The organism is Pedobacter gandavensis (assembly GCF_014172405.1).
In the GTDB taxonomy this organism is placed as follows: Bacteria; Bacteroidota; Bacteroidia; order Sphingobacteriales; family Sphingobacteriaceae; genus Pedobacter; species Pedobacter gandavensis.
This window is the reverse complement of record NZ_WNXC01000002.1, coordinates 1-115,343: the sequence shown is the minus strand read 5'-3', so window position 1 is coordinate 115,343 and position 115,343 is coordinate 1. Positions and strand designations below refer to the sequence as shown.

The 115,343-nt window shown below is 40.7% G+C and carries 74 protein-coding genes (1 of these 74 running past the window's edge); 48 read left to right on the top strand and 26 right to left on the bottom strand.

The features are described from left to right. Positions 1-330: the 3' end of an MBG domain-containing protein gene (locus GM920_RS08320; RefSeq protein ID WP_182955657.1), read on the top strand. The gene continues 3,879 nt to the left of window position 1, outside the view; 330 of the gene's 4,209 nt are visible here — the last part of the coding sequence; the start codon falls outside the window, past its left edge; it ends in the stop codon at positions 328-330. 70 nt (positions 331-400) lie between these two features. Next, positions 401-1,282, top strand: a complete 882-nt coding sequence (locus tag GM920_RS08315) for a PorP/SprF family type IX secretion system membrane protein (RefSeq protein WP_182955654.1) — start codon at positions 401-403, stop codon at positions 1,280-1,282. A 61-nt stretch (positions 1,283-1,343) separates the two neighbouring features. Here GM920_RS08315 and GM920_RS08310 read toward each other — a convergent pair whose 3' ends face one another. Further along, positions 1,344-2,003: a carbonic anhydrase family protein gene (locus GM920_RS08310; RefSeq protein ID WP_235964485.1), complete on the bottom strand. Its 660-nt coding sequence runs from the start codon at positions 2,001-2,003 to the stop codon at positions 1,344-1,346. A 268-nt stretch (positions 2,004-2,271) separates the two neighbouring features. Next, positions 2,272-6,147 carry a TIM-barrel domain-containing protein gene (locus tag GM920_RS08305; RefSeq protein WP_182955649.1) on the bottom strand — a complete coding sequence of 1,292 codons (3,876 nt, stop codon included), beginning with the start codon at positions 6,145-6,147 and terminating at the stop codon, positions 2,272-2,274. Positions 6,148-6,355: 208 nt separating this feature from the next. Between GM920_RS08305 and GM920_RS24025 the strand changes: the two genes are divergently transcribed. Next, entirely contained in the window at positions 6,356-6,667 is a 312-nt protein-coding gene (locus GM920_RS24025) for a CBU_0592 family membrane protein (protein WP_449581072.1), read from the top strand. On the opposite strand, the gene GM920_RS08300 is transcribed toward GM920_RS24025, so the two are convergent. Continuing rightward, complete coding sequence (locus GM920_RS08300) at positions 6,664-7,266, bottom strand: TetR family transcriptional regulator (RefSeq protein ID WP_182955647.1); 603 nt, start codon at positions 7,264-7,266, stop codon at positions 6,664-6,666. The two genes, GM920_RS24025 and GM920_RS08300, sit on opposite strands and share 4 nt — an antisense overlap. Positions 7,267-7,571: 305 nt before the next feature. Between GM920_RS08300 and GM920_RS08295 the strand changes: the two genes are divergently transcribed. From GM920_RS08295 to GM920_RS08285, 3 genes are all read left to right on the top strand, one after another. Then, complete coding sequence (locus tag GM920_RS08295) at positions 7,572-10,775, top strand: SusC/RagA family TonB-linked outer membrane protein (RefSeq protein WP_182955644.1); 3,204 nt, start codon at positions 7,572-7,574, stop codon at positions 10,773-10,775. A 29-nt stretch (positions 10,776-10,804) separates the two neighbouring features. After that, complete coding sequence (locus GM920_RS08290) at positions 10,805-12,595, top strand: RagB/SusD family nutrient uptake outer membrane protein (RefSeq protein WP_182955642.1); 1,791 nt, start codon at positions 10,805-10,807, stop codon at positions 12,593-12,595. A gap of 79 nt (positions 12,596-12,674) precedes the next feature. Then, on the top strand, positions 12,675-13,598 hold the full coding sequence (locus tag GM920_RS08285) for a metallophosphoesterase family protein (protein WP_182955640.1): 924 nt from the start codon (positions 12,675-12,677) through the stop codon (positions 13,596-13,598). A gap of 114 nt (positions 13,599-13,712) precedes the next feature. On the opposite strand, the gene GM920_RS08280 is transcribed toward GM920_RS08285, so the two are convergent. After that, positions 13,713-16,172 carry a YfhO family protein gene (locus GM920_RS08280; protein ID WP_182955638.1) on the bottom strand — a complete coding sequence of 820 codons (2,460 nt, stop codon included), beginning with the start codon at positions 16,170-16,172 and terminating at the stop codon, positions 13,713-13,715. A 199-nt stretch (positions 16,173-16,371) separates the two neighbouring features. On the opposite strand from GM920_RS08280, the gene GM920_RS08275 reads away from it, so the two are divergent. Together GM920_RS08275 and GM920_RS08270 are read left to right on the top strand one after the other, a co-directional pair. Then, a complete protein-coding gene (locus GM920_RS08275) occupies positions 16,372-18,726 on the top strand; it encodes an outer membrane beta-barrel protein (protein ID WP_182955636.1) in 2,355 nt (784 codons plus the stop codon). Between the two features lie 113 nt (positions 18,727-18,839). Further along, on the top strand, positions 18,840-19,712 hold the full coding sequence (locus tag GM920_RS08270; RefSeq protein ID WP_182955634.1) for a pirin family protein: 873 nt from the start codon (positions 18,840-18,842) through the stop codon (positions 19,710-19,712). Positions 19,713-19,745: 33 nt separating this feature from the next. On the opposite strand, the gene GM920_RS08265 is transcribed toward GM920_RS08270, so the two are convergent. Further along, the gene (locus GM920_RS08265; protein WP_182955633.1) at positions 19,746-20,474 is read right to left on the bottom strand and encodes a DUF92 domain-containing protein; all 729 of its coding nucleotides are present in this window, start codon (positions 20,472-20,474) and stop codon (positions 19,746-19,748) included. Between the two features lie 8 nt (positions 20,475-20,482). After that, entirely contained in the window at positions 20,483-21,364 is an 882-nt protein-coding gene (locus GM920_RS08260) for a helix-turn-helix domain-containing protein (protein ID WP_235964484.1), read from the bottom strand. A 177-nt stretch (positions 21,365-21,541) separates the two neighbouring features. Between GM920_RS08260 and hxlB the strand changes: the two genes are divergently transcribed. Then, the gene (gene hxlB, locus GM920_RS08255; RefSeq protein ID WP_182955631.1) at positions 21,542-22,132 is read left to right on the top strand and encodes a 6-phospho-3-hexuloisomerase; all 591 of its coding nucleotides are present in this window, start codon (positions 21,542-21,544) and stop codon (positions 22,130-22,132) included. 34 nt (positions 22,133-22,166) lie between these two features. Further along, on the top strand, positions 22,167-22,799 hold the full coding sequence (gene hxlA, locus GM920_RS08250) for a 3-hexulose-6-phosphate synthase (RefSeq protein ID WP_182955629.1): 633 nt from the start codon (positions 22,167-22,169) through the stop codon (positions 22,797-22,799). A gap of 114 nt (positions 22,800-22,913) precedes the next feature. On the opposite strand, the gene GM920_RS08245 is transcribed toward hxlA, so the two are convergent. From GM920_RS08245 to GM920_RS08225, 5 genes are all read right to left on the bottom strand, one after another. Further along, on the bottom strand, positions 22,914-24,260 hold the full coding sequence (locus GM920_RS08245) for an anaerobic C4-dicarboxylate transporter family protein (protein ID WP_182955626.1): 1,347 nt from the start codon (positions 24,258-24,260) through the stop codon (positions 22,914-22,916). Continuing rightward, complete coding sequence (aspA, locus tag GM920_RS08240; RefSeq protein WP_182955623.1) at positions 24,257-25,666, bottom strand: aspartate ammonia-lyase; 1,410 nt, start codon at positions 25,664-25,666, stop codon at positions 24,257-24,259. Before aspA ends, GM920_RS08245 begins: the two co-directional genes overlap by 4 nt. A gap of 76 nt (positions 25,667-25,742) precedes the next feature. Further along, entirely contained in the window at positions 25,743-26,789 is a 1,047-nt protein-coding gene (locus tag GM920_RS08235) for a type II asparaginase (RefSeq protein ID WP_182955621.1), read from the bottom strand. A gap of 56 nt (positions 26,790-26,845) precedes the next feature. Next, a complete protein-coding gene (locus GM920_RS08230) occupies positions 26,846-28,102 on the bottom strand; it encodes a hypothetical protein (RefSeq protein WP_182955618.1) in 1,257 nt (418 codons plus the stop codon). A 479-nt stretch (positions 28,103-28,581) separates the two neighbouring features. Further along, entirely contained in the window at positions 28,582-29,415 is an 834-nt protein-coding gene (locus GM920_RS08225; RefSeq protein ID WP_182955616.1) for a DUF6266 family protein, read from the bottom strand. A 373-nt stretch (positions 29,416-29,788) separates the two neighbouring features. Between GM920_RS08225 and GM920_RS08220 the strand changes: the two genes are divergently transcribed. Continuing rightward, complete coding sequence (locus tag GM920_RS08220) at positions 29,789-30,553, top strand: methyltransferase domain-containing protein (RefSeq protein WP_182955613.1); 765 nt, start codon at positions 29,789-29,791, stop codon at positions 30,551-30,553. A 1-nt stretch (position 30,554) separates the two neighbouring features. Here GM920_RS08220 and GM920_RS08215 read toward each other — a convergent pair whose 3' ends face one another. Further along, positions 30,555-30,845 carry a putative quinol monooxygenase gene (locus GM920_RS08215; RefSeq protein WP_182955610.1) on the bottom strand — a complete coding sequence of 97 codons (291 nt, stop codon included), beginning with the start codon at positions 30,843-30,845 and terminating at the stop codon, positions 30,555-30,557. A 248-nt stretch (positions 30,846-31,093) separates the two neighbouring features. On the opposite strand from GM920_RS08215, the gene GM920_RS08210 reads away from it, so the two are divergent. Both GM920_RS08210 and GM920_RS08205 read left to right on the top strand, forming a co-directional pair. Beyond that, positions 31,094-33,373: a glycosyl hydrolase family 95 catalytic domain-containing protein gene (locus GM920_RS08210; protein WP_182955607.1), complete on the top strand. Its 2,280-nt coding sequence runs from the start codon at positions 31,094-31,096 to the stop codon at positions 33,371-33,373. Positions 33,374-33,590: 217 nt separating this feature from the next. Continuing rightward, on the top strand, positions 33,591-34,847 hold the full coding sequence (locus GM920_RS08205) for a hypothetical protein (protein WP_182955605.1): 1,257 nt from the start codon (positions 33,591-33,593) through the stop codon (positions 34,845-34,847). Between the two features lie 26 nt (positions 34,848-34,873). On the opposite strand, the gene GM920_RS08200 is transcribed toward GM920_RS08205, so the two are convergent. From GM920_RS08200 to GM920_RS08190, 3 genes are read right to left on the bottom strand one after another with little or no spacing between them, the layout of a single operon-like run. Then, complete coding sequence (locus GM920_RS08200) at positions 34,874-35,758, bottom strand: Rpn family recombination-promoting nuclease/putative transposase (protein WP_182955603.1); 885 nt, start codon at positions 35,756-35,758, stop codon at positions 34,874-34,876. A 40-nt stretch (positions 35,759-35,798) separates the two neighbouring features. Beyond that, positions 35,799-36,707 carry an Rpn family recombination-promoting nuclease/putative transposase gene (locus tag GM920_RS08195; RefSeq protein WP_182955600.1) on the bottom strand — a complete coding sequence of 303 codons (909 nt, stop codon included), beginning with the start codon at positions 36,705-36,707 and terminating at the stop codon, positions 35,799-35,801. A 40-nt stretch (positions 36,708-36,747) separates the two neighbouring features. Continuing rightward, positions 36,748-37,644, bottom strand: coding sequence for an Rpn family recombination-promoting nuclease/putative transposase (locus tag GM920_RS08190; RefSeq protein WP_182955598.1), 897 nt, complete (start codon positions 37,642-37,644; stop codon positions 36,748-36,750). Positions 37,645-37,919: 275 nt separating this feature from the next. On the opposite strand from GM920_RS08190, the gene GM920_RS08185 reads away from it, so the two are divergent. From GM920_RS08185 to GM920_RS08075, 23 genes are all read left to right on the top strand, one after another. Then, positions 37,920-40,379, top strand: coding sequence for a glycosyl hydrolase family 95 catalytic domain-containing protein (locus tag GM920_RS08185; RefSeq protein WP_182955596.1), 2,460 nt, complete (start codon positions 37,920-37,922; stop codon positions 40,377-40,379). A 137-nt stretch (positions 40,380-40,516) separates the two neighbouring features. Beyond that, on the top strand, positions 40,517-41,950 hold the full coding sequence (locus GM920_RS08180) for a Gfo/Idh/MocA family protein (protein WP_182955593.1): 1,434 nt from the start codon (positions 40,517-40,519) through the stop codon (positions 41,948-41,950). 89 nt (positions 41,951-42,039) lie between these two features. Beyond that, entirely contained in the window at positions 42,040-43,656 is a 1,617-nt protein-coding gene (locus GM920_RS08175) for a histidine kinase (RefSeq protein ID WP_182955590.1), read from the top strand. Between the two features lie 127 nt (positions 43,657-43,783). Next, positions 43,784-46,414 (top strand): zinc-dependent metalloprotease, encoded by a 2,631-nt coding sequence (locus GM920_RS08170; RefSeq protein ID WP_182955587.1) that lies wholly within the window; start codon positions 43,784-43,786, stop codon positions 46,412-46,414. Between the two features lie 39 nt (positions 46,415-46,453). Further along, positions 46,454-49,795, top strand: coding sequence for a SusC/RagA family TonB-linked outer membrane protein (locus tag GM920_RS08165; RefSeq protein ID WP_182955584.1), 3,342 nt, complete (start codon positions 46,454-46,456; stop codon positions 49,793-49,795). Positions 49,796-49,806: 11 nt separating this feature from the next. After that, entirely contained in the window at positions 49,807-51,138 is a 1,332-nt protein-coding gene (locus tag GM920_RS08160) for a RagB/SusD family nutrient uptake outer membrane protein (RefSeq protein WP_182955581.1), read from the top strand. 91 nt (positions 51,139-51,229) lie between these two features. Continuing rightward, positions 51,230-51,991 carry a LytR/AlgR family response regulator transcription factor gene (locus GM920_RS08155; protein WP_235964483.1) on the top strand — a complete coding sequence of 254 codons (762 nt, stop codon included), beginning with the start codon at positions 51,230-51,232 and terminating at the stop codon, positions 51,989-51,991. A 104-nt stretch (positions 51,992-52,095) separates the two neighbouring features. Continuing rightward, positions 52,096-56,169, top strand: a complete 4,074-nt coding sequence (locus GM920_RS08150) for a hybrid sensor histidine kinase/response regulator (protein WP_182955579.1) — start codon at positions 52,096-52,098, stop codon at positions 56,167-56,169. A 218-nt stretch (positions 56,170-56,387) separates the two neighbouring features. Next, positions 56,388-57,269, top strand: coding sequence for an AraC family transcriptional regulator (locus GM920_RS08145; RefSeq protein ID WP_182955576.1), 882 nt, complete (start codon positions 56,388-56,390; stop codon positions 57,267-57,269). Between the two features lie 238 nt (positions 57,270-57,507). Then, the gene (locus tag GM920_RS08140) at positions 57,508-60,696 is read left to right on the top strand and encodes a SusC/RagA family TonB-linked outer membrane protein (RefSeq protein WP_182955574.1); all 3,189 of its coding nucleotides are present in this window, start codon (positions 57,508-57,510) and stop codon (positions 60,694-60,696) included. A gap of 11 nt (positions 60,697-60,707) precedes the next feature. Continuing rightward, positions 60,708-62,264: a RagB/SusD family nutrient uptake outer membrane protein gene (locus tag GM920_RS08135; protein ID WP_182955572.1), complete on the top strand. Its 1,557-nt coding sequence runs from the start codon at positions 60,708-60,710 to the stop codon at positions 62,262-62,264. 46 nt (positions 62,265-62,310) lie between these two features. Continuing rightward, on the top strand, positions 62,311-63,153 hold the full coding sequence (locus GM920_RS08130) for a hypothetical protein (RefSeq protein WP_182955569.1): 843 nt from the start codon (positions 62,311-62,313) through the stop codon (positions 63,151-63,153). 150 nt (positions 63,154-63,303) lie between these two features. Then, entirely contained in the window at positions 63,304-65,748 is a 2,445-nt protein-coding gene (locus tag GM920_RS08125) for a glycoside hydrolase family 2 protein (RefSeq protein ID WP_182956621.1), read from the top strand. Between the two features lie 3 nt (positions 65,749-65,751). Continuing rightward, positions 65,752-68,340, top strand: a complete 2,589-nt coding sequence (locus GM920_RS08120; RefSeq protein ID WP_182955567.1) for a glycoside hydrolase family 95 protein — start codon at positions 65,752-65,754, stop codon at positions 68,338-68,340. 12 nt (positions 68,341-68,352) lie between these two features. Further along, positions 68,353-70,506, top strand: a complete 2,154-nt coding sequence (locus tag GM920_RS08115; protein WP_182955565.1) for a glycoside hydrolase family 31 protein — start codon at positions 68,353-68,355, stop codon at positions 70,504-70,506. Next, positions 70,503-71,726, top strand: coding sequence for an alginate lyase family protein (locus GM920_RS08110; protein ID WP_182955562.1), 1,224 nt, complete (start codon positions 70,503-70,505; stop codon positions 71,724-71,726). The genes GM920_RS08115 and GM920_RS08110 overlap by 4 nt, the downstream gene beginning before the upstream one ends. 90 nt (positions 71,727-71,816) lie before the next feature. Further along, positions 71,817-73,691, top strand: a complete 1,875-nt coding sequence (locus GM920_RS08105) for an alpha-L-fucosidase (RefSeq protein ID WP_182955560.1) — start codon at positions 71,817-71,819, stop codon at positions 73,689-73,691. 104 nt (positions 73,692-73,795) lie between these two features. Then, positions 73,796-74,980, top strand: coding sequence for a glycoside hydrolase family 88 protein (locus tag GM920_RS08100; RefSeq protein ID WP_182955557.1), 1,185 nt, complete (start codon positions 73,796-73,798; stop codon positions 74,978-74,980). A gap of 89 nt (positions 74,981-75,069) precedes the next feature. Beyond that, complete coding sequence (locus tag GM920_RS08095) at positions 75,070-75,858, top strand: heparin lyase I family protein (RefSeq protein ID WP_235964482.1); 789 nt, start codon at positions 75,070-75,072, stop codon at positions 75,856-75,858. A gap of 138 nt (positions 75,859-75,996) precedes the next feature. Beyond that, a complete protein-coding gene (locus tag GM920_RS08090) occupies positions 75,997-77,436 on the top strand; it encodes an alpha-L-fucosidase (RefSeq protein ID WP_182955554.1) in 1,440 nt (479 codons plus the stop codon). Positions 77,437-77,440: 4 nt separating this feature from the next. Next, positions 77,441-78,760, top strand: coding sequence for a polysaccharide lyase 6 family protein (locus GM920_RS08085; RefSeq protein ID WP_182955551.1), 1,320 nt, complete (start codon positions 77,441-77,443; stop codon positions 78,758-78,760). An 83-nt stretch (positions 78,761-78,843) separates the two neighbouring features. Then, positions 78,844-80,379, top strand: a complete 1,536-nt coding sequence (locus tag GM920_RS08080; protein WP_182955549.1) for a DUF4955 domain-containing protein — start codon at positions 78,844-78,846, stop codon at positions 80,377-80,379. Between the two features lie 12 nt (positions 80,380-80,391). Further along, positions 80,392-81,816 (top strand): GDSL-type esterase/lipase family protein, encoded by a 1,425-nt coding sequence (locus GM920_RS08075; RefSeq protein WP_182955546.1) that lies wholly within the window; start codon positions 80,392-80,394, stop codon positions 81,814-81,816. 33 nt (positions 81,817-81,849) lie between these two features. Here GM920_RS08075 and GM920_RS08070 read toward each other — a convergent pair whose 3' ends face one another. The 9 genes from GM920_RS08070 to GM920_RS08030 all read right to left on the bottom strand — a co-directional run bounded on the left by GM920_RS08070 (position 81,850) and on the right by GM920_RS08030 (position 95,146). Beyond that, positions 81,850-83,436 carry a hypothetical protein gene (locus GM920_RS08070; protein WP_182955543.1) on the bottom strand — a complete coding sequence of 529 codons (1,587 nt, stop codon included), beginning with the start codon at positions 83,434-83,436 and terminating at the stop codon, positions 81,850-81,852. Positions 83,437-83,553: 117 nt separating this feature from the next. Continuing rightward, on the bottom strand, positions 83,554-85,599 hold the full coding sequence (locus GM920_RS08065) for a heavy metal translocating P-type ATPase (protein ID WP_182955541.1): 2,046 nt from the start codon (positions 85,597-85,599) through the stop codon (positions 83,554-83,556). Between the two features lie 69 nt (positions 85,600-85,668). Further along, complete coding sequence (locus tag GM920_RS08060) at positions 85,669-86,088, bottom strand: Fur family transcriptional regulator (RefSeq protein WP_182955538.1); 420 nt, start codon at positions 86,086-86,088, stop codon at positions 85,669-85,671. Between the two features lie 75 nt (positions 86,089-86,163). Further along, positions 86,164-87,447: an efflux RND transporter periplasmic adaptor subunit gene (locus GM920_RS08055; RefSeq protein ID WP_182955535.1), complete on the bottom strand. Its 1,284-nt coding sequence runs from the start codon at positions 87,445-87,447 to the stop codon at positions 86,164-86,166. A gap of 4 nt (positions 87,448-87,451) precedes the next feature. Continuing rightward, entirely contained in the window at positions 87,452-91,837 is a 4,386-nt protein-coding gene (locus GM920_RS08050) for a CusA/CzcA family heavy metal efflux RND transporter (RefSeq protein ID WP_182955533.1), read from the bottom strand. A gap of 113 nt (positions 91,838-91,950) precedes the next feature. Then, positions 91,951-92,271, bottom strand: coding sequence for a DUF6660 family protein (locus GM920_RS08045; RefSeq protein WP_317171517.1), 321 nt, complete (start codon positions 92,269-92,271; stop codon positions 91,951-91,953). A gap of 72 nt (positions 92,272-92,343) precedes the next feature. Next, a complete protein-coding gene (locus GM920_RS08040) occupies positions 92,344-93,912 on the bottom strand; it encodes a SulP family inorganic anion transporter (protein ID WP_182955528.1) in 1,569 nt (522 codons plus the stop codon). Between the two features lie 28 nt (positions 93,913-93,940). Next, entirely contained in the window at positions 93,941-94,228 is a 288-nt protein-coding gene (locus tag GM920_RS08035) for a chaperone modulator CbpM (RefSeq protein WP_182955525.1), read from the bottom strand. 12 nt (positions 94,229-94,240) lie between these two features. Beyond that, entirely contained in the window at positions 94,241-95,146 is a 906-nt protein-coding gene (locus GM920_RS08030; RefSeq protein ID WP_182955523.1) for a DnaJ C-terminal domain-containing protein, read from the bottom strand. A gap of 281 nt (positions 95,147-95,427) precedes the next feature. Here GM920_RS08030 and GM920_RS08025 point away from each other — a divergent pair, with 281 nt between their 5' ends. The 7 genes from GM920_RS08025 to dinB all read left to right on the top strand — a co-directional run bounded on the left by GM920_RS08025 (position 95,428) and on the right by dinB (position 105,602). Continuing rightward, entirely contained in the window at positions 95,428-96,699 is a 1,272-nt protein-coding gene (locus GM920_RS08025; RefSeq protein WP_182955521.1) for a Gfo/Idh/MocA family oxidoreductase, read from the top strand. A gap of 39 nt (positions 96,700-96,738) precedes the next feature. Then, positions 96,739-100,164, top strand: coding sequence for a family 16 glycoside hydrolase (locus GM920_RS08020; RefSeq protein WP_182955519.1), 3,426 nt, complete (start codon positions 96,739-96,741; stop codon positions 100,162-100,164). A 39-nt stretch (positions 100,165-100,203) separates the two neighbouring features. Beyond that, the gene (locus GM920_RS08015) at positions 100,204-101,661 is read left to right on the top strand and encodes a Gfo/Idh/MocA family protein (RefSeq protein WP_182955517.1); all 1,458 of its coding nucleotides are present in this window, start codon (positions 100,204-100,206) and stop codon (positions 101,659-101,661) included. 10 nt (positions 101,662-101,671) lie between these two features. Beyond that, positions 101,672-102,745, top strand: a complete 1,074-nt coding sequence (locus GM920_RS08010) for a Gfo/Idh/MocA family protein (RefSeq protein ID WP_182955515.1) — start codon at positions 101,672-101,674, stop codon at positions 102,743-102,745. A gap of 397 nt (positions 102,746-103,142) precedes the next feature. Beyond that, a complete protein-coding gene (locus GM920_RS08005) occupies positions 103,143-104,006 on the top strand; it encodes a sigma-70 family RNA polymerase sigma factor (RefSeq protein WP_182955513.1) in 864 nt (287 codons plus the stop codon). Positions 104,007-104,230: 224 nt separating this feature from the next. Beyond that, complete coding sequence (locus tag GM920_RS08000; protein WP_062547595.1) at positions 104,231-104,407, top strand: hypothetical protein; 177 nt, start codon at positions 104,231-104,233, stop codon at positions 104,405-104,407. A gap of 97 nt (positions 104,408-104,504) precedes the next feature. Next, the gene (gene dinB / locus GM920_RS07995; RefSeq protein ID WP_182955512.1) at positions 104,505-105,602 is read left to right on the top strand and encodes a DNA polymerase IV; all 1,098 of its coding nucleotides are present in this window, start codon (positions 104,505-104,507) and stop codon (positions 105,600-105,602) included. Between the two features lie 74 nt (positions 105,603-105,676). Here dinB and GM920_RS07990 read toward each other — a convergent pair whose 3' ends face one another. Together GM920_RS07990 and GM920_RS07985 are read right to left on the bottom strand one after the other, a co-directional pair. Further along, on the bottom strand, positions 105,677-109,648 hold the full coding sequence (locus GM920_RS07990; RefSeq protein ID WP_182955510.1) for a Pls/PosA family non-ribosomal peptide synthetase: 3,972 nt from the start codon (positions 109,646-109,648) through the stop codon (positions 105,677-105,679). Between the two features lie 118 nt (positions 109,649-109,766). After that, the gene (locus GM920_RS07985; protein WP_182955508.1) at positions 109,767-111,266 is read right to left on the bottom strand and encodes an acyl-CoA dehydrogenase; all 1,500 of its coding nucleotides are present in this window, start codon (positions 111,264-111,266) and stop codon (positions 109,767-109,769) included. Positions 111,267-111,674: 408 nt separating this feature from the next. On the opposite strand from GM920_RS07985, the gene GM920_RS07980 reads away from it, so the two are divergent. From GM920_RS07980 to GM920_RS07960, 5 genes are all read left to right on the top strand, one after another. After that, complete coding sequence (locus GM920_RS07980) at positions 111,675-112,898, top strand: erythromycin esterase family protein (RefSeq protein WP_182955505.1); 1,224 nt, start codon at positions 111,675-111,677, stop codon at positions 112,896-112,898. A gap of 38 nt (positions 112,899-112,936) precedes the next feature. Next, the gene (locus tag GM920_RS07975; protein ID WP_182955502.1) at positions 112,937-113,539 is read left to right on the top strand and encodes a GNAT family N-acetyltransferase; all 603 of its coding nucleotides are present in this window, start codon (positions 112,937-112,939) and stop codon (positions 113,537-113,539) included. A gap of 114 nt (positions 113,540-113,653) precedes the next feature. Beyond that, complete coding sequence (locus tag GM920_RS07970; protein WP_182955499.1) at positions 113,654-113,959, top strand: hypothetical protein; 306 nt, start codon at positions 113,654-113,656, stop codon at positions 113,957-113,959. A gap of 144 nt (positions 113,960-114,103) precedes the next feature. Then, complete coding sequence (locus GM920_RS07965; protein WP_182955496.1) at positions 114,104-114,292, top strand: hypothetical protein; 189 nt, start codon at positions 114,104-114,106, stop codon at positions 114,290-114,292. 3 nt (positions 114,293-114,295) lie between these two features. Next, a complete protein-coding gene (locus GM920_RS07960) occupies positions 114,296-115,006 on the top strand; it encodes an SPFH domain-containing protein (protein ID WP_182955494.1) in 711 nt (236 codons plus the stop codon). The last annotated feature ends 337 nt before the right edge of the window (positions 115,007-115,343 follow it).

The following is a 115,343-nucleotide window of genomic DNA, read 5'->3' as shown; positions in this document are numbered from 1 at the left end:
AATGCCAGCGGATGTGTACAAACACAAACTTTTACATTGGTTGTGAAGGAAGACTTTGAAATTGTTAAAGCGACCAATATCATGACTCCTAACGGAGATGGTGTAAATGATAAATGGGTGATTGACAACATTGAATTCTATCCAAATAATGAGGTTAAAATCTTTGACCGCTCAGGTCGTATGGTGTACAGCAAAAAAGGATATGATAATACCTGGGAAGGGACACTTAATGGCACTCCACTCGCCGAAGGTACTTATTACTATGTGATCGACTTTGGTAAAGTAACACCGGCAAAAAAGGGTTTTATAACCATTGTTAGTACTAATTAAACATAAATCTTAATCTGCGGGTTCCAAAAAAACAATTGGTCCCGCAGATTAGAAAAATCAAAATCATAAAATGAGATATAAAGCAATATTAATATGTGCATTTGTGGCAATGGGCAGTTCTGTAAAAGCACAGCTAAACCCGCTATCTGCACAATATTTTACCAATCAATACTTAATTAACCCGGCCTTTGCCGGTGCCGATCAAGGTCTAAAAATAAATGGTGCATACCGTAAACTATGGAGCAATGTTCCCGGTTCTCCTTTAACTCAAAATCTAACAGCAGATTACGGATTCAGCAAAGTCGGAATCGGACTAACTGTGAATAATGAAAGTGCTGGCTTACAAAAGCAGACTCGTGTGGTAGGGAGTTACGCTTATCACCTGCAGCTGAATGATAACAATCATCAATTGCACTTCGGCGTGTCAATGGGAATCATGAGTCAACGACTGGAGAATTCGGATCTCTATGGAAATCCAAATGATCCTGGTGTTGGACAATATAATGATCGTAAGAATTACCTGGATGGAGATTTCGGGATCGCCTATACCTCTGATAAACTGAATATACAGGCCGCAATTCCTAATTTGAAAAGCGTTCTGAAAAAGGATGTGATCAAGCTGGCAGATGTGGCTACGTTTTATTCAGCACTGAGCTATAAACTCAATATCAGCGAAGGTATGGAAGGTGTCGATCTGGAACCTAAAGTGGTTTATCGCGGAGTTAAAGGTTTTGATAATATCTGGGATGCCGGTGCACAAATGAGCATTGCCAACAAGCAAGTGTTTTTACTGGCCATGTACCACAGTACGGAAAATGCGACTTTCGGACTAGGAATGGACTATAAGAAGAAATATCTGATCAGCGGAACTTATACCACGCAAACCTCAGCTCTAAGCAGTTATACGAATGGTAGTTTTGAACTAAATTTAAGGTTGAATTTAGGCAAGTAGTCAGGTTTAAATGAATACCATGCAATGCCCTCCGGATTTAATTTTAGGGGGCATTTGCTATTTATAGAAATTCTACTTTGCCAGTTTCCATGTTATAAACAGCTCCAACGATTTTGATCTCAGCTTTAGTCTCCATCTCTTTTAAAATAGGACTCTTTACTCTAATATCCTGAATACTCAGTTTTATGTTTTCAAGGCAGATGTGATGAACGTATGCCATGTTTTTGGTGGTTTTTTCGCCTTCAAATGGGCTGTTGGTAGCCAATGCGCGTCGAATTTTTGCGAGTAAACCGGTAATATTACCCAGTTTTACATTGTCAATCGCTGATTTTATTGCGCCACAATGTTCATGGCCCAAAACAACAATCACCTTTGAGCCTGAAACCTTACAGGCGTATTCCAAACTTCCTAAAATATCTTCATTTACAATATTCCCTGCTACTCTGGCTACAAAGAGATCTCCAATTCCCCGATGGAACACATCTTCCACTGGTACACGAGAATCCAGACAGGATAGAATAACGGCTTTAGGGTATTGTCCCAGCGCTGCTTCACGAACTCTAACGGTATTATTTCGAATGGTTAAGGCGTCAGAAACGAACTCTTCATTGCCTTTTTTTAGAATGGATAGGACAGAATCCGGAGTTAATGCAGCCTGCTGTTCAGCGGTTAAAACCTTTTCAGAAAGTACATCAGTCTTTTCAATTTCAATTTTTTCCATGTCATTTGGTGTTTTAGTTTTGTTTTGACATGAAACTAAAACATTCATCCCCAGGAGGAGAGCGGCCATCATTAGTTTTGAAATGCTCATTATGTTATGAAATTAGATTTCTTTTATAAGGTCATTTTAGGGCTTGATCTGATTTTTGGATATATTAAGTTAGTGATTTTTTCAATCAGATTTCTGGAAAATAAAATATAAAAAAGCCCCCCGGCTTAGCGCATGATTAAACGCGCAGAACCGGGGGGCATTAATTATGGTTAAATGATTAAAAAGTAACGCTATTCAGGTTTTTGTCAACCAATACGCCATCAATGGCTTTAAGGTCAAACTTAACTTTACGTTTCGCTTTTAATTTAATGATGAACAGTTCCGAACTGCCTGTTAAAACTTCTTTATCGCCTAAATTGATAAAAGTAGGGTATAAAGCTTTCTTTCCGTTCGTATGTAACCTGTCATAAGTCATGTTCTCCATGTGCTTCGTATTTTCAGCTTGTATGCTTACAAACTCAAAATCAGCAGCATCGTATGGTAAGGCAAAGCTCAAGGCATTTACAGATTTAAGGTTAGTACCTTTCACTTTAACCTCGATGATCTCATCTTTGTTATAGCTCTGTTTTGCAGTGCTGATGCTTAGTTTACCAGCTACTTTTTCCGCTTTCGCATCAGTTTTCACACCACCATCAATTCGCGTAGCCACTAATGAAATGTCATAAGCGTCAATCAAACCGTTTTTGTTGATGTCACCATTGCTGATGTAACCTTCGAAATCACCATCACCTTGTCTTAAACCAGTATAGTTCATATACGAAGTCAAGTCATTTCTGTCAATCAGACGGTCATTATTGATGTCTCCAGGTAGGTAACTTTCTGTTCCAGGAACTTTAAATACGTACAATTCTCTACCAGAACCAAAACCACCAACACCTTCAGTAACGGCCATTTTGATGAAACGTGCAGTTGGGTGTTTAGGGAAGTTAAATACTTTTACTTCATCTGTATTTGCCCAAGTAAATGGACCTACCGGAGTCCAGTCTTTATTGTTATTGCTATAGAATACCTCACCTTTTAAGATGATACCGTTTCCTCTTCCTGAACGTGGAAGGTAATGGAATTTATCCAATTGGTTGACGGTTTTCAGATCCATGACAATCTCGAATGGTAATGCATTTACACCCCATTTGGTATGCCAGGTATTGCTTTCATCAAAATCGAATAATTGCCCGATTTCTGAGTCTTCCTGATCCAATGCAGTGGATTGAGCAGTGATGCCCTGAATCGCAAATTCTAATGGATTAGACTTCGTTGTTGCTTTAATCTCAGTCCAGGCCGATTGCCCGTCTTTATTTACCGCACGTAGTTTAAATGAATATGGTGTTTCAGCAGTTAAACCATCAAATAACAAGGCTGTGTCTTTGATTGTAGTATAATGCATGTCGTTGAAATCTATTTCGTAGAAATCTGCATGCTCCACTTTCGACCAACTTGGTTTTAAGGTATAGGCTTCTTTGTTTTTATCTGTAACCACAGCGTTAACCGGAGCCGTTAGCGCCCCTGATGTGATGCGTAAGTGATCTGCAGGTGCATATTTGAAGCCCTCAATTGTTGCCACAACCGGGTTTAGGGTAATGTCAGTCGCACTTACTTTGATCAGTAACTGTGGATTTTTTACCATCGCTACTTTCTCAAATTCAGTTCCTTTAGTCGCAAATTTATTTAAATTCGGAGCAGCATCGTAGAAATATACATTCTCTTTAGTTAAGAAGTCATTCATCGAATTTACTTCCGATAATTTGATTTTATCCTTACCTATTTTCAGCGATACCTTCTTAGGTTTTTCGGTTACATTGATTCTAAGTTCTGTCGCTTTTGTTTTTACAAAACCATCGAAATCACCCGTTGAAGGGTGAATGGTCACAATTGCGCGGTTCTTTTTATCTACTTCCGACTCGATTAAGCTGGAAGTACCTTTACCTAGTTTGTATTGTTCTGTAGTACCATCATCATCATACTCCGTAAATGCGCTTTTTCCTGAAGGATAAATCTCATAAATACGAACTCCTTTGTTGATTTCTGTTACATTGTTATTTGGATTGGTTACCGGAATAATTGCCCCATTTTTAACGAATACCGGTAATTTCCAGATTGGCGCGTCAAAACTGTTCAGGATGCTATTTCCAGCGTATTTTTCTCCAGAGAAATAGTCAATCCAGCTGCCCTCAGGAAGGTAGATGCCATTACGAATGTCATTGCCTTTTTCGTCAGATTTAGTCGCCTGATAAATTGGAGCTACTAAGAAATTCGGACCGTATAAAAACTGATATTGAGTTGCTTTACCTTGAGTATAGGCATTTGGATACTCCAGGAACATCGCTCTGATCATTGGTAAACCTGTTACCGCTTCTCTGGCAATGCTGTAAGTATAAGGCATTAACTCCGATTTTAATTTCAGGTAGTTACGGTTGATCGAAGTAGCCGGCTCACCTAATGCATGTGGATACTTTTCATTTGATCCCCATCCATCCATGTTCAATTGCATCGGTGTAAAGGTTTTCCATTGGAAGTCCCTAACATTTACCGCCATGTTTTTACCACCAAAAATACCATCTACATCAGAAGTAATGTTTGGTTGTCCTGATAAACCAGAACCTAAATAAGTAGGGATATGGAAACGAATGTATTCCCAAACACCACCGGTTTGATCACCAGACCAGATTCCAGCATAACGTTGCGTACCAGCCCAACCATCTAAAGAGATGATGAATGGACGCGCATCATTGCCATATTTAGTCATGATTTGAGCGACATCAGCAACTCCGTTAAGTCCGAACGAATATCCGGCACCAACCCAGGCCACATCAGTTTTCAATACACGAACACCAGCATCTTTGACTTCTTTCAAGATGTCACGTTGCAATAACGCAGAAACTTCTGGTTTTGGGTGTAGGTCAGATTGTGTCCATAATCCGATTTCAACACCGTTCTTACGTGCGTAATCACCTAAGCTTTTTAAGTTTTGAATGTTGCCATCTAAAGTTTCCGTCTGTCCATATCCAGCACCATAACCATCATTTGGAAGTAACCAGCCAAATGGCATATCGTTCTTTTTATAGCGATCAATAACGGCACGTGCAGAAAACTGATAGTTATTTTTCTCTCCGTTTAAGGATTCTTTGATCCCACCATTGTCTTTCTGGCTTTCTTTATAGTGTTTGCCATCTTCGAATAGCATTCCTTTTCCACTTTCATCAACTTTCCAGAAATCGCGGTTATAAGCATTTAAGTGCCCTTGGTAAAAACCGAACTTCGGTAATAATACCGGATTCCCTGTCAGTTGATAAAAATCTTTCAAAAGAGGAACAGCACCTTGGTCAGCCATTAGGAAAACATCCAGGTAGTCTGTGTCATGGGATAATTTTACGGTGCCTTTTTCTTTAGCTCCGAAATCATACTTACCCTTTTTGAAGGTATGCCATAACAAGCCATATCCATTAGAAGACCAGTAATAAGGTGTAGGGGAGGCTACTCCGCCGTCCGTCCAGCTGTTCTGGTTTTCAATTGCGATCGCTTTTCCTTTATGGGAGAAACGTCCGTTTTGAACACCACCACCATAGAAATATTCTTTTGGCGTTTCTTTAAAGGTCATTACTACCTGGTTTTTTTCAAAACGAACAGGTGCCGCTTCTTCAAGAACTACAGCATTAGTAGCCAGGTTAATGATCTTTAACAGGGTTGTGTTTTTATCAATTTGAACCGAAATTTTATCAGTAGCAATCGTAATCAGGTTGTTTTCGTCCGTCAGATTTAATTTTGCAACTGGTCTTCTTGGGTTTTCAACCAGAATTTTGGCTTCTGGTTTAGCTTCCGGATCTCTCATCACTCCACCAGTATTGTCCTGGAAAAGTCTGAAGATCTGATCACCATAGAAGTCTAAAGTCAATCGCTGATTGTCAGAAAACAAGACTTCGATCACAGTCGGACTAACCTTCCGGGCACTGATGATTTTATGTTCTTGTTGAATAACCTGTTGAAAGGTAGTTGGTTTAATTACTGCCCCGGCATTTAATTGGGAAATCAGTAAGGGGAATGCTAAGGCGAGCAAAGCGGTGTTTTGAGGTTTAGAACTCCAAAATATTTTTTTCATAATTGTGTGTTAAATCTCCTCGGATAGCTGAAATCGACAAGAATCCTATGGATTCCTGCAAGGTCATTCTGAAAGCTTTCGTTGAAGCCGCCAATATAGAAATTATCTAGTAGTTTTTGCTTTTGCAGAATTGTATTATTTTCATAAATAAATTAGGAATTTGGCAACCTATTGAATTTCTGTCTGTAAGTTTTTTAGGTATTGTGCAATGATTCTAAAAAACCACTATTTTGCTGGCAAAAAAATAAAGGGGATTATGTTTCAAATTGTAATAACAGAGATCGGATGGATTGGAGTTGTTTTATGTACTCTTGGCTATCTGTTGTTAAATTTAAGATTGCTAACAGCCGAATCATTAAATTTTCAGGCACTAAATATAATTGGGGGATTATGTTTAGTCATATCAGCGCTACACAATAGTGATATGCCAAATGCTGTAGCGAACTCGCTTTGGGTACTCATCGGATTTTATGCCGTAGGACGTCATTTAAAGATCAATAAAGTCAGGGAAAAGAATTAAGGCGTCCATTCCCCACCTAAAATATAGTAAGCTTTACTTTTATAGTAATCCAGTCTTTCTGCGTACGCCTTTTTGTCGTTTTCCAAAGACAGGTAAAAATAGGCGCCATCCACCAATACAAAGATTAAATCAGCAGCGGTTTTAGCATCTGAAACCTGGATGAACTGTTTTTTATAACATTGCTCGATCATGGTTGCCAAGGCATGGCGAAGTGAATCTAGAATGGTCTTGTATTTTGCCTTGATTTTTTTCTCCCGAAATGCCAAAGCATAAAAGGTGTAAAATAATCCATCATCAAAAAGTAAGTTCCACTTCTTGGAAAAAAGCATCTCAATGGTTTTGTGTAAATCCGCAAGGGTAACCCCTTCCTTGTTTTTAATGGTATAAATCAATAGATACCGATCAAGAATATAATCAATCAGTGCATAGGTGAGGTCCTCTTTTGTCTTAAAATAATGAATAATAAGGCTCGGGTTAATATCCATCACCTTAGCTATTTTCGCGATAGAAGTATTTTCATAGCCTTCTTTTTTAGCAACCTTATAAAAAATCTTTATTATTTCTAATTGTCTGGTCTCTTTGAGACTTTTTCTACCCATGTGAAATTTTTGATTGCTCCAAATTACTAAAAAGTAAAAGAGTTCGCTAATTATTTTTTTTAAATTGAATGTACGTTCAATTAATTTATTTGTAACTTCCTGTTAATATTGCAACTAGATCTTTGCTGCGCAGCAAACAATATTAGAAACCAAACCAATTTACCAAACAAACCAAATTAGAAAACCACATGATCAAGTATCTAAGCTATGTATGAACAATCATACAAGTAGGAGGCCCAACTAACCTTCAGATTGACCATTTTAAAACCAGAGAAAAACCACAAACATTAAACTTTATTGTAATTATGAAAAGAAATCTACTGCTGATTTGCCTCCTGCTTTTTGGGGCAAACGGTTTCGCTCAGAACATCACTGTAAAAGGTGAAGTAACTGATGCCGAAACCAAGGGGCCTATCCCCTCAGTTAACGTAAGTGTTAAAGGAACGAGTAATCGAATTGGAACTAACGGAAACGGTATTTATACGTTAACGAATGTAGATCCCAAAGCGATTCTCGTTTTTTCTTATATCGGATATAAAACAGAAGAAAGAGCGCTGAATGGCAAAACTCAGCTAAATGTAGCCTTGACTTCGGATTTTGGCAACCTGGATGAAGTGGTTGTAGTAGGCTTTGGCTCCAAAAAGAAAATCAATATCGCAGGTGCAATCGATCAGATTTCAGGCAAAGAGTTGGAATCCAGACCGGTTGCAAATGTGATGCAAGGCTTGCAGGGATTGAGCCCCGGCTTGAGTATTTCCTATGCTGGCGGTGCACCAGGTTCTGTTCCCAAAATCAATATTCGAGGCTTTACCTCAGTAAATGGCGGCTCCCCATTGGTCGTAATTGATGGAATCCCTGCCACCAGTAACGACGATATGCTCAGGTTAAATCCCTCGGATATTTCCTCCTTTACCGTACTACGTGATGCCGCCTCTTCTGCCATTTATGGTGCTCGGGCTGCTTTTGGTGTGATTCTAATCACAACCAAACAAGGAGAAGCTGGGAAGCAAGTCATTACTTACAATACCTTCACTTCCTGGGGCAAACCAACAGTATTGGTTACGCCGGTGACCGACCCCTATATCTATTCCAGGGTGTTAGAAACATCTACTGATAATACGCCATGGGATTATGTAAACTTCTCCGATGAGTATTATAAATGGGCAAAAGAAAGGTCAGATAATCCATCACTTCCAGATACGCGTTTAGATCCTGCAGATAAAGCCAAATGGGCTTATATGGGTAGCAATGACTGGTATAATTATTTCTTTAACAAGTCAACAGTATCTCAAAGTCATGCGGTTTCCCTGTCTGGAGGTGCAAACATCAATAATAAACCATTAACCTATTACTTGTCTGCGGATTATGCCAAAGATAATGGTTTGAACAAGCTGGCTCCAGATTATTGGAGTAGGTATGGATTACGTTCAAGAGTAGGTTTTTCTCCTTTAAGCTGGCTGAAATTGGACAATAACCTCAATATTTATCAAACAAAACGTGAGCAGCCTTTTACTGATATTAGAGATCTTTATTATTTAAAACCAACAGATGTAGCTAAAAATCCAGATGGTACCTGGGCAAATACAGGTGCAGGAAGGTTGGCTGCCCAACTGGTAGATGGTGGGGGAAACAATGAAAATATGTTTGGTTTTCAGAACGTGACCTCTGCAGTAGCTACCTTTTTAAATGGTGATCTGCAAGTAAATGGAGATGCCTCTTTTAAAAGAGAACTTTGGAGATACCACAAAGATTCCAAGAAGTTTAAAATAGGATATGGTCCTGGCGACATTAGAGAAGAGGGGGGTAACGGATATGTAAGTGAAAGTAATAACTATCTCGCAAATACAGCATTCAATCTCTATACCACCTATAAGAAAACAATTGGAGATCATGCTTTCAGTGCAATGGTTGGCTATAATTCGGAAACGTATGATTATTCAACGGTAGATGCTGAGCGTGATATGCTGATTTCTTCTTCACTCCCTTATTTGGGCTTAACCACTGGAGTGGCTAAAATTGGTGCAAATTATAAAGCTTATGCCACCAATAGTGTGTTCAGTAGGGTAAATTATACTTATAAGGACCGCTATATTTTGGAAGGAACCGGACGTTATGATGGTTCATCCAGGTTCCCAATTGCCAGTAGATGGGGCTTTTTCCCTTCCGCTTCCCTGGCTTGGATTGCCAGCTCAGAGGAGTTTATGAAGCCATTGTCACCCGTATTGTCCACGCTTAAGCTCCGTACTACTTATGGTAACCTCGGCAATCAGAACGTAGAAAACTTCGATTATATTCAAACCTTGCCAACGGAACTTTCTAAATATCTGATCGATGGCTCGCTGCGCCCTGTGATTAAAGAAGCTCCGAAATTGTATATCGACCCAAATACTTATACCTGGGAGCGTGTATCTACCCTGAATCTTGGAACAGATATCGGCTTAATGAATGATAAATTCCTGGTAACTTTCGATTATTATATTCGTGATACGAAGGGGATGTTGGTCAAAGGTCAGGAGTTGCCAGGCGTATTGGGAACGAGTGCTCCAAAACAAAATGTGGCAGACTTAAGAACGAAAGGCTGGGAATTATCGCTGACTTATCGTGATCGATTCGACGTCGCCTCGAAGTCATTTAACTTGAGTACTAAAGTGTTTCTTTCCGATTCCCGTTCGAAAATCACCAAATTCACCAATGATCAAAATTTGTTCACCGACTATCGTGTAGGACAGACGATTGGTGAGATCTGGGGATTAGAGAGTGATGGTTTCTTTAAAGATAAAGCAGAGATTGCAGCCCTCGATCAAAAGAGTATTGTTCCATGGGGAGCACTGGAAGTGGTACCTGGATGGCCAAAATATAAAGACCAGAATGGAGATCATAAGATTGAAAAAGGCTTGAGTTCTAATGACCCGAAAGATCTTAAAGTCATTGGAAATACAACCGATCGTTATAGTGTTGGTGCCAACATCAATATGGATTGGAATGGTTTCGATGTTTCTATTTTCATGCAAGGGGTGTTAAAAAGAGATTTCTATCCACATCATTATTTGTTCTGGGGTCCTTATCAGCAGCCTTATGCGAACGTATATCCATGGAACCTGGACTTCTACAGAGGTGTCGCAGATTCTCCTGAGCAAAGAGCGAAACACTCTGCTGCTTACATTGCTGCAGGTCTCGCAGATGCCAATACAGATTCTCAATATCCGGTTATGCAAGCCTGGTTGGCTGATGCCAATGCAGGTGGTGGTTTAGATATCCCACAAACGAAATATTTGTTAAATGGGGCTTATCTGAGGATAAAGAATGTAACGCTGGGTTATACCTTGCCTAAAACATTAACCAAACGTTACGGGATCAACCGACTGCGGGTATACGTATCCGGTGAAAATATGTACGAGTTCTCGGCCATTAAGAAATTCATCGATCCTGAGTCTATCAACCAAAGTACAAGTGCCTGGGCATATCCTTTCCAAAGAAGGTATGCGATTGGCTTAAATCTGGATTTTTAACCACGTTTTAATCATCATTTGAAATCATCATGAAGAAGAATATATATATCTTGTTTGCCCTGCTGACTATTGGATTGGGCGCCTGTAAAAAGGGAGAGCTGGATCGTTTTCCACAGAACGCTATTTCTCCAAACCTTTTCTTTAATACCGAAGAAGACCTTGCGCTTTATGTAAACGGCTTGTTGTCTATGCCAGATAGGGGTACTTATTTAAACGATCAAAGTAGTGATAATGTGTCCACTACTGCCGCAGTAGAAGTGAAAAATATCATGAGAGGTAATGCCAGTGCTCAGAATATCACCTCCGGATGGGATTGGTCGAGGCTCCGTAATATTAATTATTTTCTGGAAAATTATAATAAAGCGAAAGTGACTGATGAGGTCAAAAGACACTATGCAGGCTTAGCAAGGTATTACAGAGCTAGTTTTTACCTGAATATGGTGAAGCGATTTTCTGATGTGCCCTGGTATTCAGGAACACTGAATCCGGGAGACACAGACCTGACTAAAGGACGTGATCCCCGCACATTGGTGATGGACAGTGTTATGGCAGATTTGGATTTTGCCTATAAAAACGTGAAGGAAAAGGTACCTGCAGGAACCCCTGGGAAATGGGCAACAGCAGTATTTTACGGAAGAGCAGCACTGTATGAAGGTACTTATCGCAAATATCATAATGAATTAAATTTAGCTGCTTCAGCCAATCAGTTTCTAGAAACTGCAGCAAAAGTGTCCGGAGAAATCATGGCTTCAGGTAAGTTTTCTATTTACAATACCGGAAAATCTGAAAGTGATTATGCAGCGTTATTTGCCAGTCAGGATTTATCACAGAACCCGGAAGTAATGTTGATTAATGTTTTTGATCAGGTCAAGAACTGGGGCCAAAACGTGAACTCTGTCGTATTTGGGGAATATGAACAAGCGCCGGCAAAGGATTTGATTCAAACTTACCTGATGAAAGATGGCAGTCGGTATACTGCGATTCCAAATTATGAGCAGTTTGGTTTTGTAAAAGAATTCGAAAATCGTGATCCCCGTTTGTCGCAAACAATGGCTTATCCGGGATGGATTCGTGTTCCAGACAGCAAGCCCTATGTGCAACGGTTAAATAAGAACTTTACTGGTTATCATCAGTTAAAAGGTTATGTAAATAGTACCGATAATAATACCATAGGTAGTGTCGATTTTCCGGTATACCGCTACGCGGAAGTCCTGTTGACCAATGCGGAAGCTTTAGCCGAACTTGGTAGATTAAGTCAGTCGGATTTGGATGTTACAGTAAATCTGCTTAGAAAAAGAGCTGGTTTACCAAATTTAAACCTTGCACAAGCAAATGGAAACCCAGATCCTCAGTTGCTGCAACAGTTTGATAATGTCATGTCAAATCAAGGTGTGATCTTCGAAATTAGAAGAGAACGTCGGGTAGAGTTTGCTTTTGAGAACTTTAGATTCGATGATCTGATGAGGTGGAAAGCAGGAAAACTCCTGACCAAAAGTCCTGAGGGTATCTATTTCGCAGGATTAGGGAAGTATGACCTGACCGGTGATGGTGTGGAAGATATTATATTAATCGATGGATCGCAGACGATTCCAGATGAAGCACATAAGGAGAAAAATTCGTTGGGGATTACCCTGGTTTACTACCTGACCGGAACGGTCGGTTCGGAAGCAACCGTGTTTCTGAAAAATGGGAGTAATGGTGGGAATATCCTCACAGAAGCATTTACACGTAAATTCGAAGAACCGAAGTATTATTATCGCCCGATTCCACAACAGCAAATTCTGTTAAATAAGAACCTAAAACAAATATTCGGCTGGTAATGAGTGGTATTTCAATGGTGATCATGATTGCCTTGGAATGACCATAAAATCCAATGAACTATAAATGAAACCATAACCAATGACACAACTAAAAAGAAGATCACTATTAAAAGTTGCTGGATTAGCGCTGGGAGCAGTAGCAGCAGGGGCGCTACCTGCTCTGGCTTCAAATTCCGAAAAACAAGGACCAAAGGGTAAAAAACTGGCACTTTCTGTAGCACACATTACCGATGTGCACATCAGAGAGGGTGACAATGCGCCCACAAGATTTAAGCAATGCTTAAACCAGATCATCACTAAACATAAGCCAGATTTTTTCCTGAATGGTGGCGATTCAATTAATGATGCCTCTTATGATAATGTAAAATATGAACAAGTGATCCAGCAATGGGAAATTTGGGACGATTGTATGAAGTCCATGGCTAATTATGAACTGCACAGTTGCATCGGAAATCATGATCCTTGGTGGAAAGCACCTTCTAAAGATCATGAGATGTACGGAAAAAATTATGTGGTAAAACGACTTAAAATTCCGAATAGATATTATTCATTTACCAAGAAGAACTGGCATTTTATTATTTTGGATGGAAATAATAAGGATATTTCCCTGGATCCAGAACAATATGAATGGTTGGAAAAGGATTTGGAGAAATTACCTGCAGGTACGCCGACTTTGTTAATGTCGCACTATCCGATTCTGGGAACCACACAAGTTCTCGTTGGTGGTGGTCATTCAGATTGTAAGAAGTTAAAAGATCTGTTCTATAAACACCGTGATAAAGTGAAGGTTTGTTTAAGTGGCCACAATCACTTGTCAGATCATACGAGTTACAATGGAGTATTGTATTGCTGCAATGGGGCAATGAGTGGTTTCTGGTGGGGTAAAGGGGATGCTGAGTCCGCTGGACCAGGCTATTATTTGGAAACGCCTCCAGGTTATGCGATGTTGAAGTTGTATGAAGACGGAACAGTGGAAAATGATTATTATCCGCATAGTTTTTAATTGGTCATTCGGGATGAGCTGTAAAACTTTTCCCTGACCTACAAAGGCCTTTAAATCCCAGGATTTAAAGGCCTTTGTTATACCTGTCACGTCCTGACGTGACAACCAATTTATTTAAGCTGATTTCCATTCTTTATAACCCAAATAGCCCGCGAGCAATAAGCCAATAATCAGTGTAATGGAAGCAATAAGAGAAATAATCTCCCCAGTATAATAAGATGCAGGATGAAACACAAATTCAATCTGGTGATTTCCCGCCGGAATATGAGCTGCCCTTAACAAGTAATTCGCGCGGAAATAAGGCTGCTCAACCTGATCGATGAACATTTTCCAGCCCTTATTGTAATAGATTTCTGAAAATACAGCAATATTGGATTGTGGCGCATTACTTTGGTAAACCATGCGATCAGGAAAATAACTAGTCAGTTTAATTGTTCCGGAAGGTTGAGCAATAGCAGTTTGTTGTTCTTTAACCAGCGGTTTATATTGCTGGTCGATCACTACTGTTTCTTTAGGTTTAAATGTACCAATTGCCGCCATTTCCTGATCTGCATTAGTCACATATTGGACTTTATTGACAAACCAGGCATGACCACATACATCCGGATTCAACTGAGCAATCAATTTTGGTGATTCGGGATCAGTAGTGATCAGGTACTTTGTATTCATCATCCCCAGTATATCCAGGTTGATGGTTTTCTTGAAATGCGTTTCTATAACCTCATCAAATCGTTTCAAACGAACCGCCGAATATCCACCAATTGACTTATGGAAATAGGGAGTAGTAGCATCATTCATGATGCTTTGTGTCAAATCAATCACTTTAAAATTGGGATCTTTGTCCTGATCAATAAACCGATCTACTTCCCGGAATTGTGGCTTTTCAGTATCCTGCTTCGCCATAAAGGTATCCTTGTTTAAATATCGTTTATCGACGCCCCACATGTCAATTAGTATGAGGAATAGAAAGGCTAAGGAAAGGATGTTGAAATTCAACTTGTCTTTCAGGAATGCCCAGATACCAGCAAAAGCAATAAGGATAAATAAACAAGATCTCATTGCATCCGACTGTGCTGCCGCTTTTCTATCCGCAATCACCGCATTTCCAATGGCAGTTCCGGTAGCCTTATCTATTTTTAGTGCCTCCGTAAATTGTGTAACAACCGCTTCATGGTCGCTGCTTTTAAAGGAAAGAAATAGTGTGGGAATGATGGCAATGGCCAAAGAAAAGCCAAAAGTGATGTAGAAAGCAAGTTTTACCTGCTTAAAAAGCTCGGCCTTATTCCGGTTCAGAAACAATTCATTTACCGCCAGCACAGCCAATATCGGGAAGCATAAGCCTGCAACGGCAAGGATCGATTCTACTGCTCTGAACTTGTTGTAAAATGGGGCATAGTAAAAGAATATATCGGAAACCAATGGCATGTTCTTTCCAAAAGAGAGCAACATGGTTAAGATCACTACAGACAATAACCACCATTTAATGCGGTTCTTGACAATGAATAAACCCAATACAAATAGAAAGCAGATCACGGCACCAAAATAAAAGGAACCTTCTGTAAAAGGTTTTTCACCCCAGTAAAATGGCATGAGCGACTTTGAAAGGTAATCCGCCTGACTTTCATCTGCGCCAATTTCCGTCAGTGCCTTTACCGCATTGGTATGTGTCACAGCATTCCCTCTGGAACTGCCACCAAAAGCATTTGGGATCAGGAAGGTGATACATTCTTCTACGCCCTGGCTCCATTGATATGCATATTCCCTGGACAATCCAGTGCTGGTTTTTGCTACGTTTTGTGTGAGGTTGGCATGCCCCCTAATGGTTTCAGCGCTATACTCATAAGTGCTCCATAAAGAAGAAGTATTCACCGCTATCGCTAGAAGACCTGCTAAAAATGCAAATCCTGCCGCCTTGAAAAAATCCTTGGTCTGCTTAGATTTTACCGCATGATAAGCTTCTATGCCCACCAAAATCAAGATGGCTAAGAAGAGGTAATAGGTCATCTGGATGTGATTAGCCCTGATTTCTAAGGCCAAAAATAAGGCTGTTATTGCCGCACCATAGATGTATTTGCCCCTGAAAACCAGCAAGATTCCGGCAATAACCGGGGCGAAAAATGAAATCGCAGCAACCTGATTGGCATGGCCAGCACCGAATAATATGATGTTATAAGAAGAAAAAGTAAAAGCAATAGCACCTGTTGCAGAAAGCCAGGGGTTTAGTTTTAAAACGCAAAATAGAAAATAACTGCCTAGGAGCAACACAAGCACTGTTCCTACCGGTTGCGGAAAAGAATAATTGATGGCTTTAACCAACCAGGTGGTGATGTTATTGGGGTAAGGGGCCCAAATTTGAAAAGTAGGCATTCCACCATGGATTTGATTTGTCCACAAAATCGTTTCCCCTTTTTCTCGGTAATGATTGATCTCCGTGGTCGTAGATTGTGCCCTGGTTACATCATTTTGTCCAAGCGTCTTTCCAAAGAATACAGGGTTAAAATATAAAAAGGTAATCCCAAAGAAAAGTACAATGACCATCAAATGTTGGCCATTTCGCTTAAACCAGTTATTCATAGCTGTTAAATTTTCTCTAAATATAGAAAAACTAGGGGATTGGCAAATGACCAACGCTGGCTCAAAAAAATAGTTGTATAACTAATTGCAAGTCGTAGCTTCGGGGATGGACGAATTAACGCATCTCCTGATGCTGGCCTTTGGAGGCCATCTTCTGTTTCTGAAAAAAATTAAAAGGTTTAGTGCTATAGGCCTTTTTTTGTTTACGACACAATTTTTACTGGCAAATAATTCCTTCGCACAATATAAAATACAAGGGATATTAGCTCCAGAAACTGAAGCACCAATATCGGTGACCCTTAAAAATTCGGCCGGTTTTTTGGTGCTAACGAAAACAGATAGCCAGGGGAAATTCAGCTTTACGAACGTTAGTAAAGGGAATTATATGCTGGTGTTTTCAGCGGTTAATTTTAAAACCATGCAGTCTGTACTGGCGCTGAAATCCGATACTACGATCAGCCTCAGTCTAACAAAAACATCGATTGATTTACAAGATGTCAACATCAATTATAAAAAGGGGGTAATAGAGAGAAAGATCGATCGGACGGTTTTTAATGTAGACCGAAGTATTGCCGCAATAGGTACGGATGCACTCGAATTAATGGCGAAAATTCCAGGAGTTCGTGTGGTCAACGATAGGGTGTCTTTAATAGGGAAAGCTGGGGTAAACATCATGATCAATGATAAACTGACACCTTTGACGGAAGATGATTTAGCCAATTATTTAAGATCAATTCCGGCAGATCAGATTTCGAAAATTGAGCTGATCAGCAATCCTGCGGCTAAATATGATGCGCAGGGGAACAACGGACTCATCAATATTGTATTGAAAAAGAATGTTGCCGAAGGTTTTAAAGGTGCTGCAAATCTTGGCCTGACTCAAGCTATCTATCCCACGGGATCGGCTGCTGGTAACCTCAGTTTCAAAAAAGATAAAATCACTTTATTTACGAATTTCAATTTCCGAAAAGGCTCGTCAGTTCCTTTGGAACAGAGCAATGTGTATTACCCAAATCAAACCTGGAATGTGGTCAATAAGGATCGAAATTTTCGGGTCATGCCGAGCGGCCAAATAGGAATGGATTATCAACCTGCTAAAAATACCTTAATAGGCCTTTCTTATAACTCAGGACAAACGAACTTCCATTCTGAAGAACACATCAAGACGACAGTATTTAATAAAATACCAGGCATAGATTCTGTTTTAAATTCTGAAGCCAATGCCAAGATGAAATCGAATTATCATGCCGCAAATCTTTACCTGAAACAATCCATCGATTCCTTAGGAAAACAGCTGACGATTAACGCGGATTGGTTTAAATATACAGACGATAAACAGCGCTTTTTTGACAATACAAGCTATGAAGGAACAGGACAGATGATCCCGAATTCTTTCGCCCAATATTTATCCTCCAGTCTGCAGCATATTGATCTTTACACTTTGAAGGCTGATTTAGAACTCCCTTATAAGACTTTTAACCTTTCCATGGGAACTAAAGTCAGTTTTGTGAAAAATGAAAGTGAAGTCTCTTTCTTTAAAAAAGCCAATGGCATTTATGAAGTCGATGCGAGTCAGAGCAACCAATTCAATTATTCAGAAAATACCCAGGCCTTGTATCTCAATCTAAATAAAACCATCAGGAAATGGGATTTTCAGGCTGGACTAAGGGCAGAATACACGCAAACCGCAGGAGTTTCTCTGGATGCGACCACCAGTACCGATTATTTAAGGTGGTTTCCTACCTTGTTTATGGTGTATCATTGGAGGGAAAAGAACGAATTCTCCTTAAATTATGGCCGCCGTATCAATCGACCTGCCTATAAAAAACTCAATCCTTTTCGCTGGTATACCAATCAATTTTCCTACGCAGAAGGAAATCCTTTTTTGCAGCCATCCTACAATAATAACATCGAATTGGCACATACTTATGCCCGTGTATTTACCAGCACGATCTCTTTCAGCAATACCAATAATGGCTTTAATGACCTGAATTTTACGGAGCCCAATACCAATATCCAAATTTTAAAACCAGTAAATTTAATCACCAGCTACCATTATCAGCTGAGCAATACGATGGTTCTGAATCCATTCCAATGGTTAGAAAGTATGTACCAGCTAGATGTGTTTTATACCCGCTCAAAATCTGCGATCGAACAAACCATTCCCGGGTTAAATGGATTTGGAGCTTACTTTTCTACCTTAAATCAATTGGTCCTTAACAAATCAAAAACCTTGATGGCTGATGTTAATTTTTGGTACCAGTTTCCAGGAATCAATGGTCTAAATCAAATGAAAAGTCAGTACAGTCTGGACATTGGGGTAAAAAAACTACTGTTAGCCAAAAAACTCCAGGTGGCCTTGAATGCAAGCGATCTTTTGAAAAGTCAAAAAGACCGATACACTGCGGTCGTTAATAACATCAGGCAAGAATATAAAAACTACTACGATTCCCAATACTTACGCCTAACCATCAGGTACAATTTCGGAAATGAGAAGATGAAACAACAGGTACGGAAACCTGGCAATGAAGAAGAAAGACAAAGAAGCAATTAATCGCAATCTGACCTATTTTTAGCCTTCCCTTTTTCTTATCCTATGTTATTTTTTTTCATCCCTTTACCCAATAGATTTGTTATAGGTAAAGGGCTAACAGAAAATAGATTTTTATGAAAAAGAAAATAGCAGGAATCTACAATAGTAATTACAAACACGCTGTTGGAGACGCTTTTAAAGTGATCAATATTTTTCCAAATGGAAATAATCTGGGTGATAAAATGAGCCCGTTTTACATGATAGATTATCAACCGGAAACTTATTACGAACCCAGCGATAAGAAACGTGGCGTAAATGTACATCCGCATCGTGGGATAGAACCGGTAACCTTAGTTTATCAAGGGGCCGTTTCGCATTCAGATAGCGCCGGACATCATGGGATTGTGGGCCCTGGTGATGTACAATGGATGACTGCCGGAAAGGGAATTCTGCATAAGGAGTATTTCGAAGAGGAGTTCTCCCGTAAAGGAGGAAATCTGCAAATGATTCAGGTATGGACCATATTGCCAAAGGCCTACAAATATGTAGAACCTGGTTATCAAACCCTACTTAAAGAGGAGATCAAAAAGGTAACACTCGAAGATGGAGAGGTACGAATTATTGCAGGAAGTTATCAAGGTGTAGAAAGCCCGGTAAGAACTTATAGTCCAATGAATTTACTGGATGTGACTTTAAACGCGGGGGCTGGAATGAAAATCGACTGTCCGGCAACATACAACATGGGCATTCTCATCCTGGAAGGGCAACTTAAATTGAACGATGTTGAAGCGGGTAAAGAGCAGTTTGTTTTGTTCGAAAATGAAGGAGAGGTACTGGAGATTCTGGCCATAGAAAAAGCTAAGTTTTTGATCCTAAATGGAAAACCATTGAATGAGCCAGCTGTGCATAAAGGGCCATTCGTAATGAATACCCAGGAAGAAATTGATCAGGCCTTTGCAGATGTTGCCGCCGGTAAATTCGGTTACCTGGAAAATGAAGAGGTTTAATAAATATCTAGCTTAAAGGAGGATTTAGTTGGATTAGAAAATATGGAATACTAAGGCAAGTATCAAACCAACGATTGCAGCAAACCCGGTGTTTAAAAAGTTGACCATATTATTCCCGATCAAGTGTTTCCGCTCCAATAGTCCTCCTAACAAGGAATCTGTGAGATTGCCTATGATTCCTGCGATAATTACAATTAGTGCCAACTGCCCAAATCCTGCGTAGATTAAAGCGATGATTCCGGCACCAATTGCACCAATGATACTGCCTTCAAGACTGATGACTCCATCTAATCCATTGGCCTCTCTTTTAAAGGTAATGATATTGTAGAAGCGTTTACCGTAAACCATGCCCAATTCCGAAGATAAGGTGTCGGCAAGAGCCGATGCCAGACTTGCTGCCATCATGAGCAGATATAAGTCTTGATGCGCTGGATTCAGAAGGGAAAGTATGGCAGTAAGTCCGGCCACACCACCATTTGCCAAAACCTGCCAGGCATCTCGGCCTTGTTTTTCTCCGGAATCTTTATTGATTAACCGCTTAACCGCCTTTTTATGTGAAGTGGCAAGGACGCTGAGTACAAAAAACACCCCTAACAACGAAATCCCCTTCAAACCGGCAGCCGATGCAACCAGAAAACCCAATACTGCTGCGGTTAAAGCCGCATATCGTGTCAGCTTTCCAATCTTTACACAAACAACCATAACCACCATCAGTAGGATGAGTACAATTTGCAGAAAAGGGTCAGTTAAAATGGGGGGCATAATCCTGCTTAAACTAAAGTGTTGAATTTAACCTTAATGTGCTCTTTTGCTTGCTTTTGAAATTCTTCTGGTGTCTGGCCAGTTTGCTTTTTGAAAAACCGACTAAAGTAAGGTCTGTCAGAAAATCCCAGCTCATAAGCGATCTCTTTGATTGTCGTTTCACTGTGAATGATGCTGCGTTTCGCTTCCAGAATAATCCGGTCATGGATGAGCTGCATCCCCGTTTTGTCTAATTTTTCTTTCAAAATCTGATTCAGTCGCTTAGAACTAATACCCAGTTTACCCGCATAAAAATCGGTGTTACGAACCTGCTGATAATTGCTTTCCAACAACATTAAAAACTCGTAAACACGCTTTTGATGGATATCCTGACTGGTAAAGTCATGTTCTTTTACCTGGATTAATTTCAATAAGAAAACCTTGAGTAAAGCTTTTACCATGGTCATGCTTTGGTTTCTGTACTCTTTTTCCAGTAAACTGAAAATTTCTGAAAGCTCAGCAGCAGCGTGCTCATCTAACCGCAAACAAGAGAATTCGCCCTGCACATTGAAAATCTTAAAGAGATCTAAAAGAAACTCTTTGTCCTCTTCTTCCAGCATGTCTCGCTTAAAAGAGATTAATTCGCCGTTTTTTCCTGCTTTATTCAATTGATGTACGCGATAAGGGGGAATCAGGTAAATCCAATCGCCTTTAGCATCCAGGTCAGTATCCTTTAAGGCATGTAAAGCATCTTCATTCTTTAACCACACAATTTCAAAAAAGTCTTTCCTCCCCGGATCATTCAGATAACTCGGCGGACAATTACCCAGATTACGAATATAAATCAATGATTTTTCCAAGCTCGCCGGTAACGCAACATTCATCATGGTATAAAGATAAGGACTCTCCATCCGGCAGATGGGACGATTAGGAAAATATAGTGGACTATTCGGAAATACCTTGTTTTTTGTGGCTTAACGATGACTTTTAAAGGCCCGGATTTCCTAATTGTCCCATATTAATGGCTGATAGTGTAACAGGGGGGCAAGAAAGCCAACCTACCTTTACACCGGATTAAAAACTTTATAATGGAGGTCATCACCACAACAGATAAGCAATTGGCAAAAGAGGTTCGTAATCACCTTGAAATGATACTAATGGAAAATACCTGGTTGTTAAAACAAATCAATTTTGAGGAAGTCGCAGTTTTTGCAAACACCATCAAAACAGCCAACCATATTTTTATTATTGCCGCAGGACGTTCCGGTTTCGCCATGCGCTCAGCAGCAATGCGCTTAATGCACCTGGGATTAAATGTTCATTTTGTGGGTGAAACGACCACTCCAGCAATAAAGGAAGGCGATCTTTTGATCGCAGCCTCAGGATCTGGTACCACAAGTTCCATTGTGAAAGCCGCAGAAAAAGCAAAGTCAGTAGGGGCTCAAGTGCTGGCACTATCGACGCAATCACATTCGTTGCTTGCCAATATTGCAGATCAATTGATCCTTATCCCCGCTGCGGAAAAAGAAGACCATGAAGGTAGTCGCTCGAGGCAATATGCAGGAAGCTTATTCGAACAGTTCCTGCTGCTGCTAACGGATGCGGTATTTCAAACTTTATGGAAGATGGACGATACAGCCAATACAGAACTCTGGAAACGACACGCAAATCTAGAGTAGTCAGGAATTAAATCATTTATTATATAAAATCATTATGGCAAAATTACAAGTAGCAATCGACTTATTAACGACAGAAGAAGCATTAGCATTGGCAGCAAAAGTTGCCCCTTATGTTGATATTATTGAACTGGGTACTCCACTGATTAAAAACATGGGTGCTGCAGTAATCACTGCAATGAAAAACGCACACCCTGATAAATTGGTTTTCGCAGATATGAAAACAGCTGATGCTGGTGAATTAGAAGCGGATATCGCTTTTAAAGCAGGTGCAGACTTAGTTACGGTAATGGGAGCTGTTGGTGATGCCACAATTATCGGTGCCGTTAAAGCAGCAAAAGCGCACGGAAAAGGTATTGTAGTAGACACAATTGGTTACCCAGATCGCGTTAGACGTGCACAAGAAGTAACTAAATTAGGTGTGGAATTTGTTGAATTACACGCAGGTTTAGATGAACAATGGACGCCAGGATATTCTATCCAGGTATTGATTGACGAAACAGCAAGAGTAGGTGTACCTGTTTCTGTAGCTGGTGGTGTTAATCTTGATAACGTTGCAGCAGTAGTTAAAGCTGGTGCATCAGTAGTAGTTGCAGGTGCAGCAATTTATGGCGCAGAAGATCCGGCAGCAGCAGCAAAAGCATTGCGCGAAGCAATGGATGCAGCATAATTTTAAATAAAATTAGAAAGAATTAGTCACTAATAGTGTCGCATTTCACAAATGACAAAGCCCCCAATAATTGGGGGCTTTGTCATTAACTTATGGCCTTTAACCAGCGGAATACTAAAAGAAGATACCCGTTAATGCAAAACCAACTATAATGGCTACCGATAAGGCCACCAGCCCTGGCACCATAAAACTATGGTTCAGCACATATTTTCCAATCTTCGTACTCCCAGTTCGGTCAAAATCTATCGCCGCAACCAGGGTAGGGTAGCCTGGAAGTAAGAAATCACCGCTAACAGCTGGGAACATCGCAATCAAATGCGGGTTCACAATGCCTAAAGCAACACCCATCGGCATAATCGTTCTGGTGGTTGCCGCCTGACTAAAGGTCAAAGCGCCCATCAGGAACAATGCGAAAGCAAAAGTCCAGGGGTGCTCCGCAACAATATCTTTAAACGTATGCGCGATTACGGCCTCATTTGCTGCCATAAAAGTAGCACTCATCCATACCACACCCAATACAGAAACTACTGCAGTTGCCATAGAAGTGAATAAACTCATCTTAGCCACTTTTGTTGCCGATGTCTTAGTGATCAGCATCATCAAGGCAGAAGCCGTTAAGGTGATCATAATGATCAAACTTGTCAATGAAATCGTCCCATCCGCATTTACACTAAAGCTCTTTGCACCACCAACATGAGGTACCAAATGCGGAAAGGCTCCAAATAGAATGATCATCAGAATGGCCAGTCCAAATATCCCAACCGCAATTTTTGCGCCTGGAGCAGCTTGATAATGATTTTTACCACCACTTGTATCCGTAGGATCCATGGAGCGCGCAAATTCAGGATCTTTCATTTTCTCTAAAAATATTGGATCCTTATCTAACTCTACACCCTTTTTACGTACCACCAGAATGCTGACAAATATGCCAACAATGGAAGCAGGAATACAAATCTTCATGATGTCTATCGAAGCCGTAGAATAAGCCAGAATCGCTACAAGCGAAGCCGTAGCGGCACTCATAGGGCTCCCGGTAATCGCCAGGTGAGAGGCAATTACAGATACTGATAAAGGTCTTTCAGGTCTGATTCTTTGCTTCGCTGCCACCTCCGCAATGATCGGTAAAAGAGAGTACACAATGTGTGCAGTTCCCGCAAACAGACAAAGGAAGTAAGTAGTAAAAGGTGCGATAAAAGTAATCTGACTAGGGTTTTTTCTAATGATTTTCTCGGCAATACTGACCAGATAGTCTAAACCACCAGCCGCCTGTAAAGTGGCGGCGGTGGTTACAATGGCAAGAATAATCAACAACACGGCAAAAGGAGGCTCAGCGGGTGTCATTTTAAACACCAACACAAAAATCATTAAGCCTACCATTCCCATCACCCCGAGCCCAATACCTTTCATTTGAGACCCGATTAGGATCATGGCTAGTAATATGCCGAGCTGGACGAATATCATTGTGAGATGAATTTAGGGTTGATCAGGTTATCAATTGAATAAACCTCATCCCATTTCGCCTGGGTAATAAGTTTTCGCTCCGTAACCACAATCTCGTAAATAGATTTACCGGTTTTAAGGGCCTCTTTTGCAATAGAAGCACATTCTTCATAACCTAGAATTGGATTCAATTGAGTGACAATACCAATACTCTGCATCACCATATTCTTACAGTGCTCTTCATTTGCAGTGATTCCTAACACACATTTATTTTTTAAGGTCAGACAAGCTTTTGTCAAGTATTGCAATGAAGTGAATAATGCCATTCCAATAACTGGCTCCATTACATTTAATTGTAATTGTCCGGCTTCAGCAGCCATGGTAACTGTTAAATCTGCCCCAATAACATAGAAACAAGTTTGATTCATCAACTCAGGAATCACCGGATTTACTTTTCCTGGCATGATCGAAGAACCTGGTTGCATCGGTGGAAGATTGATCTCATTCAAACCACATCTTGGTCCGCTGCTCAATAACCTTAAATCATTACAGATTTTACTCAACTTGATGGCATTACGCTTTAAAGTACCACTTAACTGTACTAAAGCGCCAGTGTCATAAGTTGCCTCAATTAAATCTGCCGCAAGGATTACTGGAACCTTACTGATTTCCGCCAGATATTTAACGCATAGATCAGAATATCCTTCGGGTGCATTTACACCCGTTCCAATAGCTGTAGCACCCATGTTTACTTCTGTGATCAGCAATGATGCCTCTTTCAAACGCAATACATCTTCACCTAAAGTAGTGGCAAAAGCATTAAACTCCTGACCTAAGGTCATCGGAACGGCATCTTGAAGTTGCGTTCTTCCCATTTTTAGCACATCCTTAAACTCTTTTCCTTTGAAGAAGAAGGCTTCCTGTAATTCTTCCAGCGCCAATGCGAAAGATTTGATCTTTAGATAAACAGCGATTCTAAAGGCCGTTGGGTAAGCGTCATTGGTACTTTGAGAAAGGTTAACGTGGTTGTTTGGATGTAAATGAATATACTCCCCTTTTTTATAGCCTAAATATTCTAAACCAAGGTTGGCAATAACTTCATTGGCATTCATGTTGGTCGAAGTACCAGCACCACCCTGAATCAAATCACTGATAAATTGATCCGTAAATTCACCGGCAATCAGCCTGTCACAAGCATAAACAATGGCTTCCGCTTTTTTAGCATCTAAGATCCCAAGATCTCTGTTGGCTAATGCAGCCGCTTTTTTTACATGACCAAAGGCTTGTATGAAAAGTGGCTCACTACCAATTGGAATTCCTGTAATGTCGAAGTTTTCCTTTGCGCGCATCGTTTGAACGCCATAATAACAGTCATTGCTGATTTCTTTTTCGCCTAAAAAGTCGTGTTCAGTTCGGAAAGTTGCCATAATAGTATAAAATTAAATAGTATAAGTGTTTTTAAAATATGTTTGTTTAATCGTTATAATGAGGTTATAACTGGCCTTAGTATTGCATGAAATATTTTTGTAGCTCCGCACTTTTATGTGTTTTTGTTAAGCCCAGCATGAGTAAAATTCTTGCTTTTTGAGGATTTAAGTCGTCTGAGACAATGGTTCCTAACTCCTGGTCATTCACTTCTCCATCTTCTACTACGCGACCAGAAACACATCTGCTCCCGCGACAAACGATAATGCCATCAGAAACTGCTTTTTTAACCGCTGCGGTAAATGCTTTAGAGAAATTTCCATTACCCACACCAGCAATCACAATTCCTGCTACTTTATCTTTAATCAGAAGATCCATATACAATGGAGAAGCATCAGTATACATATAGGCAATCTCTACCTTAGGGAAAACGGTGTTTTTATCAATGCTGAATGGGGCAATATGTGGCGTACGACGCTCAGAACTTTTGTAAAATTCTACCTTGCCATCGAACACTTGTCCAACAGGACCACTATTTGGAGAACCAAATGCATTTACTTTTGTCGTACTCAATTTGGTCACATCTCTGGAGTTGAAAATCGACTCGTTAAAAGAAACCAATACGCCACGGTTCCTGCTTTTCGGACTTGCAGCAACGGTAATGGCGTCATACAGGTTTTTAGGGCCATCAGCGCTAATTGCAGTAGATGCTCTCATTGCTCCGGTAAGCACCACTGGATTGTCCGAAGAAACTACCAAATCCAGGAAATAGGCGGTCTCTTCCTGCGTATCTGTTCCATGGGTAATCACGATGCCATCCGCTTCTTTTTTGCTAAAGATCTCATTGATTCTGATCGCTAGTTTTTTCCAGATTTCCAGACTCATGTCCTGACTTCCTACTGAGGAAATTTGCTCACCACTCACATCAGCGATCTGCGTAATTGTAGGTATAGAGCCAATTAAAGCCGAAACGGGGATTTTACCAGCCGTATATCCCGCACGATCTGCAGAAGCGCCCTCACCGGCAATAGTTCCACCGGTAGCCAGTATGATGATTCTTGGTTTTTGGCCATACGCTACCTGCAGCAACAGGACCATTACTAAAAGGGACAGTAGTTTTTTCATAATTGTAGATTTATACTTTATTGTAGATTTATGCTTTGTATTGTAGAATGATATCCCTAGAAATTATATAACATTCCGAAGTTGATGCGTACAGCATCCTTTCCTTTTTTGATACCCTCATCCAGATGAAGCTCTTTGTAGCCGATTTGTGGCTCAAAACCTACCATTAGATTGTCCAGTATGTTGTAAGAAAAGTTTAGGGTGAAGTGGTAATTGGTCATTTCATTCCAGGGACTAGCGGTACCTTCTCCACCATAAAAATGGTTATACGAAGCGATCACCATGGTAGAGAATTTAGGCTTCCAGAAACGTTGGTAAGAGACAAAACCGGAATGAACATTCAATAGATTTAATTCTCCCAATTTGTTGCCATTGGCAAAACCATCTAATCCAGAACCGCCAACTGCCAGGAAATAATCTGCAATGCCTTTTCCAACGTTAAATTGAGCTTGTAAGTTGTTGACCAAACCTGATTTTTTGTCGAAAAAGATACTGGCCATACCAGTTAGCCCCCAACCATTGGCCGCTTTGAACTTGAAGTCTGTAGCCCCTTCCAATACGTTTTTGGAGTCATAAGCGATGTTTCTATAGATTCCGGCAACTTTCATAAAGCCTCCATTGTCATAGTCGTATCTCAATGCACCAATCACATCAGGCATTCTTCTGGGTGCATAATCTACCCCAAGCGCATCATTGGTCGTATAGTCGAAAAGTCTGCGAGGTTCCATTTGTTCTACCGCAACTTCGTATCCAGCTCTACCATTGGGATTGAATTTATTTCTGTAGTTCAACTGAATTCTTCTGCTCAATACCATTCCGGTAGGGCCATCCCAATCCAATAAACTTGCCGGCCATAAATCGGGATCACCGAAAGTAGACCAATTCTGTCCTAAGGTGAAGTTATTGTATTTGATCCAGGCATGACGTAACCTGAATAGCGATGTCCGGTTGGGGCCGCCTTCAAAATCACCTTCCAACATGGCCTTGATCTCTTTGCCATTTTTTAATTGAGTAGTGGTGGTGAAGCGCAGCTGACTTTGGCGCATATCCACCCAAAATGCAGGTTTGTTACCGCCGTAAACGTCATTTTCGTGGATGAGAAAGGAACTGTTGCCATGCAAGTTCCCAGTGATGTCATAAATTCCGTTGAGTTTTAGCCGCCCGATCAATGCAGAACTGATCTTAGGTTTACCATTCAGCGAGTCTTTACTTTCATATTTTATGAGCTGTGCCTGCGCCTGTGTCGTGATTAACGAACAGCCAACGAGCAGTAACCCAATAGAAAATTTAACTTTTGTAGAGGTTGTATTCATAGATGCGATTTAAGGGGGGAGATGAGGACATGAGTTTCCCTCAAGAAAAAAAATCCTCTAAAATCGCTATGAATAGCAATTGCAAGCGTACGGAGTAGTTTTTTCATAAAGAGGTAGCAGAATGAAGGAAATACTTTTGTTTCTTGAACAACCCCTTAAGGCTCTAAATGTTTGAAATTTATTGCAAATATTTTAAATGTTTTTTATGACCTGATTTTCATGTAGATGCGTGTTTGAATTAACTTGATGGTATTTATGTGTTCTTTTTTTGGAAATGAATGCCTTCAAATAGAGTTTTTTTTTACGAGAATTACTTGCATCTGAAATTTGGCTAATAAATAGCTGTCTATAAGGAAAATAAACGTTGTTATTTGATAATACTTGTGGTTGTTGTTTCTTTTTAATGGCCATAGCAATAACCTTCGCTGAATTTTGGCCGGCAATTTTTGAGTACTTTGTATAGATTCTTTTAATTTGGCTTAACCAGGTTTCCCGGGTAAGTGTACCAATTGATTTTTGAGGACTTTATATTCCTTTTCCAAATATTTAAAAGCCTTGGAGTTCGGTTTACTCCCGTGATTCTCCTTCAATTGCCCTAAATAGTTGCCTTCTACCTGATCAAATCTTGCTTTTACCTGCTGGTATTTTTCCTTCGCGGCTTTCTCAGTCTTATTTTCCCCTAATCCGTTCAAATTACCTAGATAAACACTATCAGATATCCTTTCTCCATCCGCAGAAATAAAGGAGATATAGGGCTCTATTTGTTGATTCAGTGCTTCCTCATACATTGGGATAAAACATTTGCCTTCAGATCTTCTGGCGATATTTAGGTATTCCCGGTCATTGTTGGTTTCTGGAGTACAAATCATGACCATCACACTGTCGTTGTGCTGTAATTCACTGGAATGTGTCGGATCCCAGCTGATCTCTAATCCACCAGCAACCTTTTCAATCTTCAAATCTTTGGTTTCTGGCATCACACCTCTACTTAGCATCACCTTACTGTAATCGATGCTAATGTTAGGGTATTCCCCTTGTAGAGCCTCTTTTTTATGGTAGGAAGTGGCCAAATTATGGGCATTTTGCACTGTTCCCTTAGCCTGTAAACCGTAGCCTAGTTTAATAAAACTGCCCATTCTGTTGAGTAATTTCATGGTCACTTCCATGGCCTGATAGTTAGCCAGTTGAAGCCTGCTGGGTTTTCCTTTTCTACCGATTAGACGGACTACAGGTTGTCCATTGAGCATATAAAAGACAAGATTGCCAACTTTTCCATTGAGGTGACCCTGTGGTCCGTTTGAAGCTAGTGCCATAATTAAGAGGTTAAGGTTTGAAGTAGCGTAAAGTTGTGTTCAGTATGAACAGTAGGAAGATACGCTTTTAATTCGAGGTAAATCCTTATTGAGACTATATTCTTTCCGGAATTAAAAGAAAGTAACTTGGTGATTTTAACGGCTTTGATAGGGCTATAGGCTGGGCTAGGCCCTACCAACCCCCTGATAGTAGCCTAAAAAGGCCCATGTAATTCTAGGTCCAATATGAACTTACCTGCAATTAGCTGTAGGGTTGGGTAGAAAAGAGCGTTAGCTTAAGTCGCCCCAGGTAAAGGGAGCGAAATCATCGCTAAACCATTAGCCTGATTTTATTGTTGTTCTAGGTGATTCAGAAATTAAAAATCAATAAGCCATGTCTTGGAATCCAGATTTATATAATAAATTCAAACAAGAGCGTTACGCGCCATTTTATGATTTGTTGGGAATGCTAGATAAGAGGGAAAAGCTGAAAGTAATTGATCTTGGTTGTGGCACAGGAGAACTTACCCATAAAATTCAGCAGGAATTACCAGGGTCACAAGTGCTCGGCATAGATGCTTCAAAAGAGATGTTAAGAGATGCGGCTGTTTTCGAAAATGAAAATTTGCATTTTGAGCATATCGACATAAAAAATAAAATTCAATCCGGAGAAAAATATGACCTGATATTTTCTAATGCAGCATTGCAATGGTTGGATCAGCATGAACAACTTTGGCCGGAAATGATTGCTTTACTACATTCCGGTGGACAAATTTTGATTCAAATCCCCTCAAATCATGATCATTTTACCCATAAGACGCTCCAGGAAATCGCCAAAGAAAGTCCGTTTAAAGAAGCCTTAAATGGTTGGATCAGATTAACAACTGTGCTCAATATAGAAGTCTATGCTCAGATTTTATTTGAACAAGGTTGTCAGGAAATGACGATTTATGAGAAGGTATATCCGCATGTTTTATCCGATGCAAATGCCATCTTGGAATGGACTTCCGGAACCGCAATGCTGCCTTACTTAGAGCGCCTTCCTGAAAACTTGAAGTCCATTTTTACAAATGAATACAAAAGCAGGCTTCAGGAACGATATCCCGAAAAGCCTGTTTTTTATCCATTTAAAAGAACCCTGATGTCAGGACGGTTTTAAATTAAGCTAATTTTTCTGTATTGTGAATGATGACAGGACCATCAATGATGTGCACAGATTCGCTAACAAAACGTGCAATATGAGGTTGTGAGTTGTGCAAGTCTAGTCCTTCCTGGTTTTCCCAGATCTCATGGAATAGAAACACATTCCTATTTTCACGATCCTGGTGAAGGTCGTATTGAATACATGCACTTTCTTTTCTCGAATCAGCAAGTAATTCTAGTAGCAGTGCTTTCATCGCATCCGAATTCCCTTCGGTACTTTTTATAATGGCAGTTAAGTTGATATTCATCTTCTATTTATTTTTGTGATTGAACAAAAGTAATCAGCTTTCCTGTACTATGAAAATAACAGAAATCATAATGAGCTATTATAATTATGAGGGTTTCTGGGTTTTTTCAAAAAAGAGATTTTATTGATTTTAGCATTTCGTTATAATGTTCAGCGATTTTGGCAAAGCCTGGATATTTAAACTAAATCTGATTAGATTTAGCTAATGAGCTCTGCATTAGCAGGCTGCTAAATGAAACTTTCTGGCATATGAAATCCTATTTATCCTTTTTCTTTTTTTTGTTGAGCACAAGTGTTTTGTCAGCACAGGTAAAACCTGCTGGTATCAATTGGCCAGTATTCATGAAGCGACAAACCTTACATTGGGATACGATTGGTACCAGTTATTATAGTGGAATCATTTTGGGAAATGGCTTGTTAGGCACAAATATTTATAAAGAAGATGCACATACGATCCGATTTGATATTGGCCGAACCGATGTAACCGATCAGCGGGAACATCAGGGTGCAGGACTTTCAGAGCCCTTAATTTCTAAACCTAGATTGCCAATTGGCCGCATGACCCTCAAGACTGTAGGGGAAATTACTGCTGCGAAAATGACCCTGGATATTTACAATGCAAGGGCAGAAGGAACTATTTTTACTACTAAAGGAACCTTGAAGTTCAACTCATTTGTACCAGCCAATACCAATGTAATTTATATCTCCGCAAAAGGCACACAGTCCGAGAAAAATATCAATTGGCAGTTTATGCCTGAAAAAAGTAAAAGTCCAAGGATGAATCAGCAGAATGCAGGAAATCCTGTAGTGTATCCTGAAAATCCGGCCTATCAACTTTCAAAAGTTGGATCATTCGATGTGTGTAAACAATCCTTGTTGAATAATGGAGGTTATGCTACAGTATGGGCCAATAAGAAACATGCAAATGAAAGTACAATGATCATTTCCGTAGGATATGATGCAGATGGGAAATCCGATGAGCTGAAAGAGGCCAGTCAGGCAATACAGACTTTTTCCAAGTCAAAATATCAGACCGTTGTAGCAGCCCACCAAAAGTGGTGGCACCAGTTTTATCAGCAGAGTTTCATTTCTATTCCTGATCAACGGATGGAGAGTTTTTACTGGATACAACTCTATAAATTGGCTTCAGCTACACGAGAGAACTTGCCAATGATTGACCTGATGGGACCCTGGTTTAATGGGAAAACCCCATGGCCAGGAGTCTGGTGGAACCTCAATACACAACTTACCTATTCGCCAATATTTACTGCCAACCATCTGGAATTGGGTAAACCCCTGTTCAATACCTTAAATAGAAATTTACAAAATCTAATCAATAATGTGCCGGAAGTTTGGAGGAAAGATGCGGCTGCTATCGGTAGGATTTCTGGTTATGATTTATTGGCTCCATTGGCAGAAGCCAATAAGGACAACGGGCAGTTTGAATTGGGAAATCTAACCTGGACTATGTTCTATTATTACCAATATTATGCTTATTCAAAAGATAGAGAAGAACTAAAAAAGAATATTTATCCATTGTTGAGAAGGTCTGTGAACCACCTTTTGTATCATTTGAAAAAGGATGAACATGGAGTTCTGCACTTACCTTCCTCTTTTTCTCCAGAGTATAAGTATGCAGAAGATGCGAATTATGCATTGTCTAGTTTACGGTGGGGCTTGGTTACTTTAATCAGTTTAAATGAAAAAGATGGATTTCAGGATGCTGATCTTGATAAATGGAAAAACATACTGCAAAACCTAGTACCCTATCCGGTAAATGAAACTGGATTGATGATTGGTAAAAACGTAAGTTTAACAAGTTCTCACCGACATTATTCTCATATGTTGATGATTTACCCTTATCATTTACTGACGCCTTTGGATACCACCAATAAAGCTTTAATTGAGCAGTCATTGAATCATTGGCTTTCCTTGAAAGGCGCCTTGCAAGGATATACTTTTACAGGTGCAGCTTCTATCAATGCTATGATGGGGAAAGGGGATCAAGCTTATGATTTGCTTAATCAGCTTTTCGATCAGTATATTCAGCCAAACACCCTATACCAGGAGTCTGGGCCGGTTATAGAAACACCATTATCTGCTGCAACTTCTATTCAAGAGCTACTCCTTCAAAGTTGGGGGAATAAAATAAGAATCTTTCCTGCAGTACCAGCGGCATGGAAAGATGTTTCATTTGATAAGCTTCGTACGGAAGGAGGATTCCTGGTTTCTGCAAGTAAAGTGAAAGGAAAAACGGAGTTTATTAAGGTTTATAGCTCAAAAGGAGATACCTGCCGACTGGAAACTGACTTCAATATTAGTCTTGTTACTTCTGATAAAAGGGGAGGTATAGATTTTTCCGTTTTTCAAAATGCCGGGAAAGTAAACATTAGCTTCAGTACGTTGCCTGGAGAGACAATTCTGCTTTCTGAAGGGTATCCAAATCAAAAGTTCAATATAAATCCAGTAACTTCAAGCATTAGACCAAACTGGAGCTGGGGATTACAAAAGAAACGTCTTGTTTTATAATTTGTTAGCTAGTTTATGTTCTGTTATGCTATGAGCTCAATAATATTTGTTGTTAGTTTATGTAGCTTGCGATTAACTGAATAGTGCTGTGTTTTTGTTTAGGTTAATTCTGTTGCTGCTATTGATGGGGTTTATATCCTGTAAATGAAAGATAGTAGCAGGTTATTAGGCAAAATCTGATGATTTTAATGTAGCGTGTTGCCAATATCAAAAATAAATGGATAGAAAGAAAAAGAAGCAGCAGTCAATTAGATCAGCTGCTAATATTGAGCAACAACGCAAGGCATTGAAGGAGCGATTTCTGGATCGTACTAGAAAAATAATTGTGCTTATTGGTGGTGAAGAACTCTTGGAAATCCTTCATGATGTTTATCTGGAGAATCTTTATGAACTCCGATATCCGGGGCTGAAAGCCAAAGTTGCTGAAGGATCAGACATAGATAAAGTTACTGTACTGAAGTTTAATAAACTATTGCAGCAGCAGATGGAAGGTATGGAGCTGACGCTTCCCAATGGCAATAAAATCCCATTTACCTGGTATCTGTCCGAAGGGATTACATTAACAGATAGTCTCGGGGAGCTTGAAACCAATGGTGATCCTGAATTCGAAAAAATCAAGGAGCATTTTTCATTCTGCTCGGATAGTGGATTGTTCCATCGTGATTTGCAAGAAACACTGATTTATCTCGTTACCGATACCTGTACATTATTGAGCGATTTTAATGACCACATTTATAGGGCTGACCTGACTATGACGCCCTATTTTGCGAAATTCAATCCTCAAAATGACATCATGATTCATAGTTTTAAACCTAAAAAGGAAAAGATAGATACAAATAAAGGTATCCGTACGGCTATGCGTCTAGGTTGGCCATCCCCCGAATTCAACTGGGAGCACCATAATGTTAAACCATCATTACTGGGATTCAAGACTACCGGCCTGGACGTTCCACTGGAATTATATATCAGTACGCATACACTTGACAGGCTACAGGAAAGAATCAATATAGTCCCTGGAATCATGCATCAAATATTGCTGCTGACTTTTATGGATCGAAAGATCTCTCATCGATGGAATGGAGAGGTGAGCCATGTCGATTTTTTAGTCGCAGGTCTCAAAGTTGGCTATCTTGTGGTAAGACTCCATGGGAGCAAGTTGGTGGTCCATACATTTTTATTTCTAACCAATAACGATACTTTAGAAGGAGAAAAATTAGGACGTCTATTAAGCGTGGTTAAGGAAGATAAAAAGTACCTGGAAATCGATACACTTCCAGCTTTCAACTCCTACCACATTGATCAAAATGAGAAATTAAGCAAGCTATTTAATGATGCAGGTTGTGGATCTCTACTAAAACTAGGACACATGAAGGAATTCACTGTCAATCAAATCGCAGACAAAGACCCTGAATCTATTTTACAATATCTGGTTGATGCGCCATACTTCAGGAAGGATGTTGTTCAACTTGATTAGGTAACTATCTATGTCGCTCTATTCAATTATTCCATGCTATCGATTTGTGTCATTGGAAGCTTGGTTATTTTATGGATTTGATCTATCGGGAATCCCAGTTGTTTTAAATTTCGGGCAATGAGTAGCCTGGTTTTTGTGGCGCCCTCTATTTGCCCCTCTGCTTTTCCTTCTATTTTTCCCTCTTTTCTAGCATAACTAATGGTATTTTCATGATCATTATAAGTTTTAAAATTGGACGCATAGATCTCCCGGTCTATTTTGGACATCTTATTTAATTTTGCCTCTTGTAAAAATTCAAAGAAAACTCCATCCATGAAGCTTAAGGGTACTTTTGTGAGTGTGCTCATGTTTTTTAGGGTATATAACCATTTGTCTAAATCTGTTTCCAGTTCTTCTTCTTTCTTATTGAAGCAGGGTAATTCGAAGAATTTAAATCCGAGTTGATTGTAAAATGCCTTTCCGGTATCCTTGTTGATTAGCGCGATGTTCTGGAGATAGGAGTCAGGTTCACTATCGGTCAGTTTAAAATTCAGCAAAGCAATCAGGTAAATTTCTTTGAGTGGTCTCTGCCATCTTTTCCCCATAGAAACCTGTTCGTTGATCGACCTTGATAAATAAAAAATACACCGATCTCTGAAGTATTCTTGCTTTTTTTGCTGCATTTCAATGATGAACTTTTTACCATTATCTGCTGTACAGGTTACATCAAAAAATACCTTTTTTAATTTCTGTAAGTTTCCCGCCGATTCTGTAGCTCCATATTCAATTGCTATTATTTTCTTTTCGCCTTTAAAAACTGCGTTAAGAAAGGAAATCAAAAATCCTTTGTTCGTTTCCGCACCAAACAGGTACTTAAAACCGAAATCAGTTAAGGGATCAAGAAAAGGAGGTGCGGTGATGGCTGCGTTCATATTTCAATGATTTATTTTCTAGGCGCTGTTTTTTCTGGATTTATTCCAAGTTTTCAATTTGCGTAATTGGAAGCTTGGTTATTTTATGGATTTGATCTATCGGGAATCCCAGTTGTTTTAAATTTCGGGCAATGAGTAGCCTGGTTTTTGTGGCGCCCTCTATTCGCCCCTCTGCTTTTCCTTCAGCCTTTCCCTCAGCCTTTCCTTCTATTTTTCCCTCTTTTCTAGCATAACTAATGGTATTTTCATGATCATTATAAGTTTTAAAATTGGACGCATAGATCTCCCGGTCTATTTTGGACATCTTATTTAATTCTGCCTCTTGGAAAAATTCAAAGAAAACTCCATCCATGAAGCTTAAGGGTACTTTTGTAAGTGTGCTCATATTTTTTAGGGTATATAACCATTTGTCTAAATCTGTTTCCAGTTCTTCTTCTTTCTTATTGAAGCAGGGTAATTCAAAGAATTTAAAACCGAGCTTATTGTAAAATGCCTTTCCTGTATCTTTGTTGATTAACGCGATGTTCTGGAGATAAGAGCCGGGTTCGCTATCGGTCAGTTTAAAATTCAGCAAAGCAATCAGGTAAATTTCTTTGAGTGGTCTCTGCCATCTTTTTCCCATAGAAACCTGTTCATTGATCGACCTTGATAAATAAAAAACACACCGATCTCTGAAGTACTCTTGTTTTTTTTGCTGCATTTCAATGATGAACTTTTTACCATTATCTGCTGTACAGGTTACATCAAAAAATACCTTTTTTAATTTCTTTAAGTTTCCCGCCGATTCTGTAGCTCCATATTCAATTGCTATTATTTTCTTTTCGCCTTTAAAAACTGCGTTAAGAAAGGAAATCAAGAAACCTTTGTTCGTTTCCGCACCAAACAGATACTTAAAACCGAAATCAGTTAAGGGATCAAGAAAAGGAGCTGAGGTGATGGCTGCGTTCATATTTCAGTGATTTATTTTCTAGGCGCTGTTTTTTCTGGATTTATTCCATGCTATCGATTTGTGTCATTGGAAGCTTGGTTATTTTATGGATTTGATCTATCGGGAATCCCAGTTGTTTTAAATTTCGGGCAATGAGTAGCCTGGTTTTTGTGGCGCCCTCTATTTGCCCCTCTGCTTTTCCTTCAGCCTTTCCTTCTATTTTTCCCTCTTTTCTAGCATAACTAATGGTATTTTCATGATCATTATAAGTTTTAAAATTGGACGCATAGATCTCCCGGTCTATTTTGGACATCTTATTTAATTCTGCCTCTTGGAAAAATTCAAAGAAAACTCCATCCATGAAGCTTAAGGGTACTTTTGTGAGTGTGCTCATATTTTTTAGGGTATATAACCATTTGTCTAAATCTGTTTCCAGTTCTTCTTCTTTCTTATTGAAGCAGGGTAATTCAAAGAATTTAAACCCGAGCTTATTGTAAAATGCCTTTCCTGTATCTTTGTTGATTAACGCGATGTTTTGGAGATAAGAGCCTGGTTCGCTATCGGTCAGTTTAAAATTCAGCAAAGCAATCAGGTAAATTTCTTTGAGCGGTCTCTGCCATCTTTTCCCCATAGAAACCTGTTCGTTGATCGACCTTGATAAATAAAAAATACACCGATCTCTGAAGTATTCTTGTTTTTTTTGCTGCATTTCAATGATGAACTTTTTACCATTATCTGCCGTACAGGTTACATCAAAAAATACCTTTTTTAATTTCTGTAAGTTTCCCGCCGATTCTATAGCTCCATATTCAATTGCTACTATTTTCTTTTCGCCTTTAAAAACTGCGTTAAGAAAGGAAATCAAGAAACCTTTGTTCGTTTCTGCACCAAACAGATACTTAAAACCGAAATCAGTTAAGGGATCAACGAAAGGACATGTAGTAATAAGAGCAGTCATACATAAAGGCTTATGGTCTAACTACCGTATTTAAATTTAAATCAACAACTTTAACTGTAATTATTTTTTATTTAGTTAATTATTGGGCCTGTAATTTGATAAATGAGAATTGATTATTGCTGCTTTAGGCCTAAGTAATATCTAATTTAGGAGATAGAATTCCCTCTCAATTCCAACGTTAACGCCAAAATTCCTTAATAATTTGACAGAAAAACGCAGTTTATTTTCGGTAAATGTGACGATGTTTGGGTAACATACCTGAAACCAACAAAAAAATGAAGCTTTATCGGAATATATTCCTTGTTGCCCTGGGCAATACCTTTATTCTGGCACTAAGTACAGGCGCTTTTGCTCAATCCTCTGATGTCACAGTCTATTTTAAAAAACCAGCGACCTCCTTTCAGGAGGCCTTGCCTTTAGGAAATGGACGTATCGGTGCATTAATTGCTGGAAACCCAAACAAAGACAAAATAACCCTCAATGAGATCACTTTATGGTCGGGAGGGGTACAGGATGCCGATAGGGAAAATGCCCATCAATATTTGAAACCTATCCAGGATTACCTGCTGAAAGGCCAGAATAAAGAAGCACAAGAGTTATTGCAAAAACAGTTTGTAGCAAAAGGATCTGGATCTGCTTCCGGGAATGGTAAAGATGCACCTTATGGCGCCTACCAGACCATGGGTAACTTGTTGATCAACTGGAAAGATACTACTGCAGCTTATACCAATTATAGTAGGGTTTTAAATTTAGAAAAAGCCATTGCAACTACGCAATGGAAACGCAATGGCGTAACCTATAGTCAGGAAGCCCTGGTGAGCATCCCTGGAAATGTGATGATGATTAAAATCAGTGCTTCAGAAAAAGGAAAGATCAGTTTTAATACCAGCATCAATAGAAAAGAAAACGCGACTGTGAAAGCGGAAGGGCAGACGTTGATGATGAATGGCCAATTGCCAAATGGAAAAGAAGCTGGACTTCGTTTCGCTGCGGGCTTGCAGGTTCAGACTAAAGGTGGAAAGAAGATTGTTAAAGGAAATGAAATAGAAGTGATCAATGCAGACGAATGTATCTTGATTTGGACTGCTGCTACAGATTATAATGTTGCGGATTACAACAAACGTGGGGCAGACCCGGTGGTAACGGTGAAAAAGAACCTGACTGCAGCGGAAAAATTAACTGCTGCCCAAATAGAAAAAGCGCATGTTGATGCTTTTGGAAGCTTCTTCAACAGAAACAGATTTTCGTTAAAAGGGGCTCCTTCAGAAGTTGCTGCTTTGAGTACCCCAGAACGTATGGAACGCTATGCCAAGCAATTGTCTGACCCTCAGTTTCCTGTGTTGTATTATAATTTCGGCCGTTATTTATTGATATCTTCTTCTCAGCAAGGAAGTTTACCTGCAAATTTGCAAGGGCTTTGGGCAGAAGAATACCAAACGCCATGGAACGGTGATTACCATTTGAATATCAATATTCAAATGAATTATTGGTTGGCAGAGCCGACTGGTTTAGGTGATCTTGCCGATCCTTTACATCATTTTATTGCAGGTCTGGTGAAGCCAGGATCTAAAACTGCAAAAGCTTATTACAATGCACCAGGATGGGTAGCACACGTGATTGCAAACCCTTGGGGTTATACCTCTCCAGGAGAAGGGGCAGACTGGGGTTCTACCTTAACTGGTGGCGCCTGGTTGTGTGAACACCTTTGGGAACATTATAAATTTACTAACGACAAAGCATTTTTAGCAAAATATTACCCGGTATTTAAAGAAGCGGCAACTTTTCTTTCGGCAATTCTGATTGAAGAGCCGGAACATAAATGGTTGGTTACCGCACCTTCTAATTCACCCGAAAACACGTATATCATGCCAAATGGCTTTAAAGGTCAGACCGCAATGGGCCCAACCATGGACATGCAGATATGTAGAGAGATTTTTGGCTACAGCATTGAAGCAGCAAAGATTTTGGGTAAGGACCAGGAATGGGCAAAAGAATTGGCTGGAATTAGAAAACGTTTGGCGCCCAATCAAATTGGTGCCGCAGGTGATATCAATGAATGGTTAAACGATTGGAAAGATGCAGAGCCAACCCACCGTCATGTATCTCAACTTTATGGTTTACATCCTTATGATGAAATTACGCCATGGGATAGTCCGGAATTGGCCAAAGCAGCACATGAAAGTTTGACGCAAAGAGGTGATGGTGGTACAGGATGGTCAAAAGCCTGGAAAATCAACCATTGGGCAAGATTAGGTGATGGAGACCATGCCTTGAAACTTTTCAAACAGTTGGTGACCCTGGTGGATCCTTCTAGAAAACTGAACATGCATTCTGGTGGAACTTATCCGAATTTATTCTGTGCACATCCCCCTTTCCAGATTGATGGAAACTTTGGCGGTACTTCAGGAATTGCAGAAATGCTGATGCAAAGCCATGGTCAGGAAAACGTGATCAGGTTGTTACCTGCCTTGCCATCTGATCAAGATTGGAAGGATGGATCGATCAAAGGAATGCGTGCAAGAAATGCTTTTGTAGTCGACTTCGACTGGGAAAATAGCGCCCTGAAAAAAGGAAATATTTTGGCATTAAACGGAGGCAATTGTCATATTGATTTGCCAGCAAATATGTTGGTTAAAGATAGACAAGGGAAGGTGATCGCCAAGACGACCGACAAACAAGCGGTAATTAGCTTTAAAGCCGTTAAAGGAGCAAGTTATAGTTTTGAAAAAGGATAACAATTCGCTTTTACGCAAGCGTTTGCGCAAGATTAGCAGACCTAAAAAAGAAACACAAACATTATATTCGTTAACAAGGTAAAACGACCATTTAACCTTCCTTTTTAACCAAATACAATCAACATAAACCAACACAAATGAAACCTAATCGTAGAAAGTTTTTACAACAACTAGCTATTGGATCCAGCGCGGTGGCCATGGGCTTACCTGCATTTTCAAAATCTCCTGCATCGAATGAAATCTTATCCAATGAAAGTCCATTGCTTTACCCAAATACCAGTGGAGCAAGATTTAACATGTCAGGTTATGCAGCACCTAAAATCGATAAAGTAAAGATTGGTTTTATCGGTCTTGGGATGCGTGGTCCAGGTGCAGTAGGTAGGATGGCTTTTATTGAAGGAGTGGAAATTAAAGCACTTTGTGATAAACTTCCACAAAGAGCCTCAGCCGCACAAAAAATCCTTGAGAAAAAAGGCTTACCAAAAGCAAAAGAGTATTCAGGTGAAAATGGTTGGAAGGAAATGATTGAAAAGGAAGACCTTGACCTGGTTTATATCTGCACGCCTTGGCATTTACATACGCCTATGGCAGTTTTTGCGATGGAGCATGGCAAGCATGCAGCAACAGAAGTTCCGGCAGCACTAACTGTAGAGGAATGCTGGCAATTGGTAGAAACTTCAGAACGCACGCGTAAGCACTGTATGATGTTAGAAAACTGTTGCTATGACTTCTTCGAAATGTTAACCCTTAACATGGTGCGTCAGGGCTTATTTGGCGAATTAATACATGCCGAAGGTGCTTATATCCACGACTTGTTGGGATTAAACTTCGATAAGAAGGGTTATGAAAACATGTGGAGACTAAAAGAAAATATTGATTTCAATGGTAATCTTTACCCAACACATGGTTTAGGGCCGATTGCACAATGTATGAACATCAATAGAGGCGATAAAATGGACTATTTGGTATCCATGTCTTCGAATGATTTCATGATGGGCGCAGAGGCAAAGAAAAGAGCGGAAAAAGACGATTTCTATAATCAGTTTGTAGGTAAGAACTACAGAGGTAACATGAATACCACAACCATCAGAACCAATAAAGGGAAAACGATGATGTTGCAACATGATGTGACTTCTCCACGTCCATATTCCAGAATTCATTTATTGAGTGGAACAAAAGCTTTTGCTTGTAAATATCCGGAACCAGAGCGCATCGCTTTTGGAGAGGAATGGGTAAAAGAAGCAGAGATGAAAAAACTATACGACAACTATACGCCACCATTGATTAAACATGTAGGGGAGATCGCGAAAAAAGTAGGTGGACACGGCGGAATGGACTTCATGATGGATTGGAGATTAATCGATTGCTTGCGTAATGGTTTACCATTGGATCAGGATGTTTACGATGCTGCGGCATGGAGCTGTATTGTTCCTTTGAGCAAAAAATCAGTGGCTAAAAGATCATCAAGCATTGATATTCCTGATTTCACCAGAGGGAATTGGACGGGTAATAAGCCGGTAAATCTTACTTTAGATGGCGGTGGTAATACCAAAGTTAGAGATAGTAAGTAAAGTCATAACGATATCATAATGAACATGCTGAGTTGACGCAAACGTTTGCGTCAACTCAGATTCATTTCTCTTTTCCTATCTTTGCCGCAATGAAGCTTGCGTTGCAAAACCCAAAATATCTGATAGTTATCGGTCTGGCAGTCTTTCTGTGCATCACCGGAGTCACCTTTTTCACTGGTCGTTTTCTCGAACAACGAATCAATAATATCGCTGATTTTGCAGGGGTAAATGTGTACCGTCAGAAAGTTTTGGTATACCAATACGAATTCGGTAATATTTTAAAAGGCACGCAAGTGGCTGCTACACTTTTTCCTGAATTGAGAAATGACATCAGCGAGGAGAGTTTGAATCAAACCTTGGGTACTGTATTGTTGTCGGATGAGAAAGTGAAAAAAGCCTGGTATGCCATCATCAAGGGTAAAGATACTTCTTTTGTTTACCTGGTTCGCGATGCGGCTTCTTTTCAAAAAACAGCAATACCCTCTGATGTTAAAAACTGGGCCAGGAAGCAATTTTTGGCTAATGATACGAGTAATGTTAGAGGTCCACAAACAGAAATTACTCCTGCTTTACACCTGTTAACGGCAAGTAATACGGTAGAATCGGAAAGAGGGCGACTTTTAACCGGTTTGGACATTGATTTGGTTGAATTGCAGCGTGCTTTTATTTCTGTAGATGTTAAAGGCATGTCTTATGCGATGGTGGTCAATGAAAATGGGGTATGTATTACCAGTCCGAATGAGCAACAAATCGGTAAGCAACTGTTTAAACCGAAGCAAGACACCTTGTTTAATCCGCTACATCCTTATGCAAGGCCGAGGAGCCAGGTGGTGGAATCCGATTACTTAGGCGTTCCTGTGACCCGATATTACATTCCCAATATGATCAATGGCCTGAATTGGACTATTGTTGTCGACATTCCAAATCTGGTGTTAGAAGAGGACGTTGCACAAATTAGAAAATATTCTATTGATATGGGCCTGATTGCGGTCACCATTATTTTAGGATTAATCTGGATTTATCAGCGTAAATGGCAAAAGGAGTTTTTACTCCGTAGAGAAGTTGAAATCAACCGTCAGGAATTGTCTATGGAAAAACAGGAATTGAAACTCCTGGCAGAGACCCATGAAAAAGACAATGCCATGCTGCAATTGAGTAAATTAAAAGAAAAGGTGAATCCTCATTTTCTTTTCAATTCACTCAGTTCCCTAAACGCATTGATCGCGCAGGATGCGGAGCTCGCTAAAGCATTTGTCGTTAAACTTTCTAGAGTATATCGCTACGTGTTGGAATCTTACCCTAGTGGACTTGCTCCGGTAGCCGATGAATTGCGCTTTATGAAGGAGTATTTCTTCTTATTGAAGATTCGTTTTGGCGATGCGCTGGAGCCTTTAGATATTCAGATTGAGGAAAAGCTATTGGAAGGTGAAATTCCTTTCATGAGCCTCCAAACCTTGATCGAAAATGCGGTTAAACACAACATACTTTCGAAAGAAAAACCACTAAAAATCACCATTCGGAGTCAAGGAAGTACGATTGTTGTGAGCAATAACCTCCAATTGCGCACGGACGTCAAAGATTCCGGAAAACAGGGTCTGAACTACCTTAAAAGCACCTATTCCTATTTTGGAAATCAGGACTTTACCTTTGGGATAGACCAGGAATACTTCAAATGTTTTTTGCCTGTTTTACATTTAACTGAATAGTAATCAGGACAAAATATTAAGTTAACAATAAAAATTTCACTCCTTAAAACCGCGCTTTCACTAAGTATATTGTACGAGTTCACTCCCGAAAATTTCATAATGTGCCAATTATCCCCCACTTTGGAACATGATTTTGAATAAGACTTCATTTTTTTTGGCTGTTTTAGCAGGCTTGTTTACTACACAAGTAAACGCACAAACTCCTAAAAAATTTCCAACTAAAACCACTAAAAAAGTTCTGGCGGATACGCTAAAGAAAAAAAACGCTGCTGATACTACAAAAGGTAAGGAGCTGAAAAGTTATGCCGATTTGTTAAAGAAAGCAAAAACGGCAAATGGACTTTTTAAAGTCCACCAGGTAGAATCTGATTACTACTTTGAAATCCCCTTGAAATTAATGGGCAAGGATTTTCTGGTAGTCAACAAAATATCATCCGTACCATTAGCACTTAATGAATCCGGATTAAACAAAGGGATGAACTTTGAAAACAAAGTGATTCGCTTTTCACAAAATAAACTGGCGAAAACCATCTGGGTAAAAACAATCGTTCCTCAGGTAGAATCACCAGAAGCGGATGCGATTACCCGTTCCGTAAAGGACAACTTCATCGGTTCTGTCATTGAATCTTTCAAAATTGAGGCCTACAGCCCGGATTCATCCGCAGTAGTCATCAAAATGAACAGAGTTTTTGACGGTACTGATAAAAGCTTTAATGATGTGTTTACCGATGTTGGTTTAGGTACAGCACCTAAAACAGCTTTATCAGCTATTGAGCAAATTAAAAGTTTCCCTCAGAATATTGTGGTACGTGCTTTATTGAGTACCAGAGTTACAGAAGGACAAAACAGTATTCCAATCAGTATGGCCGTTACTACGAACGTGCTTTTATTACCGGAAACGCCAATGAAACCTCGTTATGCAGATGATAGGGTTGGATTTTTTACTACACCAAGATGGTATTTCTCTGATACGCAGCATAAAATGGAAAAAAGGGAACTGTTAACCAGATGGAGAATGGAACCTAAAGCGGAAGATCGTGCGCGTTACCTTGCAGGAGAACTGGTGGAACCGGAAAAACCAATCATCTTTTATATTGACCCATCTACGCCTCCACAGTGGAGACAGCAAATCATTGCTGGTGTGGTAGACTGGCAAAAAGCTTTTGAGGCGGCAGGTTTCAAAAATGCAATTCAAGCAAGAGAAGTAAAAGATATCGCTGATTATGATGGTGATGACATCCGTTATTCGGAAATCACTTATGCAGCTTCGCCGAAATCAAATGCAATGGGCCCGGCAGTTATTGATCCACGTTCAGGTGAAATCCTGGAATCAGATGTCATCTGGTGGCACAATGTAATGACCTCTTTGCAATCCTGGATGAGGGTTCAAACTGGTGTAATTGACGAAGGTGCGAGAAATAATAAATTTACGGATGCACGTATGGCACATGCCATCCGCTTTGTGTCTTCTCATGAAGTGGGGCATACTTTAGGTTTGAAACACAACATGGGCGCTTCCTATTCCTTCCCGGTAGATTCTCTACGTTCGCCTTCATTTACGGAGCGTATGGGCGGAACAGCTTCTTCGATCATGGACTATGCACGTTTCAATTACGTAGCGCAACCAGAAGATAAAGTAACAAGTATTACTCCCAAAATCGGGTTATATGATAAATATGCAATCGCTTGGGGATACCGTTGGTTAGACGTTAAAGATCCGCATGATGAAATTCCGGTGTTGGCCAAATGGATTAAAGACCATGAAAATGATCCTTTGTATTTCTATGGTGAGCAACAAAGCTCTAACGTAATCGATCCAAGATCTCAATCTGAAGATTTAGGAGATGATGCCGTTAAAGCAAGTCGCTATGGTTTATTGAACTTAAAACGTCTGATTCCTCAGATTTCTACTTGGGCAGCAAACCCAGGTGAAGATTATTATCAGGCAGGAAAATTGTATATGGCTGCCATTTTCCAGTGGTTGACTTACGCAGAACATGTAACCGCAAATATTGGTGGTTATTACCTGGAGAAACCAGTAGCTGGTGACCATAAGAATGCTTATACCCCAGTTCCAAAAGCAATGCAAATCAAAGCCCTTGATTACTTAAAACAAGAGGTGATGGAAGTACCGGATTGGTTGTTCAATAAAGATTTGTTATTGAAAACATTCCCAATTAAAGATTCTCCAGCGGGACCATATGAGTATGCGCCATACAATGTAAGACGTGAATTCCAATACGGTGTGCTTTATAGCCTGGTTAGTCAGGAGCGCCTGTTGAGAATGATGGAAATGGAAGTATTGCTAGGTAAAGACAGCGTTTATACTGCTAATGAATTACTAAAGGAGGTTAGAGAAACAGTTTTCGCGAAAACTCAACGCGGTAAAACGCTTTCGATTACTGACCGCATGTTACAGCAAAACTACGTAGATGTATTATTGGTAAGCACCGACAAAATGTTGGAGAAAATCACCAAAACATCTTTACAAGACAATAAATTAAAAATGCAAAATCAATTGCAAGTGTGTGATTTCAGTAATGATGGTAAATCAGTTGTAGGGGCTGAGGAAAAATCATTGAGAAATATTCAGGTGAGTTCTATGAGCAGAACCTCTGATGTAGCAGCTGCGAAACGCAGTGAATTACTTCAGATTCTTACGATCCTGGAAAAAAACAAAGGCAGGGGAGATGATGCAACAAAAGGTCATTACTTAGACTTGATCCTTAGGATCCGTCAGAGTTTAAGAATGAACTAATAAACAACCAAACAACTATAATTTTTTTAAAAAGGGGACATGAATAAACAATTAATGCTAATATTAATCCTGCTAGGTTTCAGCTTTGCGGGTTTTAGCCAGAGCACCAAGACCGTAACTGGTCAGGTACTGGACGAGAAAGATGGTTTACCAATACCAGGAGCTTCGGTGTTTGTAGACAAGGCCATGATTGGCGAGCAAAGTGGTGTTCCTGGTGTCATTCAGAATTCGGTTGTAGGAACCGTAACTGATGGCGATGGTAAATTCAGCTTGAAAGTGCCTGAAGGCGTAACTTCATTAAGAGTTACGTACCTAGGTTACCAGTCAGCAGAGATCAGTATCATCAACAAAACTCACGTTACTATTTCTTTGAAGAATAGTGAAAATACCTTGGGGGAGGTAGTTGTGAATGGTTATACGGAGATCTCAAAACGTAAAAATACTACGGCTACAACTAAGCTGGAATATGATAAAGTGCGTCAAACTGGTGTTTCTGGTATTGACCAGATGTTAGAAGGTCAGGTTGCTGGTGTTTCTGTTGGAAACATAACTGGTGGTCCTGGTGCTGCTCCGCAGATCAGAATCCGTGGTACGGTTTCCTTAAACGGTTCACAAGATCCATTATGGGTATTGGACGGTCTTCCCTTGGAAGGTACCAATTTGCCAAATACCATTGGAAAAGATGATATCGATCAATTGCGTAACTTACCAATTGCAGGATTAAACCCTGATGATATCGCTGACATTACCATCCTGAAAGATGCTGCGGCTACCGCTATTTATGGTGCTAGAGCAGCAAATGGAGTAATTGTGATCACCACTAAAAAAGGTAAAAAAGGACCAATGGCCATCAATTTCTCAGCAAATACCTTCGTTTCTCAACGTCCTGATTTAGGGAAACTGGATCTGATGAATGCTTCAGAAAAAGTAGACTTTGAATTGGGACTGGCTTCGCGTTCAGATTTGACCTATAGAACAGGCAACGGTGGTGTCGCTAGAATTTTGCAAAACAGTGGCGAATTGAATGCCTTCAGAAATGGTGGTTTTTCAGCACTGAACCCTGCGACTCAACAAGCAATTAATGGACTAAGAGCTGATGGTACGAACTGGGGTAAGGAAATTTATCAAAACGCCTTAAATCAACAGTATACTGTTGGTTTGTCTGGAGGTAGCGATCAGGCAACCTATTATTTTTCTGGTGGTTATTACAATGAAAAAGGTACAACTAAACAAACTGGTTTAGAGCGTTACAACATGACCTTGAAAACTGACTATAACATTTCACAGAAGTTGAAAGCAGGCGTTGGAATTTTTGGTTCAAAATCTACACGTACCAACTACCTGGCAGATGCAGATGCGTTTACCAACTTGAGTACTTACAGCAGAAATGTCAATCCATATCAAACCATAAGAAATGCAGCAGGCGGTTTCAACTATGATCCTGATATTTTTGGTAACATCAGTGGTGATACTTACCTACCTTTCAATGCCTTGGAAGAAAGGGAGAATACCCGTTATACTTTGGGTAACAAGAGTGTGAAAACCATTATTGACCTGAACTACCAATTCAATAAAAACCTGAACTTCCGTACAGAATTAGGTCTTCAGTTTGAAGATACTGGTGTAGAGAAATTTGCAGGTCAGGAATCTTATTATTTACGTAAGATCAGAGAGAAAACCAATTACTACGACAGCGCCTCAGGTACAGAGAAATACTACCTTCCTGTAGGAGGAATGATTTCAAATCAGACTTCTTCTACTTTCCAATACAACTGGAAGGCTATTGTAGAATACAAGAAAGTTTTTGCTGAAAAACATGAAATTGAAGCCCTTGCAGGTTCTGAGTTAAGAAGAATCAAAGATGAATCTATTTTAACCAGAGGTTTCGGATTTAATGAGCGCACACTAACGAATCAGGCGATTATTTTCCCTAATGAAAACGCTGCAAAATCAGAAGACCTTCGTGCCTATAAAAAATCAATAAATGAGAATGCATACGCTTCTATTTATGGTACTTTATCTTATACTTACAACAGAAAGTATACTTTATACGGAAGTATCCGTTATGATGGTTCAGATTTGTTTGGTGTAGATCCAAAATATAGATATTTACCTATTTACTCTCTTTCTGGAGCATGGAATGCAAGTGAAGAGAAATTCATTAAAGACATTAATTGGATTTCTAATCTTCGTGTTCGTACTTCATATGGTTTGCAAGGTAATATCGACAAAAATACTTCTCCATTTGTTGTAGGTAATTATGGTACTACGCCGATTCTTCCTGGCCCAAGTCAGCCGGTGATTTCAGTGACTAGTCCTCCAAACAACAAGTTGAGATGGGAAAAAACATCTACTTTCAATGCTGGACTTGATCTTGCTATCTTAGGTAATGCGGTTCAATTTAGCTTTGATTACTACAATCGTTTCAGCAAAGACCTGATTGGTATCGAGCAGTTGCAAGCAGAAAATGGATTTGATTTCACAAATTCTAACTTCTCTCAATTGAGAAATAAAGGTTTGGAATTGACCATTTCTACAAGAAACATGAGTACTGCCAAATTCCAATGGTACACAGATTTCAATATCGCGCATAACAAAACTGAGGTAATTAGAGAGAAATTCCGTCCTAATCAGTTGACACCATCTAAAGAAGGTCGTCCTGTGAATGGAATTTGGGTGATCAAAACTGAAGGATTAGATAAGGATGGTATTCCTCAATTTAATAAAGATGGTAAAATTGTATCTCTTGAAGAGTTCTATAAATTAACGGATCCATACGGAGGTTTCATGGCAGTTAGTGAGTTGACCAATGATGAGTTCCGTGGCATGTATTCGTACGCAGGAAATGGTGATGCACAATTTACAGGTGGATTAACCAACCGTTTCCGTTATTCTAATTTTGACTTATCTATTAGTGCTTTGTTTAACATTAATAAATTAGTTAAAACTCAACCGATTTACAATCCAACATTAACAGATCCTGGAAGAAACTATCCAAGAGCAATCCTGAATGCTTGGTCGCCAACAAATACTACTGGTATCATGCCAGGTATCTATGGCAATGACAGTTTCGGGGGTAGCAGATGGATGGCCTATAACTGGCAGAATACTTCTGATCCTGGAAATACTTACAAAGACCTGGATATTTTCGTGAAGAACATGAGCTATGTACGTATCAATAGCATTCGTTTAGGATACACTGTGCCTCCAAAGTTTGCCGGTAAAGTAAAAGCAAATAGCTTAAGAATAAGCCTGGAAGCAAGAAATCCATTCGTGATCGGTACTAACTATAAAGGATATTTTGATCCGGAAACTTATGGTAATATTTATGCACAACCAATCACTAGAAGTATTGCTATTGGTTTAAATGCCACCTTTTAATTAATAAACTGATGAATAAGATCATAAAATTAACAGCAGCATTGTTCCTGATTTTGTCAGCGAGCAGCTGTGAAAAATACTTAGAAATAGAACCGGTAGGAAAAGTTATTCCTACCACGGCCGAAGATTTCAGAGCCTTGTTAAATAAAGGATATTCTGGATTTCCTCGTCATAAATCAATGCTTGCACTTCGTACTGATGAAGTCGTATTGAATATGGCTAAATCAGAAGCACCGAACTATAAGGATCAATATAAATGGAATGATGGTACGCCAGATCCAGCTTCAGCTGAGCTACCTTACGGTACTTTTTACAATACTATATTTTACGCAAATTCAGTAATTGCTGATGTAGAAGGTCGTGCGGGTAAAACACCGGAGACTGCTCAGATTAAAGGTGAAGCTTATTTATTGCGCGCTTATTCTCATTTTGAGTTGTTGAATACCTTTGCTAAAGCTTTTGATAAGAATACAGCCGCTACTGATCGTGGTGTTCCAATTTCAGTGAAAATTGATTTAGAGATAGACTATAAACCAGCAACAATTGCAGCGGTTTATGATCAGATATTTGCTGACCTTGCAGCAGGCCAGGCCTTAGTGAATGTCACTGATTTTCCTGCGGGCTTGAACTATCGCTTTACTAAACGTTCAGCGCTTGCTTTAGCAGCTAGAATTTATGAGTTTAGAAGTGAATGGAGCAATGCTTTAAAAGCAAGTCAGGACGCTTTGGCTTTAGGAAGTGGCTTGGAAGATTTGAATGCTTCAAAGATTTTGTTGCCTAACAACTACAGTTCTGTAGAAAGTATCATGGCGATGGAAGATACTTTCAATAGCACTGCTACTAGTATCAATTTTATATCTCCAAAATTATTGGGAATGTATAACCAAGTAGAGGATAAGAGATTTGCATTGTATTTTGGTAAATCAGGAAACACCAGTAACTACGTTTCTAAAAAAGGAAACAGTGCTGCATTAAAGGTTTCTTTCCGTAATGCTGAGCTTTACTTGATTCAGGCAGAAGCAGCTTTGCAAACTGATAACATGACCTTAGCATTGAAAAGTCTATTGGACTTAAAAGCGAAACGTTTAACGCCAGCTTATTTTGCTACAGAGCAAACCAGGATCTCTGGTTTGGATAAAACTGGATTGTACCAGGAAATCTTAAATGAGAGAGAAAGAGAATTGGCATTGGAAGGTCACCGTTGGTATGATTTAAAGCGTTATGGGCAACCAGAGCTTAAACATGTGTTGGAAGGTGTAACTTATACCTTGGAAAAAAATGATCCAAGATATACGATCCGTTTCCCTCAATCTGCGATTAATACTAATCCGAACCTTCAGTAGCATTAATAATATATAGAAAGATAAGTGCGGGTGATTAACTCCGGTCTGTTTTACAGACCGGAGTTTTTTTTTACTTTTACACTCAAGCAAGATGAGGATGAAAGTAGCAATTATTGAGGATGAGGAACTGGCAGCAGATACGTTGCAAAAAATGCTGATCCAGTTAAATCCAGACATTGAGGTAATGGCCATCTTAGCTACAGTAGAGGCTGCGGTGGACTGGCTCAATAATCATACGGTAGACCTCTTATTTATGGATATCCATCTGGGTGATGGCGAAAGCTTCCAAATCTTTGAACAGGTAGCTGTGGAATGTCCGGTGATCTTTACCACTGCTTACGATCAATACACCCTCAAAGCTTTTAAAAATCAAGGTATCGATTACCTGTTGAAACCTTTTGATGAAGAAGATGTGGCAGCGGCATTGGCAAAACTGAAAGGGATTCGCAAGATTTCCGACGTAGGCCTTCCACAGATTAGCTATCAAACCATCGGGCCAGCACCCAAAATCCGTAATCGCTTTATGGTTAAATTGGGTAAGCTGATTAAAACAGTACAATCAGAGGATGTCGCTTACTTTATGGCAGAAGGTAAATACTTGTTCTTAGTCACCAACGATAAACAGAATTACATCATTGAAGAAACGATTGGCAGTCTGGAACCCCAATTAGACAGCTCCGACTTTTTCCGTATCAACCGTAAATTTATCATCAACATCAAAGCGGTTCGCGAGATGTACAAACTTTCCAGAAACAGGGTAAGGATTGTACTGGAACCTACACCTGTAGAAGGTCTGGAAGTTGTGGTGAGTGAAGAACGTGCGGAAGCCTTTAAAAATTGGTTGAACCAATAATTCTTGTTTTTTGGTAGGGAAGATATTTTTTATATACTTTTACCCCCGACCAAATATTACAATATACTGCGCTACTTAGCAGAATATTGTACAAGAATGAAAAAATGAACCACTACAAACTATTGCTTCTGGCTTTGCTGTTTTCCTATATTGGGAGTACCGCGCAACAAAAAAGCATTAGCTTCAATCACCTGACGGTAGAAAACGGATTATCACAAAGTAGCGTTTTATCGATTACCCAAGACTCTCTTGGCTTTATGTGGTTTGGCACTAAAGACGGACTCAATAAGTTCAATACCCAGAATTTCGAAGTTTATAAATACCATAAAAAGGACAGTACTTCTTTAACGAGTAGTATGAACATCAATACCCTGCTTACGGATAGTAAGGGAAATGTATGGGTAGGTACACAAAAAGGCCTCAACCTATACCTGCCAAAAACCAATTCCTTTAAACGATTTCAATATCATCCAAAACAAAAACATAGCCTGAGCAATAACATCATCAGGAGTATTTTTGAAGACCGGCAAGGTTTTATTTGGGTAGGTACTGACAGTGGTTTGAATAAGTTAGTGTCTCCAGATAAATTTGAGCGCTTCATGACTTCAGCCGATCCGAAAACTGGGACAGTGCATCATCTGATTAAGTCCGTATATCAAGACCATAACCATGTGATGTGGATAGGCACTTTACAGGGACTGACCAGCATGGTATGGAAAGATGGCAAATATGTATACCGTTCTTATGTTCATGATCGGAACCAGCCGGAAAGTTTGAGTGATAACGACATCAGCTCTATTCTCGAAGACCAGCATCATAATTTATGGATCGGCACGCATAACAGCGGACTGGAACTGATGGACCGGGAAAAGGGAAGTTTTAAGCATTTCCGTTTTAAGAATGGGCAGCCGAATAGTATCAGCAGTAATGTGATCCGTAAGATGATGTTGGCCAAGGATGGTAAGTTATGGGTATCTACGCTTAACGGTATCAATATTATTGACGTAACTACACATGCCATTAAAGTTTTAAACCACCTACCTGACGACCCTTCCAGTTTGAATCAGAATTCCATCTACGACCTGATGCAGGATGCTGCCGGCTCCATTTGGGTGGGTACTTATTATGGTGGTGTCAATGTATACCATGTGAATTCGACGCCTTTTCGGGAATATAAATCCAAGATCGGAAAAAATGGACTCAGCAGTAATGTGGTCAGTTCTATTGTCGAAGATTCAAAGAATAACCTTTGGATCGGAACGGAGGCAGAAGGACTCAATTATTATGACCGTGCTTCGGGGAAGTTCAGTAGTTTTCGCCATGATCCTGAAAATCCTTCCTCTTTAAGTTCCACGTTGGTCAAAGCCGTTTCTATAGACCATAAAGGAAAAGTATGGGTGGGGACTTATGAAGGTGGACTAGATTTATATCTTCCTGAAACAAAAAACTTCCGCCATTACGCTCCAAATCCTACTGATCCGAACGCATTAAATTCCAATAGGATCGTGTCTTTGTTACATGATCGTCAAAAGAGATTCTGGATCGGAACCAGAGCGAGTGGTCTTTTCCTTTATAACGAAGAAAAGGATAACTTCTCGCCGTTTTTTGGTGACCATGATAAACATGATTTAAAAGTAGTCCGGTGTTTATTCCAGGATTCAAAAAATAACATCTGGATTTGCTGTAACTCAGGAACCTATATTCTTGAGCCAAATTCAACCAGGGTCAGGAGGTTTAAAAGCAATGATCAACGGATGTTGTTCAATGACATCAATTTTATCCAGGAAGATTCCCGTGGCTACCTCTGGTTGGGTGGTTATGAATCTGGTCTCATCCGCTATATGCCTAAAAATAAAACAGTACGTTCCTTTAAAAAGGAAGATGGCTTACCGAGTAATGTGATTTTGGGTATGTTGGAAGATGAAAAAGGGAATCTTTGGATCAGCACTGACAATGGCCTTTCGAAGTTTGACCGCAAGATTTTTAAGAATTATACCGTAAGAGATGGCCTTCCAGGAAATGTATTCAATTACAATTCTTTCTTCAAAGATAGTAAAGGGGAGTTTTTCTTCGGCGGGTTTAACGGCTTGCTGAGTTTCTTTCCAGATCAGATTAAAGACAACAACAGGATCCCGAAGGTGATGTTTACTCGCCTTAAGCTTTTTAATAAGCCGATCGCGATCAATGATGAGACGGAATTGTTGAAAGAGAACATCAGCCTAACCAAAGAGATTACTTTCTCTTACCACCAGAATATTTTTACGGTAGATTTTGCCGTGTTGAATTATATCAAATCGGAGAAAAACAGGTACGCCTATAAATTAGAAGGTTTTGAAAAGGATTGGAATTATGTGAGTAGCCCTTCCGCTACTTTTACGAACCTTCCTTCCGGTACCTATACTTTATTGATCCGGGGTTCTAATAATGACGGGGTTTGGAATCCAACGCCTACAAAATTATTGATCCACGTGAATCCACCATTCTGGAAAACCTGGTGGGCCTACCTGATTTATTTGTCTGCTTTCGTTGGATTGTTGTTTTTATGCTCGCGCTTCCTTTGGATCAGAGCGCTACTGAAACGTGAGCAGGAAGTATATCAAATGAAACTGGATTTCTTTACCAATGTGTCCCATGAGATCAGAACTCCGCTAACCTTGATCGAGGGGCCTCTAGAAACGCTGATTAATGAAACGCAGGAATCACCGGTGTTGAATAGAAAATTATTGACGGTGCGCAGAAATGCAGGTCGGTTAACCAGGCTAGTAAACGAATTACTGGATTTTAGAAAAGCAGAATCTGGAAAACTAAGGCTCAACATTGCGCCAGGAAATATGGTCACCTTCGCTAAAGAGATTTACCTTTCTTTTACCGATCTGGCGATTAAACAGCACATTGATTACCAGTTTATATCGGAAGAAGAACATATTGAGGTTTATTTCGACAATGAGCAGCTGGAGAAAGTATTGTATAACCTGTTGTCTAATGCCTTTAAGTGTACTCCGGATGGTGGTATGATCCGTTTATCGGTCTTAAAAACAAAAGATGGGTTTGTAGAAATACGTACCTGCGATAATGGTAAAGGGATTCCTGAAGAAAGCAGAGATAAGCTGTTCAGCAATTTCTATCAGGTCAAAGATCCGCTATCCAGAAATAGTGGTACTGGAATAGGTCTGGCACTTTCTAAGAAAATTGCAGAATTACATCATGGGAATCTGTTTTTAGCGGAACAAAAAGATATTCCGGACGCAGATATTCGTACCTGTTTCTGCCTGAAGTTGAAACTTGGACAAGCACATTTTTCAAAAGAAGAACTGGTACAGGATTTCTTGAATAGTGAAAACCCGGCTCATTATCAGTCGGCCGTAACGCCTATTGAAGAGCCGCTGATTCGACCATTGCCATCTGATACAGGGGAGATAGACGAGCAGATTACAATTCTTGTCGTAGAGGATAACCATGAGGTAAGAGATTTTATTGTACAATCTTTACGTCCGTATTACCTCGTATTGGAAGCAGAAAATGGAGCGATTGGCTTACAAACAGCTATAGAAAAAATACCAGACCTGATTGTCAGTGATGTCATGATGCCGGTAATGGATGGATTGGAACTTTGCAGGACCTTAAAAACGGATGCCAGGACCAGCCATATTCCAGTGATTCTGTTAACCGCCAGAACCGGAAATATCCATGAGGTGAATGGTCTGAAAACCGGTGCGGAGGCTTACCTCACCAAACCTTTTAGCATCAGTAGCTTGCAGCTGACGATTGCCAACCTGCTCCTGTTGCAGGCAAATATGAGGCGTAAATTTAGTCAGCAGATTACCTTGCAACCCGCCAATATTTTAATTGAGTCATCCGATGAAGAGTTTCTGAACAAGGTGATGACGCTGATTGAAAATAACTTTACCACGCCAGAGTTTAGCGTAAACACGCTGGCTTCCGATCTTGGCATGAGTACGCCAATTCTTTATAAAAAGATTAAAGTGCTGACCGGCCTCACCGTGAACAATTTTATTAAATCTGTTCGCCTCAAGAGAGCAGCTCAGCTCCTCCGTCAAAAGGTATATACCGTTTATGAGATTGCTTATCTCGTTGGTTTTAATGATCCCAAATATTTCAGTAAAGAGTTTGTGAAACAGTTTGGCAGAACACCGTCAGATTATGCATTGGAAGAATAATAATTGGCCATTTAAGAATTTCCCCCTTTATACTTAAGAATTTCCCCCCTTAGAATAGCATAGGAGGCCTACTTTAGCTAAACCAAGTATAATTTATCTGTAAGACCAAAGAGCTCATGAACGAGTATGCTATGTTTTTTATTCCTTCCTCATTCCTATTATGTACCAGAAATTACTTTGGTAACGTCTCTCAGATTTCAACTAAATAATTATTGATTATGAAAGCACAATTACTAAAAGTATCCATGGCTCCTGCTCAATCGTTTAGTGTCAGACAGGATGTCGAACCATTTGTAAACAATAAATGGCATTATCACCAGGAGCTGGAACTGATTTACTTTAATGAAGGTAAAGGCACCCAGTTTATCGGGGATAATATTCAATCTTTCGATTCTGGTGACATCGTTCTTGTAGGTGCGCACCTCCCTCATTACTGGAGATTTGAAGATGCCTATTTTGAAGGTGGAGAGAAGAGTGGGACGGCAGATGTGAAAGTCGCGCATTTTAGCGAAGACCTTTGGGGGGATTTCTTCTTGAACCTGCCAGAAAATAAGGCCTTAAAAGATGTCATGGAGAAATCTAAAAGAGGTGTAAAGGTGACCGGCAAAAACAAAGTGCTGGTGGCTGCTTTACTGAGCAGAATGCTGGAAGCAGAAGGAACCGAAAGGATCATTCTATTGATGCAAGCGCTATTAGAAATCTCAAAATGTAGTGAGCTGGAAACCTTGGCGTCATTTGGCTTTCAATATGACCTGGAGCAAGTGGAGAAAGACCGGATCAGTGATATCTATGAATATACCTATGCCAATTTCAGGAATAAAATCTGCCTGGAAGAAATTGCAGATGTAGCCAGAATCAGCCCCAACTCTTTCTGCCGCTATTTTAAATCGCGTACACGAAAAACCTATTCTCAGTTTCTCACCGAGATCAAAGTAGGGCAGGCCTGCAAGTTGTTAATCGAAGCTCACCTCAACCTGAAACAGATTTGCTACAATAGTGGCTTTAATAATTTTGCAAGCTTCCACAAGTGTTTTAAAAAAGTAACTGGAAAAAGTCCCCTGTGTTATCAGCGCGAATTTGTAACCGAATATATCAACTAAACAGCGAGCCAATTCTGTTGACAACTACGCCAAACCGACCGACTGATTCCTGAAAAATAATCCGTCCCTTTAGCTTAACCAAAAATAAACTTAAACGAACTAACGATGAAAATGACCACCACCACTCACAGTCATAAGGGATATATGGCTTCCAGCTCTTGACCAGCAAATCACCGGATTCCCGGAATAACTAGGCTGAAGATCAATTAAAGTATTTACTCATTTTTAAAACTGAAGTATGAAGGAAATTTATACTATGAACCTCTATTTGTCTAACAAATGGAAAGTGTGCTCGATCAGGAAGGTTGGCGTAATCGTATTACTAGCCATAGGGATGCTATTTTCCCCTTCCGCATTTGCACAAGTAATTAAACTAAAAGGCGTTGTGAAGGATGATAAAGGAGTACCACTTCCGGGTGTGGGTGTGAAAATAAAAGGAACCGCAGTGGGCACTTCCACGAATGGAGATGGGGTGTATGCCATTTCTATACCCGGTCCAAATCAAGTGCTGATTTTTACATATATCGGTTTTATCCCTCAGGAAATTCCAGTAGGTGCGAAAACTGAAATCAATGTCTCCCTTAAAGAAAACCTGAGTGACCTTGATGAAGTTGTAGTCACAGGGTACGGCGGTAAAACCAAGAAAAGAGACCTGACGGCGGCCATATCTTCTGTGAATGCAAAGGATATTGAAGAGCGCCAGCCCATCAACCTTTTTGATGCTTTACAAGGGCAGGCAGCAGGGGTATTGGTGATGAATGATGGTGGTGAGCCAGGAGCAGAAGGCTCTATTAAAATCAGGGGAGCTTCAACTTTTTCTACAGATGGTAATGGTTCTAATCCTTTATATGTAATTGATGGGGTGATTAGTGACAATGGAAGTACTATTAATCCAAGTGATATTCAGAATATCGAGGTGCTTAAAGACGCTGCATCTGCGGCCATTTATGGCGCAAGAGCAGCCAATGGGGTAATTTTGATTACCACAAAAAGAGGACAAGATGGGAATGCTAGAATCGACGCACAATATTCTCATGTTTTTGGGAAACTGGCACATAAAATTGCACAGGCAAATGCCGCTGAATTGCGCTACTACAGAAAACTACAGGCAGGAAACCCGAATGGGACTGCTGGTGGCCTTGTAGATTCATTGAATCCAAGTTTTAATTCAGACAATGACCTTCAGGATATGCTTTTAGGAAATACCGGTCAGCGTAATGAAGTGAAACTAAGTGTGAGTGGTGGACAAAAAGGGTTAACCTATTATGGAAGTGGAAACTACCTGGATGATAAAGGAATCGCTTTGAACACCTGGATTAAAAGATTACAATCCAGATTTAACGTGGAGTTTCAAGTGTCACCGAAAGTAAAATGGTCTACCAATGCTTCCTATTATTTTCAAACCGGAAACTTTACGAGTATCAATAACTCCTTAAGACCAGTGTTCGACCGTCCTTCTTATGCCAGGATTTATTACCCAGATGGTTCATTAACCAGTTACCTGAATTCGAAAAGAAATCCTGTAGCAAATGCTTTGCTGGAAGACAATACCCAGGATACTTACAAAGCGCAAATTGCCAACTCTTTAAAGTATGATATTATTAAGGACCTGAATTTCACCGCCACTTTTAATGCACAGCTTGATGATGGAAAGTCTGTGTATTTCATGCCTAGATTTTTAAGTGCGAATGGAATTGAAAATCTGGCCAGAAATGGAACCACCAGAAGAGTATATTATGAAGCTCAGGGTTTCTTTAACTATAACAAAACAATTGCAAATGACCATACCATCACTGCTTTAGCTGGTTTTAGTACAGACAGAACGCGTTCTGATTTTACAAACCTGGAAGGCAAGAACTTAATTGCGGAAGATGTGCATTTTGTGACTGGCGCCAATATGGTAGATTTAACGAAACAAAGGGTAGGGGCAACTGCTTACTCCTTAGCATCCTTCTTTTTCCGTCCGGGCTATAATTACAAAGGTCGTTACATTGTTCAAGGTACTTTCAGAAATGATGCTTCTTCCAGATTTGGTAGAGACAGAAGATCGGGAAGCTTTATTTCTGGATCTGCAGCATGGAGATTCTCTGATGAGAAATTTATGGGCTGGGCTAAGAAATACCTTGATGATGCCAAATTGAGGGTAAGTTATGGTACTGTGGGTAATGATGCCAGTGGAAACTATGAGTCTATTCAACGCATTGAAGTTGGTAGCAATAGCTATGGTGGAGTTGCCGGTGCTTCTTTAATGGATACTTTTGGAAATCCAACGATTAAATGGGAAAATACTGTAACGCAGAATCTGGGAATGGACCTCGTTTTCATGAAAGGACGTTTGAACTTAAGTGCAGATTATTATATTAAAACCACCAATGATTTATTGTACGATCGTCAGATTCCTAAAGAAACCGGCTTCAGTACAGTAAAAGTGAATGTTGGAAATATTGAAAATAAAGGTCTGGAAATAGCCTTAAATGGAACTCCGGTTAAAACTGATAATTTCACATGGAGCGTTACCGGAAACTTAACCTTCGAAAAAGGAAAGATTAAAAAACTTTATAACGGTCAGGAATTTATAGCTGGAAATAAACACCTGATTCAGGAAGGTGGTAACATCGGTGATTTTTATGGCTGGAAAAATAAAGGGGTTTTCCCTTACGATGTATCCAATGCTTTTAATACGGATGGTATAAAATTAGAGCCGGTAAATGTAAGAGTAGTGGAGGCCGTAGATGCTGCAGGTAAAACTTATATGACCTCCGTGTGTGATGGTTATACCTTAAATGGACAACCTTATACAGGCACCGTGAAAAGTTTATATGCAAATGGTGCAAAACTGAAAGGTGGTGATACAGAATGGTTGGACGTGAATAATGATGGGGTGATTGATGATGCAGACCGTCATGTGATTGGTAATGCACAACCGGATTTTTACTTTGGTTTGATCAATAACCTGAGCTATAAACAGTTTTCTCTGTCCTTCATTTTTAATGGAACGGTTGGCGGAAAGGTTTACAATTCCTTTAAACAAGGTTTAACGAACAACAGTTCTTCGAACGGACCAGCGCTACCGGAAGCAATTTATAATGCATGGACCAAACAAGGCGATATTGCTGCTTATCCATATTTCCCGGATAAAGATACCAGAGGTAGTCAGAAAGCAAATGGTAACAGCATGTTCCTGGAAAACGCTTCATTTATTCGTTTATCCAGCGCCAGATTTACTTATCGCTTTACGCCGGCAATGTCGAAAAAGGTTTTCACCAAAAACATCAGTGCCTACATCTATGGTACCAACCTGGTTACCTGGACCAATTACACTGGGTATGACCCAGAGTTCAGCTCTAGTGCATTAACGCCTGGGGATGATAATGGAAAGTATCCAAAAAGAAGAGAGTTAGGTTTAGGTATTAACGTTGGATTTTAATGATTACGAGAATGAAAAAGATATTTTTTATAACACTTTTAGGATTGGGCATGGTATCGTCCGGTTGTAAGAAACTGGTAGATGAGAAACCACTTTCTGACGGAACGCTCGAGAATTTCTATAAAAACAGATTCGATGCGGAAGCGGGAATGGCTGGTATGTATGGAGGATTTCAGCGTGTAATGGTCGGAGAGAAACAGTTCTTTAACCGATATACCTATTGGGGAGATGCAAGAGCAGATAATTTTGAAAGGTTTAAAACCTATGCAAAGAATTCTGACAATGAAATGCATTTCAATACGCTGACTGCGAACAATGATTGGGCAGATTGGAGTCCTTTGTATCAGGTGATCGGCCGTGCAAATCTATTGATCAAAAAGCTCCCTGAAGTAAATAGTTTTACGCAGCCAGGTTCGGCCAATGAGCTACCGGCAGCAACTTTAAAGAGTTACATGGCGGAGTGTTACGCGATGAGGGCCATGTCTTATTTCTACATCGCCAGGGTATGGGGAGCAGCTCCAATTAGAACAGAGCCTTATGTCAGTATTTATGATGATCCGGAACAAGCGAGAGATTCGCAGGAAAAGGTGTTGGATCAGGTAATATCCGATCTGACTACCGCTTATAATACCATGGCAAAAGGTGCTACAGCCAAAGTATTTTACATCAGTGAGGCTGCGGTTTGCGCGATGATGGCTGATGTATACATGTGGAAAAAGGACTATCCAAATGCCATTATCTGGAGTAAACGATTATTTGCTGCCAAAGGGCCAACAGGAAAAGTTTACAATGCTGCAGGAGCGTTAGCTACAGGCGCAGGTGGTGCGGCAACAGATTTACAGCCTACGGCTATCTGGAAAGATATGTTCGTAAATCCGGCAAGCAGTGTGGAAGCGATTTGGAACATTCATTGGGATTATGCGGCTAATGGTTGTGCTTGTATGGCTGGTCTTTCTACCTCACCTAACAACACGGCATACAGAATTGCGGAAGAGGTATTCACCAGCTGGTCTTTGAGTACGACAGATATCCGGGTGAAACAAACTTTTGACATCAACACAAAAACCAGGGATAGAATGTGGAAGTGGTATCCAGGTGTTTATACCCCAGGTGTTGCAGGTGCTTATTCTTATACCGGGACTTTTGGAGCTACTTTAAATGTATTACTTCCAATGTACCGCCTGTCTGATCAGTTCTTATTGTATGCTGAAGCTTTAAACAAAACCGGTGATCAGTTGAATGCCTTAAGGTATTTGAACCTGATTCATACCAGAGCTGGACTTCCAGCCTATACTGCTGATCTATTTCCAACTGCTAAGGATCTGGAGACAGCCATATTACAAGAACGTAAGTTGGAATTGTTTGGAGAGGGGAAACGCTGGTTCGACCTTGTCCGCACAGACCGTGTGGCGGAGTTTATGGATCCGATCCTGATCACCCGTCAGATTGAACAAGGGGCTACGCCAATAGGCTGGGGAACAGATAAACGCAAATATTTATGGCCATTGAATAGGAATGTATTGAATTCTAATAGTTTATTGGTTCAAAATCAGCCTTATACTGAGTAAATGAATCGTCGTTCCAAAGGATTAATTACAATTTAAATAGATCGCAATGAAAAAATATAAAAATATACAAAAAGGGGCCTTTTTTCTGTTGGTTTCAGCGGCCCTTTCTTCCTGCTCTATGTTTGGTCTGGACGTACAGAAAGACCATGAATACATCAAAAAGGAGTTAGATCCTAACCTTTACATGACTGCCAGACAGTACCTGGAGACTCGTGCAATTGTTCCCACAAAATTGAACGATACGGTTTTTAAATACATGAAGCTTGGATTGGATTATGCAGGAATAGACCTTGCTGAGTATGAAAAACCGGGTAGAACATTTCTGTTTTTACACAATGATGCCATCCGTGTATTGGATGACAAAACGAAGTTGCCTAAAAGCGGTTTCTGGTTTGATCTGCCAATTGTGTTAAAAGATGCAAATGGTGCTCCAATCATGGATCCTGTTACCTTAAGACCAAAAACACGTCCTGCAACAAAATGGAGTGATTATTCTAAAGAAACAGTGAAAAATTACTTTTTGTATCTGATCCTTCAAGGCGATTATGGTTTCAACAATGCCATAACGTCGAATACCACTTTACAGACCTTGCTTCCTCCGGGAACAGTGGCTAAAAAAGATGAATCTATGTTGAGCTATCTCGTTACTAAGTCGACTCCGGATCCAGCTGCGGCGGCCAATACTGTTGTTTTTACCTACAATTTTACCGGTGCTGGTTCAGGTTTTGATCCGGATGGTAAAATCAACATGAAAATTGTATACAGTGATGGTACCCCATTGAGAATTAATGACTTTAGTTCTGACCGTTCGGCGGGGCAAATTGCGACCAACGGGCAGGTACACGTTTTCGGAACAACGGTATACCCTTGTAGATATAGTTATTTATAGTAAACAGTTATGAATAACCTTCAGGAGAAGAAGTCCGCTTTTACTCCTGAAGGTTAAAGTATTGCATCGGATTGAATTTGCCATTTAATTTTGGCTAAACACATTAAAATTTAGGAATTGAGAAATTATAGAAACTGGATAGGAAAGCTGATGCTTGTTGTTGCTGTGTTGTTTTGCAGTCCGATTTTTGCACAAAAAAGTCAACGTTTAACCCAAAATTGGGAATTTTTAAAAGGTGATCTTGGTGGTATTTATGAAGCCATCAGGCCAGTGAAAGCCGGAAATCCGGAAAGTGTTCCGGTATGGGAGCAGGTACAACTGCCGCATTGTTTCAATGCAAAGGATGCGGTAACTCCTGATGTCAATTACTATCAGGGACCGGGTTGGTACCGGACGCAGCTGGCCATCAGTAATCCTTATAAAAACGGACGTACACTCCTTCATTTTGAAGGGGCTGGACAGAAGACTAAAGTTTATATCTATGATGTATTAGTAGCCGAGCATGTAGGTGGTTATGATGAATGGACCGCTGACATTACCGATGCAGTGACCGCATTTCGTAAAAATCCTTTGTTCGAAAAACAATTTAAAGGAAAGATTCCGGTAGAAATCCGATCTGACAACTCTCGTGATCTTGAAATGATCCCTTCGGATCTTTCAGACTTCAACGTATATGGCGGTTTGTACCGTTACCTCAACCTGGTTTATGTACCTCAGGTATCTGCAGAAAAGGTTTTTGCAACGGCAAGTGTAGATGCAAAAGGGAGTTTGGGAACTTTGAAAATTAGTTCCACATTGCTGAATCCAGATGGGGTAGATACGGTATTGGTTAAATTCCAGGTTAAAGATCCCCAGGGGAAATTGGTGGCCAGCTTTAATAAAGAATGGAAAGCCTTTTATGGCAAAAAAGACCTTTGGGAAACTTCACTGAAGCATCCTGTATTGTGGTCTACAGATAATCCAAATCTGTATACTGTAGAAATGAGCATTACTGCGAATGGCGTTACATCAGTTCATTCGGAGAAAATAGGATTTAGAAATTTTGAATTCGTTAAAAAAGGACCGTTTATGTTGAACGGAAAAAGGTTGTTGCTGAGAGGAACCCACCGTCATGAGGACCATGCGGGAGTAGCTGCAGCAATGACAGAAGACCAGATCCGCGAGGAGATGGAGTTAATGAAAAGTATGGGCGTTAATTTTATCCGCCTCGGTCATTACCAGCAATCCAGAATTGTATTGGATTTATGTGACCGTTTAGGAATTTTAGTATGGGAGGAGATTCCATGGTGTCGTGGTGGTTTGGGTGGCGAAAGCTATAAAAACCAGGCACGTACCATGCTTCGCAATATGGTGGAGCAACATTATAACCACCCCTCAATTATCATCTGGGGGCTGGGCAATGAAAATGATTGGCCGGGAGATTTCTCGGAATTCGATCAGCATAAAATCAGGGAGTTCATGAAAGAATTGAATGACCTGTCTCATGTGTTAGACCCTTCAAGAAAAACAGCAATTAGAAGGTGTGATTTCTGTAAAGATATCGTAGATGTGTATTCTCCATCTATCTGGGCAGGTTGGTACCGTGGAATTTACACGGAATATAAAGAAGTATCTAAGCAAGAATTTGATAAAGTAGACCATTTTCTCCATGTAGAATGGGGTGGAGATAGCCATGCTGGTCGCCATTCAGAAAGTCCGGATAATGCCTTGAGTTTGGTGACTAAAGGTAAGGGAGCTGATGAGCGTGCAGGCGATGCCTCTTTATTTGGTGGTAGTGCCCGCGTCTCTAAAGATGGCGATTGGAGTGAGAGTTATATTGTTAACCTGATCGACTGGCATTTGAAAGAGCAGGAAAACATGCCTTGGTTGAGCGGTGCTGCATACTGGCCGTTTAAAGATTTTTCAACGCCAGTTCGTCCGGATAACCCGATTCCGTATATGAATCAAAAAGGAGTGGTAGAGCGCGATCTGACGAAGAAGGAAGCTTTTTATGTGTTCCAATCGTATTGGACAACTGCGCCAATGATCCATATTTATGGACATTCCTGGCCAGTACGTTGGGGTGCTGCGAATGAAGAAAAAATGGTAAAAGTATATGCCAACCTGGATGAAGTGGAACTCTTCGTAAACGGAAAGAGCCTGGGCAAGAGAAAGCGGAATAGTCAGGATTTCCCTGCGGCTGGATTGAGGTGGATGGTTACTTTTAAAGAAGGACAGAACACGATTAAAGCAGTAGGAAAGAAAGATGGAAAGGTATTTACCGATGAGATTACACAAGAATACCAAACGGAGAAATGGGATAAACCCGCAAAGATGTTACTTGAAAAGGTATCAGAAAAGGATGGGATCGCAGTAATTCAGGTTAAAGTGTTAGACAAGAACAATATCTTGTGTTTGGATGCGCAAAACTATATCAGCTTTGGGATCACTGGTGATGGTACTTTAATCGACGATATGGGAACTGCGCGTGGTTCTAGAAAAGTGCAACTTGGAAATGGCCGTGCAGAGATCAGTATCAAAACGAATAAAGGGAAGAGTGTAGCTAGTGTTATCGCTGATGGATTACCATCCGCATTTGTCGAAATAAATCCGTAGGAAATGAAAAAACTGTATGTCTTGTTAGGAGCCGTGTCGATTAGTATGAATGCCGTTGCTCAACAGCCTTTAAAATTATGGTATGACCGACCGGCGAAAGTATGGGAGGAAGCTTTGCCATTGGGAAATGGCAAAACTGGGGCCATGGTATATGGTCGGGTGAATCGGGAGAGAATTCCGCTGAACGACAATACACTGTGGTCTGGATTTCCAGATCCTGGAAATAATCCGGCAGGACCAAAGGTTTTGCCAGAAGTACGTAAGGCAATTGAGGAAGGGAAATATGAGGAGGCGACACAACTCTGGCGGAAAATGCAAGGGCCTTATTCGGCTAGATACCTTCCTTTAGGGGATTTGTATTTACAGTTTAATCAACAAGATAGTATTCCTAGCAGATACTACAGGTCGCTGGACTTGGACAATGCAATCGCTACGGTGAATTATTCTTTGAATGGGGTAGACTATAAAAGAGAAGTATTTACCAGCTACCCGGGAAAGGTGTTGATGATGAGAATTACGGCTAGTAAGCCGGGATCGATTAGTTTTAACACTGGACTGATTAGTAAACTGCGTTTTAAGACTGCTTCGGTAGGTACTCAGGAATTGATTTTGAAGGGTAAGGCACCGAAGTTTGTCGCCAATAGAGATTATGAACCGAAACAGGTGGAGTACGATGCGCAGGAAGGGATGACTTTTGAAATCCGCATGCGGGTTAAGCATGAAGGTGGAACCTTGAAAGCTGTCGGTGATCAATTGCTGGTACAAAACGCGAATGCGGTAACGATCTATTTAACGGAGGCGACGAGTTTTAATGGTTTTGATAAGTCAGCTGGCCTAGCCGGAAAAGATCCTTCCATAGCCAGTTTGGCGGATATGAATGCCGTATTCGGGAAAAGTTATGAGGTGCTGAAAGCGCAACATGTGCAGGATTATCAGCAGCTTTTTAACCGGGTGAAATTCGAGTTGAAAGAGAATCCAGTTGCCGAAAAGCAAACTACGGATGAACGTCTGAAGCAGTATGCAAAAACTAAAAATGACCAAGGTTTACAAACGTTATATTATCAGTTTGGTCGCTACCTGATGATTGCATGCTCCCGTCCGGGATCTCGTCCTTCTAACCTTCAGGGGATTTGGAACGACCAGGTACAACCGCCATGGGGTAGCAATTACACCACCAATATCAATACAGAAATGAATTACTGGCTGGCAGAAAATGCCAACCTATCGGAATGTCACCAACCACTTTTTGATTTTATGAAAGAGCTGGCCGTAAATGGGGCAAAAACCGCTAAAGTAAATTACAATATAGACAAAGGTTGGGTAGCACATCACAACTCTGATCTTTGGGCAAAAACTTCTCCTCCAGGGGGCTACGATTGGGATCCTAAAGGTGCACCAAGATGGACGGCATGGCCGATGAGTGGCGCCTGGTTTAGTACGCATTTATTTGAACATTATCAGTTTACCGGCGACAAAGTATTTTTGAGTAAAACTGCTTATCCCTTGATGAAAGGTGCAGCTGAGTTTATGTTGCAATGGCTGATCAAAGATGATAAAACTGGCTATCTGGTAACGAGTCCCTCGACTTCTCCTGAGAATACGGTTAAAATTCAAGGCAAAGAATACCAGCTTTCCAAAGCTTCTACCATGGATATGTCGATCCTCAGGGAGTTGTTTACGGATATCATTCGTACTACTGAGGCTCTAAATATAGATGCGCCTTTCAGGAAGGAGTTAATTGATGCGCGTGAAAAATTATACCCTTTCCACATTGGCCAATATGGACAGGTACAGGAATGGTTTCAGGATTGGGACGATCCAAAGGATAATCACCGCCACATTTCTCATTTGTTCAGCTTGTTTCCAGGGAATCAGATTTCTGTTTTTGAAACACCGGACTTGGCTAGTGCAGCAAAACAAACCTTGATTTTCAGAGGGGATGTAAGCACCGGTTGGTCTATGGCCTGGAAGATCAATTGGTGGGCAAGGTTACAAGATGGGAATCATGCTTATAAAATTCTGGAAGATGCTTTTACTTATATCGATCCGACGCTTACAAAAGCGCAGATGAGTGGGGGTGGGACCTACCCGAACCTATTTGATGCACATCCCCCTTTTCAGATTGATGGAAATTTTGGCGCTACAGCTGGAATCACAGAGATGTTATTGCAAAGTCAGGATGGGATGATCAGTTTATTGCCGGCATTGCCAGAGGCTTGGTCTGCGGGGAACATTCAGGGGATCAAAGCAAGAGGAAATTTTGTGGTTGGGATGAACTGGAAATCCGGTAAGTTAACTGAAGGAACGATCAAATCAGAAATTGGCGGGAATTGCAGGTTGCGGACATTGCAGCCGGTGAAAGTTGTCCAGCTGGGGAAAGATCAGACCGGAAAAACCCAGGTTAAAGGGGAAACAATAGTTGCTGTGACCAATCCTAAATCAGAAAATAGCAACTCCCTGACTCAAAAACCCTATGTGCCTGCGTATAAAAATGCTTCAAAAGTGGCTTTGGAAAAGCTAGCTGTTGAGACTGGTTATGTGATCGATTTTAAGACAGAAAAGGGAAAGATCTACAAAGTTATCGCCTTATAAATTATTGAAATTATGTTTAAAAGCATTGTTGTTTGTACCGCATTTTTACTAAGTACCTTGTGTTTAAAGGCACAAAATATTGCCTGGGAGCTGGTTGCTCCAGGGGTTTGGAAAGGTACGGTTGGTGCGCCTGAAAGTTATAATTTGTTAACGGCTTCAGGAGCGAAGCCCTACCTGGAAGGTTTAAATAAAATGGGTACTGCCGCTTTCCCGATGGTACAGCAGGAAGTGGTTGCCCAGTTAAAGGATGGGAAAACGTATTTGCGCTTTCCCTTAAAAAAGGCAGAGCAGTTGTTTGGGTTTGGATTAAACTTCCAAACCGTTCATCAGCGGGGAAAGATTCTTGAACTCCATGTAGATCATTTTGGCGGTAAAGACAATGGCCGTACGCATGCACCAACGCCTTTCTACGTGTCTTCTGATGGTTATGGGGTTTTCATCAACTCGGCACGTTACCTTAAAGTTTATGCGGGTTCAGCAGTTCGGAGAGACAGTGAAAATGCACCGGCGGCCAAAGATCGGAATACCGATAAAACCTGGGCCTCACGCCCTTATTCTGATGCCGTGGAAATTCTTGTTCCGGCAGAAGGGGTAGAGTTTTACGTTTTCGCCGGTCCGACGCCACTAAATGCAGTGAGCAGGTACAATCTTTTTAATGGTGGTGGCCCTTTGCCTCCGCGTTGGGGATTGGGTTTTACGCAACGCGTGAAAACGCTGTTTACCGCTGAAGATGTAGAGAAAGAAGCGAGCACATTTGCAGAGAAAGGTTTTCCTTTGGACTTTATCGGTCTGGAACCGGGCTGGCAAAGTAAAGCCTACCCTTGTTCTTTTGAATGGGATAAAACCAGGTTCCCAAATCCTGCTGGATTTGTAGGCGATATGTTGAAGAAAGGAATCAGATTGAATTTATGGACCAATCCATATGTTTCACCGGAATCTCCAATCTATAAGGAAATTAAGCCTTTTACTGCAGACCATACGGTTTGGTTAGGCGCAGTTCCAGATTTGACCCTGCCTCAGGCGCAGCAATTATTGTTTGGTCAATTGAAAAAGAGTCAGGTAGATATTGGGGTAAGTGGTTATAAATTTGATGAAGTAGACGGTTACGACCATTACCTATGGCCAGATGTGACCAGTTTCCCTTCCGGAAAAACGGCAGAGCAGATGAGGCAGACTTACGGTTTACTGATGCAGCGTTACAGTACAGATTTATTTCATGAGCGCAATCAGCGGACTTTTGGATTGGTTAGGGGCTCTAATGGCGGAGGAACCTCTTTTCCATATGTGATTTACAATGATTATTATAACCATGAAGATTTTATAACGGCTTTAATCAACAGCAGTTTTGCTGGAGTTTTGTGGACACCAGAAGTGCGGGCTTCTAAAACAGGAGAAGAGTGGTTGCGCAGGATGCAATCGGTGGTATTCTCACCAATGGCAATGATCAATGCCTGGTCTAGCGGTACAAAACCATGGTCTTATCCTGAAGTGGAACAACAAGTGAAGGATATGGCAATTTTGCGAATGCAAATGATGCCTTACTGGTACAGCGAGTTTGCGAAATACCATTTCCAGGGGATTCCTCCTTTTCGTGCCATGAATTTGGAGCCTGGCTTTGCTGTGGGTCCGGAGAAAGAGGTAAAGAGCAATAATCTGGAAGATAATCCTTACGTAGAGGCAGTAACAAAAGAAGTAAAAGATCAATATATGGCAGGGGAGTATTTATTAGTTGCCCCAATGTTTGCCGGAAAAACCACACGTACGGTCATCCTTCCAAGGGGAAAATGGTTTGATTTTTATACCGGTGATTTTGTTGGAGATGGGACCGTAATTACGGTAACACCAGGCTTAGATCGTATTCCAGTGTATGTAAGAGATGGTGGGATTATTCCGATGGGACCAGCCTTAATGCATGCGCCAAAATCAACGGATAAGATCGATTTGGAGATCCGCTATTATGGAACTAAGCCGGCAACTTATCAATTGTATGATGATGATGGGGAGACTTTTAACTATGAAAAGGGAGCCTTTAGCTTCCGCGAGGTTAAAATGGAGCTCGGAAAAGATGGTAAATTGAAGGCCTCGATCAGCGCTGCTGTTAAAGGAAAACCGAATACATTGAATAAAATCAGTTTTAAAGCAATGACTACAAAGAACCAATTATGAAAAAATTGATTTTAACAGCTTGTACGGCAGCTTTTCTATTGGCAGGCACTCCCCGGTTTGCCAGTGGAAATCTGTTAATTGAAGTGGTAAAGCAGGATGTTGCTGAAGTAAAGCAAGGTGCAGATGAAATAAAAAAGCAAGCGGAATTGACTTTAAGAAAGCATGTCATGGCACAAGCAAAATGGGCCATGCAGCAAAAACCGATTACGGTAACGGCAGAAAACTCTTCCAGAAGTGCAGGAGGTTTACATGATTTTTTCTCTGAAGGTGACTATTGGTGGCCAGATCCTAAAAACCCTGAAGGGCCTTACGTCCAGAAAGATGGGATGACAAATCCGGAAAACTTTGTAGCACATCGTTTAGCAATGATCCGTTTTAGTCAAATTATTGGGGCTTTAGCTTCAGCATATCGCCTAACGGGGGAAGAAAAATATGCCAAACAATCGATGGTACATTTGAAGGCCTGGTTTATCAATGAGGGAACCCTGATGAATCCTCATTTGAAATTTGCACAAGCCATCAAAGGTAGATTTACCGGACGTGGAATTGGAATTATCGATACCATCCAGTTGATGGAGGTAGCACAAGGGGTAATTGTAATGAAGGAAGTATTGAATAAAGAGGTGTTGAATGGTGTGAGAAATTGGTTTTCTGAGTACCTGAACTGGTTGATGACACATCCATACGGGAAAGATGAGTTGAAAGCAGAAAATAACCATGGTACTTGTTTCACGATGCAAGTGGCTTCTTTTGCTAAACTAACAGGAAATCAGGAATTGTTGAGGTTTTGTAGCGAGCGTTACAAAACGGTATTGTTGCCTAATCAGATGGCTGCCGATGGTAGCTTTCCAAGGGAGTTATCGCGTACTAAACCTTATGGTTACTCAGTTTTCAACCTGGATGCCATGACCACGCTTTGTCAGATTCTATCTAGCCCTAAAGACAACCTTTGGACTTTTGAAACGCCAGATGGGAAGTCCATCAGGAAGGGAGTAGCCTATTTCTATCCTTTTGTAAAAGATAAAAGTAAATGGCCTTTAAAGCCGGATGTGATGCATTGGGATAATTGGCCGGTGGCTCAGCCTTTCTTAATCTTTGCTGCTGATGCCTTTCAGGAGCAAGAATGGTTAAAGACCTGGCAGAAATTGGATCATGATCCTCAAGTAGATGAAGTGATTAGAAATTTGCCAATCAGGAATCCATTGATTTGGTTGAATTAATGATTAGGGCCGTTTTATAACGGCTGTTTCAGCATGTGAAAGTATTGGGTTGAATGACCTGTTGGTTTAAAGGTTTTTAGATTGTAAATAATGAATTGTAAAGCGGCTTTTTTATTACTTTCTTTATCGCTTAGCTCAGGTTATAGTTATAGCCAGGTGGCTGGTGATGAGGATAAAGAAATGTTTAACCAGGCAAAAGCGCGTGATGAGCGAGCCATTGAGGATGCAAAAAAAGGCTGGTGGACTGCCTCTATGAAAGATCATGAGCAGCGGATTAAATGGTGGCGGGATGCTAAGTTCGGGATGTTTGTCCACTGGGGATTGTATTCCATTCCTGAGGGGGAATGGAAAGGGAAAGTAGTGAACGGTTATGCCGAACATTTGATGCGAAAGGAAAAGATCAGTAAAGCGGATTACCTGGAGCTTGCTCATAAATTTAATCCCTTGAAGTTTAATGCAGAAGAGTGGATTTTAGATGCTAAAAAAGCAGGGATGAATTACTTCATCATCACGGCCAAGCACCATGATGGTTTTGCCATGTTTGACTCTAAAGTGTCCGATTTTGACGTGATGGACCAGACGCCTTTTAAGCGTGATCCGATGGCGGAATTGGCTGCAGCGGCCAAGAAACATGGGATGAAGTTTGGTTTTTATTATTCCCATGCTTTTGATTGGGAAGATCCGAATGCACCGGGCAACGATTGGGAATATAAGAACCCAGGAGGAGATCAATTGATTGGCGGAGCAAACTGGTTTGACAACCATCCAGATTGGTTGCCAAAAGCGCAGAAATATGTAAATGAGAAAGCGATTCCTCAGATTAAAGAATTGATCAACAAGTATCATCCAGATATTCTATGGTTTGATACCCCTCATAAATTACCCTTTTCTGAAAATCTGAAAATCCTTCAAGCGATTAGGGAAACAGATCCGAATATTGTTGTAAATGGCCGTTTGGCGAGAAGTGCAACCGGAAATTTTGGTGATTACCAGAATACGGGAGATCGGCCAGCTGAATTCCGTACGGTGAGTGGAGACTGGGAAGCGATTCCCACCACAAATGAGTCGTATGGTTATTCCAAACACGACAACAGTCATAAGTCTGCCCAGTTTTTTATTCGCTTACTGGCGAATGCAAGTTCCCGCGGGGGAAACCTTTTGATGAACATTGGCCCTAAGGGAGATGGAAGTTTTGACCAGAAAGATCAGCGTATTTTGGATAGTATTGGTCCATGGCTACATAAAAACAAGCTTTCCATATTTGGAACGAGTCGCTCTGTTTTGCCGATTCCGGCATGGGGGGTGATTACCCAGAAGGATAAACAAGTATATCTACATGTTTTTGACTGGCCTAAAGACGGGAAATTGGTCTTGGGAGGTTTGAAATCGGAGGTCAAAGCGGCTTATCTGTTAAATGATCCTGCAAAAAAGAATTTATTAGTTAAGCGTTTAGGGCCGGCAGACCTGAGTATTTCAGTGCCTGGAAAGGCTCCTGATGCTGCGGATGCAGTGGTGGTTTTGGAGCTAAATGCAGCTTTGAAGGTAGATACGCTCCGATTGTTGGCTGATAAAGATTTGACCAATCGGTTGTTGTCTTTTGATGCGGTATTGCATGGGAAAGGATTTGGTTTTGGAGACGGGAAAACCGACCGCTATTTTGTGGATGGGTTAAAATCTGAAGGGCAATATTTTTCCTGGGATTTTAAAACCTTAGCGCCTGCAAAATATAAGGTCCTGGTAAAGTACCTGCCAGGAACGGATCCGAAAGGTAGCTACCGACTGGAGTTGGGCGCTTTGAATGTTGAAAACCCAATAATCGCTCAGAAAACAGGAGTTGTTAGTCAGGAAATAGGCATTGTGGATTTGTCTCATGGAGCATATCAGTTAAAACTTTCTGCCGCAAAAGCACATGGTGTTGAGCTGATGAAACTGTTAGAAGTTCAGTTGATTCCAATTGCCCTTTAGCAAATCGTCATGAAACAAGAGGACTCCCATGATATAAAGCTTTTCTGAAATAGGAAGCCGCTATGAAATAATTAAATGTAATTACCCATATAATATTTAGAATAATGAAAAGATACTTTTTTACTGTACTAGCTCTTTCTTTGCTGCATACCAGCACATTTGCTCAGAAACCGAACGTTAAAAAGGCGTTTAAGCTGGCTGCTAAGCAAACAGAATATATGTTGAAGGAGGTGGAGGATGCGAAACTTCATGCTGGAAATCCGGCATTAGTTTCGCCAAGGACGATTGAAAATGGAAAGCTGAAATTGGTGGCTTCTAAGGATTGGACCAGTGGTTTCTTTCCAGGTGTGTTGTGGTTTTTATACGAATACAATCATCAACAACCTTGGATGAAAGAAGCGAGGAAGTTTTCTGCTGCAATAGAGAAGGAAAAGCTGAACGGTACCACGCACGATATGGGTTTTAAAGTGTATTGTAGTATTGGAACGGGATATCGCATTACAAATGATGCCCATTATAAAGAGGTAATTTTAGAATCAGCGAAGAAATTGGCTACCCGATTTAATCCTAAGACGGGGGTGATTTTATCTTGGGATCACAGTCGGGATAAATGGGTAAATCCGGTAATTATCGACAATATGATGAACCTGGAATTGTTATTCGAGGCGACCAGGTTGAGTGGCGATTCTTCTTTTTACAAGATTGCGGTGAGCCATGCGAATACGACCATGAAAAACCATTTCCGTCCGGATTATAGTTCTTATCATGTGATTGATTACGACCCACAAACTGGTGCTGTATTGAAAAAACAAACTCACCAGGGCTACAGCCATGAATCCGCATGGTCTAGAGGACAAGGCTGGGCACTTTATGGTTACACGATGTGTTACCGTTTCACCAAAGATCCAGTTTATTTAAAACAGGCAGAAAATATTGCAGCTTATATCTTGAATCATCCGAATATGCCAAAAGATTTGGTTCCTTATTGGGATTTTAATGCACCAAGCATTCCAAATGAGCCTCGTGATGTATCCGCGGCTGCGGTAATCGCTTCAGCATTGTATGAATTGAGTGGTTATAGTGATCAAAAGAAAACCTATCTGAATAAAGCAAATGTGATGATGAACAGCATGGCGGATAAATATACAGCGCCGGTAGGAACGAATAAAGGGTTTATTCTGATCAGCAGTACGGGTTCTAAACCTTCGAATTCTGAAGTAGATGCGCCACTTTCTTATGCAGACTATTATTATTTGGAAGCCTTGTTGAGAGCGGATCAATTGAAATAACGAGCATATAAGGCTGGTTATCCTATCCATATTGGGACCGGTTGGATTGGACAATAACAAGAATCAACAACATAAAATTTAATATAAACATGATGAAAAAGAACCAGTTAATGATTGTCGTATTGATGAGTGGGAGTTTGTTATTGTCCAGTTGTGAAAAAGAAAAATCTGCTGTAGCGGAACTTAAACTGTCTACACCAGTTTTGAAAGTTAGTCCGGGGGAAAATCAGGTTGCTGCTGTTTTATTTAATGGCGATGCGAGTAGGGGCTCCGAAAATGTTTGGAAAGCCATTAATATTGAAGGCACAGGTGCGCTCAGCACAGTTACTGACGAAACAGGGGTGTTGACCTGGAAGTTTTTGAAACCCTTGAACAGTCACCGTACCGAAGTTCGTGGCGCAAAGAATTTTCAGGCTGCAGAAGGTGATGAAATTTATATTGGATTTACCAGTAAACTGCTCATCCCTTCCAATTTAAAAACCGAAGCGATCTTTCAATGGAAATCTTATCCAACAGAGGGTTCCTTGCAAAATCACCCTTTGATGCTGAGAACAAAAGGAGGTAAGTTGGAACTGCAACATTTTGACGATAGTCATGTGGCTACGGTACCTTGGTCTATTAATCTGCCTGTAAACACCTGGATGAGCTTTGTGATCCGGATGAAGGTATCCAGAAATCCAAGCGTAGGATTTATTGAATTTTGGTACAATGGTGTGAAGCAAACTTTGGCAAATGGCACAGAACGCCTGACTTGCAGAACACTTGATGTAGCAGACTGTGATCCTAAATGGGGTGTTTATGGGGGCGATGAGGCCGAGGTAACGCACTATGTGAAGAAGATCAGAATTGGGACTACTTATGCAGATGCTGCGCAGTAATCTGCTTTTAACAAATCGACTGGAATACATAGATAAGTTCTCAGCAGGGTGGTAATATTGCTGAAACATCAGCCAATTGAAGAGTGTGCTCCTTGTCAAATATGCAGTACATTAGGAGACCTAACCATTATATAAATTATGCGTAAAATATCATTAGCCCTAATCATAGCGCTTTCTTTTTTTATTCAGTTGGCCCAAGGTCAGCGCGCCCTGACAAAAGACGAACGGATGGCTTGGTGGCGGGAAGCCAAATTTGGCATGTTCATTCACTGGGGCGTCTACGCACAGTTTGCGGGGGTGTACAAAGGCCATGAACAACTTCGTGGGGGTGCAGAATGGATCATGAACAGATCTAAAATCCCTGTTGCTGAATATCAGGAAATGGCGAAAAGCTTCAATCCGACAAAATATGATGCCGATGCCTGGGTAAAAATGGCGAAAGATGCTGGGATGAAATACCTGATCATTACGGCTAAACATCATGACGGATTTGCATTGTTCAACTCAAAAGCGAGTAAATGGGACATCACTGATGCGACTCCTTATGGGAAAGATCTGCTGAAACCATTAGCAGAAGCTTGTAAGAAATACGGAATAAAACTGGGTTTTTACTATTCTCAGGCACAAGATTGGAACAATCCAGGTGGATCAGCTGCACGAAAAGAAATGAGAGAAGGATGGGCAAATCCTGATTCTACTAAGATTGATGCCTATACATTGGCTAATAAGGGACATTGGGATCCTGCGCAGCAGACCAAAACTTTTGACCAATATATTGATGAGGTTGCTGTTCCACAAGTGAAAGAATTGATGACCAATTACGGCGATATCGCTGTGCTTTGGTGGGATACCCCAACAAACATGACGGATGAGGCTGCAATGAAACTACAAGACGCGTTAAAAACGCAACCTCAAATCATTACCAATGACCGTTTGAAGAGACCTAATTTTCCTGGAGATACTAAAACTCCAGAGCAAAAAATTCCGAATCAGGCAGAATTGGATGGTATGGATTGGGAAACTTGTATGACCATGAATGGCACTTGGGGATTCCGTACTGCCGATCATAAATGGAAATCAAGTGAGACACTGATCCGCAACTTAGTAGATATCGCTTCTAAAGGGGGGAATTATTTGTTGAATGTTGGCCCAAAACCAGATGGTACTTTTCCTGAGGAAAGTATACAACGTTTGAGCGATATTGGCAAATGGATGAAAGTAAATAGTGAAGCGATTTACGGTACAAAAGCCAACCCATTGGCACCTTTGGATTGGGGACGTTGCACAAGAAAGGAAATCAAAAAGGGTACCGTACTTTATTTTTCTGTATTCAACTGGCCTAAAGATGGGGTCTTAGTGGTTCCTGGCCTTAAGAATAAAGTCATCTCCGCTTCGCTTTTAGCGAAAGGTAAGGGGAAGGTGAGTACAGCAAGAAAAGGCGATGACCTGTTAATTTCTGTGCCATCGGAGGCTCCTGATGCGGTAGCTTCAGTAATTCGTGTGGAATTTGAAGGTCCGGTGGATCATCAGGTAACGAATCAACCTAAAAAAGAAATGAAAACCGGTGCATTAGATTAGGAAAATGAAAACGATAATTTTTACTTTTTTTCTGGTATGGATAGCGCTTGCCGGACAGGCGAAGGATTACCGAATCCATTCTGCAAAAGAATTGGAAGCCTTGGTTTTATCTCCGGGAGATCGGGTGTTGATGGAACCGGGGGAGTGGAAAGATCAAAAAATTGTATTTAAAGGCAATGGGACCAAAGCGCGTCCCATTGTTTTGTTGGCAGCAAATCCGGGAAAGACGGTGCTTAGCGGGAATTCTTCGTTGGTGATTGATGGAGCCTGGTTATTGGTGGATGGATTGTCTTTTGAGTATGGCTTTTTAACTGGTGGGGAAGTCGTTGATTTTTCTGAGAAATCTACCTATTGCAGGCTCACAAATACCGCGATTGTTGATTACAATAACCCGGATGAAAAAGTGGATTACCGCTGGGTTTCTTTAAGAGGAAGCCGCAATCGGGTAGACCATTGCTTTTTTAAGGGCAAGCGCCACCAAGGGGTTACCCTTATCGTATGGCTTTCGGATACCCCAAATTACCATCAGATCGATCATAATTATTTTGGACCTCGCCCGGAATTAGGTAGAAACGGCGGAGAGACGATTAGGATCGGGACAAGTACCTGGTCTTTTCATGATTCGTTTACAGTAGTAGAAGAGAATATTTTTGAGCATTGTAATGGGGAGTTAGAGGCCGTTTCAAATAAATCATGTAAGAATATCATTAGGAATAACCTGTTTTATGAGTGCAAAGCGACATTGACGTTGAGGCATGGTAACCATGCTGAAGTGTATGGGAATTTCTTTCTTGGCAATGGAAAACCTGGAACCGGTGGCGTACGCATCATCGGGGAGGATCACTTTGTGCATGACAATTACTTTCAGGATTTGACAGGAACCAGTGTTAGTGCGGCAATTTCTGTGATGGCCGGATTGCCAAATCCGATATTAACCAGTCATTGGCAGGTGAAAAATGCGGTGATTACAGACAACCTGATTGTCAATTGTAAAGAGCCTTTTGCCATTGCCGCAGGATATAATCCGGGTAGGTATTTGCCTGCTTTGAATACTGTTTTTGCAAAGAATATCATTGTTGCGAATGAATCTCCACTAAAGTGGTACGATGAAAGGGTCGTGATTGATTTTAAAGATAACCAGATCTTCAGTAAGTCTTATTCTGGTACTCCTGAAAAAGGCTTTGTTCTAAAAAATGAGGTCGTAAAAAGGATGGAAAATGGTTTGTATTTAAAACCAGGACAGCCTGCGTTTAAGCCCTTTTGGGAAAGCACTAAAATTGGACCTGATTGGGCTAAATTGAATACTTCTTTTCCAGTGTTGTAATTCCATGCTGTATATTTCGTTTCCTGAAGAGATCTTTATCTGTTTTTTTCTGGCTATAATTCTTTTTTAATATAATTCTTTCGATGAAGAGATCAATTCTTATTTTCCCTTTGCTATGTATGGCAATTGCCGGACAAGCACAACAAGTTTCCCCGCTGTGGACCGATTTTGTGAGCGCAAAACAACAGGGTAAAACGCCGGTACTTCCGGATTTTTCCTATGCCGGATACCATTGGTCGGAAAAAGAACTGCCTGCTTTGACAGGCAAAAAAGTATTTAAAGTAGCAGATTATGGCGCGATCTCAAATGACGAGTTATATGATGATGCAGCGATCCAGAAAGCAGTTGATGCTGCAGAAGCAAATCCAGGTGGTGGTATTGTTTTCTTTGAACGGGGGAAGTATTTGATCGCTCCAGATGAAGATGCTAAAAAGCAAATCCGGATTTCTAAAAGCGGGATTATTTTGAAGGGGTCTGGAAGTGGCGCCGGTGGTACGGAAATCTACCAGGCAAATATGCGGATTAATGGGCGCCAGTTTTTGTTTAAGCCCCAGGAAGGAAGTACAAAAAAACTAACCACCATTACCGGAGATGTTGGTCGGGAAACTTTTTCTGTAAATGTTCAGGATGCATCGAAATTAAAAATAGGGCAGGATGTGGTGATCCGTCATAAATCTGAGGAATTTACCAAGATGTATTTTGCCCCATTGGATTTAAAACCACAGTGGACGAGGTTGTTCGGCGATAAGGGAGGAATGCAGATTTATGAGATTCACACGATCACAAAGATTGCCGGAAATCAGGTTAGTTTTAAAAACCCGATACACCTGGATATCAAAATGGTAAAGAGTGGAAGCTGGGATCTAGAAAGTTACAATTCGATCTCAGAATGTGGCATTGAAGACCTGATGTTCTCCAGTAACTGGAAAAACTATCCGGAAGAATTTATTCACCATAAGAATGAGATTCATGATTACGCCTATGAAGCAGTTGGCATGGAATATTTGAAGGATAGCTGGATCAGGAATTGTGAGTTTCATGACCTGAATGAGGGGGTTTTTATTCGTTCGGGTTATCGGATGACCATCGAGAACACTCATTTTAGAGGAAAGAAGGGCCATGCTTCTGTTCATGCGCGGACTGGATATGGCGTATTGGTAAAGAACTGTTCCTTCAATGGGGCACAACACCATGGTGCCGGAACTGGTTATAGCGCCGTAGGAACGGTGATTACGAAGTGTAGCCTGGGCATAGATCAAAACTTTGACATCCACTCCGGACAACCTTATGCAACGCTATATGATGATGTGCAAGGAGGAGTGTTCTATAATCTTGGTGGGCCAGAACCTGGATATCCGCACCACGGTAAGGAGCTGGTGCTTTGGAATTTTCAGCATAGATCAGTTAAAGATCAGCATTATGATTTTTGGGACAGTTCACGCAGAAGAAATTATACGATCGCATTACCTATTCTGGTTGGATTTACATCTAATAAAATCGTAACTTTTGACCATACCGGGATTAATGAATCGCAAGGAAAACCTGTACTTCCTGTGTCTTTGTTTGAGGCACAACTTCAATGGAGATTAAAAGGAAGCGACCTGACGAAAGCTAAATAAATTAAATTGTACATGGGAAAAGTATTTAAGTTCTTCTTGATCGCAGTGGTTTTTATCACTGGTTTGGAGAGCTATGGGCAATCGAAAACACGGATTGTTTGTGTAGGGAATAGCATCACCTTTGGTTCTGGCTTGAAAGATCGGACTAAGGAATCTTATCCTGCACAGTTGCAAACGCTACTTGGACCCGATTATGAAGTGTTAAATTTTGGGGTTAGTGGGGCAACGATGCTTAAAAAAGGGAATAAACCTTATTGGAACACTCCGGAGTTTAAACAAGTCCTGAACAGCAGGCCGAATCTGGTTTTTATTAAGTTAGGAACGAATGATAGTAAACAAATCAACCGCGCACAGATGGCTGATTTCGTGGCGGATTATAAGGATATGGTTCATACTTTCCAGCAATTGGATACCAAACCCAAAGTTGTTTTGTTATTGCCATTGAAAGCCTTTTCTGATACTAAATTTGGAATTTCAGGTACTTATTTAAGAGATAGCCTGATCGCTATGGTACAAAAAGTAGCTTATGATGAACAGTTGGAATTGCTGGATCTTTATTCCTTGTTTGCGGATAAAGAAGCTTTACTAGTGGATAAAGTCCATCCGAATGCGGTAGGTGATGGCTTTATCGCGGAACGTCTACATTCCTTTGTCCTTCAAAAAAATAAAGCAGGAAAAGACCTTGCTAAGCAGATTAAAACGCCAATTAAGCGAAGTTCTTTTTATGGCTATGAAGAATTGAGTTTTTCATTTAAAGGACGTGAGGCGCTGATTGTGAGTCCGAAGTTAGTGGCAAAAGGAATGCCTTGGGTATGGAGAGCCAGGTTTTTTGGGCATGAGCCCCAAACGGATATCGCTTTGCTGGAACGCGGTTTTCATGTTGTTTACTGTGATGTGGCAGAGTTGTTTGGCAATGCGGAAGCCATTGGGATTTGGAATGATTTTTACAAATCGCTGCAAAAAATGGGTTTTGCTAAGAAAGCAGTGATGGAGGGGATGAGTAGAGGCGGTGTATATGTTTATAATTGGGCTGCAACAAATCCGGATAAAGTGGCTTGTGTGTATGCTGATAATCCGGTGCTGGATTTAAAAAGCTGGCCAGGAGGAAAAGGCAAAGGACCTGGCAGTAAAGACAATTGGGCTGCTTTCTTAAAAGATTATGGTTATGCCAACGATGCGGAGGCTGCGGAATTTAAAGGCAGTCCGATAGATCAGATTGCTGCGATTGTGAAGGGGAAATATCCAATGTTACACGTGTGTGGAGATCTGGATGAGGTGGTTCCAATGGCAGAAAACAGCCTTCCTTTTGCCGAGAAGATAAAGGCTGCGGGAGGAAATATCCAGTTGATTCATAAACCAGAAGGCAAGCATCATCCACATAGTCTTCCTAATCCGCAACCTATCGTCGACTTTATTTTAAAAGCAACCGGTTATTAGCCTTTTGGTTGCTTTCTTTAAGTTGTTTGGTGGTTATGGGGTTTTTATTCCGGCGGCTTTAAGTTGTGCGAGGAATAAAGATTGGGGTAACAGGTTTTTCTGATCCTGACCTTCCCATTCCCCATCAGGTTTTCCAGGCAATCGTCCGGCTACTTTTTTTCCTTTAAGGCCAATTGCATAGTTTTTTCCAGATGCCCAAGGGTTTTGGACCGCTGCAGATTCTACCGTGCAGTTCCATAAAACCTGTGTAACGCCGGACCAGCCATGTCCACTGCCCCAGTTGCCACGGTCTTGAACGTTGATTTGTCCATCGGTTTCGATGTTGTCGTATAGCGTTCCAGTTGCCCAACGGTGGTGAGGGCCTATATCGGCATGGGTATTTGTGGATTTACAGTTGTAAAATACATTGGGGCCTGCTGTTTTGGCACCGGTTACGTAATCGTGTCTACCTTCCGTAGTTTCCAGATTCATAAATAGGTTTTGTTGTCCGTTGTTGTTGAAGGAATACCTTCTACCGCCTGTAATGATTGATTTTGCATCCAGACACTTGGAGTCTTTCACGGTGACGTTTTTTGCGCCAGTATTTAGGCTAACTGCCGCATAGATAAAAAATCGCGCAGTGATGCCGGTTACCCAAGCATTCTCAATGTTGTCAAAGTCGACCGCAATATTGCCATGATCTTCATCAATATCACTCGCATATTCTGATTCAAAAAGGATGTTTTCTACACCAACTTCTTGTAAGCGACCTTTGAAGTTGCATTTGTAAATGGCTCCGGTACTGTATTTCTGATCTATGGTCATAACCACCGGGTTATCTATAAAGACCGTATTCCCGTTGATTTTGGTGATTTCTCTTTCATAAGAAAGGTTATAATCGTTGGCTTGCCATTGTTTGGTGCCTTGTCTGGCGATGATCTGATCCATTTGCAAATCCTTGATCCAATTGCTGCTACCTGGTCTGAAAAGGACGATTTTATCTCCGGCTTTAAATGCTTTAGCATCGGTAACCTGGAAGGATTTTGCGCCTGTAGGGACATAGGTATCGGTGATGTTGACTCTTGTTCCAGGGATTTCTGTAAGCTGACCGCTGCCTTTAATTTCAATTAGCGAGCGGGAACCTTTACCAGTAGCAATGAGTTTGGTGCCATTGGCTTGATCACCTTCACCTTTTAATACGATGCCATCAGATTTGATGTGTATGGTTCCGGCAATCGGATAACTTCCTTTAGTCAACAAGATCGTCCCCCGATGGCCATTTTTATCGGCAGGCAAAGCGGCTAGTTCGTCAATTGCCTGTTGGATCATGTTTCCTGCATCGCCCTTGCCAGGATATAGGGTTTTGAATAGTTTAAGTTTTGGAATGGGTCTTGAGCCATGATGATAACCTACCAGACTGAAATCTGGAATGGTATTTCCTTGCTCATCGGGGTGGTAAGTGATGGTTCCATTTTTATTGACATCCAGGAATTTCGACTTCCATGGGCCATTGTGGGTGCCAGAGGAATCAGAACTTGTTATGAGGAACTTAGGTTCGATCATAGCGCTATCCTTGGTAAAGGAAAGAAGAACTGTGCTGGTCAGAAGGGCCAGCACAGTTCGGGTAAATTTGTGCTTCATTTGATGGTCAGTATTTGGTTTATGACCATGCAATAGCGCGATAATATTCTAAATTTTGATCGTTTATATTGGCAGGGTAATCAAGCGGTTTGGCAATTAGAACAAAAAGCCTGGACACTAAATTTTCATTCTTTGGATGCGTACTGCATTTAAGATGGCCAATAAGGCTACCCCTACATCTGCGATTACGGCTTCCCATAGGTTGGCAACCCCGCCTGCACCAAGAATGAGCACAATCGCTTTCACGCTCATGGCAAGGATGATGTTTTGCCAAACGACACTTCTGGTGAGTTTACCAATTTTTATGGCGGCTACTATTTTGGAAGGTTGATCGTTCTGGATGACAATATCGGCAGTTTCAATGGTTGCATCGCTACCCAATCCACCCATGGCAATTCCTGCATCTGCCAGGGCAACTACAGGCGCATCGTTTACACCATCGCCAACAAATGCAAGGGTTCTACCTTCTGCTTTAAGGTTTTCTACTTTTGTCACTTTGTTTTCAGGGAGCAGGTCGCCAAAGGCCTGGTCGATGCCTAAAAAGGCAGCAACTTTATTGACTACACTTTGCTTATCTCCACTCAGCATAACCGTTTTGATATTCAAAGCGTGTAAGTCTGCGATGGCCTGTTTTGCATCGGCTTTGACTTCATCCGCAATGGTGACATAACCGGCATATTTCTGAGCGATTGCTACGACCACTACTGAGTCCACAATTTCGTCTATTTCTGCAGGATAAGGGATATTGAATTTTTTAAGGAGTTTTGCATTACCAGCAAGCACTTCTTTACCATCGATCAGGCCTTTAAGGCCATGACCTGCAATTTCTTCTACGTGACCGATCTTGTTTTGGTCTGGCGTAGTTCCTGCGTATTCAGCGATTGCAGTGGCGATCGGATGTGTAGATTTACTTTCTATAGCCGCCAACAACTGTATAAATTCTTTCTCTTCAATGCCCTCAGTATTGACTTGCTGCACTTGGAAAACACCCTTGGTCAGGGTACCTGTTTTGTCCATCACCACGGTATTAATTTTAGTCATGATGTCCAGGAAGTTCGATCCTTTAAACAGGATACCATTTCTGGATGCCAGTCCGATCCCTCCGAAATAACCAAGTGGGATGGAGACTACTAAGGCGCATGGACAGCTGATCACCAGGAATACCAATCCACGGTAAAACCAGTCCTGGAAAATGTAATCTGCTACAAAAAAGTAAGGAAGGGTGATGAGCATGACCGCCAATAGGAATACAATAGGCGTATATACTTTAGCAAACCGGGAAATGAAAAGCTGGGTTTGTGATTTTCTGGCGGTAGCATTTTGTACCATTTCCAGAATTTTGCTCAACTTACTATCTTTAAACAATGACTTTACCTGTACTTGTGCCAGCTGGTTTAAATTGATCATTCCGGCTAATACCTGATCCTCTTTGGTTTTGGAATCGGGTTTACTTTCACCGGTTAGGGCAGCGGTATTGAAAGTCGCTTTTTCCGAATAAAGTACGCCATCCAGGGCAACTTTTTCACCAGGTTTTATTTGAATAATTTCGTCAATGGCGACTTCGGCCGGGGCAACAGTCATCACTTTTCCGTCGCGAATTACATCCACGCTATCTGGTCTGATGTCTAATAAGGCTTTAATACTTCTTTTAGCTTTACTTACCGCACTATCCTGGAACCATTCTCCAATAGAATAGAAGACCATAACGGCTACACCCTCACTATAGGAACCAATGGCGAAGGCACCAATAGTAGCTACGCTCATCAGGAAAAACTCATTGAAGAAGTCTAACTTCATGGCTTTTCTGAAAGCCAGGTATAAAACATTATACCCAGCCAAAAGGTAGGCAGGTACAAAAATGATCAGTTGGGTGACTTGGTTAAAGGTGATGTTAAATCCGTAATCCAGCGTAAGCATGATGATTACGACAGCTAGTGCGGTAAGGAGTGGCCAATGGCTGGCCCATGAGTCCGGTTCTCCGGATCCGTGGTTGTGCCCATCATCGTCATCATGGCCTTCATGAGCGGCGTGCTGATGCCCATCGTGTTGATGTTCAGCAGCGGAATGCTGATGATTCGAATGGCTATTTTGGGGATGTGTATCCTGGCATTTTATGGCCGTTTTAACGGTTTCTTCTGTATCGCAGCAATCATTGACTTTCATAGGTTTGGCATCTTGATTAAAATTAATATACAAATTTACCAGCAATAATGATGCAATGCTATTGCAATGTTAGTCCGGGCTGCAATGGTCACAAATCCCCTTGATCACCAAATTCATCTCTTCAGGTCTGAATTTTTTAGGGAGTGAGATTTCTGGAATTTTAGTGTTAGGGAGACAAAAAGTTTCTTTGCAACTGGTACAATAGAAATGTACGTGAAGGTCATGATGATGATCGCCATCACATTCCTCCAGGCATAAAGCATATTTTGTAGTCCCCGTTCCATCATCGATGTGGTGGACCAGGCCTTTCTCTTCAAAAGTTTTCAGTGTACGGTACAGGGTAATCCTGTCGGATGGCTCCATGCCTTTCTCCAGATCATTCAGACTAATGGCTGCATTTTGTTGCGTTAAAAAATCCAATACCAGCAGTCGCATGGCAGTAGGGTTGATGTTTTTATTTTTTAGCCTTTGTTCGATGTCTTTTTTCATTGAGTTGATCTTTATGAGGTTACATTTCTTTAAGGATTTGTAACCTCGTCTGGACATTAGCAAAAATACCGATTTTTAATGGGAGTGAGCTGTTGGTGCTGTAGATTTCGATTGCAGGTAAAATGCTCCTTTAACCACTAGTCTGGTGTTTTTAGGAAGTTTTTCTAATGGGCTGATGCTGATATATCCCAGTTCTGAAACTCCGGTTACTACTTCTATTTTTTTGAAATGAGTGCCATGTTCATGTTGCTCTTCTGCCTTAGGGCTGTCTTTTTCAGGCTGAGCAGTTTTTTTTGTTGGCGCTACTTTTTCATGTTCGTCAGTTTTTGCTTCCTCTTCCACAATGAAAATATATTCTTTTCCTTCTGCCTTTACGACTGCATCTATGGGTACTGCTGGTGATTTTTCAGTGCCTACACTGATCAATCCAGTTACATACATACCAGGGATCAGGTTTGGTAAAGGCTTTGTGATTACCGCATGAACAATTACACCCTTGGTATCATCTTCAAATGATTTGTTGATCCCGATTAGGTGTCCTTCAATTTGCTGATTATCTTGATTGGTTAATCGGAAACTCACTTTCTGACCAATCTGAACCTTGAAAAGATCTTTCTCATATACGAGTAAATCGGCATGGATCTTTGAGTTGTCAACGATGTCCATTAAGGAAGTGCCTGGTTGTACAAAAGCACCTGTGGTGACCTGAATGGTACCAATAGTACCGGAAATGGGAGCTGTAATTGTCGTTTGCGCGGTGATATTTCCAGCGGAAACGTTTTTAGGGGAGATTCCTTGTTGTTGCAGCTGACGTTCCAAAGCTTTGATCTTTGAAAGCTCGGTATGGTAATTTGCTTCTGCCAATTGGAAAGACCTACCTGTTCCGGCATCTGCGGCTTTCAATTGTTGTTGGCGTTTATATTCGGCATCAACAAAAGAGAACCCATTTTTCGCAGATAGGTAATCCTGTTGCAGTTTAATCATTTCCTGATTTTCGACCACGGCCAAAGCTTGTCCTTTTTTTACTTTTTGTCCTTCAAGAACATTGATTTTACGAATGATCCCACCGGAAAGTAAGTTTACCTTGGCCTCATTTTGCGGGGGTACCGCCAATTGGCCACTTGCTTTTACCACAGCGGTCAGGTTTTTCTCTTGAATGGTGCCGATTTCAATGCCTACTGCTTTAATTTGTTGCTCCGTCAGTTCAATTTCATCGCTATGCTCAGCTTCGTCTTCATGTACTTCTGTGACTTCTTTTTCTGCAGGTTTTTCTTTTTTGCCATTGCAGGCGGTTAGGGAAGTACCCATCAATACTGCGAAAATTAGGCTAAGTGCTAAGTTGTTTTTATATAAGTTCATCTGATTATTCTCCTTTGATAAATACCAATTGAATGGTGGTCTGGTTTAACTGATTTAGGGTTTCTAGGTAAGTGATTTGGCTTTGAATGGCCAGGGAAATGTTCTGTACATATTCCATGTAGCCGATCTCTCCAAGATCAAATGATACCTGGGCGATACGCAATTGCTCCTTTGCCTGTTTTAAACCTACACTGGTATAATAGTCCAGAATCTGTTTGTTTTTCAGGTATTCCTGAAATATTTGCTCGTATTGAATTTCCAGTTCACGCGCTGTGTTCTGGTAATCGTTTTCTGCGATCTGGACGGCAATTTTCTCTGCTTTCACTTTAGCGCGACCGGCACCATTGAATAGAGGCACTGCAATACCAACCTGCATCCCGGCAATGCGGGTGCCGGGTGTATAACTCCGGTCGATGTTTGCAGGGTTAAAGGATTTGATTACCATTTGCTGACTATAACCGAGCGTAAAATCAGGCATGGCTTTAGCTTTCTGCAAGGCGATCTTTGCATTGGCAATGGCAACCTGTTGCTGCTGGTAGCTGAGCAGGGGATTTAAGCTTTTATTCGCTGAATCTAATTTAATGGCCGTTAATAAAGGTAATTCAGTTGAAGCCAGCAGGATTGGATTCCTGGTGTTTAGCAGTTGCTGAATGCTCAGTTCCTGGATTTTCAATTCCGCTTGAGCGGCATTTTTTAGGGCCTGAACTTCCTGATACTTGTTTCTGGCGGTCATGAGTTCCAGGTTGGAAGTTTCACCTGATTTATGCCTTACTACTGCTTTTTTGATGAAGCTCTGATAGATACTGTCCTGGAAGTTCAAGACTTTTAAAGTCTGGATGTAGTATAAGTAATTGTAATAGGCGGTTTTGGTATCCCTAACGATTTCTGAACGGGAATAGTTGAACGCTTTTTCAGTTAAGGTAGTTTCCATTTGTAACACCTTATTCTGGTTCTTATACAATCCTGGCCAGGAAAAAGTCTGGGTTACATTAACCGAGTTGTCATTACCGCCTCCACTTGTTGGATCCTGAGTGACAGAGAATTCTGTTTTTGCAGGGTCAAAGCCAGATTTTTGTAAAACCTTAGACTGGTCTATGCCCAGCTTGGCAGATTTCAACTTGAGGTTGTTGTTAACCGCCATTGCAATCATACTGTCTAAGCTGAGCGGTTTGTTTTGTGCTGTAGCGGTATTGATGCTGCTAAAGCTGGTTAAACCAATTGTGCCGATGATCAATAAGCTTTTTACCATTTGATTGGGATTTAATGTTCCGGTATTTTCTTTTTTTCTGGAAAACAATAAGTATAAACAAGGAAGTACAAATAGGGTGAGTAGCGTAGCGGAAAGTAGTCCACCAATCACTACTGTGGCCAAAGGTTTTTGTACTTCTGCACCTGCGCTACCAGAAAGTGCCATTGGCAGGAAGCCCAGGGAAGCTACTGCGGCGGTCATAATTACCGGACGTAACCTCACTTTGGTACCTTCCATCACACGCTGATAGATATCGGTCATGCCTTCTTCTTTCAATTGATTGAAATAACCAATCAATACAATTCCATTTAATACAGCTACCCCAAATAAAGCGATGAAGCCTACTCCGGCAGAAATACTGAATGGCATATCTCTCAGAATCAGGGCGAAAACACCTCCGATTGCAGATAGCGGAATGGCAGTAAAGATCAGGAGCGTCTGACTAAAGGATTTAAAGGTCATGTATAGTAAGCCCATGATCAGGATTAGTGCAATAGGCACCGCAATAGATAACCTGTCTTTTGCTTTCGTTAAGTTTTCAAATTGGCCACCATAAGTCAGGTAGTATCCGGAAGGGAGTTTTAATTTTTTGTCCAGGATCGTTTGAATTTCTGCAACTGTACGTTCTACATCCCTACCTTTTACATTAAATCCGACATAAATTCTACGTTTGCCATCTTCTCTGGAGATCTGTGCCGGCGCATTTTTTAAGGTAATGCTGGCGACCTGGTTCAGTGGTACTTTATTGCCGGAAGGCAATGGAATGTAGAGGTTTTCGATGCTGGAGATGTTCTCACGGAGGTCTCTTTGTAAACGGACCACCATTTCGAATCTTTTCTCTCCTTCAAAAATAACCCCTGCGGTATTTCCTGCAAAGGCGGTTCTAAGGAGTGTGTTGACATCGGAAATGCTCAGGCCATATTGCGCGATTTTATCGCGATCATATTCCACTACAATTTGTGGAAGGCCAGTTACCTGCTCTACAAAAGGTTCATTGACACCTTGAACAGGTGCAATTAATTTGGCGATTTTATTGGCTTGTTGTGTCAATACATCCAGATCTTCACCATAGATTTTTATAGCGACATCTTGCCTAACACCCGTCATGAGTTCATTGAAACGCATTTGCATAGGCTGCGTAATTTCTATGTTGACACCTGGCAGGATGGACAATGCTGCTTCCATCTTTTCGGACATTTCTTCCTTTGTTTTTGCGGAGGTCCATTCTTCTTTGGGTTTCATAGCCACCATCATATCGCCTCGTTCTACAGGCATTGGGTCGGTAGGGATTTCGGCACTACCAATGCGGGTTACCACTTGTTTAACCTCAGGGAATTGCGCTTTTAATATTTTCTCGGCCTTGCCAAAAGTCTCTACTACCTGACTTAGAGAGGTTCCTTGCGACATAGAAATTTCTACTGCGAGGTCACCTTCTTCTAATTGCGGCAGGAATTCTCCGCCCATACTGTTGAATACCCAGAGGGTGATGGCAAATAATAAAACGGCTGCGGCTACTGTGAGCTTTTTGAATTTCAATACTGCTTTCAGCGCTGGTTGATAAACGCGCAGCATGGCATCCATGATTTTATCGGAAATATTGCGCTTGTGTTGCGTGTTTTTGCTTAAGAATAGGGCCGCCATCATTGGCACGTAAGTCATGGATAAGATGAATGCACCCACAATGGCAAAAACTACCGTTTGCGCCATTGGTTTAAACATTTTACCTTCAATTCCGACTAAGGTCAATAGGGGAAGGTAAACGATCAGGATGATGATTTCGCCAAAAGCGGCACTGTTCCTGATTTTTGAGGAAGCGGTGTATACTTCCTGATCCATCTGTTCATTGCTTAGTGGCAGGTTATCTTTTCCTTGATTTCTGGTGGTTAACCGGAAGATGATGGCTTCCACAATAATCACGGCACCATCTACGATCAGCCCGAAATCAATTGCACCAAGGCTCATTAAGTTTCCGGAGACACCAAAAAGACGCATCATCGCAAATGCAAATAGCATGGAAAGTGGGATTACGGAGGCCACAATTAAACCGGCTCTCCAATTACCCAATAGTAGGAGTAGCACAAAAATAACGATCAGCGCGCCTTCGATCAGATTTTTCTGAACCGTGCTGATGGATCTTCCCACCAATTCTGTACGGTCAATGAAAGGCTCTATTACCACACCTTCAGGAAGGGATTTTTGAATTTGTTCTATGCGTTCTTTTACGTTTTTGATGACCTCATTGAAGTTTTCTCCTTTGAGCATCAGCGTGATTCCGGCTACAACTTCGCCTTCACCATCACGGGTTACGGCACCATATCTGGTGGCAGAACCAAATTGTACGGTAGCCACATCCCTGATGAGGACGGGTACACCGCCCATGTTCTTTACGACAATCTTCTCAATGTCTGCCAGGCTTTTTACTTGTCCGACGCCACGGATGGTATAGGAATTACTTTGTTGTTCGATATAGGAACCTCCGGTATTCTCATTGTTGTTTTCTAATGCTTTATAGATATCTGCAATGGTAATGTTAAGGGAGTTTAGTTTGTCGTTATCTAAGGCGATTTCATATTGTTTTACATAGCCACCCCATCCACTTACTTCAGCTACGCCTTTTGTACCTGCGAGTTGTGTTCTAACCACCCAGTCTTGTAAAGTCCTGAGGTCTGTAGCATTGTATTTCTTTTCATAGCCTTTTTTGGTATGTAGCACATATTGATAAATCTCCCCCAATCCTGTAGTAATGGGAGCAAGGGCAGGTTCGGCCAATCCTTTCGGGATATTGGCTTCGGCTTCTTTCAGTTGAGCACTTACCTGCTGGCGTGCCCAGTAAATGTCGGTGTCATCTTCAAATACAATGGTGATCACAGAGATTCCAGACCTGGAGATGGAACGTTTTTCCAGTACCTGTGGGATGTTGGCCATGGCCAGTTCTATAGGTGCTGTAATAAATTGCTCTACTTCCTGTGCACCTAAACTCGGTGCCTGGGTCATGATTTGTACCTGGTTGTTGGTGATGTCGGGTACCGCATCTATGGGCAGTCTGGTTAAGGAGTAAATGCCCCAGATTACCAGGGAAAGTGTCATTATACCAATAGCCAGTTTATTCTTTATAGAGAATAAAATAATTTTATCAAACATAAGGGTTTGTCTTGTTGCTGAAAATAATCAATACGTAAATTCATCAGTGATGAATATTTTTCATCGCCATTAAACAATAATCGAAATGTGTTTAAGGAAGAAAAGGGTGTAGATTATCCTAATTGTGGCGGTTGCCAGATGTCACCGGCAAAGACAATAAGCGGAGCGGTAGGAAGTTCAGGGTAACTGACTTCTTTTTTAGAGAATAAGGAGGTGTTGATGATGTTGCCTGGACTAGGAATTGCAAAAGCCTGGCAGGTGCTGCAATGGAAGAAAGGGGAGCAGGTATGTGGACCTGGGTCCTGATCACAAGGGATTTCCTTTACTTCATTGATGTGTGTTTGCTCGATACTAACTTTAGCTTCATCGTCGCAACATGGCCATACTGAAAGGGCCATAATGACAATCGTAAATATATAAGCTAAATACCTCACGCCACAAACTTATAGATTTTTTTAAAATACTAATGATGTTTTTGTGTTTTTTTTACTTTAGAGAGATATCTGTTACTGGAATTGGGTTGTTCCTTTTTCAGTGGCTACCAGGTAAGTAGGATCTTCCAGGATGTTGACTTCGATGATGGCTTCTGCATCTTTCAATAGCTGTCTGCAATCTTCACTTAAATGGGTTAGATGAACGGTTTTTCCTGCTTTTCTGTACCGTTCGGTTAGTTTATTGATGGTATCAATAGCAGACATATCGGCAATTCTACTGTCTTTAAAATCAATAATAATTGTTTCTGGATCTGTTGCAGGTTCGAATTTTTCCATGAAATTATGACTGGAACCAAAGAATAGGGGGCCATAAATCTCATAGTGTTTTACTCCATTATTATCCAGATATTTCTTTGCAGAGATTCTTTTTGCACTTTCCCATGCGAACATTAAAGCGGAAACAATCACCCCAATCAACACGGCAAGAGCCAGGTTATGTAGCCATACGGTAATTCCGGCAACGAGAATGCCTACGAAAATATCTTTACCGGGCATTTTATTGATGACTTTGAAGCTCATCCATTCAAATGTTCCAATCGCGACCATGATCATGACGCCTGTTAGGGCTGCCATGGGTACTTTTTCTATTATTGGAGCACCAAAAAGAATGATCATTAGTATGGTTATTGCAGCTACAATTCCAGAAAGTCTGGCTCTTGCGCCAGCGGAAAGGTTGACTAAAGTTTGCGCGATCATCGGGCAGCCGCCCATTCCGAAGAAAAATCCGTTCAGCATATTTGCACTGCCCTGAGCGATACATTCCCGGTTACTGTTTCCTTTACTTTCTGTAATTTCATCAACCAGGTTTAGGGTAAGCAATCCTTCTGTTAGGCCTACCGCACCCATGATGAGTGCATAAGGTAGGATGATTTGCAAGGTTTCCAGATTGAAAGGTACTTGAGGGATGTGAAAAGGAGGAAATCCGCCACTTACCGCTGCAATATCTCCCACTGTTTTAGTATGGATGTTAAAGCCTAAAACCAGCAGAAAAACAACAATGATGGCTACCAGAGATGAAGGTATTGCTTTAGTGAATTTGGGTAATATTAGCACGATGGCAATGGTTAAGCCCACGAGGCCTGCCATGAGGAATAATGCCGGGCCACTGAGCCAGACCATTTCTCCGTTAACCACAGTTTTAAACTGTTCCAATTGCGCTAAAAATATGATCACAGCCAAGCCGTTTACAAAGCCAAACATGACTGGTTGTGGCACCAGTCGGACAAATTTCCCTAGTTTGAATAAGCCAACAATGATTTGGAAAACACCTGCGAGCACTACTGCTGCAAAGACGTAATCTAAGCCATGGGCTTTCATTAAAGCGATCAATACAATGACTGTGGCGCCTGCTCCACCGGAAATCAAACCGGGTCTGCCGCCAAATATTGCAGTAACGAGGCCCATAATGAAGGCTGCATATAAGCCTGTGAGTGGAGGGAAGCCAGCCAGGATAGCGAATGACAATGATTCTGGCATCATTGTCATGGCAACTGTTAGGCCTGCAAGGACTTCAGTTTTATAATTGATCTTTTTAGAAAAGTCGAAAAGTTGGATTAAAGGTTTTTGGAGGAAAGGTTTCATTTAACGGTAAAGTTACACCTTCCCGCCCTTACTTATGCAAATGGAGTTCGTTTTGCAGTTCTTTAATCTCTTCTTGCATGTCATGTACACGTTGTAACAGGTGTCTGATGGCATCAATACCTTCGATATTAATCTGTAGGTCGTAATGTAAATGAACGTATTTATCGAGTTCTGCGAGTTGATCGGTAAGGATAACTTTTTCTTTTTCAACGACTGGAAAGCTGACAATGTCTGATTCTTCCAGCGAGACCATAAAAGAAGGGTCTATGTGGTAATTGATACAATATTCAGTGATGGTGATGAATTCTGTTTCCATAGCTGTAGTAGGTTAACTCAAATTTTGTAGTTCTTTAAACAGTTCTTTTTGTTTTTCAGTCAGGTGTTCAGGAAGTTTAACATTATAGGTGATGAAAAGGTTGCCAAATTCTCCATCTTTTTTATACAATGGGAAGCCTTTATTTTTTAATCTCACTTTAGTTCCATTTTGTGTTCCTGCTGGAATTTTCAGTTTTACCTTTCCATCCAGTGTTTCCACCATTACTTCTCCACCTAAAACAGCGGTATATAGATCAATATCTTGTTGCAGGTATAGGTCGTTGTGCAATCTTTTGAAGATTGGATCTTCCTTCACATTGATGGTGAGGTACAAATCACCTGCTGGGCCGCCATTTACTCCTTCTTCACCCAATCCTTTTAATTTAATGATTTGTTCATCGGCAATACCGGCAGGTATTGTGATCCGAATCTTTTTGTCATTAATGGTTAAGGTTTGTTTATGAGTGGTATAGGCATCTCTAAGGCTGATACTAAAACTTGCATTGTAGTCTTGGCCTTTATATTTCATGCTGCTTCTTCCAGAAGATCTTCCGCCACCGCCGAACATAGATTCAAAGAAGTCAGAGAAATCACCGCCACCAAAATCTGAAGCACTTTGTCCTCTTGATCTACCTCCGGAAAATGGGTTTCCTGAATTTTGTCTGGATTGCCTTGCTTGCTCAAACTGATCTGAGTTTTTCCAATGTTCTCCATACTCATCGTATTTTTTACGCTTTTCGGGATCACTTAGCGCTTCATTTGCTTCATTGATCTCCTGAAATTTCTTGTTCGCTTCTTTGTTATTAGGGTTCAAATCCGGATGATACTTCCTTGCCAGTTTCCTGTATGCTTTTTTAATATCTTCCTGTGAAGCTTTTTTGTCTACGCCCAGAATTTTATAATAGTCGATAAATGCCATGTCAATAATTGGTCTATCCTCAAATTTAAGCTATTATTTTTATCATTTCTCAATTTTCGTCCGATTGTATTAAGTTAGTGTTACAATTACACCGCTTTTCTCAATAATAATAATAAATTTGAGAATGAATCGCTTGTAGCTAATCACTAAAGCGATAAACCAAATGTAAGCTGTTCCTGTAGGACGTTCGTCTTTTTTAAAGACGTTAGCTCCATGTGTCGTTTCGGATCGTTTTACGTTGCGTTTGATTTTGATGAATTACATTAATACACAAACTATATATGAAACCAAATCAACCAAACTCAAGAAGAGATTTTATTAAAAAAGCTGCGGTGGGTGCTGCTGCATTTACCATTGTCCCCAGGTATGTACTTGGTGGAACAGGGTTTATTGCGCCTAGTGATCGCTTGACCAAAGCGGTAATCGGCGTAGGCGGCATGGGTAGAGGCCATTTCGGATACGATGGAACACAGGTAGTGGCCATTTGTGATGTCGATACCAGACATCTGGATCTTGCAAAGCCAATGCTTGATAAAGGGGTGAAAACCTTTAGTGATTACCGGGAATTGATCAAGTTACCTGAAGTTGATATTGTACATATTGCTACACCTCCGCATTGGCATGGGATTATGTCTGTTGATGCTGCGAATGCAGGAAAAGACATTTGGTGTGAAAAGCCGATGACGCATACGATCGGAGAGGGAAAACGTGTGATGGAGGCTGTTCAAAAACATGGCCGGATGTTTCGTTTGAACACCTGGTTCCGTTTCAAAGATAACTTCTATGGTATGGGAACTACGGTAAAACCAATTAAGAAATTAGTGGATAGCGGTTTATTGGGTTGGCCATTGAAGGTTACCGTGAGTAAGCACACTGGTTTTGACTGGAAATTTTACTGGGTAGGTAAAGACAATTTACCTGTTGAACCGGTTCCGCAAGAACTTGATTATGAATCCTGGTTAGGTCCGGCGCCATTTAAACCTTACAGCACACACCGTGTTCACCAAACTTTTAGAGGGTATTGGGATTATGATGGTGGTGGTTTGAGTGATATGGGCCAACATTACCTGGATCCTATTCAGTACTTCCTTGGAAAGGATGATACCAATCCTATTTCTGTAGAAATTGATGCCCCGCAACAACATACTGATGCGGTGGGTATTTGGCGCAGGATTACCTATACCTATGCTGATGGTTGTCAGATTATACTTGATGGAGAAGGAAAAGACGAGAAAGCAGCATATATAGAAGGTCCTAAAGGCAAGCTTTATGCTGGGTTTAAATCGGATATTCCAGATCTGGAGCGTAAACTAGCGGCATTCCCTGATCCGGCGCCACAAATGACTGATTTTATTACTTCTGTGAAAACGAGATCACAATTTGCTTTGAATGAGGAGAATGGACATCGTTCCTGCAATATTATCAATATTGGATTGGCGGCATTACGTTTAGGACGTTCGCTGAAGTTTGATCCGGTAAAGCAGGAGTTTATTGATGATGAGGGTGCAAATAGATTGATTAATCCAGTCATGCGTGCTCCTTATACCATTTAAAACCAGTTAATTCTAATCCATTCTCAAAATATAAATATAATGACGAAAAAGATATGTTTTATCCTTTTGGCTAGCCTTGCATTCCAGGGTACGTTGATTGCACAGGATAAAAAAGACCAGCGCACGCAGACTACACGTGTTGCTGATTTGCTGGCGCAGATGCCGGCAAAAGATGCTGCTCAGGCGGGAATAAATGTAAATGATATTGCTGCCCTCGGTGAAAATGGCTATTTGGAGCTCATCGGGATGCTTTCCCCGGTTGGAAAAGGGAACAATGCTTTGATTGAGTATGCAATTGGGGGATTCACCTCAGCAGCTACAAAAACAGGAAATGAAAACTGGAGAAAAATGAGTGTTGCAGCGCTTGGTAAAGCTTTGCAGAAATTGAACGATTCGCAGAATAAAGCTTTTATCATGAGTCAGCTGGATGGAGTGGCGAAAGACGATGCGATTCCTTACCTCCTGGTTTCTTTGAAAGATGCACAGCTTTCAGATCCTGCAGTTAGGGTGTTGGTGAAAATCAATACACCGGCAGCAAAGAAAGCCTTGTTAGATGCTTTGGCTTCTACACAAGGAAAAAGCCGATTGTCAGTTGTAGAGGGTTTAGGAGATTTGCGATTTAAAGAAGCGGCACAGCCAATTGCTGCCTTAGCTGCGGGCGGAGATCAGAACTTAACAAAAATGAGTCTTTATGCACTTGCTAAAATCGCTGATCCTTCTTCTGAAGCCTTGATGGCATCTTCAGCGGCAAAAAGTAATTTTAATTATGAAAATACAAATGCGGTACCTGCTTATCTGGATTATGCTGCTAATCTTTTGCTGACTGGAAACTCCCAATTAGCACATAAAATTGCCCTTCAACTTTTGGATAAAGCGACGGCAACGGAATTAGTGTCTGTTCGTACAGGAGCTTTAAAGATCCTTTCAGATGAAAATAGAGGACAGGATATTTCAGTTCTTTTAGGAGCGGTAAACGATCCTTCCATCGCTTATAGAGCGGCGGCATTGAAATTTGCTTTACCTTACTTGAACCCTGCGACTACTAATTTGTGGTTAAAACAACTGACTAAAGTATCGCCAGAGGTGCAAGCTGAAATGGTGACGATGCTTGGTGACGGAAAGGCAATAGAAGCGCTTCCAACCATATTGAAACTGATCAATCATAAGGACGATAATTTAAGGTTTGCTGCAATCGAAGCTGCTGCGAATATTGGTGGTGAAAAGGTTTTGGATGATTTATTCAAAACTATGGCTAAAGGCGATGAAGTGACGGTGCAAAAAGTGGCGGACGTTCTGTTGAGGATGAAAGGGGAGGGCTTAACTGAAAAGATTGCGCTTGTCTTACCTAAAATGAAACCCAATGTACAGGTGGCTTTGGTGGGTGTGCTTGCTGCGCGTGCTGCTCATGGGCAGATCAACAGTATTTATGCATTACAGAAAAGTAAAAATCCTGAGGTACGAAAAGCGGCATTTACAGCTTTAAGTCAGGTGGCTACAAAAGCAGATCTTCCGGAATTGTTTGCCCTGTTGAACAGTGCTGAGCTTAGCGAAGGAGAGTCTTTGATGGTTCAATCTGCTTTAATTGCAGCGCTGAAAGGTGCGGCAACAGCAAATGATACCGCTGTTGTTTTACAGAAGATGACAGATGCTAGTGCGGATAAGAAAAAGTATTTTTATAAGGTATTGGCGAGTCTTGGTGATGCTCAGTCCTTAAAAGCGGTAAATAATGCTTTCCAAAATGGTGATGATCAAACGAAAAAACTGGCGCTGGAGGCTTTGGCTTCCTGGGCAAATGAAGGTTCTTTAGAAAGCTTAATTGCCATTGCAAGAACAAGTACCAATCCCGCTTTTCAAGAGGAAGCATTAAAAGGATATTTGCGTTTGGTACGCAGTAATCCGGCAACTCCTGAGCAGAAATTATTGAGGTTACGTGATGCGATGGAAGTGGCTAAAACAGTGCAACAGCAGCAACAGATCTTAACGGATTTGCAGGATGCTAAAACATACAATACGGCTATTTTTGCGGGTAAGTATATGGATAACCCAGCTTTGCAGCAAGCTGCGGCAAGGGCTGTGATGCTGGTTGTTTTGTCGGATAAATCTTATGAAGGCGAGCAGGTAAAAGACCTATTAAATATGACCATTCAGGTGCTTAAAGGTGGAGATAGTGAGTATGAGAAACAGGCGGTTCGTAAATATCTTGCGGAAATGAAAGGCGGCTCTGGCTTTGTTCCGATGTTTAATGGGAAAGATCTGACGGGCTGGAAAGGCTTGGTGGCTGATCCTTTGAAAAGAGCGAAGATGGATGATAAAACCTTAGCGGCAGCCCAGGAAAAGGCCGATGCTGAAGCTGTAAAAAGTTGGGTGATTAAAAATGGTGATCTATTGTTTACCGGAAATGGGGACAATCTGGCTACGCTAAAGAAATATGGTGATTTTGAAATGCTGGTAGATTGGAAAATCTATGACGATGGCAACAAAAAAGGAGATGCAGGGATTTATTTACGTGGCAGTCCGCAGGTACAGATTTGGGATACTTCCAGAGTAGATGCTGGCGCACAGGTTGGTTCTGGCGGCTTATATAACAATCAGGTGAACGAAAGTAAGCCTTTGAAAGTGGCAGATAATAAATTGGGAGAATGGAATAATTTCCGCATCATCATGAAAGGTGATCGTGTAACGGTTTACCTGAATGGGGTATTGGTGACGGATGATGTGATCCTTGAAAATTATTGGGATCGTAAGTTGCCGATTTTTGGAGAAGAGCAGATTGAGCTACAAGCACATGGATCCAGAGTTGCTTACAGAGATATCTACATCAAAGAATTGGAGCGTCCGCTTCCTTTTCAGCTGAGTGCAGCAGAGAAAAAGGAAGGTTATAAAGTATTGTTTGACGGTACGAATATGCACCAGTGGATGGGAAATACTGCTGCCTATACCATTGTAAATGGCAATATGGAGATTAATCCTAAGCCAGGTAAAGGCTCTGGTGGCAACTTGTTCAGTAAAGATGATTACAGTGATTTTGTGTTCCGTTTTGAATTTCAATTGACTCCGGGTGCAAATAATGGATTAGGAATTCGTGCACCATTAGCAGGTGATGCAGCTTATGAAGGGATGGAATTGCAAATCCTGGACAATGATGCGGACATATACAAAGATCTCCATGAGTATCAATACCATGGTTCTATTTATGGGGTTCAGGCTGCAAAAAGAGGATCTTTAAAGCCATTAGGCGAATGGAATTATCAAGAGGTGACGGTAAAAGGACCAAAAATCAAAGTGGTATTGAATGGGGATGTGATTTTGGATGGCGACATTACAGCGGCCCGTAAAAAAGGAGCAGTAGATGGAAAAGATCATCCGGGTTTACAACGTGATAAAGGCCGTGTTGGTTTTCTTGGTCACGGATCTGTAGTGCGCTTTAAGAATATCAGAATTAAAGACCTGAGCGTTTCAAAATAGGCTCTGGTAAATGGTGAAATTGAATCAAAATTATTAAATATGACTGAAGAAATTAAACATTCAGCAGGAAATAGTTCAAGAAGAAACTTTATAAAAACGACAGCGCTTGCAGCTGCCGGGTTTATGATTGTGCCCCGTCATGTGTTGGGTGGTAAAGGATTTTTAGCACCTAGCGATCGTTTAATCGTGGCTGGTGTTGGGGTTGGCGGAAAAGGCCAAAGTAATTTAAGTAACATCTATAAAGGAGGAAAGTCGGATATCGCTTTCCTCTGTGATGTGGATGATCGTAGGGCTGCCAACTCGGTGAAAAATTTCCCTACGGCCAAGTATTATAAGGATTACAGGGAGATGTTGGATAAGGAAGGGAAGCATATCGATGGGGTGGTTGTTTCTACGCCAGATCATAATCATGCGATGATCGCCATGGCTGCGATGCAACTGGGTAAACACGTTTATGTAGAGAAGCCGCTTTCCCATGATATTTTTGAAGCAAGGAAACTGACGGAAGCAGCGAAAAAGTATCAGGTGGTTACCCAAATGGGAAACCAAGGCTCCTCAGGAGATGGCGTGAGGCAATTGCAAGATTGGGTAGATGCTGGTGTGATTGGAAAGGTTCATACGGTATATTGCTGGACTGATCGGCCTTCATGGCCACAGGGGATCACCTGGCCTTCGATAAATGGGGCAATTCCTAAAGAGCTGGACTGGGATCTTTGGCTGGGTTCTGCACCTTATAAACCTTTTGTCGATAAACTGGTGCCTTTTAATTGGCGTGGTTGGTGGGATTATGGAACCGGAGCTATAGGTGATATGGGTTGCCATCTGGTAGAGCCACCTTTCCGGATTCTAGGCTTGGATACCCCTATAGATGTACAATGCAGTGTTGGAAGTATCTATGTGGATGAATTTAAAAGGGGCTATTTCCCGGATAGTTGTCCGCCTTCCAGCCATGTGATCATGACGTTTAAGAAGACTAAAAAGACGAAAGACGACCTTCAGATCCACTGGATGGATGGGGGAATTAAGCCTGGAAGACCGGTAGAGTTGGCTGCAAACGAACCTTTTGGTGCAAATGGAGTCTTGTTTGAAGGGACAAAAGGGAAGATGATGTGTGATGTCTACGGTGCAAACCCGAGGTTATTACCTTTGTCGCGGAATGAGGAAGTGAAGGTTAAACCTGGTGTGGAGCGGGTAATTGGGGGTGTAGACGGACATTATTGGGATTGGGCTGAAGCTTGTATTGCCGGTTATGGCAAGAAAAAGCTGAGCTCTCCTTTTGAGATTGCTGGCCCACTGACAGAGACTTTATTGATTGCCAATCTAGCGATTAGAGGTACGGATATTCAAAAAGCAAGGCAAAGTGGTAACGGTTTTGATTATCCAGGCCGAGATATCAAATTGCTTTGGGATAAGGAAAATCTACGGGTCACTAACTTTGATGATGTGAATCAGTTTGTGCGCAGAGAATACCGTAAGGGCTGGAGTTTAGGAGGTTAATTTTTAAGATATGAACAATATTAAAGTTTTGGTAGTAGGCTGTGGCAATATGGGAACTTCTCATGCGATGGCTTACCAACAACTGGAAGGTTTTGAAATCTGTGGAATAGTATCCACAGGAAATAGTAAGGTAGTTTTAAATGAGAAATTGGGCGGTGGCTATCCTTTATTTAGTGATTTTGAACTTGCATTGAAAGCGACCGCTCCCGATGCAGTTTGTATTTCTACTTATCCGGATACCCATGAGTCTTTTGCCGTAAAAGCGATGGAGCAAGGCTGTCATGTGTTTATAGAGAAGCCTTTGGCGGATTCACTGGCAGGTGCACAGCGTGTGGCAGATGCAGCAAAAAAATACGGAAAGAAGTTGCTCGTAGGTTATATTCTGCGCTATCATCCTTCCTGGACACGCTTTATTGAGTTGTCTCAGGAAATGGGGAAGCCATTGGTGATGCGTATGAACCTGAATCAGCAGAGCCAGGGTGCAAAATGGAATGTCCATAAGAATTTAATGAAGAGCTTGAGTCCAATTGTGGACTGTGGCGTTCATTATATTGATGTGATGTGTCAAATGACGCGTTCAAAACCTGTACAGGTGAGTGCTATAGGAGCAAGGTTAACTGATGATATTCCTGAAGGTAATTATAATTACGGACAGTTGCAGATTCGTTTTGAGGACGGCTCTGTGGGTTGGTATGAGTCAGGTTGGGGGCCTATGATGAGTGAGACTGCATTTTTCGTAAAGGATGTGGTTGGGCCAAGAGGGGCTGTTTCTATTCTGGCTAAGGAAGCTTCGGCAGCCGGGAAGTCTGATTTGATTGATGCGCATACCAAGACCGAGTCTATAAAAGTTCATTATGCCGATCTGAATCAGGATGGAAATTTTTCCCGGGCGGATGAGTGGATTGACCTGAATGATGAACCGGATCATTTGGAGTTGTGCAAGAGAGAACAGCGTCATTTTCTTCGGGCTATTCTCGAAGATCTGGATCTGAGTATACCTACGCAGGATGCGCTCAATAGTTTAAGAGTCGCCTTTGCTAGTGATGAATCCGTTCGAACAGGAGAGGTCGTTAAATTGATCTAATATTTTTATATTTTATCCTTTATTGAAGGCCCGCTTACAGCGGGCCTTTTTGTTTTTTAAATAATTTTAAGATTTGTAATTTATTTTACTTAGTGTATATAATTTTGTTTTGTTTGTTTTTTAAATAGACTTTTATTGCTGTTTTTGAGTGTTTTATCCGGTAAAAATATTTTTATAATTTACACTTAGTGTATGTTATTTTAATATTTTTGTTGCCGAAGGTCTTGGTTTTTATTTGGAAACCGGGCAGTCGAACTTTATTTGCGATGCTGGTTTAGGATAGATTTACGCTCTTTAAAAATGTAAGCTGTCTAGAGGATTTTAAGCGCCTGAGTTATTCAGGTTTGACGCGCAGGAGGTTGAAAATCAATTGTAAAATTAATTATGGATCCGTTTTATGAGAGCTTTAAAAATATCAAATAGCATCACCAACAGAAAAAGAGATTCCCTGGAGAAGTATTTAAATGAGCTTGGAAAATTTGAATTGTTGAAAATCGATGAGGAAATCCAACTGGCTATGCGCATTGCTGAAGGGGATGAGGCCGCATTGGAAAGGTTAGTTAATGCCAATCTTCGTTTTGTGATTTCTGTTTCCAAGAAATATCAGGATAAAGGAGTCCGGCTTTCAGATTTGATCAGTGAAGGTAATATTGGTTTGATTAAGGCAGCTAAGCGTTATGACCATACAAAGGGCTTTAAATTTATATCTTTTGCGGTGTGGTGGATCCGGCAAGCGATCTTATCTGCGATTTCTGATCAGCAAAGAATGGTTCGCTTGCCAGGAAACCAGCTCGTGGGAAATGCGACTATCAATAAAGCTGCGATGCGCTTAGAACAAAAGCTCGAACGAATGCCTACGATAGAAGAAATTGCAGCGGAGATTGGTTTTAAAGAGGGGCGTGTTTTAGAACATCAGGAGAGTGCATTGCCCTCTATTTCTCTAGATAAACCAATTAATGAAGAAAGTGGTTTCTGTTTGTTAGATAAAATTGCTTCCAGTACTGTGAAGCCCTCAGACGACGAACTGATGAAGGAATCCTTAGCTGAGGATATAAAAAGATGCCTGGTAATTTTACCAGAAAGAGAGCAGAAGATTCTGTCACTTTATTATGGTTTACATGATTGTACAGAGACTACATTAGATGATATGGTCTTTATTTTCGATCTGAGTAAAGAGCGACTTCGGCAGTTAAAGGATAAGGCTTTGAAGACGCTGCGCAATAGTCCAAAATCAGAATTGATCAGAGAATACCTCGATTAAGGGGGAAATAAGCGGATTTTTTAAATTTGGTTTAGTCGCGTTTTGTTTAAAGATTGGGCTGTTTTATTTAAACGAAATAGCCTATTATGAGGGTTTTGTGAAAAAAAGGGCGTTTTTATTAAAAAAAAGAGGGCTATCCTTAAATATTCATTTGGTGGAAATCCAATAATTATTAACTTTAAAGCGTTATATCATATATTTAAAATCTTAAACGAAAGAAAAACATGGAAAAATTCTCGAAACTTAAAGAACTTATTGCAAGCGTTGAAGCTGATGCAGACAAATTTTATAATTCAGGTAACGGTGCAGCTGGTACAAGAGTACGTAAAGCAATGCAAGATTTAAAAGGCCTTGCTCAGGACATCCGTACTGAAGTGACTGAGAAGAAAAACACAAAGTAATCTACTTTTAATGTCATGAGAAAGGCCCGCTTAATGCGGGCCTTTCTCATTTATAGCTATTGAGGTTTTTATTTTCTAATTTTAGGACCTCAAGCTTATGAATTCTACAGCGCAACCCGTATTACGTAAGATCATACACATTGATATGGATTCTTTCTATGCTTCTGTAGAGCAAAGAGACGATCCAAGCTTAGCAGGAAAGGCTGTTGCTGTTGGTGGCTCTCCTGATGGAAGAGGTGGTGTAGTGGCTACTGCAAATTATGAAGCGAGAAGGTTTGGTGTACATTCTGCCATGTCATCTAAAAAAGCACAGCGTTTATGTCCCCATTTGATCTTTCTTTACCCAAGATTTGCAGTTTACAAAGAGATATCCAAGCAAATCCGCGAGATATTTAGTAGATATACGGATCTGATTGAACCTTTATCACTCGATGAAGCCTATCTGGATGTCACTGAAGATAAGTTAGGGATCGGTTCTGCAATTGATATTGCCAAAGAAATTAAAGCGGCTATAAAAACGGAGTTGAACTTAACTGCTTCTGCTGGGGTTTCTATTAATAAATTTGTTGCAAAGGTCGCTTCTAATATGAACAAACCTGATGGTTTGACTTTTATAGGCCCATCAAAAGTGGAGCGATTTATCGCTGCATTACCTGTGGAGAAGTTTCACGGCGTAGGGAAAGTAACTGCAGAGAAGATGAAAATCAGGGGATTGCATAAAGGTGCAGATTTAAAAAAGTTGACGGAAGCGGAATTGGTTTATCTTTTTGGGAAGAGTGGTCACTTTTTTTACAAGATTGTTCGTGGTATTGACCATCGTAAGGTGGAGCCAAATCAGGAAACAAAGTCCATCGGAGCTGAAGATACTTTCTCTTATGACCTCAGTGAGAGAGAAGAGATGTATCAGGAATTGGCCCGTCTTGCGGAGATCGTATTTAAGAGAATGAGTCTTTATCAGTTGTTTGGGAGAACTTTAACCATCAAGATTAAGTACAGTGACTTTCGGCAAATCACCAGAAGTAAGTCTTTTCCCGCGGCATTTACGGAATTGGAAACGATGGTAGAAGTTGCAAAATCCCTGTTAGATGCTACTGATCTGGATGATGGTAAGGTTAGGTTACTTGGTGTTTCTATTTCTAATTTCAATAGTACAAGAGAGCAGGGGGAGTGGTATCAGTCCAGGCTTTTTCCTTAATTTCCAAAGCATGTATTCGGGTTGTTTTTTCTTTGAAAAAATAACAGCTACCCTGGAGTAGCTGTTATTTGGGGCTAGGTTAACCTGATTGGACTTCCTGTCCATTCTGTCCCACTGGCTAATTTTTCACCTTTCATGACTAAGGAAAGTGGTTCTAATTTAACATCATCTCCAATTTCACTATCGTAAAGAATGATCGACCTTGAGCCAATGCTACATCTTGCGCCTATTGTTACGGAACCTACTTTCATGACTCTATCTTCAAAAAGATGGGTTTGTGGGCCACAGTCTTCATTTAAAGCCGTATCATCACCGATGCTGACCATATCATGTTCTGTGATGTCGGTGGTGTTTAACCAAACTCTTTTTCCGAATTTCACACCAAATAAGCTTAGCATCATTGGTAAAAATGGTGTGCCTTTCATGAATTCCAGTAAAAAAGGCACAGCTAAGGCTTCGTATGTGGTGGTGTTCGCCTCACTGCGCCAAACTTTGTGCGTCCACATCGGATGTTGTTCTGCTTTGAATTTCCCAACAGTGGTCCATTTGAGGAACAGGGTGACTAGTAACGCTGGGCCTCCCATGTAAAACAGGTAGTAAAACGGAACTTTAGGTGCTTCTTTTAAGATTTGCCATAGGGTTCGGTCTTTCACCAAGTCATGGCAATACGCAATAAATAATACACTACAGCAAATGATGACTGTTTCAGGCAGAATAATTCTTATTCCTTCAATGATATGGCGTGCAGTTCTTCTACCCCAGGTCGGGTTTGTTGTTAATTCAGGCGGATAGTCACCACTGCTCTGTCTTTTTGGTAAAGCAATAGCGGGTGATCCAAACCAGTCTTTAGCGTTGGATTGTTTGAGTTGCTCTGCTGTTGGCGGGGTAGAAAGTACACCAATCAACATGTCGTCTGCCAAGTCATAACCTTGAGGGATCAATGCACTGTTACCTACAAAACTTCTGTTACCAACGCGAGTATTATCTAAAATCAGTTGTTGTCCACGGATATCTTCTTCTCCCAGTGTAACGGCATCGGCGATAAAGGATTCATCTCCAATTTCCAATAAAGTGTGTGTGACATTACTGGCGGTAGAAATTTCTGTGTTCTTACCAATTTTAGCACCTAACATCCTGAAAAAGGTAGAGATATATACGGTTGCATACATCGGATGAAGGACGATTAATGAGGTGGAAATCAATTGATCAGATAACCATTTTCTGACATAAATCCAGCCGTAAACGGGATAGGTACCTGGTTTCATTTTGTATAATAATAACCTGGACAGTAAAACCGTTTCCAGGCCATAGATGACCAGATAAACCACGGTAAGCATTGGAATATGAATGAAATAATTGAAATTATAATCAGGAGCTATCGAGTCCATATAATTCAACATTTCGATTACAGGTAATAAAGGCAATAAGATGACGATGGGGAAGAGTATCAGTAATATTGTGTAAAGCAGGCCGAAGCACTTTCTTCTGAAACCAGAAACAATTAAAGGCTGCGGAAGATCCTCAGGACGTTTTTTGTCTATTGGTTCTGCAGGACTTCCTTTCCAGACTTCCCCTTCGCGAATGTGTTGTCCGGCTTGTAAATGGCTCAGATCCTGTAATTCGCCCCAGTCGTCAATGGTAGTTCCTCCAGAGATAACTGCCCCACTGCCAATGTAGGCATGGTCTGCAATTTTTATTTTTCTTAGTTTTAGCAGGCCATTTTCGACGACCACATTGTTAAGGACCACTCCTGAGCTGATACTTACGTCACTTCCTACTTCAAGTAAATCTTCCATACCTACAGTAATGGAGCTGATTTGAGAGTCTGGCGCCATTTTCATGCCCATCATCCTCAAATAAAAAGGATAAAGGGGGGTACCATTCATAAATTGCAGCGGAACTAAGCGTTGTATCGATTTGATCAGCCAGTAGCGGAAATAATAAGTTCCCCAGAGTGGATAATCACCTTCTTTTGTTTTGCCAAGCAGCAGCCATTTCATCACAATGCTTAAGAGTGAGAACGTAGGAGCGATGAGGCAAAATAGGACTAGTGCAGTAATAATTGCCCAAAATGTATCACCTTTATCGGTTTCACTTTTAGCCAGTTGGTAATAATATCCTAAGTAAGGGACAAAGATCTGTGCTGCAAAAAGTGCATAAATCACCAATAATGAGAAGCCTTGTGCAATGCCGCAAATCCAGTAACGTAGAGAAGATATTTTATGAAAAGGCTCTTTGTCTTTTGGGCTGCTTTGTTTTTCTGCAGCAGCAGTCCAGGTTTGGATCAATTTACTGATGGGGCGATTGGTATAGATGTCTTTTAAGGAAGCTTGTTTAATGTTTGCTTCTTTTCTTAGCCAGGAAGAAAAAGATGCCGCCAATAGAGAGTGCCCTCCCAGATCCATAAAAAAGTCATTTTCAGGACTGATGGTTCTTCCTGGAAAAAGATGTTTTAACCCAGCCATTACCTTTGTTTCTACATTATCATCGGCATGAATGATAATTTCTTCTTCTGGTTTAGCTTCCAGTAAAATCTGAGGTACTGGCAACTCCTTTCTATTGATTTTTCCACTTGGAAGGCGTGGCATTTTGTCCATAACCACCAGTACTAATGGAACCATGTAAGGTGGTAAGACCTTTGCGAGTTGCATTCTGGCTTCATGATCATTAAATGAAACGTTTGCTTTAAGGGAAACGTATCCAATCAACTGATCCTGTTGGTTTGCGTCTTTTTTTAGGGCTACAGCGGCGGCGGAAACTGTTTCCAGTTCATTCAGTTTAACTTCAATTTCGCCAAGTTCGATACGGTATCCCCGAAGTTTGACCTGGTCGTCCAGACGGCCACGGAAGTCGATACTGCCATCGGGTTGCATGATCACCGCATCGCCGCTCAGGTAGATGCGATCTCCAGGGAGCTCTTGAAGTGAATCTGGTTTGGTCAGGAACTTCTCTGCAGTGAGGTCTGGGCGGTTCACATAGCCATCACACACTCCGGGACCAGAAATAATCAATTGTCCTTGTTCACCGTATGGTAAGATTTCAAATTGTTCATTGACTACGGCAAGGTTATAATTGGGTAATGGATTGCCGATAGTAATTAGATCTCCTGGCCTAAGCGGGATCATCGTGGAGGTGACCGTCGTTTCGGTTGGTCCGTAACTGTTGTAAAATATATTATAACCTGGTTTGCTCCAGCGGTTCAAAACCTGACTGGTACAAGCCTCACCACCAGCATTAATCAGGCGGAGTGTAGGTATATCGTCGTCTATTACTGCCAGAAGGCTGGGTACAGCATGAAGAATTGTAATTTTCTGAGCCCTAAATATATCACTCAGTTCATCAATAGATTTAGCAGTGGTTGCATCAGCGACCCAAATTGTTGCGCCTGCAGAAAGGCTGATCCAGGTTTCTTCACACCACATGTCAAATGACACTGAGAAGCCTTGATATACACGGTCTTCTGGTAGAATTTTAACTACACTTTGTTCTGAACGAATCAAATGGCAAATCTGGCGATGACTGATCGGAATTCCTTTAGGTTTTCCTGTACTTCCGGAAGTATATAATACGTAAGCACGGTCGTCTGGCAGGGCTTGTATTTGATAGGTGGTAAAGGGGAGGCTGAAGTCTGGACAAGTTGGAATTCGAAATACTTGACAAGATCCTTCGTCTAATGCATCGCTGAAACAGGCAGATGCACCGACTTCCTGCATGACCGTATGGACACGGTCGGCGGGCATTTCTCTATCCAGTGGTACATAAGCGGCACCGGATTTTGCGATTCCCAAAATTGCGACCTGTAATTCCATACTTCTTGGCCACCATAATCCCACACTTTGGCCTCTTCCAATTCCTTTGTCATTAAGAAAAACGGCTACGGCATCACTCCAAATGTCTAGTTGTTGATAGGTTAGCGATGTCTCATTAAAGATTAATGCAGTTTTATTCGGATGTACTGCTACGGCAGCCCTGATAATATCTCCAATAGTCTCGTCTCTAGTGAATTCGGGACGAATATTGCCGATAACAATGCTTTTTGAATTCATGAGCACGTTGTAATTTAATTTGACCTAAATAACCGAAATTTTTTGATAAAACCATTAAAAACAAAAAAGACATTCATCTTTCGATGAATGTCTTTTTTGGACGTTATGATTTATTTGGTTATGCGAAATCTAGCCAAGAGCTTTCCCTTGAGTAATCATCGATTGCAGTTACCTTATTTTCGAATTGAAGAGATGCGATTAATGCTGAAACCTCCTGTTTAACCATTGTAATACAGTTTTCAACCAGATCTTTTCTGTAACCTTTTTCTTGTAATTTAAGGACGTATCCAATACAGATTACTCTTGTTAAGATTTTACCAAGGTCTACCATTTTACGTTGAGAGAGGTTTTCCGATAGTTGGAAAGACAATTCCTTTTTAAAATAGGCAACAGGTTGAGCAGTGACTTTAAATTCAGCAAGGAAATCAAAAAGATTTGACTGTTTTTGTTTCTTCATTAAACGGGTGATCATATCTGCTGCTTGGTTATACAGCATTTCGTTTGATCCTTCAAAGATCTGGAATGGACGACTATCCATGATTCCACGACCACCAATATGACTGGTTCTATAACCTTTTGCTCCAGAAAGTTGTACCAATAGTTGTGCAGATTCCTGCATCAAGTCGGTCACTACAGCTTTCATTGTGTTGGCTTCCAGGCCTTCCATAGCTAAATTGTGTTCAATTCCACTGATCTCACTGCTATAAGCACACATTGCTGAGCAGATGGTATAGGCAGACTGAATTCTTGAAAGTTGGAATTGTACATTGTCGATGGCCATTAAATTACCGGCGCCCACGATTCGGGTACGGCAATGTTGCATAGCTTCATCCAACATTCTTTTAATGAATCCCATCCCCATACCAGGAAATTGCATTCTACTTCTATGAAGAATGTCCAACATCATTTTGATGCCGGTGGTTTCTGGTTGTAATCTGAAATTTTTTGGGACAACAAGGTCAAGTTGGTTTAATCCGTAAGGGATCATATACAAACCTGGATTGTCGTAAAGTTCCTCTACTACAATTTCCTGTTTTGGTTTAGTGATGTCACAAAGGAAGAAATCGATATCTCTACCTAAATCTCCATTTTCATTTTCGTTTCTTGCGGCGATGATCCAATAATCAGCCATGCCAGTAAGGCCTTGCCAATGTTTAGTGCCTTTAATCTGGTAACCTTCAGGAACCGCTTTGCTAGCTGTTTTCATGTTCAAGGCATCACTACCATAATCAGGTTCAGTGATCATCAGACCACCCATTTGTCCTTTTTCTAAAAAGTTATCAAAGATGCCTTTCTTAACAGATTCATCTGCATATTTTGAAACAGGCTCTAAGAAAAGTGCGATATTGATTCCAAAAGTTAAGGATAGGGGTAAAGATTCATAAGAAGCTGCGGCTAGAAGGCCAAGACATTCTTTAACGATACTTCCACGGCCGCCATATTCGGTAGGAATAGCTACAGAAAGTGGTTTTTGATCCATAATTCCTTTAAGAATTTCTGGTGGCAGGCCTCTTTCGAGACTCAATTGATCAATGTCTGCCTGAACATGGAATAAGTGTTTCAATGTTTGCTCGAAGTCTCTGATATAATCAGAAAACTTGATGTCGGTTAATGTCATATATAGAATACAAGTATTTTAAAAAGATCGTTAAGCAAATAAGTTAATATTTATCTAGAATCTTTATAAATAATAAACAATTTTTGCTGAACATCAAATTCAAAATAATGACAATCCCACGAAACATAAAATGATCACGGTCACATTGATTTGATTTATTATGGATGCGAAGGTCCCTATTCCCTCTTACACAGCTGTTTAATCTAATCTCAGCAAGAATAAAAACGAAAATTCGTTTCATTGTGCTCAGGATAGTACCGAAATATACGGTTTATGCCTATTTAATAGGTTAAAATTATAAAAAAATAACGGAATAGCATAATAACTTGGATTGGAATTGCTGTAAGGGATGAAAATTATTTGTGTAGTTCATAAATTATTGTCATATTTTGATTCAAATTCATAAGCATGATGATCTCGTTGTTAAGAATAACTTATTTGCCCCTGATTCTTTTATTTTCATTCGGGCAATTGCATGCTCAGGATCAAACAAGTGTAATTATTGAGAACTTAAATCAGGTGATTAGGCCGATTGGTTCCTTAGATCCAGATAGTGGTTTTAAGGAATTGGAATTTTTGAAAACAGGCCTAAAGTCTAAAAGGATCATAGCTTTGGGCGAGGCGACGCATGGAACCCATGAATTTTTTCAATATAAAGATAAGTTGATTCGTTTTCTGGTCTTGGAATTGGGCTTTAGGGCTATCGCTTTTGAAAGTGACTTTGTTTCTGTGGAATATTTGGATGAGTATATTAATGGAAAGCAGCAAGAGATGATGCTAAAGAATGGTGGATTTCCCTTGGTTGCTGAAACAAAACGAATGTTGATTTGGTTGAAGGCCTATAATATGGAAAAACCCATGTCGGAACGGGTTCATATTTATGGACTGGAAGCAAGGGGATTTGCTGGTGTGATTCGAGAATTGCTGGATGCTGGCCCTGATCTTCCTGAGGAAATTAAGGCGGAAATGGTAAGGTTTTGGAAAAAGGAATATGCACTTCTGACAGCTGCTGATATTTCCTCGATAAAAGGAATGTTAGGTGTTTTACGTGCAGCAAAGCTCCCTGAAGTTTCCCCAAAAAAAAATTACCAGTATCAGATTAATTTACTGGAGCAGCAGTTGATCAGGTATGGAAAAGAAAATCGTGGGTATCGTGATGAATATTTGGCGGAAAATGTGAGTTGGATTTTAGAAAACACCCCTCAAAAGCAGTTGGTGCTTTGGGCGCACAATTTGCATCTTTATAAGGGAACTACAAATGGCTTCCCGACTATGGGTGCGCATCTGCAACAAAAATATGGGCCTGATTACTATGTGATCGCTACTGATTTTAATCATGGAAATGCGAATGTTTTTGTCAAAGAGGGGAAGGGTTTTAGCTTGAAGTCTGTTTACTACCCGGAATTGATGAAGCCAAAATCATTTGAATTTTATTTTAAACAGTGCAAATTCAAGAATTTTGTGTTGGACGTAAATGAGGCAATTGAAATTCCGGTACTCCATTCCTTTTTCTCTAAAAAGCATGATATGCGGTTGATTGGAGGGCAGGAGCAGCCAGCTGTTTACCCTTTGGTTGTCGCAAAGAACTTTGATTTAATCCTTTATTTTAACGAGACTAGCGCTAATAAATAAGCCTCTTTTCTGTAGTTTTATCCAATAATATTTAAACTATGCTATATATTTTTGACCCTGAAACAGATTATATCCTGGAAGATGAACATGTTTTGTTACGCCCGCTCGAGATTTCAGATTTTGATCATTTGAAGACTTTTGCGATTAATGAGCCGGAATTGTGGACTTATTCCTCGCAAAATGCGGGAAGTGAAAGGGGGATGAAAGAAGTTATTGAAAAAGCATTGATAGCTAAAGAAAATGGGCTGGCTTATCCTTTTATAGTGTTTGATAAGATCAAGCAGCAATACGCAGGGGTTACCCGTTTATATGATATTGACTTATCTAATAAGTGTTTATCTATAGGGCATACTTGGTATGGTAGGGAATTTCAGGGTACAGGTTTAAATAAACATTGCAAATATTTATTGTTTGAATTTGTATTTGAGCAAATGGGGATGGAAAGGGTGGAGTTCCGTTTAGATGCTCGCAATGAGAGAAGTATGAGGGCTATAAAAGGGCTTGGTTGTACTTTTGAAGGGGTATTAAGAAGCAATGGCTATCGAGTTGATGGGGGTAGAAGAGATTCTGCTGTGCTGAGTATGCTTAAGGATGAATGGTTTAATGGGAAAAAAGAATTGTTGAAAGACAAATTGATTTAGTTTTCCGTTATTCTGTCAGCTGAAGGTAAGTTCCCTTTTAAGGTAGTTCTTTTAGCTTTTGGCTTGGAATAGAATGTGTAAATTGGCAGTAATAGAGGAAAATATCCATAAGTGATGCAGAAAAAAGAAAAGCTCGAAATAAATTTAGAAATCGATCCAAATAAATTGGATTCAAACATTAAAAGTTTTGAAGATAATGGCAATCATTACCTGTACATATGCCATATTGATAAGTATTCTGATAAAGTGGGTGGGCATCCAGACGATCGTTCTGATCAGGTGAAGTTGATGGTGAAAAGTTTTTATGGTAAGTATCTGGATATGGATGTTCCCCTGAAGGAGTTGAATACTCCAGGTTTTAATGATCAATTGATTAAATCTATAGAGGAGCATTTAATCTCTACGGAGCCTAGTTACTAAAATATCTTTATTTCTTTCGTTTTACTGCAGTTACTATACAATCATATGGTGGCAGAATACCCTATTGCCTTCTTTATTAATGTGTTTCCTGGCTTAGGAAGATTTTGTCAACAGGAATTTGATCAAAAATTATAAATTAGAGCTATGAAAATAATGCTCTATATTCTGATAGTCTTAATTGCTATCGCGCTGATCAATTTCTGGTATCAGTTTTATCTTGTCGGTAGATATTATGCCAGTGCTGGTTTATTCTTTAGTATTATTGCTGCCCTGTGTCCAGGTGTAGTGATTTACATTTCTGGCCTATTAATCAAACGAATAAAAAACAACTAAACGATGAAAAACTTATTAACTGCCACCTCTATTGGCCTTATGGCGCTATTCCTTTCTTCTTGTGACCGTGCGCAATCAAATGTACAAACCCTTTATACCAGTAATTGCGGTGTAAGCTGGGAATTGATTAAAGCAGGGGAAACTGTTCCTAAAGGAGTTGGTATGTGCTCTTATAAAATAACAGTGCCGGATTATCCAATGCAAGGCGAGAGCGTTTTTAAAAGTGCATTTAAAAATCGTGTAATGGCAAAAATTGAAGTAACCTATGATTATTCTATTACTGATGCTAAACTGTACATAGGAGAAGCTAAATACCTGGGGAAAATGAATAGTGACAGCGATAGCGAGGTTAATAGTTCTAAAGCCTATGAAACTGCTGAAAATTCAGTGATAGATAAAAGAATTAAGGAAATTGCGAGGGATCTTCTGTTAAATGAAGATATTGTTGATTTCAATCAAAATGAATTTGAGGCAGAGTTGCTTAAAAATGTAAATGACCTTTTGAAATCTAAAGGAGTTACTTTAAACTTTCTTTCTTTTGTACCAATTCCAGAAGAGCAGACCAGGCAGGCGATTGATGTGGTGACAGCGATGAAGATTTACGAATCAAAAGGCTTGACTGAAATTGGGAAGGCAGTGTCATCTGCCCGTGCAGGTGCAACTAAGGTTGAAGTGACGGTTCATAAAGATGAACAGGTAGTTGAAGAGAAGTAAAATATTGAATCCAGTCTTGATGAGGTGATTGAGGCTGGATCTTAAATCGAAAATATGGACTTGGTCCACAAGTATTGCGATTGATCCCTGATTTAGGATCAAGCGGAATTCTTGGGGGGAATGAAATAAACTCTTTCTTTTGCACTTGTAAACCAACCGAGAATTTTCATTTTGAGTGACGCTGCAGAAACCCTTATCAGTTTATTATTACCAGAAGGTATCCTTGATTATTTTGAGTTAACCAAAGTAGAGAAAGAAGCTAAGATGCTGAACATCTACCTTGAAGAGAAGAATATAGCCCCGGAAGGCTATGATAAAAAAGATCTTGAATCCAAAG

What these genes read in the sequence shown, in the direction of transcription:
- GM920_RS08040 (WP_182955528.1), bottom strand. Translation starts at nt 93,912, where the DNA reads ATGAAACCTTTCCTCCAAAAACCTTTAATCCAACTTTTCGACTTTTCT.
- GM920_RS08140 (WP_182955574.1), top strand. Translation starts at nt 57,508, where the DNA reads ATGAAGGAAATTTATACTATGAACCTCTATTTGTCTAACAAATGGAAA.
- GM920_RS08130 (WP_182955569.1), top strand. Translation starts at nt 62,311, where the DNA reads ATGAAAAAATATAAAAATATACAAAAAGGGGCCTTTTTTCTGTTGGTT.
- GM920_RS08170 (WP_182955587.1), top strand. Translation starts at nt 43,784, where the DNA reads ATGATTTTGAATAAGACTTCATTTTTTTTGGCTGTTTTAGCAGGCTTG.
- GM920_RS08005 (WP_182955513.1), top strand. Translation starts at nt 103,143, where the DNA reads ATGAGAGCTTTAAAAATATCAAATAGCATCACCAACAGAAAAAGAGAT.
- GM920_RS24025 (WP_449581072.1), top strand. Translation starts at nt 6,356, where the DNA reads ATGATTCTAAAAAACCACTATTTTGCTGGCAAAAAAATAAAGGGGATT.
- GM920_RS08315 (WP_182955654.1), top strand. Translation starts at nt 401, where the DNA reads ATGAGATATAAAGCAATATTAATATGTGCATTTGTGGCAATGGGCAGT.
- GM920_RS08000 (WP_062547595.1), top strand. Translation starts at nt 104,231, where the DNA reads ATGGAAAAATTCTCGAAACTTAAAGAACTTATTGCAAGCGTTGAAGCT.
- GM920_RS08110 (WP_182955562.1), top strand. Translation starts at nt 70,503, where the DNA reads ATGAAAAAATTGATTTTAACAGCTTGTACGGCAGCTTTTCTATTGGCA.
- GM920_RS07960 (WP_182955494.1), top strand. Translation starts at nt 114,296, where the DNA reads ATGAAAAACTTATTAACTGCCACCTCTATTGGCCTTATGGCGCTATTC.
- GM920_RS07965 (WP_182955496.1), top strand. Translation starts at nt 114,104, where the DNA reads ATGAAAATAATGCTCTATATTCTGATAGTCTTAATTGCTATCGCGCTG.
- GM920_RS07970 (WP_182955499.1), top strand. Translation starts at nt 113,654, where the DNA reads ATGCAGAAAAAAGAAAAGCTCGAAATAAATTTAGAAATCGATCCAAAT.
- GM920_RS08150 (WP_182955579.1), top strand. Translation starts at nt 52,096, where the DNA reads ATGAACCACTACAAACTATTGCTTCTGGCTTTGCTGTTTTCCTATATT.
- GM920_RS08230 (WP_182955618.1), bottom strand. Translation starts at nt 28,102, where the DNA reads ATGAATACAACCTCTACAAAAGTTAAATTTTCTATTGGGTTACTGCTC.
- GM920_RS08225 (WP_182955616.1), bottom strand. Translation starts at nt 29,415, where the DNA reads ATGGCACTAGCTTCAAACGGACCACAGGGTCACCTCAATGGAAAAGTT.
- GM920_RS08270 (WP_182955634.1), top strand. Translation starts at nt 18,840, where the DNA reads ATGAAAAAGAAAATAGCAGGAATCTACAATAGTAATTACAAACACGCT.
- GM920_RS08210 (WP_182955607.1), top strand. Translation starts at nt 31,094, where the DNA reads ATGAAATCCTATTTATCCTTTTTCTTTTTTTTGTTGAGCACAAGTGTT.
- GM920_RS08030 (WP_182955523.1), bottom strand. Translation starts at nt 95,146, where the DNA reads ATGGCATTTATCGACTATTATAAAATTCTGGGCGTAGACAAAAAAGCT.
- GM920_RS08305 (WP_182955649.1), bottom strand. Translation starts at nt 6,147, where the DNA reads ATGAAAAAAATATTTTGGAGTTCTAAACCTCAAAACACCGCTTTGCTC.
- GM920_RS08120 (WP_182955567.1), top strand. Translation starts at nt 65,752, where the DNA reads ATGAAAAAACTGTATGTCTTGTTAGGAGCCGTGTCGATTAGTATGAAT.
- GM920_RS08215 (WP_182955610.1), bottom strand. Translation starts at nt 30,845, where the DNA reads ATGAATATCAACTTAACTGCCATTATAAAAAGTACCGAAGGGAATTCG.
- GM920_RS08155 (WP_235964483.1), top strand. Translation starts at nt 51,230, where the DNA reads ATGAGGATGAAAGTAGCAATTATTGAGGATGAGGAACTGGCAGCAGAT.
- GM920_RS08220 (WP_182955613.1), top strand. Translation starts at nt 29,789, where the DNA reads ATGTCTTGGAATCCAGATTTATATAATAAATTCAAACAAGAGCGTTAC.
- GM920_RS08085 (WP_182955551.1), top strand. Translation starts at nt 77,441, where the DNA reads ATGAAAACGATAATTTTTACTTTTTTTCTGGTATGGATAGCGCTTGCC.
- GM920_RS08160 (WP_182955581.1), top strand. Translation starts at nt 49,807, where the DNA reads ATGAATAAGATCATAAAATTAACAGCAGCATTGTTCCTGATTTTGTCA.
- GM920_RS08310 (WP_235964485.1), bottom strand. Translation starts at nt 2,003, where the DNA reads ATGGAAAAAATTGAAATTGAAAAGACTGATGTACTTTCTGAAAAGGTT.
- GM920_RS08165 (WP_182955584.1), top strand. Translation starts at nt 46,454, where the DNA reads ATGAATAAACAATTAATGCTAATATTAATCCTGCTAGGTTTCAGCTTT.
- GM920_RS08235 (WP_182955621.1), bottom strand. Translation starts at nt 26,789, where the DNA reads ATGAAAAAACTACTGTCCCTTTTAGTAATGGTCCTGTTGCTGCAGGTA.
- GM920_RS08180 (WP_182955593.1), top strand. Translation starts at nt 40,517, where the DNA reads ATGAAACCTAATCGTAGAAAGTTTTTACAACAACTAGCTATTGGATCC.
- GM920_RS07975 (WP_182955502.1), top strand. Translation starts at nt 112,937, where the DNA reads ATGCTATATATTTTTGACCCTGAAACAGATTATATCCTGGAAGATGAA.
- GM920_RS08195 (WP_182955600.1), bottom strand. Translation starts at nt 36,707, where the DNA reads ATGAACGCAGCCATCACCTCAGCTCCTTTTCTTGATCCCTTAACTGAT.
- GM920_RS07980 (WP_182955505.1), top strand. Translation starts at nt 111,675, where the DNA reads ATGATGATCTCGTTGTTAAGAATAACTTATTTGCCCCTGATTCTTTTA.
- dinB (WP_182955512.1), top strand. Translation starts at nt 104,505, where the DNA reads ATGAATTCTACAGCGCAACCCGTATTACGTAAGATCATACACATTGAT.
- GM920_RS08145 (WP_182955576.1), top strand. Translation starts at nt 56,388, where the DNA reads ATGAAAGCACAATTACTAAAAGTATCCATGGCTCCTGCTCAATCGTTT.
- GM920_RS08285 (WP_182955640.1), top strand. Translation starts at nt 12,675, where the DNA reads ATGACACAACTAAAAAGAAGATCACTATTAAAAGTTGCTGGATTAGCG.
- GM920_RS08015 (WP_182955517.1), top strand. Translation starts at nt 100,204, where the DNA reads ATGACTGAAGAAATTAAACATTCAGCAGGAAATAGTTCAAGAAGAAAC.
- GM920_RS08125 (WP_182956621.1), top strand. Translation starts at nt 63,304, where the DNA reads ATGCTTGTTGTTGCTGTGTTGTTTTGCAGTCCGATTTTTGCACAAAAA.
- GM920_RS08135 (WP_182955572.1), top strand. Translation starts at nt 60,708, where the DNA reads ATGAAAAAGATATTTTTTATAACACTTTTAGGATTGGGCATGGTATCG.
- GM920_RS08080 (WP_182955549.1), top strand. Translation starts at nt 78,844, where the DNA reads ATGAAGAGATCAATTCTTATTTTCCCTTTGCTATGTATGGCAATTGCC.
- GM920_RS08100 (WP_182955557.1), top strand. Translation starts at nt 73,796, where the DNA reads ATGAAAAGATACTTTTTTACTGTACTAGCTCTTTCTTTGCTGCATACC.
- GM920_RS08295 (WP_182955644.1), top strand. Translation starts at nt 7,572, where the DNA reads ATGAAAAGAAATCTACTGCTGATTTGCCTCCTGCTTTTTGGGGCAAAC.
- GM920_RS08070 (WP_182955543.1), bottom strand. Translation starts at nt 83,436, where the DNA reads ATGAAGCACAAATTTACCCGAACTGTGCTGGCCCTTCTGACCAGCACA.
- GM920_RS08095 (WP_235964482.1), top strand. Translation starts at nt 75,070, where the DNA reads ATGATGAAAAAGAACCAGTTAATGATTGTCGTATTGATGAGTGGGAGT.
- GM920_RS08075 (WP_182955546.1), top strand. Translation starts at nt 80,392, where the DNA reads ATGGGAAAAGTATTTAAGTTCTTCTTGATCGCAGTGGTTTTTATCACT.
- GM920_RS08175 (WP_182955590.1), top strand. Translation starts at nt 42,040, where the DNA reads ATGAAGCTTGCGTTGCAAAACCCAAAATATCTGATAGTTATCGGTCTG.
- GM920_RS07985 (WP_182955508.1), bottom strand. Translation starts at nt 111,266, where the DNA reads ATGACATTAACCGACATCAAGTTTTCTGATTATATCAGAGACTTCGAG.
- hxlA (WP_182955629.1), top strand. Translation starts at nt 22,167, where the DNA reads ATGGCAAAATTACAAGTAGCAATCGACTTATTAACGACAGAAGAAGCA.
- GM920_RS08055 (WP_182955535.1), bottom strand. Translation starts at nt 87,447, where the DNA reads ATGAACTTATATAAAAACAACTTAGCACTTAGCCTAATTTTCGCAGTA.
- GM920_RS07990 (WP_182955510.1), bottom strand. Translation starts at nt 109,648, where the DNA reads ATGAATTCAAAAAGCATTGTTATCGGCAATATTCGTCCCGAATTCACT.
- GM920_RS08090 (WP_182955554.1), top strand. Translation starts at nt 75,997, where the DNA reads ATGCGTAAAATATCATTAGCCCTAATCATAGCGCTTTCTTTTTTTATT.
- GM920_RS08115 (WP_182955565.1), top strand. Translation starts at nt 68,353, where the DNA reads ATGTTTAAAAGCATTGTTGTTTGTACCGCATTTTTACTAAGTACCTTG.
- GM920_RS08260 (WP_235964484.1), bottom strand. Translation starts at nt 21,364, where the DNA reads ATGGAGAGTCCTTATCTTTATACCATGATGAATGTTGCGTTACCGGCG.
- GM920_RS08300 (WP_182955647.1), bottom strand. Translation starts at nt 7,266, where the DNA reads ATGGGTAGAAAAAGTCTCAAAGAGACCAGACAATTAGAAATAATAAAG.
- GM920_RS08025 (WP_182955521.1), top strand. Translation starts at nt 95,428, where the DNA reads ATGAAACCAAATCAACCAAACTCAAGAAGAGATTTTATTAAAAAAGCT.
- GM920_RS08105 (WP_182955560.1), top strand. Translation starts at nt 71,817, where the DNA reads ATGAATTGTAAAGCGGCTTTTTTATTACTTTCTTTATCGCTTAGCTCA.
- GM920_RS08035 (WP_182955525.1), bottom strand. Translation starts at nt 94,228, where the DNA reads ATGGAAACAGAATTCATCACCATCACTGAATATTGTATCAATTACCAC.
- GM920_RS08050 (WP_182955533.1), bottom strand. Translation starts at nt 91,837, where the DNA reads ATGTTTGATAAAATTATTTTATTCTCTATAAAGAATAAACTGGCTATT.
- GM920_RS08060 (WP_182955538.1), bottom strand. Translation starts at nt 86,088, where the DNA reads ATGAAAAAAGACATCGAACAAAGGCTAAAAAATAAAAACATCAACCCT.
- GM920_RS08185 (WP_182955596.1), top strand. Translation starts at nt 37,920, where the DNA reads ATGAAGCTTTATCGGAATATATTCCTTGTTGCCCTGGGCAATACCTTT.
- GM920_RS08205 (WP_182955605.1), top strand. Translation starts at nt 33,591, where the DNA reads ATGGATAGAAAGAAAAAGAAGCAGCAGTCAATTAGATCAGCTGCTAAT.
- GM920_RS08190 (WP_182955598.1), bottom strand. Translation starts at nt 37,644, where the DNA reads ATGACTGCTCTTATTACTACATGTCCTTTCGTTGATCCCTTAACTGAT.
- GM920_RS08065 (WP_182955541.1), bottom strand. Translation starts at nt 85,599, where the DNA reads ATGAAAGTCAATGATTGCTGCGATACAGAAGAAACCGTTAAAACGGCC.
- hxlB (WP_182955631.1), top strand. Translation starts at nt 21,542, where the DNA reads ATGGAGGTCATCACCACAACAGATAAGCAATTGGCAAAAGAGGTTCGT.
- GM920_RS08280 (WP_182955638.1), bottom strand. Translation starts at nt 16,172, where the DNA reads ATGAATAACTGGTTTAAGCGAAATGGCCAACATTTGATGGTCATTGTA.
- aspA (WP_182955623.1), bottom strand. Translation starts at nt 25,666, where the DNA reads ATGGCAACTTTCCGAACTGAACACGACTTTTTAGGCGAAAAAGAAATC.
- GM920_RS08265 (WP_182955633.1), bottom strand. Translation starts at nt 20,474, where the DNA reads ATGCCCCCCATTTTAACTGACCCTTTTCTGCAAATTGTACTCATCCTA.
- GM920_RS08245 (WP_182955626.1), bottom strand. Translation starts at nt 24,260, where the DNA reads ATGATATTCGTCCAGCTCGGCATATTACTAGCCATGATCCTAATCGGG.
- GM920_RS08200 (WP_182955603.1), bottom strand. Translation starts at nt 35,758, where the DNA reads ATGAACGCAGCCATCACCGCACCTCCTTTTCTTGATCCCTTAACTGAT.
- GM920_RS08010 (WP_182955515.1), top strand. Translation starts at nt 101,672, where the DNA reads ATGAACAATATTAAAGTTTTGGTAGTAGGCTGTGGCAATATGGGAACT.
- GM920_RS08290 (WP_182955642.1), top strand. Translation starts at nt 10,805, where the DNA reads ATGAAGAAGAATATATATATCTTGTTTGCCCTGCTGACTATTGGATTG.
- GM920_RS08020 (WP_182955519.1), top strand. Translation starts at nt 96,739, where the DNA reads ATGACGAAAAAGATATGTTTTATCCTTTTGGCTAGCCTTGCATTCCAG.